Origin of the sequence: Haladaptatus litoreus (assembly GCF_900156425.1) — an archaeon.
Taxonomy (GTDB): domain Archaea; phylum Halobacteriota; class Halobacteria; order Halobacteriales; family Haladaptataceae; genus Haladaptatus; species Haladaptatus litoreus.
The window spans coordinates 108,842-223,828 of the sequence record NZ_FTNO01000007.1 but is presented as its reverse complement, the minus strand read 5'-3'; the positions used below and the strand labels follow the sequence as shown (position 1 = coordinate 223,828).

Genomic DNA, 114,987 nt, shown 5'->3' with positions numbered 1-114,987 from the left:
CGGGCATCGACACCAACGGATTGGATGGAAACACGAGCGCTGCGGGTGCTGTCGTGGATACTACAACTGTGTCACGATCGAACGCCTCCGAGGCGAAAGCAGCTTGGAAAATCACGACGTTTATCCGTTGTTCGGCACCCGAGATGCGCTCATCGAAACCGGCGAGACGGGGAAGAACGTCAACGACCTACGCGTCGTGGTCGTTACGGATTCCGAGGAGGACAGAGAATCGATCGACCGAACGCGATTACGGGACAGAACACAATGACGACACCGAACTATCGCGACCCACGGGTACTCCGACAGCAGAGGCATCGTGTGTTGAACTTCTACTATCCCGACTGTATCGACACTCGATACGGTGGATACATCGCCCAACTCAACGAACGGGAGGGGTTCGTCTACGACAGACAGACGAAGCATCTCGTCGCGACCGCGCGGACGGTTCACAACTTCAGCGTCGGCACCCTCATCGACGGCTCGGTGTGGTGTCAGACGGCGGCGGAACACGGGCTTACCTTCCTCTCGAATCACCACTGGGACGACGACAACAAGGGACGCGAGGACGACGAGCGTGCCGAAGCTTTGCATCTGCGAACTAAGGACGAACAGTAGCGCGCTGAACGCCCCCGATTCCAATCGATTCAGTGCGTTCGTCGCTCGGGCTTCAGGTGCCAACCCAACTTCGAGCGGCGTCGTAACGATCCACTGCTTGAACTGCCACGCTTCGTCGTCAGTCTTTCCAGATTCGATTGCCTCCCTCACCCGTGCCTCAATTCGGTTACACCACGCCAGACTGCGTTCATTTTCACTTTCCTCCATCTGCCATCAGGGAACCGAAGCAAAAGCAGTACATCAGGCAGCTAGTGCAGTGCTTTTCGACCATGGTTTTGCTGTGGGCTATATTTTTGTAGGGATGTATCATGGAACCGGTCATGGTGTTGGTCTCTCACTCCACGAAGCACCCTCATTGTTAAGTGATGAACTGCTCAAGGCTGGCCACGTCATCACGGTCAAACCGGGAGTTTACGATCCCAAGAAGGGAGCTGTGCATATCGAGGATTTAATCATGGTCACATAGTCGTGCTACGAGAATCTCACCGATTATCCACGTTACCTCGTCCTGTCATCCAGATAGGCTACGATTCGATCTTAATCGCCGACTCGTACCGGTCTGTGATGTTCTTAGAATCAACACAAACTGTTTGTGAATGACTCTCGTTTGAGTGTCCAATGGTCGACGCACGCGAATACCACGAGCAGACGAACCACTCCCCCGAGAGTATCCGGAACGATACGTTCTCGTTAAACCATGCGAACAAGCCACGTCCCTATAAACTCTACAAGAGGTTATCAAAGCGTTCACTCCCGGAATCGACACGCTCGCCCGGCGAACCAGCTTTATCGGCGATCACTACATCGACCGACACTCCGCGTAGTAATGCCCTATCCTCGCTTGATGCCCAATCCATCCACACCCTTTGTCACTACGCGACGGGGATCACGAAAGAACTAGAGAGACAGGGCCAACGAATGCGGTTTCGCGCAGCCTCTTGCACGGGAAAGCTCTATCACGTCGACCTCTACGCTGTCACGGGTGACATCGACGGGCTTGCCCCCGGCGTTTATCACTTCGATCCCGAAACTGAATCGTTCGACGTGCTTCGCGAAGGCGATTATCGTGGCGTCCTCACCCGAGCGACAGGCAACCACGCGGCAGTCTCTGACGCCCCCGTTACATTTGTTGCCACCTCAGAATGGTGGCGCAATGCCTGGAAGTACCGCGAGCGAACCTACCGTCACGCGTTCTGGGACTCGGGCACCATTCTCGCGAACCTGTTGGGAGTTGCCCACGGAAACGGTCATCGGGCATCAGTCGTCACCGGATTCGCAGACCACCTGATTGCTCGACTCCTCGGTGTCGATCCCACAGACGAAGCGCCGCTCGAACTCGTTCCTGTCGGGAGCGGTGACCCCGCTCCAGACCCCCTTTCTGTCACGAGTATTGATCCCGAGGAAACGTCACTCTCACAGAACCCCGTCGAATACCCGCTAGTGGCCGACGCGTGGGAGCAAAGTACGTTGACAGACGGCAAGGCAGTGCAGGTGTGGCGCGACCACTTTCAAGACGTGTCCAAGCAGGCATTCGGACGCCACGATTCAGAGGATGGCGAATTGATTTCCCTGGATCCGGTCGATTCCGAGACGGCATCAAGTCGTCCGGTATGGTCTACTATCGAACGTCGGGGGTCACTCCGGGAGTACAGCCACAACCCGATCAGCTCGCGGCAGTTCGCGACGATTCTCGATCGCGCCCATCGTGGGATACCCACTGACTGTTTTGATGGTGAGCGCAGCGATGGATTAGTTGATTGTTACTGTCTCGTGCACGCTGTCAATGACATTCCAACAGGGGCGTATCAGTATCATCCAGACGCACAGACTCTCGAGCGACTGGGTGATATCGACCGTCGAACTGCAGGGCATCTCGCGCTCGACCAGCCAGTCGTTGGGAACGCCGCGGTGAACGTGTACTTTATGGCAGATATCGACGCCATCGTCGAGACGGCCGGGAATCGAGGGTATCGAGTGGCTCAGCTGGAGGGCGGCATCGGGTTAGGACGGTTGTATCTCGCAACCTATGCACACCGTGCGCTCGGTGGTCGCGGGTTCACCTTCTACGATGACCTCGTTACCGACTACTTCTCGCCCCGAGCGGCAAACCAGACGCCAATGACGCTGTTCGCGTTTGGAAAACCAGCGCGATAGTACTAGCATTACGTGACATAGGGCAGATCGAACCTTGGAGGGTCAGTTTCGCCTCGAATTATAAATATGTTGTTATATATTGCTAGATAGGAATTAACCACCGTTCTCACACAATTGAAGATGCGTTCCAGTTGAAGGAGTCGAAGAGTAAACGTCAGGCAACATTACGAATATGCGCCTTTACAGATTGATAGAGACTTTCGAAATCCTCGAAGTCGTCTACTGTGACGTGCTAACGGTCAGAAACGGCCTCTATCATAGCGCTCTTAATGTTTCGTTCACCGAGGGAGACAACCTCTTCTTTGAGTTCTTGATCCGAAATGTACTTGCAGACTGATCCGGTTTCGATTTTACCAGTATCGATATCAAAATTCATGCCAGTGCAGACCGTTATTTGTTGTTCCACCATTTCAGACACCTACTATTCGGCTCACCCGCTTGATCATGCATCACTTGGTTGAAATCGACGAATCAAGTGTTCGAACCCACTGTTCGAGTTTTTTCTGCGCGGGTGGGCCCGATAGAAGACTAACCGGGACGAAGATGACAACGCTACATACGAGGCCGAATATGATAGGTAAATTCGAGGAAAAACCGAATACATAGATTGTCGTGACGACTACGACTGCGCTTGCACAGATCGAAGAGAGTGCTCCTTGCCACGTTGCTCGTTTCCAGAAGAACGCACCGAAGATCGGGACGAAGATACAACCAGTGAGCAAATCGTACGCCAGAGTGAGAGCGAGAACGACATTCCCGATCTCGATCGCCGCATATGTCATGACCGAACCCAATACGATGATGACAATTCGAGAGACATTCGAATACGTCTCGTCCGATGCATCGGAATTGAGAAACCGTTTGTAGACGTCGCGCGTGAACAAGGTACTTGAAGCAAGCAACGCGGAGTCCGCCGTAGACATCATTGCCGAAACGAATCCGGCGAGAATAATCCCCGAGAAACCGACAGGAACGATTTCCAGTATCAGTCGCGGCAAGGCAAGTTCCGAATCGGAAAGCGGCGGAAGGAGAACGAGCGCAATCATTCCAAGAAGCGCAGTCGCAATACCGTAGACAATCGCATACGCTCCAGCAGCAATGCTCCCTTTTCGAGCTGTTTCAGCGCTATTCGCGGTAAACACACGTTGCCAGATATCCTGCCCGATCATGATCCCAAGGACATACAACAGAAAGTAGCTAGCAATAGTGTCCAATCCGATCGACGTGACACTGAAATACGACGGGTCAAGCTCAGTCATGAGCCTGGAGATACCTCCAACCGAGTTGAGACCAAGCGGAAGAGCGATACAGAAGATCCCAATGGTCATGATGCACCACTGGACGAAGTCAGTCATCGTTACCGTAAGCATTCCACCGAGCGCCGTATAGGCGATAATAATAATTCCCGCAAGCAGAATCATCGCACTCTAGTTAACGTCAAAGAGAACGCTGAGAACCTTTCCAACGGCAATCGTCTGCGTGATCGCGATGGTGAGTGCATAAATGCCGGCGATGATGGCACCGATCGTGCCGGAGTACTTATCGAACCGCCGTTCAAGCACCTCACCGAGTGAGTAGGCTTTGAGATTGGCGAGGTTTGTCGAAATAAGAATTCCAAGTGCAATCGTTCCAATACCGAGCGAGATGACCAACCAAGCACCCGAAATTCCGTGGACGTACCCCAGGCCTCCACCACCGACAGTAGATGCCCCTCCGAGAATGACGGCGGACATGACTGGAACGTACATCCAGAGTGGGATATTGCGACCAGCGACGAGGTAATCGTCTAGCGTTTCCGAATTTTGGTATCCCCAGTAGCCGATACCAATCATACCCAGCATATACAAAATGAGCAACCCAGTGTCTATGAGTGACACAACCATGGCATCACCTTTCCACCTTCAATATTAATAGATTGCTGTTAACGATCCCATCCTATGAAATAATACATACGTTTATCCGGTATCATACCACTGTGACACTATGTCCAACTGCCCCGATAATCGAAAGTACGATTTGCTTCGTCTGATCGAGGTGCACGGGCCCATCGGAAGCATCCGTTTAGTTGATCTTCTCCACCAACGTGGCTACTCCATCAAGGGACGAACCGTCCGACTCCTACTCTCGGAATTGGATGCGGACGGATTCACCGAAAAAATACCAGGCCGAGGCCGCGGTCTGACCGAGAAAGGTCACTCCGAATTGCGACTCGGTCACGTCAGCGGCCGACTTGAACAGGTTCGGGAACGCATCGCTGTGCTTACCGAGCAAGTCACGTACGATCCGTTCGAGAACACCGGTGAACTCGTCACCTCCGCTATCGATATTCCCGCTTCGAAAGTTGAAGCGGCCTTGAACAGGATACGTGCCTTGGACGACCTACCCGTTGGCCCTATCATCGTCGCGGTCGAAAAAGCCCCGAGCGAAACACACGACGATCTTGTTCGACTATTCTTTCCTTCCAGCATCACTATCGATGGTGTCTTGCTGTCACGAGGGATCTCTACCCAATTGCAGGTTGCCGGAATCGTGGAGTACCATCCGGATCCGGATTCGGTACCCGGGCGATTCGCGCACGAAGGGACTGTTTCGAATGAGCATGGCGGTGCCATTCTCCGCTACACCGATGCGATAAGTGGGGAGGGGTCAACCGTAGACGTTGCAGACCTCCTCATCGAGGCAGGGCGACCGTCAATTAGTCCGCTTCTCGAGGGCGATGCTCCCAGCTTATTGGTCGTGGATAACCGAGAATTTCCCGTGGTTCGATACGAAGAGGCGTTCGATATCGCTGCTGCGAGTCGAGCACAACTCGGCGGGGTTATTGATCTTAGAAAGCCGCGAGAGACGGGTCCATTTCCGTGCGGCCAACCGGGGTGGGACTTTGCCTCCATGTCGTATGGAGCGATCGGTGAACTTGCGATTTCACTCCTTGTCGAAGAACACTACGATGAATCCTGGGCAACGTTACACGGGCTGAAAGAACGGTCGGCGTTTCAATCCGTCGCAACTGCACTTCCCTTCGAACAATGCTAAGTGTTATTCGGCGAACTGCCGTTCGAGGAGCGTGACAGCAAGGTATGCTCCAAGCGTCTGAGTTGATTCCGTCGGGTCGTACTTTGGCGAAACTTCCATCACGTCAGCAGCGCCGATTGCATCGTGTGTGCCTAGGAGTTCCATCACCTGCAACGCCTGATGCGCGCTCAACCCATCCGGTTCCGGCGTTCCGGTTCCCGGTGCAATCCCCGGATCTACGCCATCGATATCGAACGTCACGTAGACCGCGTCCGTGTCTGCTGCCGCGGCTTCAACGGCCTCAACGATCACATCGGTAATGCCACGGTCGTGAACGTCACGCATCGTATAGAGGTTGAGACCAGATTCCTCGGCGAATTCGAAAAAGTTCGGGCTCTCATAGCCGCGAATACCGATTTGGCTGATGTGTTCGAAATCACTGTACTGTGACTCGGCAATGAGCCGCGTACTTGACCCGTGATAGTGTTTTCCGAATGTCGCGCTCTCATTGGAGGTGTCGGTGTGGGCATCGATCTGAACCAATCCGACGGAGTCTGCACCCGACCCCTCGGCAAAGCCGCAGAAAGCCGGATACGTACAGTAGTGATCGCCTCCCAACACAAATGGGAACGTCCGTTCGGCGACCGTTGCGACGTGTGATTGGATGCTCTTTGCGGTTTGTTCATAGTCCATCGGGAAGACCGGCACATCGCCACAATCAGCGATGTGGAGGTCGGAATAGTCCACCTGAGCACCCGTATTCATGTTAGTCAGTCCCCCTTTGTAATTCGATAGGTACGCCCACCAGGCGCTTGCTCGACGAATCGCTTCGGGTCCATAGCGGGCCCCTGGCCGATTCGTGAGCGCGCCGTCGTACGGGACTCCGAGAACACCAACATCGACGTCATCGAGATCATCGACATCGCGGGATTCTCCCTTAAGAAACGTGTTACTGCCTGCGTATGCCATCTCTACGTCTGCGCCTGGATGAGCGGTTCGGAATTCCCCAGCAGGTGTCGGATCGGAGTCAGTCATTGGTGATACTTATTTTTTGTTGGTATATGGTTGTGAATGACAGTATCGAACTCATGCGTGGCAATGTGTTGCCACCCAATTATTATACAAATTTCGGTCAAATTATTTACTTGAACCGACGTCATTATCACACCCTCACTTTCCGTAACCCCTGACGCTGCTAATATGCCACAGTACCGCGCACATGCCGAACATTTTTCCTTCGATGTCATCACCGAAAGCCACGAGAATCTCGTATACCTCCAGTACACAGTCTCCATCGACGACGTGACTGAAGAACTGATGGCCTGCACGTGCCCGCATCACGTCCACCGTGATGCATTCTGCAAGCACATGGCCGCCGTCGAAAATGCAACTGACGACGGGACGCTCGATGCGTTCCCCTCCGAGGACAACGACGATACCGAACCCGAAAACTGTGACTGCGACGGTCTCAGTGGCTTCCCGTGCTGGCCATGCGTGCGGACGGGACAGAAACTCGAAAAGCGATGCATCTGTTCGATCCGAACTAACCACCGCTTCAGCTCTTTTAATATATCTGATTTTAAGGAAATGGAGACACGGGTAGGACTGGTTCACTTTCACTGAACTTAGCGCGTTTATATGACGCTTGCTAGCCTATCTCTACTGGAGGGGTGTAGGCATGACATCATATACTGAAACAGAAAATACGGTCGAACCCAGGCAAAAAATCACTCCAAACCTCTGGTTCAATGATCAGGCAGTGGAAGCCGCGGAGTTTTACACTTCCGTGTTTGAAAACGCGGAGATCAAGGGCACGACCCATTACCCGGATGCCGGGCAGGAAATGACCGGGAAGGAAGCCGGCAGCGTGATGACGGTTGCCTTCGAGGTCGAGGGGTTCTCGTTTGTCGCGCTCAACGGCGGGCCGGAGTTCAGTTTCAACCCGTCGATATCGTTTTTCGTGAGTCGAGAAACAAAAGAGGAAATGGATGAGTTATGGGCACGGCTCGTCGATGGTGGGGAAGTACTCATCCAGCTTGATAAACACCCGTTCAGTGACTATTACGGCTGGGTACAGGATCGATATGGTGTCACGTGGCAGCTCATCCTTCCCAGCAACGAAGGCGACTGGCGGCCGGATCTGGTGCCGTCCCTCATGTTTACACAGGACAACGTCAACAAAGCCGAGGAAGCCATCCATTTTTACACCGGTGTCTTTGCTGACACCGAACTGGGTCACCTAGAGCGGTATCCGGAAGACACCGGTCCAGCCAAAAAAGGGGCGCTTGCCTTCGGAGATCTCAAAGTCGAGGACGTCTGGCTGGCTGTTATGGATACCGGCGTTGAACAGGACTTCGCGTTCAACGAAGCTATCTCCCTCATCGTCAACTGTGAAACCCAGGACGAAATTGACGAACTCTGGGACGCACTCAGCGCGGCACCCGAGGCCGAGCAGTGTGGCTGGCTGAAGGACAAATACGGCGTCTCGTGGCAGATCACGCCGACGATGCTGAACGAGCTGCCGGACGACGACCCAGAGGCCAATGCGCGCATGATGGAGGCACTGCTGGAGATGAAGAAGCTCGACATTGCAGGACTGCAAACAGCATATGATGGAAACTAAGCTGCGTTAACCAAAGAACAATGTCAAAATCAAACATCAACTTTACCGCTCAACTGGTTACAATCGGATCGCGAACCGTCCTCAGGCTACCCGAGCACGCGAGTGAAAAGCTCCCATCTCGCGGCATGGTGATGGGCCGCGGAACCATCAACGGGTTCCATTTTCAGACCCCGCTTGAACCGGACGGTGAAGGAAGCCACTGGTTCGAGGTCGACAAATCCATGCGTGAAAACGCTGGAGCAGACGTCGGCGACACTGTAACATTGGAGATTGAGCCGATAAGTGACTGGCCGGAACCCACGGTGCCAGCGGACTTGGAGAATGCTTTTGCAGACCATCCAGAGGCACAGACTCTCTGGAATGATATCACAACGAAAGCACGCTGGGAATATATCCGCTGGATCCGCTCCGCTAAAAAGTCCGAAACACGCGAGCGACGGATCGAGACTGCCTGTTCGAAACTGGAAGACGGTCAGCGCAGACCCTGCTGTTTTGACAGCAGCTCCTGTACTGTTCCCGATATATCGAAGAGTGGAGTGCTGATTGAGCCGATGGAAAATCGCTGACCTGGAAAGCCCACGAACAACACGGGTGGGAGCAATTCAGTGCGACCGTCCGGCACGAACTCATTCACGCCTGGCAGTATCACGAGCTCGGCGAGGCGGAGCACGGGCGAACGTTCGATCGGTGGACGGACGCCCTCGATACAACCCAGCACTGTGAGCGGTTCACATCGCCGAAGTGGTGGCTCATCTGCGAGGACTGTGGCGGTCGGATTGCCCGGTATCGACGCTCGAAGACCCTTCGCAACCCTGAGGAGTACAGTTGTGGTGAGTGCGGCGGTGCAATTCGCGTTGAGGAGAGTGAGGCCACTGACCGATTTCCGTTTAAGTAGTTCTCGCGACAAGGAGTAAATACGAGGAAGATTCTCACGGCCCACTGCTTTCTGCGTGAGTCAGTTCTATCGCTCTTCTTTCACAGAAAAGCCTACACTCGTTAGTATTGTATACTAACTCTCGGCAGCCCAATTTCTCACTGTAATGCACCCCAAGCAGAAGAGCTATTACGAATTATGCATAACTCATAACTACGATGGCACAGTCTGCTGCCTCCACCGATTCGATACCAATTGCGCAACTCCAAACAGTCGTCGAACTACTGGAGAATCCAACACTGGCGCGAATCTATACCTATGCACTCCGTTCTGATGGCGCTACTGTCGCGGACTTCGTCACTGAACTCGATATTCCACAGGGAACCGCCTACGACTACGTTCGAAAACTCGAGGCTGCAGGACTACTGACGAAACAGGAAGACAATCGCCCTTACGAATTCGAAGCCGAACCGCTCTCGCTCACACTGACGACAGACGGCGAGACGCGAACTATCACGGACGAACTCGTGGACGCCGCCGCACAACGCACAGAAAACGAGGATATCGACGTCTACATTGACCGGCACGGTATCGATGGCCTCGCAACTGCCCTAGAGTACGCTGGTGAGTTCGTGGAGGGTACCGTCAATCATCGAATCATGGCCCGTGAACTGGATCTGTCGCCACTCGAAGCAGAGATCATCTTGCAAGCTCTCGAACCGGTCATCCGTGCCCACTCCGACGACGAATGACGACATACATCGCAGATACGGGTGTCTTCGTCCGGTGTGGTGGCCCGGACAACGAGAAGTATCAACGGCTTCGCCGCGCTGTCCGACACGCTGGTGTCTCGCTGCTCGTCCCTCGTCGCGTGTATGAGGAACTCGGTGGCGATCCTGACGACGAAGCGTATCCATCGAGCAACAGTCGTTGGCAAGAGGGAGTTGAAGAGGGATGGATCCAAATTGCCGATGAACTCGATTACACCAATTCACGAGTATCGCGGGTGATGGATGCGGCTCGACGGTTTATTGCGAACGACACGGACCGCCCTGAGGATACAATCGAAAAGACGGATACTGCACTTATTGGCCTCGTAGCACAGCTCTTTGACACAGGTCAAGCAGGCTCCGTTGTCTTGCTGACCACGGACAAACCAGCAGGCCGGGCTGCAGAATCATTGCTTCCCAGCCATGGGTTCACCAACGACGTTGAATATCGATATGCCAGTGTCGAATTCCTCGAGACAATCACCACAGACGAGTTCGACGGCTAAAGAATAGACCACCTACCAAGTGGACAGTCAGCCGGGCAGACACAGGGTGCCCACCCCAGCGTGAAACACCCCGCTTTTCAAGTGAAATTCAACAGCACAGACAACCAGCACCAGCCAGCCTGACAGTCCACTATTGCCACACCACAGTTCCGGAGTAAATCAGCTGTAGACTACCGGAAGACGCCTTGTCCTCCCACAATCACCCTTGCCCTCATAGACAGTCCCACTGACTCACCTCTACTGACAGTCCGGCCGCTGATTCACAGAAGACAGTCCATTGGCCTCAACCGGTTCACGTCACAACTCGTCCCAATACACTGGACAGTCCGCTGGTCATCGCCGGATACGGTCAAATCCCGTAGATACCGGGATGACAGTCCCACGGCTGTAATACTACCAACATCGGGTCTACTAAACGGTAGCGGACAGTCCAGAGTTGCTTTGTCCAGCTCCGGGTTGGTTATCCTCACCTCCTGAGGACAGTCTGGCAGTACGTTCATTGAAATCTCGGTGTCTCTCCTAGTGGCACCCCCAGTATAGCACCCGTGTTGGCACCCAGACCTGCGTGAGGATAGTGGGCACCCCAACCAATGCATCCACTGGCACCCCTCTCTCGTCGCTCATCGGATTTTATCGTCCTGCCCCAGTAGAAGGGACTATCAGAACTCGTCGCTCTTGATGACTGTCTTATGTTGTCTCACAGCCTTTGTGTCTCGTACTTCGTCACTCGGTTTCTGGGGTGGACCGCTCCTCGAGGTTCTCTCGTCCTAGTGGCTATCGTCCTCTCGTAACGCTGCACGTCCTTGCTGTCGGTACTGTCGCCTGGCTCGCTCCCCGTCGTACTGTACATCTCTCGTTTTTAGCTCCATTCTCGCTCCCGCTATACTGTCCGTCGCAGTCTCGCTCTCAATGACTGTCTACTGTTCTCAGTGTGGTTGTCGCTCTACTTTCTGTTACCAATATCCCCTTCGGGAAGCTAGTTCACTCGGAGTTTCGGCTTTTGTTTCCCACTGTTGGACTGTCCTATCCCGCGTTGTCCTCTGTTCAGTGGGTGCTGTTTCTGCAGGAGACTGTCTATCTATTTTCTCTCTCTGGTCCGTCGTGGTTTGTCTCTAGTGGACTGTCGCTGGTCTCGTTGTGATGCCTGTCGTTGCGTCGCTCTTGGTGGACTGTCCGGTTGTTTCTCCGGAGTGTTTCCGCCGCTTTTCGTCACACCATTTGGATTCCGCTGGACGCCTTCTGGGGTGCGCCCATTTTCTCGCCCATTATAGGGTGCTGTTTTCACTTCGTCTCCGGGGTGCCAGCCGGTCGCGCTTCACCTGTTTCCTCTATCTCTTCTGGTTGATACTTTTGGGGTGCCAGTACTCATGTCACAGTTGGGATTCACTCTCGCTCTCGGCAGAGTTTCTCCCGCTATTTATCTATGTATCTATTCTGTTAATTTCTCGTAGACCTGGTTTCCCTCTATTTCTTCGCCCCCCTAGTTTAGAAGGTGCTTTACCGTCGGGATGATGTAGTCACGCCATATAGGGGGCTATATTTATAGCCTCACAGGGAAAATAACGCCTCATGAGCAATGGTTCAATCACTGAAGAGTTAGATGGAACAGTACCCACCTTCGAAGAGATGCAAGACCGCCTCGGTCATCCCCGCCGCAACATCCTCCAAGTGTTATTGTCCGCTGATAATACTGCAGTGAACACCTCGGAACTACGGGAACACGCCGGCATTCCCACCGGCAGCATGACCCATCACATGGACCTACTGGAACGGTGGGAGTTAGTCGAAGAAATTGATCGGGTTCACATCGGTCAAGGATCACGGGCAATCGTGTGGCAGTTGACGGAACGGGGTGAGCAGTTCTGTGAGGAGGGGTTGGAACTTGCCGCTAGAGATCTCGCCCATCCCAATGATGTGGAAGTGCTCTGGGAACGGATAGAAGCACTAGAGGAAGAAGTTGAGACGCTACGCACCAAGCACGACAACGATATTGAGGACCTGCGTACACGGACCAAGAAGGCAATTCAGAAACTGAAAGAGAATTTGTAGTCCGCAAGCAGCCACTTAGAGGAACTCTGCCGCTTCGTCAATCACGTCCTCTCTCGCATCATCGACCTGCTGTTCCTCCGTTTGTATGAGCGCCCCATTAGTAATGCCTGACTCTATGTTGGCTGTCACAGAACCTTCTTCGTCCACTGTATGGTCGATGAGGTTCGGGAGGTGAATATTCGACGCGCCTTCCCGATAGAGCATGATGTCCATCGGTGTCTCTGTTTCCGGCGGCACCACGATCACGTCCCACTCGACGGTACTGAGATCACCATCGATCTCGTACTCGGGGATGACCGGCGGCTTGATATTCTTCGTGCCACCGTCGGGGTACGCACTGGCATCGGTAAAGATGTCTGCCGCCGACGTGAATCGAGCATGTACTTCTCCCTCTCCATCTCGAAGCTCGTACTTGCCGGTCTGCTCGTCATACACCCAAACGTTCTCGCGTCCGCCGGGGCGTGTCATCGTTTCGCCGTCAATCGTCAGCGTCTGCGTGCCCGTATAGAACCGACGCTCGTCCGTCACACCATGGTTGCTTCGGCAGCAGAACGGCTCGTGTGCGACCGTATTATACACCTTCTCTGCCACCTCCTCTCGTGCAAAGAAGAGACAGCGGTGCCCGGAATTATGCGCTTGTGAGAGGTTTTTCACCGTCTGCGAGGGCTGCGTACTGCCGGTGGTGTGTTCGCTCTCGATATAGGCGTCATTCGTCCCCGCAAGTCGATTCAAGAGCGGGTGGTTCTTGCGGTAGTTATTCACTTTATCCGCCACCGTCACTGGGTCGTCGTCCGGTACAATCGCTAGAACGTCATCCAATCGGGCTAAACCGTCGGGCATGGCTTGACCGGTCTGCTCGGGAATCTCGAAGATGAATCCGAGTTGTGTCATCGGCACGTAGGCGTCGGCCATCGGTGCCCAATGCTCGGCTTTTCCGTCGTTCTCCGAGTCACCGAGATTCAGGAACCCGGTATCAAGCGGCTTCACTTCCATTTCGTCCTCGACCTCGCGATGATCGAGGTGCGTATCGGGTACTCGCTGCAAGACTTTGCGCCATGCTTTCCCAGCATCGGTCACGTCGTCACCAGGCAAATACCGATTCAACCGCTCAACACACACCGCTATTTGCACCCAGCCACCAGGATCGCCCTGGCGAATGCTCTCGTCGTAGACGGCTTTCAGCGTCTGATTGCGCAAGTGTTCGTCTGTCCCAACCGGGAGGTCTGCTGGATCGTCAGCTGTGGTGCCCTCGTTTAACTCACCATATGGCAGTTCGCGCTGAATTTCGGCGTCGGTAATCGGTGAGCTTCCATACTGCTCCAGACTCCGGTGAATCACGTCCTCGGCGTCTTCCTCTGACCGGAGCGGTGGGTACGGTGCAAACGTATGGATTTTCAGAGGGTCAGAGTACTGCATCCCACCTTTGATCGGAATTCGCGTCCAGACCTGGAAGTTCTCGGTCTCCATTAAATCCTCCTCGTTATACCCCTTGAACAACTTCGCGACCGGTCGGGCGTCTTCGTCGTTCGGCAGGCGGAAGATCACCGGGTTGTTACAGTTGGCTTTGACGGCACTCAGCACGCCTGCTTCTTTGAGCTGCTCGGGGTACTGGCAGGCGATGGTCACCGACAGGCGCATCGACCGCGCTCGGGCAAGCATGTTTTTGACGTCGAGATTCTGACTCGCGATTGCGTCGAACTCGTCGAAGATCGCAAAGAACGGCTCGTTCTCTCCATCTTCGAATGACCGGTTTTGAACCGCACTCCAAATCGGGCGCATCACGCCGAGGGTGATCATCTGCTTAACGTCCTGGTTCGACACTGGCGTTCGAACAATCACGATTTTGTTCTCGTCGATGATGTTCTGGAAATCGATCGAACTCTCACGCTGGGCGATAATCCGGCGAATCACCCCGTTCTCAACCCAGTTTTTCACCCGTGACAGAAGGGGACGGACCGCATCGTCGTCCATCTGGGCGATCTCGTTCACGAACTCCTTGATGTAGGGGTCCTCGACCTCCTCGGCGAATTGTTCGCGACGTTCCTGATTCAGGAGAACGAAGTAGAAATCGATCACTGAGTAGTCTTTGTCCGATTTCATCATCGCACGGCCCATACTCTCGGTAATCGCCCGCATGCGTGGGCCCCAATAGTCGTCATTGTCGAGAATCGCTTTCAAATTCTCCAACCGATCTTCGATTTCCCGCTCTTGTTCAACCTGGCTGTCCGTCTCGGGGATTTCGAGGAAGTTGATTCCAACATCCCGATCAAAGTCTTCGTCGCCCGGTTCGATCCAAATCACATCGTCGAGGCGATCCTCTGGCAGCAGTTGGAGGAGTTCTTTCGAGTCGCGTGCCTTGGGGTCGAAATAGACGAAACCGTGGCCAGCGTACGCTAGTTGTACCATCCAGTTCAGCAGCTCTGTCGTCTTTCCGGCACCCGTCGTTCCACACACCCAGTTATGCTGGAAGAGTGAGCCGAACTCAATCGGCACCTCGCGAAAGCCTTCCTGAGCACTGTCATTGTAGCCTGTCCACAGCGGACCTTGTGGACGGTCACGTGAGCCTTCGAGCAACCGACGTACCTTCGGCCCGGCGACGACCCCGTGTTCTTCCGTGTGCGTGAGCACTTCGGCACCGCCGATGCGGTCGTTCTTCGTCGGTGTTATTTGATACGGTTCACCGGTTGGTGCCCGAAGCTCATCGGGGATCTCGTCGGTGTCTTGCTCGTCGTGATCGGCGTCTACTGACTCGGTGTCAGGGGTGTCATCGCCGCCGAAGAGGTTGTTGAACATCGTGTGTCACCAAAGCCCCGTCGTCGGACTTGCACCGACGTGACGGCGTGAACCATCCGGGAAGCAGGGGAGCGCCGTCGTTGTTACTCACTGCGCTGACTGTCGGCTGGAACCTCGCCGCCACGTTGGGAGTAACGCCAGTCGATTTTCGGCGTCTCAATCTCCTTGTTCGGGATGTGTGCGGCACCAGCGAGTTCGCTTACCGAGAGAATCATCTCGCGGTTCTCCCACTCACGAGCGTGAAGTTTGTCGATGAACGCTCCTCGGTCGCTAGCAGGAACAGGCTCATCAGTGAACCCCTGCTCGGTCATCGTGTTGTAGTAGCGGGTGAACATCCCCGCGACGCCTCGGGCCCGTGATTCAGCCTCGTACTTATCGGGCGACGCGGCAAGAATCCGCATGTTAGTGTGAAAGCCGTACTGTCCGCGCTGCATTTCGACGACATCCGCCGCTTCGCGGTCCTTCTTACTCGCATCGCGAGTACGGGGATTGATCCACCCAACAACGCGGTCCGATCGAAGCCCTTCGGCGACGTCGTCCACGCTCTCACCCCGAGAGAGGAGCCCACCATTGCCTTCCGTCCAATCGTTTTTCGCGGGGCGGAAGACGACCTGCACAACAACGCGCGTTTCTGGCGTTGAAAGCATTTCACTCGTCACTTCGCCGTACGGGTCGCGCTCAAAGCCGTCGCCCTGGTGGTTCCGAATCGGGTAGTAGTAGTGGCGGTTTAAGTCGAGTTCCGCACCCGCTATGTAGTCATCAGCGTTGATCTGTGGGAATGCGTCGCCACCTTCCACTCGGAAGACCTGCGTGTTCGAGTAGCTGTTCGCGACGCGTCGCCGGAATTTGTTTGCGGCACTCTCGTCGGCAGCGTGCATGTAGAACTTCAGCTTCTCCTCATCGAACCACAACTCGAAGGAGTGGTGCTGGCTGATGTTCTTGTCTCGGAGTCCTTTCGTTCGAACATCATGGAGCGATTGGAGCATAGCTGCACCATCGACGATCCCTTGGTTGTCTTTGTAGGGACGAATCCCGAGTAAGACACCCGGCGTTTTGTCCACGGTTTGGGTGTACGACTCGTCAAGTTGGGTTGCAGTGTAGCTCCCGTGCGTCTCGTCACTGCCGAACAGTCCCATTAGAGTTCACCCCATTCGTCGGCGATGTACTCCTCAAACGGGCCATGCTCACTCGCTTTGTAGCTATAGACGATATCCTCAAATGGCGACGCTCGAACTTGGGCGTGCATCCACCCTTCGACGTCCGCATAATCGACGAGGTAGTCGGTGTAACCGAGTCCCTGCTCGCCACGTTTAGCGTGTTGGGTAATGAACTGCAGTTGTTCGTCGTTCATTCCGAACCGCTCTTTTGCGTCCTGCTCTTCCAGTTTGTCCGTGTAGAAGAACTCGGTCGTCGGAATCTGCCCGAGGATGGCACGTTTGTACTCTTGCATATCCGTGTCGTCAGCACTCGCGAAGTCCCCCGGTCGGTGCGAGAGAAACCACAGTCCGGCATTGAAGTGCCGCCAGTGACGGGCCGACTGTTGAAGCCACGCGAGGATTTCCTTCGATTGGAAGAGATAGTGGGCTTCGTCGACGACGAACAGCGTCTCACCGGGTGCCCGTTTCACCGCCTGATAGACCTGCCCGAGCATTAACTGGAGCATCGTCGCTTTGTCTGCCGCAGCACCGAGTCCCTGAATCTGCTGGAGGTCGAGATACGACACCTGACCTGGACGGATGTGCGCTTTCGATTCACCGACGAGTGCGTCGTGTTCACCGCCTTCTTTGAAGCCACTGAGCCGTCGGAGAAGCGGCCCGGCGTTCTCCTTGATCTGGGCCTTCTCGAGTTCTGAATCGACGTAGTCGACTGGATCCTCGCCCATGTCGGTGACGACCTCGCGGAAATCGGCCATCGTTGGGCTGTCCTCCGGTCTGTGTGTCGAGACGTCGTCCTTCAGGATTCCTGCCCGTTCGTAGGTGGCATTTAGCGCATCGGAGACGAGCGGAGCAAAGTCGCCGTTGGTGTCGCCGATCATGTCGAGGATGAAGTTGCGGGCTTCGGTGAACTTCATGTCGTAGGGGTCGAGATTCCCCGACGCTCGAAGCACGTCCTCCGGCGTCTCCTCGATGTGAAGCGGGTTGATCGTCTGCGACCCGTCCACCGTGATATGCTGACCATTCATGAGTTCGACGAGTCCCCCGAACTCGCCCATCGTGTCGCAGAGAATCAGTGTGCGATCCTCACCGGCCAGGTACCAGCGCGTCGCTTGCTTGCCGATGTGGTACGATTTTCCCGACCCGGAACTCCCGATCGTGAGGCGGTGGCCTGGTGCAACCGAGAACTGGTTTTTGATGATCTCGCTTCCGTTCTGCACGTTCCGCCCTTGCTCGACGCCGTCTTCCTGGTCGATATACGCAGACACCGGCGGAAAGGCTGCGGCAATCGTCCCCGAGAGCGTCAGTGAATAACGCTCGCGTGTGGAGACATCGGCGAAGGCATCCTGGCCGTTTGGTGAACAGGATTTAAACAGTTCAGCTTGGCGTTGCTCCGGGGCGAGCACCGTCAGATGAGCAGGAGCACTCTCGAGCGTCCCTCTCACTGTCTCGCAGGCATTTTCGAGGGCTCGGTGTTTCGCGATATCCAATGTTAATTCGTCTTCACTCGCCAGTCTCTCCTCGATTCGTTCCTCCGCTTCATCCAACGCCTGTCGAGTACCGGCGCGAACCGTCACGTAGCCGCTCAAATCCCACGGTTGGGCTTGCGTGTGGTGGAGCAACTTGTACATCTTCACGTACGGGTCAAGGTCGTCCTCAACGAGAATCGCCGAAACGTCGCTCACGTCTTTGCGCTCGTCGATGTTCGCGTCAATCTCGCCGATGGTGTCTTTCAATTCGAGTTCCGTTGCTCGCTTGTCCCGCGCCCGAATGTCTAAGCACACATCGACATCCACTCCTCGCATGGTGTAGATCTCTTCGAGGAACTTCTCTCGGGGTTCGACCGGCCAATCAGCAATCCAGTACGTCCGACAGTACTGCTGGCCAGTGCGAACGTAACCATCGCGAGCGTCAAAGGTTTGCGGGGCCAGGAGTTCCTGTACCCGATCGTGGGCTAGGCCGTTTGTCTCGTCTTCGTCGCTGGCGAGTGGCGCGAGTAATCCTTCACGGACCTGTGCAAGGAACGATGCGTCTTCGTCAGCATTCTCGTCGGCATGCGTGCTCGTTGCGACCGGTTGCGAGATGGTACCTCCGTCAGTTGTCGCCTCGATCGTCGCGACGTCCGCTACTCCCGTCGATGGTGTGTCGGTCACATCTACCGCTTCGGGGCGCGGACTGTGGCCGTCCTCGGTGCTATGTGGCCACACTGCTGCATCGACGTTCTTCGTCACACTGTCGGCGTCGAAGGAGTGCTCGGTGCCACTCCAGTAGCGGCCCAAGAGGAGCGCATGCTCAGCCGGTCCAACTTGCGTGGTCTCACACCCATCGGTACTTCCGAATGCACGGGAGAGACGAGAGAGCCGACTCTTCACTTCCCGTTGCATCCGCCGCCGTTTGGCGTCCCACTGCTCAGTATCGCCTCCGAATAGAAGCGAACGAATCTCGCCGTCGTCGGTCATATCCGACACTGCTACTTCGTCTGGGCGAACTTCGACGACGAGATAATGCTGCCACTCGCGAGCGTCGAACCGCGGAAAATCGGTGTTCTCGGTCCACTGAATGACACTCCGAAGGAGCTCTCGCGCTAGCTTCCACTCCTCGCCCGCGTACTCTGAGGAGTAGAGTTTCGCCCGATACTTCTCGGTCACATCGCGAGGGTCGACCTCTAATGCCGTGCTAAACAAGCGGAAGTTGAAATCACTCACGTGTTGATCGAGTTCACCACGAATCCGGCCAATCATCTCGCGGGCATCACTCGTCTCTTGCATCGTCGTATTTCGACCAGAGAGCCGCGCCATCGCGACGAGTCGTCCGTCGTCCATCTCGGCGGTACCGTCGGCGTGAATCCGTGTCACGCCGTGCACTGTGGCAGCTTTATCGCCTGACTTTGGGAACCCGCGTTTGGCCTTCGCGTAGGCGAGCGGGGTTTTGATGCGGTCCAGTCCCGTCGAGTATTCGCTCGATGAGACGGCCAGGCCAACGGCACCCAATCCCCCGAGTACGCCGACACCAGCACCGATCAATGACGGGGCAAGTGGGGCACCAAACAGGGCGGCAAGACCGCTGGCACCGACCACCCCGGCGCCCGGTACTCCATAGAGCAGGTCGTTCACCTTGAGTCCGTGATAATCGAGTCCAGAATCGACGTATGGCGGGACGAGTTGACTCGGATCCTTCGGTGCGTCTGCGTTGTCTGTCATGGGTAAAGCCCGTCCCCAGCCTTGCACTAGGACGTCGGCGTGACCGAAACGGGGAATCAGTCGTAGCGTTGCAGTATCTCACGGCCCTGATTCAGCTCGTAGTCTGCGCGTTCTTGCTTTTCTCGGACTTCTTGAGCGTCGATACCACCGTCTGCGTTCAGTGCGTTGTTCACTGAGCGATAGTTCACGGTCCCCTCATTCGCTGCAGTCCCGGTGCTAAACGTCGAATTGGCCGACTGGTCCCAACTGGAACCTTCGTTGCTCTGGTAGTCTTGGTACTTTTCGTGAACTTCGTGGCCGACGCGCTCACCGGCCTTGTCGACGTATTTTCCCGCTTTGCGCTGATTTGCTGCCGAGGTGCCGAGTGCAATCGAGGCAGCGTCATTCGCGTGAGCTAGCATCTCCTTCGGGAGAACGAGCAAGGCAAAGACGAGCCCGCCAACGACGAGAGTGAACGTCTCTAACACGCCGAGTGCGCCTGATGTCCAAGGCAAATCGGCGAGTAATCGAAGGACGAGTGCTTGAAAGAGCTTCGTGATAATCAAGACGCCAAAGAGATAGACGAAGGTGTCACCGATGCTCTTGAGGAAGCCCGAATACGCACGGCAGGCCCAGGAGAGCGGCCACAAAAACACACACACGAAGATGAGGGCCCGCTCAAGGCCGAGGATGAGAACCCCGATGGCAATTGTGCCCGACTGGAGAATACCAAGAAGGGCACCAAGACCAATTCCAACACCGAGTTTCGCGAGCTTCGAGTTCGTCTGAATGAACTCGGCACCATCGGGTGCAACTGATATTGCGGTCTCATTCGCTAAGTGGAGCAAGAGGGGCGGGATGATCCACGTCGTCGCGACCATGATTAGTGCGATCCCGACGCGCTTCCACGCTTGGCGCTTCTCGTAGGGATCCGATCGATAGAACGACATCCCGAACGCTGCCATCAACGCGACGCTCGCGAGGCCAGCCGTCCATGCCGAGGCCTTGTACACCCCCGGCCACAGACCGTTTTGAGGATTGACCCAGGTACTCGGCTTATCCGGTTGGCCGGGAGCAGGTACTGCAGCGACGCTGTCGCGAACCGTATTTGCGATGCCCTTTCCGACACCGAGGAAAATCCCGGCAATCGCTTTGAGCTGCCCCTTCGCCATATCAACTGGATTAATCGACGGGACGAGTCCACCACCAAGCCCTCCGAGGACACCGTCGCTATTGCCACTGTTTCCACCGTTCGTCGAATTATTCGATGGTGCCGTCGTCTGACCGTCGTTAGGACTACCGATCCAGTGATTCTGAGACGTCGTCGAGTTGTTCACACTGGCTGATTGTGCCGCGACTGGAGCGGTGAGCGACGCGACTAGCACAACGAGAAAGATCGCTGACAACCATCTATTGGATCTATTCCGTATCATGGTCAGAAGAGGTAGCTAAAGGCCTCACATTATATTCGCGAAATTCACGCACGAGAGCGTGCTCACACCGGCCTTGTCGAGGACGACGGCGAACAGCGGGAAGAACCACGCACCGCAAAACGTGATTACTGCCCCACGGGCGGCATCACGACCTTCTTTCTTCTTGTCTGACCGGGCGCTCCCCATCTTCAGCCAAGCCATTGCACCGCGAAAGGCGGCGAGCAGAAACATTCCGATCGTGATCATCCCAAATGCGAGTGTAATGACGGGCCCAAGCCCGGACGAGCACATTACGTCGCTAGCCTCCTGGGTGGCTTGTGCCGCCACTGGCACTGAAAACGCCGCCGTTGTAGCGACGATGCCGACACTACGACGAATGGATCGGGAAGGGACTGCCCCCCACTTTGCAGCGACCACACGATTCAGTGCGTGATATTTCTCGGTTGAATCGTTCGTCAATCTGTGAAATCGGTCAGAGATGTGTCTCTGGGCCGATTTCGGCTTTTGTTCATCCATTGTACTCACTCCCACATCTAGAGGGCTAGATAAATACCTTACGCACACACTGAGATGCCGTATACTATTGGATAGAGTCGGTGTGTCCGTAACCTATTTATGTCATACTCTAGGGCTGTACTACATGCTCCCACACAATTCCAATCGAACGATTTCTCTCACCAATGTCGATAAGGAGATTCTCGAAATACTCCGAGGTGGGCGGGCAACGCAATCGTATATCGTCGACGAGACTGGCCGCTCGCGCCAATACGTCCACAATCGACTCGGAATACTCACTGCTGCCGGGTATCTCGAGAACATTCATACGAAAACAGCATTGTACGAGTTAGTCGGCGATCCGCTTGCTGACGAGGAAAATGGAGGATAAGACGATGCGAATCCCACCGTTGTCGATCGAAGCGCCGAACGAAACTGCACGAGAGACCCTCCGCCGCCATTTCGCGATACTCATCGGTCTCGGGAAAATCGTTCTCGTCGGTAGCATTATCCAAATTGTTGTTCTCGGAACGACGGGCGTTATCGCACTCTACGTGCTCAACCTAGAGGGCGCGAGCGCTGGGTGGTTGGTGATCCTCTCGTGGTTCGTCGCTGCGTATTTCATCAAACTCTACGGACGGAGTATCTTCCCCGTGAATGCCGACCAATTCACGCGAATCTAAAAGCCAGCTCTTTCACGCTATTTGCTCGCCATCGAGAAACACGTTCTTGAGTGTTGCTCCACCGTTTCGAATGACTTGTGCCTTTGTCGCATCCCACCCTGGTGTGTTGATCACGAAGTCATCGACAGTTGCCTGACCGACACCATCGTCAACGACGAGCGCTGTCATCGGCGTATTCTTGATCGTCACCTTCACATTCTTCACTACGGCTTCTTCGACAGCGTGCATCACCGTTAACGACCACCCAGTCGGCTTCTTCTGGACGATTTTCGTATTTGAGACCGTGCATGTACCGTCATCAACACGGATCGGGCGCTGCTCGGAATAGAACTCGTCACCAAACGAGTGATCGGTCACCACCACACAGTTGTGGATTCGTGAATTGTCGCCACCGATACGGATATTCGATGCTTGGCTGTTCGCTGCCACACAGTTCACGACCTCGACTGTCCCGTCGCCCGTACCAGGATGGCCGCCGATTACGTAGATACCGTTATCCGGCCACCCACCGAACAGCGAGTTCTCGACACGGAGATAGCCCTGTGTTGTCGGATGCATTGTGATTCCCGACGTCGCCCATGAACGGCCAGCGTACGGGCCACCATCGTAGGTGTCGCGAGTGTTGATCGTCTTCTGGTAGGTGAGCCCACCAAACCGGAAATCAACGTTGTGCACGCGGGCTCGCGCTTCTTCCGTTGCCGGATTCACTCGAAGCGGACCTTGGCATCCGAGTGAATGCAGCCCAACCTGGCGAAGGGAGCGAATTTCAGATGTTCCCGCCGTGTGGTGGTTCAGTACCTGCATCCCTTGGTTCTTCCCGCGCCAATCAAGTGTGAACCCGCCGAACACGAATTTACCTCGATGCGGATCGTCAGGAATTCCGATCTTGAAGTGTTGGGCAGGACCGTGAAACTCACCCATTGAGACATCGAAACCTTTGATCTCGTCGACGCGACCGTGAGTGAGCGTCGCGTTCTGGCCGATAATCCCGATGTTTCGAAGCCCGACGCGCCGAACCTGGCTGTTCATCTTGTAGCGACCGGACGGGAAGTAGAGCAGTGTGTCACTCCCGATTTCGCGCTGGATTACGGGCGAGACGTCCTCCTCGCCGGTCGGATCTGCACCGGCCTTCGCCATATTCACGACGTTCTGGAACTCTCCACGCCACTGCTTAGGATCAATCGCTCGAAAGTTACCGCTCGTCGCGTTCGTGCTGTTGTTTGTGGATCCTGCTGGTGGGACACCTCCACTGCTTGCGCCTGTGGGCGAGAGACACCCAGCGAGTGCCGTCACTCCAATACTTCCAGCAGCAGCGAGAAACGCGCGTCTGCGTGTCGATACGGCACCGGAGTCTTGCGTACTGCTCTCGCGGTCGTGCATAGTAGTTCACCTCGTGAGCGCCCGATGCTGGGTATTTATACGAATCAGCGATCCGTTGTGGTGCTCTAAATTGCCATGAGCGTAATTCATATCTAGAAAATAATACTATATTGGGTGAAATAGTATTTATGGACAATATAGATAGCCAGTACAAAAGTTAAAATCGGGACGCCGGTCGCTCAAGACGGTAGCTCTAAAACCCACATGGAAAACCGTAGGGTGCAGGGTTAGTATAAAATACTAACCTAAAAGCGACCGCTTGCAGGCTCACACTCTCTATCTTCTCAATCACTTCTTGGATCGTAGAGAGCACGATTATGACTCGTGCTATGCATCCGTTGCGCCACGAACCGTTTCCTCGACTGCCTCGATACCGGCGTCGTGAAGTAAATCACCGACAACGACTGTATCAGCCACTTTTGCCATCTTGTATGCTGAGTCGTAATCGTGAATCCCGCCCCCATAGAAGAGCTGCGCAGACGAGAGTACATCTCGTGCGGCAGCGACAACAGCAGGATCGCCGAGAGTGCCAGAATACTCGAGATAGACAATCTGCTGACCAAGGATTTGCTCGGCGAGTTCAGCATACGCAACGACGTCATCTGCATCGAGGTCACAGTTCGCCTGCGTGTAGATCGCGACTGCCGAGTCCGGATTTAACACGATGTACGCTTCGGTATGCGTCAGTTCCCACTCGATCGTCTCTGTCGAGCGTACCCACTCATGGTGCGCCCCTGTTACCCAGGTTCTGTCACCCGCATTTAGGACAATTGGAATGAGATACCCGGTAAGAGTAGCATGCTGAAACGTAGTCGGGTGGTAAGTTGGTTCAACAAAGACGGGAATTTCGACGGAGACGAATGCATCGAGAATTGACTGAACACTGGACTCCGTGACGTTCGTGGTGCCACCAAGTATGAGTGCATCTGTTCCTGTGTCTGCGATGTCAGTGAAGGTATCGCCGTCGTGGAGTGCTTTGTCTGGGTCGATCTTTGTGACGTGATTCCACTGTTCCCATGCCGCCGCCATAGCTTACGGTAGCTCCGTCACAGGCAAACCATTTGCCTTCGTCCTTCCAGGTCAGCATAGGTTGATGCGCCTGTAAACCGTACAGATCCTATGTGTGGGCGAACTGCGCTCTTCATCCAGCAACAAGACCTCGAGGACCGCTTCGACGCACAGATCGTCACTGATGGCGGGTACACACCACGATACAACATCGCTCCCGGCGAACCTTTAGAGGTCATTACGAATGAGGCACCTGACGAGATCGACCAGTATCACTGGGGGTTGATACCGTTCTGGGCAGATGAACCCGAAGAAGGGATCATCAACGCTCGCTCCGAAACAGCTGGCGAGAAACGTGTCTTTCAGAATGCGTGGAACTCACGGCCGTGCTTGGTTCTCTCATCCGGATTTTACGAATGGCAGCAACAGAATGGTGGCCCGAAACAGCCGTATCGTGTGTATCGCGAGGACTCTCCAGCATTCGCGATGGCTGGCCTTTGGGAGATATGGGAACATGATGAGCAGGCAATTCCCTGCGTGACGATTCTGACGACCGAACCCAACGACATGATGAAGCCAATCCACAATCGGATGCCCGTTGTTCTCGCGAGTGAGGACGAAGACCCGTGGCTTTCGGCCGATTCAGACGAACGCGAGGCGTTGTGCCAGCCGTATTCTCGTGATGATTTGGCTGCCTACGAGATTTCGACGCGAGTCAACAACCCCAGTCACGACGATCCGTCGGTCATTGAGCCAGAGGAACATGAACAATCGGGACTTGGTGAGTTCACGTCGGAGTGAATGGGTGAGGAAGGAGTAGTGAAAATGGATGAGTTGTATTTCTCAAAGGGCAGTGACTCTCGTGAGCGTTCGGGACGTTCACTGTCTCGTTCGCTAGTCCGAATGTATGAATAAAACAGAAGCCGATCAGCAACGCGCAGGTGAGCAATAATCACCAGAGTGCCGAACTGATGTCCTAACTACGATAGATCACTGCAATCCGGAACAGCGTATAGAGCAGACCAATGATCACAGCAGTAATCACGAAGAACATTGGCCTACCTTCGATGGCTAGCGAGTACAGCGCGGCGAGTAGCAGAATAACTGCGATCACGAACTTTGTGATTCGGGATAGTGATGCAGATGAACGTGGTGATGCATTCGTGCCGTAGTTTTCCATACAATAGATACAACCTACTATACTATAATTGTACTACTTATAAATTCGAATATTGGACTGAGAAGAATGGCGAACAACAATATAGCCAGCACCATCCCATTCCTTCCGATTATTACCGTCGTGATTTTCACAGATTGTCTCGGGGGGATTCGGACTTGGCGGCAGTAACACTGACACTACTACGAACAAGACGACGACCGCAGTACGCTAAGCAGAAGCGCTACAGAATCTAGGGGAACGCCACTGTCGTCTAAGGGAAGTGAATTGATTGTGAAGGGGGGTGACGATCTACTACCTCCTGTAATCCAATACGGTAGTGAATACACCGAATGTCCGATGAATCGATAAACGCGAAATTGAGCTATTCACATGATCCGACCTCTCCCAGAAGCCGGGTTCATGTAAGTGAATATGACTAATGTGGATCTTTTCGAATATTCAATCGTTACTTGTACCATTTCACTGACGATCGTACAGAGGAGTGAAACTGATAGTTTCACGGAGAGAATGATTCGTTATGTTGAGTGCCTGGTCAGCGACCCCGTTGAAAGGGCGAGCAGGACAAGCGTTTCTTTTCCTCCTCTATTTGGTACTTACAGTCGGCCTTGCGACCGTGGTTGCCTTCACATTCGATGCTAGTGGTGGTGGGTTCCTTCTCGTCCTTATTACGACCGGCCTTGTTCTTTTTCTCCCATTCTGGAAATTATATAAGAGAACTTTGACGGAATTGACGGACGAATAAATGAGATTCTCCCAAGCCGATCAGCACGCTATCCTTCAGCGTAGGCAGAAGAAGCATGAACTGCGCCGCGGCCATGCCAACATATGCACCCGCTGCGAACTGGCGAATACATTACTGACTGTGCTGTTGGATAGGCATGAAACGGTGCCGTTCACGAGATTCAACCACTCACAGAAATTGAAGTTAGTATAATATACTAACTCCGACAGTCCTACGGAAGGGAAGTTAGTGGGAAAAGTCTAATATTGTCCCACAACGTATACTGATCTATGACAACGAAGACCGACGAACGCGGCCGATTATACCTCTCGAAGGATCTCCGAGCACGATATGGCGAACGATTCCATGTCGTCGAATATCAGGATCGAATCGAACTCGTTCCAGTTGACGAGGACCCACTTGAGGGGCTTCGCGAAGCGGTCGGTGATGCCTTCGAGGACAAATCCGTTGATGAACTCCGCCAAGAGGCGCGTGATCAAGCCGTCGACGACGCGGAGAATGATGTTCGTCGAGACTGACTTTCTGCTCGCGCTCGCGAAAGACGACGATTGGTTACAAAAGCGCGCTGTCGCTGCCGTTGACGAGTATGAAACGCTCGAAACATCACTCGTTGCGTTGGCGGAGTTTCTCGCCGTGAGCGACCGCTACGAGTTCGACCGTACGCGGGCGATGGCTGACTTGCTCGATATTGTGACGGTCACTGACGAAGAAAAGCAAATCGCGTTGAAAGCCGCGAAGTATCAAGACGAGGAGGGCGCAACCGCATTCGATGCTGTCCATGCCGCAACGGTCGAGACAAAGCGACTCAGGATACTTGCGTCCGATCATATCTATGACGATCTGGATATCGATCGTGTCGTCCTCGAGCCGCCCGAAGACGAGTTACCGTGACCCGATACGTATTGAGTGAGTTGGAAATCCCGGGGTGACTACTGTTGCTTAGGAAGTCAGACGATAGTAAATGTGGTCGTCTACATGCAGAGTGGAATGGTTTGAACCCGGTTGTCCCACTGCTCCATGTTGCACTAAGCAGAGGTGGACATATCTGATCTCGGGTGACGTGCAACAGGTGAGAAATGCTATTGCTAACTGTGAACCGCCTGCAGATCGCCAGATCGAATATTATAAGACTAGATCTGCCGGTAAGTCAATATACTCGGGTCTTACTGTAGCCCTGACCGAAAGACCGTAAGAACGACTATCGACCAAAGGATGAGCCCGACCCCATAGAAAATGAGAACCGCACGAGTGTTGAAGTTCTCCATCGACGGCTGTAACTGCATACCTTCAGTCACCCCACTGAGCCCCGCTCCTTCTGCTTCCCCAACCGCAGATGCACTTACTGGACCACTCGCTGCACCACCAAGGACTACCAACAGAATCCCAGCCCCCATAGCAATCAGCATATAGAGGCCAGAATGGGCTACAAGATAGAGACAGCCAACCGTGAGCGCTCCTGCAATACCTGTATAGAAAATCGTTGCCCGAGCGAGACCATGAGTATTCATTATCCTGAAGTTTTCCTCCGAGAATATTATTCTTACGAATATTGAAGAAAGTGGGTGGTAGCTCGAGTCACTAGCTTGCTGGTTGGGGAGATATTCGAGGAACGCCACTGCCACTTATACACCAAATATTCAATCGAAGTTACTCACCGTGACACGGCAACTCATATTCCCACATTTTGCACTAAGCAGACGTAGATACACCTGATCTCGAATGAAAGACGACATTCGTGGAGGATATATTCAACTATCAATTCACAACTAGGTCGACAAACTCTCACTCGACTGTGGGCCATTCCGATTCAGTGAGGGACATCTGACTCTTCGACAGGGTATCGTGAGACGTTCTCGACCGTAGCATCCGGTCCGATATGGGCCGTGGCGACTTCATCGTCCACGCGGAAGCGCACTTCAAACCGCGGTGGATCCTCACTATGGATGACCGATTGGAACTCGTCCAGGTCGGCCCACATTTGCGAAGGGTGTCGTACCGACGGGTCGAAGCCGTGTTCAACAAAGAATCCTTCTACAATGGGGTGGAACGTTGCGAGCGTCCCACCAGATACCTGGGCTTTGTTCCCGCACCGACCGCACTCGAACTTGGCAATCGATGGCTGTGGGTCATCTCCCGGTCCGCCGCCTGGGAGGGTTTGGAGGTCACTCTCTACCCGACCGGAACAGAGCTGACAGAATCCGTCAATCAGTCCTTGAAACGTCTGATGGTACCAGCGAGAGAACGCCGCAGGCAACTCCTCGCGGTTGTATTGATCGATGTTTCCCGGTGGGAACGAGAACTCTGCACCCCCCTTACAGTCCTCACAGCGGAACTCGACGCGCTCGTCGGCGTAATGGACGACCATTTCACTATCACAGAGCAGACAACTCCATCCTGGTGAGATAGGTCCGATGGAGGCATTCGCAGTATAGGTCCCAGCATACATCGCACCGACGACTTCTCGGCCGGCGTGAGTCAGCTCGTAATCGTCTGTTTTGCGAATGAATACTCCGCACAGCTGATTGAGATGGTAACTAAAGTTTCCACTGTCGTCAATGTCAACCCGGTCGAACAGTTCCGAGAACGAGCACCGGTCATTTGGTCGGATACCAAGTGCGCGAAGGATCTCGACACGAATCTCGTTGCCAAGTAGCCTGAACACGTCGTCTGGTGGTGATTGCTCTATGCGGTCCGATGATTCCCCGGGTGATTTCCCGCTCACATGCCATTGTATTCGTGAACCAATATCTTGTTTGTGGTGGTCTAGTGGAGAGAATACATCACTCTGGTCAGATTGCTCACTGTATCGCGGTACACATTACACTTATTCGGATTCCACTACTCACGGCCTAATACAACTGATCAATCCTGATCTTATAATGGAAATACACAAATGCAGATATCAAATCCAATCAGACATCTATTGTGGCGGTTCGCAGAACCCCACAGTCGTCAGTTCGTTGGTGGGTGCGTCCTCCTCCTTTCCGCGCTCGTACTCCAACGCATCCCCGCCCTTGTCATCGGTGTCGCGCTTGATGCACTCCTGTTGAACAGCCAGACGTTTACCTTGCCATTAGTGCCGAACTCATGGATACCGGAGAGCACACCGGGACAGACTACCCTCGTCGTGAGTGTCCTCGTAGGTGCCCTCATTGGTGAGAGCGCCTTCCGCTGGTACGGCACACTCATCTACGAAAAAGCCACTCTGGAGACCCTTCACGACGTGCGCACTAGCGCCTTCGAGACGGCCATGTCACTCCCCCTTTTGGTTCATCAGACCGAAGACAGAGACCTCCTGAGCGTGTTGAACGACGATGTCGATAACCTCGAAGACCTGTTCGACGGTGCGCGTGCCGCGGTTCTCTACAGCGGCGAACTCATCAGCGCCTTTGCATTCATGATCCTGCTGAACTGGAACCTCGCGCTCGTCGTCGCACTATTGCCCATCACGGTAGCGTTCACTGCACGGTACTACGCTTCAGTCCTCGAACCACGTTACGATACCGTTAGGTCGACCGTCGGCGGACTCAACACGAGACTCCGCGACGCTATCAATGGTATCCGGACCGTCAAGGCTCTTGTTCGCGAGGAACGCGAGGCCGATCGTGTGACCGGTGCGTCCGGCGAATACAAACGCTCTGCGTGGTCCGTGCTCAAACTCCGGGCTATCTACAACCGCGTCTCTTGGCTCCTGGCTGCGGTCGGCGTCTGGGGCCTGTTCGGTCTCGGCAGCTACTGGATACTGACCGGCCCACCCGTCACATTCACACAGTCGCTCACCGCGGGAACACTGCTCACCTTCATTATGTACACGTTCTCGTTGATGGACCCAACACGAAAACTCGCAGTCGACGTGCTCGATAAGATTGAGAGCGGTCAGGCGTCGAGTCGCCGGATCGCCCCACTGTTCTGGCACGACGCGTCCGCAGCCTGCGATGACGCCCCTGAGCTCACAGTCACGGACGGCCACGTCGAGTACACCGCCGTGACCTTCAGCTACGACGACGCCGAGACGCCGACACTGGACGGCATCTCCCTCGACGTGCCGCCCGGCGACTTCGTTGGCATCGTCGGTCATAGCGGAGCCGGTAAATCAACGCTGCTAAAGCTCCTTCTCCGCTTCCACGAGCCGGACACCGGGGAAGTCCGTATCGATAGCCAGCCCATCAGTGAGCACTCGCTCGAGAGCCTCAGGGAGCATGTAGGGTACGTCAGCCAAGACCCGTTCCTGTTCCCGGGTACCGTCCACGAGAACATTGCCTATGCTAATCCAGATGCATCGCGCGAAGAGGTCGTCGACTCGTCGAGGCGGGCCGGCGCCCACGAGTTCGTCTCCGATCTGCCCGAAAGTTACGACACCGAGCTTGGTGAGCGCGGCACCACGCTCTCGGGTGGGCAGCGCCAGCGCCTCGCTATCGCCCGGGCACTGCTGGCCGACCCCGAGATCCTCGTGTTCGACGAGGCGACGAGTCACGTCGACACCGAGACCGAAGTCGAGATTCAGCGCCAGCTTCAGGCGGAGGCCGGCGACCGGACAGTGTTCGCTATCGCCCACCGGCTCTCGACGGTCCGGCCGGCCGACCAAATCGTCGTCCTCAACGATGGCCAGATCACCGAGCACGGCACGCACGAGGAACTCGTTAAACACGATGGCATCTACGCAACGCTCTGGGCAGTCCAGACCGGTAAATTCGCCGCTGACGCGACACCAGAGGCGGGTGTCTCCGATTCGGAGGTGTCCAGATGACCGATAAAATCTCCGAGCGTGCTGAGACCAATCCGCTTGTCTCACTTGTGCGTCGATACGGCCGTGGCGACCTTCCATTCCTACTCGGCGCAATAGCGTCGACAGCCGTCTCCATCTTCCTGAGCCTCGCCGACGTCTACCTCATTGGGCTTGGTATCGACGCGCTGTTCAACGACCAGCAGTTCATACTTCCGCTGCTGCCGCAATCCTGGGTTCCCACCGACCCCATCGCTCTGCTCGTGTTCGTCACCGGACTGCTTGTCGCCACGAATCTTGTGACGAATCTGCTCTCTTTCGTGGGCGAGTACTCGTTCGGTCTCTACGCCCAACGGTTCCTCCACGAGGTTCGAACGAGTGCGTTCGCAACGGTCATCAGCTACAATCTCGCGTTCTTCGATGACCACCGCACCGGCGACGTCATCAGCGCCCTCAATGACGACGTGAACCAGCTAGACACGTTCTTCAACAAGCTCATCGAAGCAAGCATCTGGGCCGTGGTCACCCTCGGGAGCGCATTTGTCTACATGGCTGTGCTCAACGTCCAGCTCGCGCTATTTGTGCTACTCTCAGCTCCTGTTATCGCCGGAATCAACTGGTGGTTCTCCCAACAGGTCGAACCGCTACAGGACAACATTCGAACCGAACGCGGCGCGCTCAACGCTCTGCTCGAGGTCGCGCTAGACGGAATCGATGTGATCAAGGCGAACACAGCCGAAACGGCCGAGCACGAGCGCATCCACCGCGCCTCTCATGACTACACAGATGCCCGGTTCGCTAACCGCCGACTGTCCATCCGGCAGAGCCCCATCAATCGGTTAGTAGTTGGTATTTGGCTAGTGTTCGTTGTCGCTATCGGCATCCAGTGGATCACGGTCGGCCCGCCACTCATCTTCTCCGGCACGCTCACGGCCGGAGAACTCGTCCCGTTCCTGTTCTACTTGGAGCGGATGACGGCCCCGATGAAAAACCTCAGCGGACTCATTAACGGCTACAAGGCCGCGAAGGCGGCAGCCAAGCGCGTTAGCGGGCTCACTGCCCGTGAGGCTCGTACTGGACGGGAAAACGGACAGTGGGTCGGCTTCGACGCACCAAGCGTCTTGTTTGACCATGTCTCTTTCGACTACCCCGGCACCAAACAGCAGGTCATCGAGGGCGTGGACCTCGTAGTCGAACCCGGCACGACAGTCGGCATCGTCGGTGGAACCGGCGCCGGAAAATCCACCCTCCTTGACCTGCTGCTCCGGTACCGCGATCCCGACGAAGGTACGATAACGATCGATGGGCACGACCTCCAGACGGTGGCTCCCGAGTCACTCCGGAGACAGGTCGGCTACGTCGATCAGGAGTCATTTCTCTTCGACGGTACTGTCCGCGAGAATATCGCCGCAGGATCGGCCGATGGCGACGTGAGCGACGAAGCCATATGCGAGGCCGCCAGCGGCGCTGGCGCCCAGGAGTTCATCACAGCGCTGCCCGAGGGCTACGACACCGAACTCGGGCACCAGGGTACGAACCTTTCGGGTGGGCAGCGCCAGCGGCTCGCCATTGCCCGGGCCATCGTCGATAATCCAGCACTCCTCGTGTTTGATGAGGCAACGAGTCACGTCGACACCGAAACCGAACGCGTGGTCCAGAAGCACCTCGCCGAGATCACGGCGAACCGCACCACGTTCGTCGTCGCTCACCGTCTCTCGACGGTGCGCCACGCCGACCAGATCATCGTAATGGAGGACGGGAAGATCGTGGAACGCGGCACGCACAGCGATCTTGTCCGCCGTGGCGGCCAGTATGCGACCCTCTGGAACATACAAACCGGGGCGGTCGAGGCGGCTGGGGACTGAGCGGTCTACAGAATCACAGTGAGAGGGTTTCACTTCATGGTGTGAGCTCAGAGCGTTCCGCTGTCTTCGACATTTACCGGTACTCTGACGACTCCCAGTAGACTCGCACCACGAGCTGCGCACAGATCGATCCGGGGTTCCCGGGATTGTTGCACTTCCGTTTATACGATTATGAGTGGTAGTGGATTCTAATATTGTGGGACCAATTTTCACTACAAGCATGCCAGGCGCACGCATTATAAGTGGCGAGCGCGTCACGCTCCGAACCGTTGAAGAAGAGGATATCCCGTTCCTTCAACGGGCAAGCGCGAATCCAGAGATTCGCTACCCGCTTGGAACGCCACTCAGAAACCAAGGAGAGATCGAAGACTCCTACGAAAACGGGGACAGCGACCGATTTCTTGTCTGTCTTGACGAAGACTCGGCTGGCCCAGCCCAAGCCACAGAGGATGACGTAACCCGGCTTGGGGTAGTCAATGTGATGGATGCCGACTGGAAACGGCCAGAACTTGGGTACTGGCTTGTGCCAGAATTTCATGGCGATGGGTACGGGAAGGAGGCCGTCTCGCTGGTGCTCGACTACGTGTTCCGGGAATATGCTACTCCTGTAGTGGGTGCCCAAGCGTTCGAGTTCAACGACGCTTCTCGCGGCCTCCTAGCGTCATTGGGGTTCACCGAGGAAGGACGCCTCCGGAAGTTCATGTTCGTCGACGGCGAGCATCGCGATATGATTCAGTACGGGCTTCTCCGTCGAGAGTGGCGCGAACAGAACTGAATAATTGATGAGTTTACAAGTCCCGGACAAGCACGATGTCGTTGACTTCTTGTCCGGCGAGTTCAACCGTCCGTTCTTCGTGGACGTCGAACCCATGTTTATCATAGAACGATCTCCCGACGTCATTATCAGCTATAACGGCAAGCCAAACGGATTGGTGGCCAGCCGCCCGCAAGCTGTCGAACAATCGATTCAGGAGGTCAGTCCCCACTCCCTCCCCCCAATGTTCAGGAAGGACACACGCAACACGAACCAACGTCGCCCGTTCTCTCCTGTCAACAGGGGAATGTCTCACTGCAGGGTGAGGCAGATCCCGACTGCCGTTTTCAGATTGCATCGCGCTCGGCTTCGATTTGGGCAGCATATGCGGTCGCGACTGTCTCGAGAATGGCTTCCCCCGCTTCCTGAGTCGCTTCTCGCGGGTCGCCGAGAACGCCATTCTCAGTGATCGCCGCGAATCCCTCGGACAGGAGTCGTGCAGTCGATATTTCGCCCTCGGTTCCGACTTCGAGTTCGTCGGTCCTGACGAGTCCTTCCTCGACCGCCAGTACGACAGCGGTTTCGGCGGCCCCCGCGTGAATCACTGGTTCCTCGTACTCGACGCCACCCACTCGAAGCCCCTCGTTCTGTAGCTCCATGAGTTCGTGGAGATCCGCGACGGCGACGACGTTCGCGTCGATTTCGCGGGCGATTTCCGGGGCGACGGTGTTGACGGGCGCGAAGTTTCCGCCGTGCGTCGGTACGAGGACGACGTGCTCGAAGCCGTGTTCGTCGAGCGACCGACAGTACGAGCGAATCAGGTCCATCAGCGTCTCGGCCGGCACCGTTATCGTCCCGGGGAACTCCATGTGGTGGCCCGAACACCCCGGGCGAATCGTCGGCGCGGCCAGCGCGTCGCCGAGTTTCTCGGCGATGCGCCGCGCGAGTTCGTCGCCAGCGAGCGTGTCCATGATGAGTGGGAGGTGCGGCCCGTGCTGTTCGACCGCACCGACGGCGACAATCACCGTCCGCGTTCCTTGTTCAAGAGCGGTTTCTACCTCTGGCCATGTGTACTCCTCAAGGAGTACTGAGCGTTGAGAAGGCATCCGCACATCTCTGTCTTAGCTCTGATAGTATAAACGTGAATGTATAGGTTATTTCATATAGTGTTTGTTATATAAATCTGTCCCCGTCTCGGCGCTGGCACGATACGTATGAACCCCACCGTAACCAAGCCCATCACGCCAGCCACACACACCCGCTGCGTACTGGCGAAGACACCACTGAGCGAGTTGCACGTTTCTGTACAAACATGCAACAGGATCTACTAGATTGTCTCCGGATCGGATCTGTGGTGTTGGTAGCCGCAGTCTTCGTGACTCGGTACCGACTAACAAACCAGTTTTATTATATTTGATAGTGTGTCACAGACTGTGACACGAGACGATCCCCTTGGTCACGCGATCCGCGACCACTACCACGGAGAACAAGACGAACCGCTCATCGACCACGACGGCACCGAAACCCGTGAACAGCCAATCAAGCGATTCTATTTCGGCGAGTTCGATCCCGAAAGCGACGCTGGTGCGTGGGACGCATCCTGGCTCGACGGCCCACTGCTTGACATCGGGGCAGGAGCGGGCCGAGATACACTCTACTTCCAAGAGCAATTCGAAACAGTTGCGATCGAGATCAGCGAATACCTTGTTGAGACCATGCGTGACCGTGGGGTTCGGGATGCGCGCCACGTTGATATGTTCACGCTGCGTGAGAACTTTGCTCGTGACCGCTTTCAGTCAGCATACACGTTTGGAACCCAAGTCGGTCTCACCAAATCGATGCACGGGCTACGGCAGTTCCTGGGCGATCTCGCGTATATTACGTCGGCTGATGGCACTGCGTTGTTGCATGGCTACAATCCAGAACGCGAGGCCACCACAGAGATCGTTGGGTACCGGGACGATCCGACGCCGGGGCTTGCGTACCGCGTCTACCATACAACGTACAAAACCGATCGAGAGACACTCCTCTTCCGGCTGTTCAGCCCTGATCGGCTCCGAGAAGCAGCTATGGGGACTGGATGGGAGGTCGCTGAGGTACGACATGGTTCCGAGTGCACTTACACTGCGGCACTCAGGAAGATCTGAAACTAATTTCTACTCCATATTGTCGGGTGTCCAAGGGCAGTGTCCACCGTCAGGCGTCTCTGCATGTTCGAACGCTAATTGAAGCCCTGCATCCGCCGCGTGCTCATACTTATCGAAGAGAGCAGGCGTTAGCTCGCGATCCAACTCCAGGACTTTTGGATGTAGGTCAGGTACCCAATGGCGCAGAAGAGGTCGTTTCGGTAAACCCGCTGCAACTCCGCGTCACTGTCACTGCCGATGTCACAGCTGAATCGCTTGCTGTGGTGGTAGATCAACGTGGCTCGGTCATCTCAACCCGCCACTCGTCCGAATAACTGTATGCTCTGAGTGTGTTTCCAGTCAACAATTGCGGAGGAGATATTCGGCGGAGAACAACTTATGAATAACAATTGGAATTAAATCGGGGCGATTTCAAATGAGCCTCGTGAGTAATTAACCAACAAATCCATCCCTCTTGACGACCTATTGTAGGTTAATAAGATATGACACCAATGCCGGAATCAACCAAACCTACACCCTCCGATTTATTTCCGAAATACATCGTCGAGGGGCTCCAAAAACAAGACAGTGAGACGTTGCGAGCCGTTGCAGACTATGCCCAAGACCTTCGGGTCTATCGTGCCGCTGCCAGCCATTCCACAACACAGGCGATGGCCAAGGAACTCGCCGCTAAAGCACAATAGAAGGGAATTCCGGACGATGACATTGACTGGAGTGCGATTGTCGAAAAAGAAGTCCCTGCAAAAGCATCGATCGTGACAAAGGCGATTAACAATAACGAGTATTACTACTTTCAGTGGCGTGAGGGTGACCGCATTAAATCAGAATACATCGCACCTATGAGACCGAAATAGCAATTCCCAATGGAAATGTCTTCATATCATAAGAATTGAAACCTCCTCCCTCATTTAACCAACGAATAGGTTGGATATTATGTAGGTTACGAGTGGTAAAGTCAACATTCTTTTGAAAATTTGTGGAAATGTAGATGAGATGAACGCACCTGCATCCTCTAACCCCGTTATTGGCTATGGTTATCAATTCGGAGGCTCTCTCAGAGGCCGATATCGACGAAATCCAAACCCGTCTTTCCAGAATTCGAGAATGAATAGCTCTTTTACTCGGGGTTAGCACCGCTCTTAAACACTCATTTGTTCAAATTCTATCTCAAAAAAGGATGAAGATCACGGTTGTGGGAACTATTCATAGACACAGTTCGTGAACTTGAATGATTCCACGAGTATCCCGTAGCTTTTATCGGGGAATGAATCACTCAGTGACATAGGAGTTTTGTACGTCGTCAAGAGTATTTTGACTCAACTCGGAATCCATGATCTAAGTGGGGGCAAGTGGTCTGCATAAGATTGCGTTAACTGAAATCTGGGAGATCCGTGACCGAGTTGGATCCACGTGGCCAGGGGGAACCCCCGGACACATTTCTTTACCACGAGGGCCTGCCTACGATATTATTGCTGATACTACGCTATAGTGCTGATCCATGTGAAGGTGTGGCATTCCTATGATCTCGTTCATTACAATTCTACAGCTGTAATGATCTGGTGCAAATTTACAATTATATTACATATGGAAAAGCTATTGTCTATGAAACATCATTTTTTGCAATGACAGACTCCGTGCACTCGTTCACAGACCCAGAATCCATGTTCACATCTCACAAATCTCGATTCAATCCTTGGTAGAGTATCAATAGCTATCAAAATTCTCGTGATATCCGGAGTGGGATATCACAGCTACACCTCTTTAATACTCATTTTAGAATGAGAATTAAAATCAGGCGTACTCGTCATGACGCTTGTCGAATCGGCTATACCATATACAATGAGAACGGATCAGTCCCTTCAACCACACAAAGACGAGTAAAACGAGAGTCGAAGACGTGTGCCGATGATTAGATGACTCCGATATCTTCTAACGATTCGATTTGCTCCTGAGAATAGCCGATTGTTTGAAGAACGGCTTTCGTGTCCTCCCCAAGATCGGGCATCTTCTCCCGGCGTAACTCTGCCTTGTTCATGTCCAGTGGGTTGTCGATGAACTTGACGGAACCCGCTTCGGTGTCGAGTTCGCGCACCATCTCCAAGTAGTCGGTTTGCGGGTGGTCGAGTACTTCATCGATTTGGTTGACGTCTCCCCATGGGATGCCGACGGCTTCTAACCGAGCAGCCCAGTGGTCACGTGATTCGGTCGCAATTTCGTCTTCAACGATGGATTCGAACGTTTCTCGGTGTTGGATACGCTTTTCGTTCGTAGCAAAGCGCTCATCCTCCAAAAGGTCGGGTTGGTCGATAACCTCCTCACAGAACAGTTCGAAATGTGGTTCCGAGAGAACGGCGAAGTTGATGTACTGTCCGTCATTTGTTTCGTGTGGGCCGTACGGTGTGAGAAGATGATGGCGCATCCCTACGCGGTCAGGAATCTCGTCGTTGTACCAATATTTGAGTGGGAAATAGCCGAGCCACGAAAGCATTCCACCGAACATTGTCACGTCGAGTTCTTGGCCTTCACCGGTACGTTCGCGCTGAAACAACGCAGTGAGCGTTCCGATGGTTCCGTACATCGCGGCATTGATGTCACAAATCGACAGTGGAATCTTCGCGGGGGCATCTGGACTGCCGTTCATCATGATGAGGCCCGTCTCGCCTTGCATCACCATGTCGTATGCTTTGCGGTTCTCGTATGGGCCATCCCGTCCGTAGCCGGAGATGTTGAGGTAGATGAGGTCTTCGTTCTCTTCACGTAGCGACTCGTAGTCAAGGCCGAGGCTCTCGACGACGCCAGGCGAGAAGTTTTGCACGACGACATCGGCCTTTTCAGCGAGTTCTCGACAAATCGTGTTTCCATCCTCGCTTTTAAGATCGAGTTCGACGCTCTTCTTGTTCCGATTCACCCAGACGTGGGCAGAGGAATTCCCCCGTACTGCCGTATCCCAGTGACGGTTCACGTCTCCGACTCCAGGACGCTCTATTTTGATAACGTTAGCGCCGAGATCGCCGAGGATTCGTGTGCAAAACGGCGCGCTGATACCACTTTCGAGGGCGAGTACGTCGATATCGTTGAGTGCGTACATAGGTGTTTAGTATGATCGAGGGAGGTCAAGAACGTGCTCTCCGATATAATTGAGTATCATTTCGTCGCTGATCGGTGCAATACGGGTGAGCCGAGCCTCACGATAGAATCGCTCGACATCGTATTCGACAGCGACCCCGTAGCCCCCGTGCGTCTGAACGGCGGCATCGGCTGCCTCGGATGCGGCTTCACGTGCCATGTACGCCGCGATGTTGGCCGCCTCACCGACATCGCGACCTTCTTTGAACGCGCGGGCTGCCTGGTATGTTATGTTGCGTGCGGCCGTCATGCGAGCGTAAGCGTCGGCGAGGGGATGCTGAATCGCCTGATTACTACCGATTTGTCGGTCGAACACCTCACGTTCAATACCATACTGAACGCCTCTATCGATGGCGACGCGTGCCAACCCCACAGCTTCGGCGGCGATGACGACGCGTTCCTCGTTGAGACCGTCCATCACTTGGTAAAATCCGTTGCCCTCTTCGCCGATAAGGTTCTCTGCAGGCACTTCAAGGTCTTCGAACCAAATCTCATACGAGGGAACTGCCGCACGGATGTTCTTCTCTATCTCGGTTGCGTCGACCGCCCCTTGTTCTTTGGCGTCTTCAATATCGATGAGGAAGAGGCTCATTCCTTGGGTTTTCTTTGCTACTTCCTCCTTTGGCGTCGTGCGAGCGACGAGTACCATATAGTCCGACGCGTGAAAGCGTGAACACCAGGTTTTCTGCCCGTTGATAACATAGGTGTCACCATCTCGCTCTGCGGTCGTCGTGATACTGGTGGAATCGAAACCGGCATTGGGTTCGGTAAGGGCGAAACATTGCAACAGTTTCTCGCCGGTTGCCAGTTTAGGGAGCAGTTTCTCTTTCATTTCCTCACTTCCGTAGTTGAGTACGGACCGCGGGATGAACATCGCTCCATGACAGGCCATCGACCCGTTGAAGCCCGCGCCGCTGGCGGAAATCTCTTCGAGAATGATCGCTGCTTCGAGGGGGTCGAGTCCCGCACCATTGTACTCTTCGGGAATGACGGTACCGAGCCAGCCATGCTCCCCGAGTGCTTGAACGAAGTCCATGGGGTACTCCGCGTTTCTATCGTGCTTGCGCCAATACTCGTCGTCGAAATCGTCACAAATTCGTCTTACTTCCCTCTGGATGAGTCGCTGCTCCTCGCTAAATTCGAGCATACCGTACACACTGGCAGAAACCGCATAAAGATTGTGCTAAAAACACACATGGGAATGTATCCACCAACGGTTAGTTCGAAGTATACATTCTGTTTCTCGGGAATTCGAAGTTGCGAGAACGTAGTCTACTCGCGATAAGCGGAACGACACGCTATTCGTGAGCGAGAATTGTTCGCGCACTTTTGCTGATACACAGATCGGGTTCGGGCTTGACTACCTGCTACCAGACGAATAGGTATCGAACCTTCCCGAAGCTACAAATACACGACCGTCATGATATGCATTAACATGGAATTCGGCCTACTCCTTGTCAGCCAGTACGACGAGTCTCGACCCATGCAGGGAATCGGCGACGAACTCATTGCACAGACGGAACTCGCGCGTGACGTCGGGTTCGACAGCGTCACCGTCGGCGAACACCACGTTACCAACAGCGACCAATACCTCTTGAACGAAGCGGTCGTGGCCCATGTTGCGGAACACATCGGAGCGATGGATCTCTGGACCACGCTCTGTCTCCTCCCATATCACAATCCAGTCCGCATCGCAGAGTTCGGTGCCACGATCGACATCCTGACAGGCGGTCAATTCCGACTCGGCGTCGGCCTCGGCTATCGGGAGAAGGAGTATGACGTGTTCGGGGTGTCAAAAGCCGACGGCCCCGGCCGACTCATTGAGGGCGTCGAGATTATTAAACGTCTCTGGACAGAGGACTCGGTAACCTATCACGGCAAGCACTTCACTCTCGAAGAGACCTCTATCCGCCCGCAACCACTACAGGACCCCCGTCCTCCAATTTGGATCGGTGCTAGCAACGAATCGAGCGTCCGTCGTTCCGGACGTATCGGGGATGGTTTCATCGGTGCCCACGTCCCATTCGGTCTCGCGAAACGTCAGGTGGCCGATTTCTACGACGAACGGCAGACCAAAGGTATCGACGGTGGCGACGTCGGTTTCATCCGGGAAGCGTTCGTCGCGGAGACCACCGAGCAGGCAGAACAGGCGGTCCGCGATCCGCTGATGGGGAAGTACGAGAGCTATAGTAACTGGGGGCAGGACGACGCAATCGAAGACGACGACTTCGGATCGCCGTGGGATAAGCTACGCCACGAGCGATTCCTCGTCGGTAGCCCGGATGACGTTATCGCTGACATCGAACGGTATCGAGACGAGATGGATCTCGATTATCTGGTCATTCGCACGCAGTTCCCCGGGAGCGATTTCGAGGACGTACATGAGTCGGTCCGTCTGTTCGGTGAAGAGGTCATCCCGGCGTTCCAGTAAACGACAGTACCGTTCGTAGTTCTGCTGGGAGCCGTCCGTTCATCGACTTTGAAGGCCGAGGACAACACGGCTAGAATGAGAATACGACCACACTCGTCTCTGATGTCGTGGCGCGGATCGGATCTCCAATCCAGCGCGACCGTAGTAACGAGGTCACCTGAATCGCCTCTGGGTCGTTCCCATAGTACTCATTTCGTACTTCTGTCGTCACCGCCTTACCGGGAACCTATTCGTCCGTGTCGCGCTTCGGAATGAGCATCGACCGCTCGAATTCGATGACCTGTTCGTCGGTCTGTTTGTACCCCCGAGTCTCGACGGTGACGATACCGTCATCGGGGCGGCTTTCGCTCTCACGCTTTCCGAGAACTTCGCTCTCGGCTGAGAGCGTATCACCGTGGAAGACAGGGTTCGTGAGTCTAACGTCGTCCCACCCGAGATTTGCGACTGTCTTGTAGCTCACGTCGCTCACGCTCATCCCAGTCACGACTGATAACGTGAGCGTGGAATTGACGAGACACTCACCGAATTCAGTGTCTTCGCCATACGTATCGTCGAAATGGAGCGGGTGGTTGTTCATCGTGAGCAGGGTAAACCGAACGTTGTCATCCTGTGTGATAGTCCGCTTCGGCCGATGCTCGTACACGTCGCCGACCTCGAAATCTTCGTAGTACCGACCGTACTCCTCTCGATAGCGACCCTCGCCGACCTCATTGATACGTCGAACCATAACGATCTATTCTCGAATGGACGATTTATTCCTTTCGTCGGTAGCGAAACACGAGTCGTCGGTGCAAAGCGATCCTTACATGCCACTCCCGACGTAGCTTTATTACGCTCGCAAGCGGTGTGAGCAACGATGCACGAACTGCAGATTGATACCTTAGTGCCGGCACTCTCGGACGAGACAGCCGAGGTCGCAGAACGGGCAGAGCGACTCGGGTTCGACGGCGTGTGGAGCATGGAAAATAGCAACGATGGGTTCCTGCCGCACGTCCTCGTCGCCGAGCACACCGACCGAGTGACCATGGGCAATCGAATTGCCCTCTCGTTTACGCGCAGTCCGATGGTCGTCGCTCAGATGGCGTGGGATCTCGCTCGCTACTCAAATGGGAGATACATCCTCGGCCTCGGTACGCAAGTCAAGGGCCACAACGAGCGGCGGTTCAGCGTCGAGTGGAGGTCGCCCGGACCTCGCCTCCGCGAGGTCATCGAGTCGATTCGGCATATTTGGGAGGTGTTTCAGGGTGAGGCGGATGCACTCGACTACGACGGTGAACACTACTCGTTTTCGCTGATGACCGACCGATTCGATCCCGGTCCTATCGATCACCCCAACATTCCGATTTACATCGGCGGTGTGAACGAGTACAACCTTAGGCTAGCTGGTGAATTGTGCGACGGTCTCTCCATTCACCCGTTCACGTCGAGCCGGTACGCGAACGATATCATTGCCGAGCGAATCGCGGAGGGTGCAGCACGTGCTAACCGCGACCCGGACGAAGTCGAGATACTCGCCAGTCCGCTGGTCATCACCGGCGACACCGAGGAGGAGATGGCCGAGAACCGAGAGCGAGTACGGCGTCGAGTAGCCTTCTACGGCAGCACGCGCACCTACCACGACGTGTTGGACGTCCACGGTTGGACATCACTCGGTCAGAACCTTCACGAACTCTCGAAGGAGAAAAAGTGGGACGAGATGGCCGATCTCGTGACCGACGAGGTGCTCGCGACGTTTACCGTCGAAGCCTCACCCGCAGACCTCCTCGACGCGGCAGCGAGCATGTACGAGGGCGTTGCCGACCGCGTTGTCCTTCCCATGGAATACGCCGAGGCCTATATGATCGGGTGATGTCGATGAGTTCGTCGTCGTGCACGCTCGACCGGGCAAGTCGTCAAGAGCCTCGCGTCAGGATTGCTGCTGTACGTGTCCGTGGCCGACACCCGCAACGGTTTTACGCTGGAGCGTGAACTGGGTCATGATACACAATGGATAGCATGGAGTCGAGGGAGGAAATATACGAGCACGCCGGGATGACGGAGAATCCAATCGGATTCGGCGAACGACCGGCGATCGTCGTTGTGGACATCCAGAACGGTATGACCGACCCCGATAACCCGCTCGGGTCGGTGCTCCCCGAGATGGTAGAGTACGCGAACGAGGTCGTGAGAGCAGGGCACGAAGCCGACGTCCCCGTGGTGTTCACTCGGACAGTTACGAAACATCCCGATGCGGCGGATATGGGTGTTTTCGCCGAGAAAATACCAGCGCTGAAGACGCTCCAGGACGAAACGGAGTGGACGGAAATAGACAACCGGATGGATGTCGACGAGGCTGACCACATCCTCGATAAGCAACAGCAGAGTGCCTTCCACGGTACCGAACTCCACTCGATGCTCACGACGTTGGGTGTCGACACGCTCGTCGTCCTTGGGTGTTCGACGAGCGGATGCGTCCGGGCGACGGTGTTCGACGCCGTGGCCAACGGCTTTCGAACCATCGTTCCGGTCGAAGCCGTCGGCGACCGGTCGACGGAACAGCACGAGGCGAACCTGTTCGATATGGGGGCAAAGAATGCCGACGTGATCTCAACAGCGGACGTCCTCGACTATTTCCATTCGCAGTGAGTCGATCAGGTGACACAGTAGTTATGATGGCTGCCACTCCTTTTAGGATATGTACCGCGAACGACTCCGAGACCTCATCGATCAGGACGAACTGCTGCAGTGTCCCGGCGTTCATGACCCACTCACGGCCGCCGTTGCCGACGTCGTCGGATTCGACACCATCTATATGACGGGATACGGTACTTCCCTCTCGAAGACCGGATACCCCGACGCCGGTCTTCTCACAATGCCGGAGATGGTAGAAAACGCAAAGAACATTCAGGAACGTTCGTCCGTTCCGGTCATCGCCGATGCCGACAACGGCTACGGCAATGCGACGAACGTCGTTCGCACCGTCCGCGAATACGTGAAAGCGGGCGTCGCCGGAATCCACATCGAGGATCAGACGTTCCCGAAGCGCTGCGGTCACACGAAGGGTCGGAAGGTGATTCCGAAGGCAGAGGCGGTTGGTAAGATACGCGCCGCCGCGGACGTTCGCGATGAGCGGGACGAGTCGTTTGTACTCATTGCGCGCACAGATGCTCGCGGGGCAGTCGGCGGCGACTTAGACGACGCTATCGGGCGCGCGAACGCGTACGTCGACGCCGGTGCTGATGTCGCATTCGTTGAAGGGCCGGTAGACGAAGACGAAATCGCACGAATTGGGCGCGAAGTTGATGCACCCCTATTATACAATTGCGTCGGCGAACTCGGCACATCGCCATATGTCGAACCGGATAGGCTGACAGAATTAGGATTCGATCTCGTTCTGTACCCTGTCGCGTCCACGCTCGCGACCATTGCGGCCGTCCACGAGCGCCTCTCTGGACTAAAATCCGAAGGGATGGACGCCCTGGTCGACATCGACCGAGCTTTCGCCGAGACACCCGTTGGCGACCTCCACGAATTCTCCGGGTTCCCCGAGGTCGTCGAGTGGGAGCGTCGCTACATGCCCTCGGACGAACAGGAAAAGTACGGTGACTCGCTCGGTGACGACGTGGAATAACCCGGGTGGTCAGTCGGTTGTCGATAGCGTTGTCGCACTCGAGCGGTCGCGAGCGTAGGGTTCGACGAGAGCGGCTACGTCGTTCGACTCGAGCGTTTCGATTCGGTCACGTGCGTCCGCGGTTGCCGACTCGCCGACGACTGGTTCTACAAGTTCGTCGAACTTCGCGACGAGTTCGTCCCAGGAAAGCGGTTTCTCGGGTTCGCCGCTCGCATACTCAGTGGCAGCTTCGTACGTCCCGCCAGCTGTCTCGACCACTACATCAGCAGCCCACTTTTCCGGGTACGCGTCATCGATCCATTCCGCGGACTCCACGGTAGTGCGGTCGACAAGTTTGCGGAGGTCATCGGGGACATCCCCATCAACGGATTCAACGAACGTATCGACACCGGCGTCGCGTCGTCCGAGCGCGAGTGCGGCACCGAACGGCATGCTGAACTGTGCATCCACGAACGACTGCGGGTAGGTGTTCTCCGGATGCCCGATGAGTTCGATGCCGGGTGTCGCGATACGTACCCTGACGGATTCGACCGCTTCCGGGTCGATGGATTCCGACTCCGCGATGTCGAGCAGGAGGTCTATCGGTGCGTGCATGTATCGACAGCAGGGATACGGTTTGACGCCGACCTTCAGCAGTTCGTAGTCCTCGCCAAGCCCCTCGGTCGCTTTCTTCGGATTTGGGTTGTCCGAGTATCCCTGCAGGAATCCCCGGTTCCCGTCGATAGGGTTCGATGCGGCGAAGAATCCGGCTTCAGCGAGCGAACCGCTGGTAAGAGCGGCATGAGCAGCCCATCCGGGATGTGCGCGTTTGTTCCAGCCGCCATTTTCGAGGAACTGGAGCGACCCCGCCGCTTGACTGCCGTTGAGACCGAACGCTGATTCGAACGTCTCCGCATCCCATCCGTAGACGACGCCTGCGGCGGCCGTCGCGCCGAACGTCCCACAGGTACCTGTCATGTGGAACCCGCGTCCGTAGTGTGACGCCGGGTTGACCGCCATGCCGAGTCGGCAGATGATTTCGTATCCCGCCACGATACCCGTGAGAAGCACCTTTCCAGAGGCGCCCGACTTCTCCGCTGCGGCCAGCGCGGCGGGGATGACGGGCGCACCGGGATGGAGCGACGCTGCCCGATGAGTGTCGTCGTAGTCTAGCGAGTGCGCCATCGCGCCGTTGAGGAACGCGACGTACGCGGGGGATCCGGACTCACCGGTCGTTAGAATCGTCGCCCCGCTGCCGCCCTCGTCGAGGTTTTCGATTCCCTCAATAAGCGACTCACTCGATTCGACCCGTGTTCCGCTCCCCACGGCGATACCGACGGTATCGAGGATGAGATGTTTCGCGTGTTCGACGACGTCGTCTGAGAGGTCGTCGTACGCGAGCGACGCACAGAAGTCTGCATACGTCTCTGTCGTGTTCATTGCTAACGTGTATAGTGACCTCGCACATGCACTTAGTCCTTTGTCCAGCAGCACAACCGGAGTTATTTATTCAGTGAACGGGATTTGTGTGGTATGGCCCACCATACTTCAGCGGAACGTGACCGCCTTCGAACGCTAACCGAGCGACTCGGTTTGAGCGTCAGCGACGAAGGAATCGACGCGGCACTCGACACCGCCGACGAACTGGGGTCGGCGGTTCCCGAATCCGCGACGGTCGAACGGCGGGAGTCGGTCGGTTCGATGGCCGACGACCCGAACAACGCACTGCTCGAAGCGTACGACGAACCGCGCGTCGAGACGGACGAAGGCCCCCTCTCGGATGTCTCCGTCGCGGTGAAGGACGTCATCGCCGTCAAGAACCTCTCGATGACGTGCGGGTCGAAATCGTTCTCGGTCGTGCCCTCCTACGACGCTACTGTTGTCGAGCGCCTTCTCGACGCCGGTGCTTCCCTCGTCGGCAAAGCCAATACGGATGCCTTTGCGTTCGGCCCGACGGGCGAGTTCAGCGAGTTTGGGACGGTGACAAATCCGGTCGCTTCCGATCGAGTTCCGGGCGGGTCGTCCAGTGGGAGCGCGGCGGCGGTCAGTGCTGGAACCGTCGATGCCGCACTTGGAACCGACACCGGCGGGAGTGTCCGCATTCCGGCGGCGTGTTGTGGCGTCGTCGGCGTGAAACCGACTCACCGCTCGATGTCACGATACGGTTTCGTCGATCTTTCACCGACGACGGACTGTATCGGCCCGCTGGCACGCGACGTGGAAACCGCCGCGCGAGTGCTCGACGCCATCCGCGGCCCGGATGTTCGTGACCCATCGTCCAGTCATGTTTCCGGTGAATCGGCGACTGATGCGCTCGACAAGGACGGGGACCTCACGTTTGCACTGCTGTCGCCGTTCGTCGAGCGGTCTTCGGACAGCGTCGCCGCAACCGTCTGTGCTGTCGCCGACGCACTCGATGCACGCGAGGATGCATCGGTCACCGCGACAGACCTCGAACTCGGCGAAATCGAGACGGCGTATCCGCTTACTATTGCAACCGAGTTCGCGTGGTTGCTCCGTCAGCGTGGAACAATTCGGGGACAGGGAACGCAGTACACCGAGGAGTGGCGTGAAACGTTCGAGTCGTTCACCAACTGTCTGAACGAACACATCGCGCTCCGCGTTCTCCCGGCCGCGTATCTCGACGAACGAACCAACGGACGGTCGTATGTCGCTGCCCGCGAAGCGGTCACGGAATTTCGGCGAGAACTGCACGGTCTGTTCGCCGAGTTTGACCTCCTCCTCGCACCGACCCTGCGCGTATTGCCACCGAAATACGGCGAAATCACGGCGACGGAGGGAATGAAGAACATCTCGGGGAACACGGGGCCGTTCAGTCTCACCGGCAATCCGGTTATTTCGGTACCGGCTGGTGAATCGAACGGATTACCGGTAGGGATGCAGGTTATCGGCCCGCACTTTAACGACGCGCGCGCCGTCCGGGGAGCGACACTCATCGAATCGGTGCGCGATTGCTGACGGTCGGACGATTTCGACGTTGGGAAAAATCCGCCCATGCAAAAACTTAACATGGTTGTTGATGACTCACAGTATAGGCGTCAGCCTGTGGACGAAGAATGACAACTATTCAAATCGGAGTTGACGTAGGAGGTACGAATACGGACGTCATCATGGTCGCGGACGACATGGAAGTCACGCACAAGCTTCCGACGACCATCGACCCGTCAGAATCGAGCGCCACCGGAGTGGCAGAAATCGCGGAGCAACACGACATCGACCCCGCCGACATCGACACGGTTCTGCACGGAACCACGGTCGGAACGAACGCACTCATCGAAAACGAGGGGGCGAAAACCGGGATGCTCACGACCGAAGGCTTCCGGGACGCCATCCACATCGGCCGCCATCGGAAGCTTCACACCTTTTCGATTCAGTTCGAACAACCGCAGCAAGCGAATCCCATCGTTCCCCGGCGACGACGGAAAACCATCTCGGAACGGATCTATCCACCCGGTGAGGTCGTCCGACCGCTCGACGAGGACGAGGTCATCGAGGCGACGGGAGAACTCGTCGACGACGGCGTCGAATCCATCGCCGTCTGTTACCTCCACTCCTACCTCGATACGACTCACGAAGACAGAACGAAGGAACTGGTGCAGGAACATTTCCCGAACGTGACTGTCAGCACGTCGAACGAAGTGGTGAACCAGTTTCGCGAGTACGAACGCTTCACCACGACGGCCATCAACGCCCGTCTCGCTCCGGTGATGTCGAACTATCTCGACCGATTCGAACGGCAACTCGCGGAGTTCGGCTTCAAAAACGCCGACACACTCATCATGCAGTCGAGCGGCGGGATGGCGAGCGTCCGGGAAGTCACGAGAAAGCCCATTACGACGCTCCTGTCCGGACCCGCGGGGGGCGTCCTCTCGGGGCAGTTCTCCGGACAGAAGGTGAACGAGGACAAACTCATCACCATCGACATGGGAGGGACCAGCGCCGACATCTCGGTCGTTCCGGGACGATTGCTCGAACGCGACGCCCGCGACAGCAAGGTCGCAAACTATCCAACGGTAACACAGATGTTGGACGTGGAGACCATCGGCAGTGGCGGCGGTTCTATCGCGTGGTTCGACCGAGCTCACGGATTCAACGTTGGTCCAAAAAGTGCCGGTGCGAACCCCGGTCCTGCGGCGATGAACCGTGGCGGCGAGCGACCGACGGTGACCGACGCCCAGGTCGTTCTCGGCCGCATCGACCCGGACGCGTTTCTCGGGGGAGACATCGAACTGAAACCCGAACTCGCGCGCGAAGCCATCGAAAAACACCTCCTCGATGTGGTCGACCAAGAACAGTTCTCGACGGTCGAACGCGCCGCGCTGGCCACGCTTGAGGTCGCAAACAGCAACATGTATCAGTCCATCCGCGAGCAGACCATCCGTCGGGGATACGACCCACGGGAATACACCCTCACCGGATTTGGCGGAGCAGGTCCCATGCATACGGTCGACCTCGCCGAGGAACTCGACGTTTCCACGGTGTTGATTCCGCCGTCGCCGGGCATCGCCTCGGCGAGAGGTCTCCTCACAGGGGACGTCAAGTACGACAATCAGGTGACGGTGAGCCAACGGTTGAGTACGGTAGACGCGGACGAGGTTGACCGACGGTTCGAGACGCTCGTCGAGCGTGGAACCGAACAACTCCGTGGCGATGGCATCGACGTGGACGAACGGGCTACGCTAGAAATGTTGGTCGACATGCTCTACGAAGGGCAGGGCTACGAACTCACCGTCGAATTCGATGGAACTGACGGAGATTGGCGTGAACGACTGCGTGAACGTTTCGAGAGGAAACACGAAGTAGAATACGGCCACTACTTCGAGGACGACCCCATCGAACTGCTGAACCTTCGCGTCTCCGCCAGTGCCGAGAGCATCCCCTACGAACCGCAGACGGTCGATGAGAACGCCGATGCGGAAGGGGCGAAAACGGGTGAATCGACCGTCGTCTTCGGAACCTCTTCGAACCCGGAACCGCAGACCGTCGCCCGCTACGATCGTGATAGGCTCGGGAGCGGGAGCGTCATCGACGGCCCGGCTATCGTTGACGAGTTCGACAGCACGGTGGTCATCAACCCCGGCTGGAACGCGGAGGTATTGGAGAGCGGGTCGATTCGACTAACCAACGACGGAGGTGCGTGAACTATGATAACAGACGACAGCGATGAGCGAGCGCGAGAACAGCGCGGTCTTCTCGAAGAACGCGAACTCGACCCGGTTACCCTACAGGTCATCGGCGGCGAGTTCGACACGATTGCCGAGGAGATGGGAAGCAAGATGATTCGGTCTTCGTACTCTTCCATCATTCGAGAGAGCGAGGATATTGGTGCGGGTATCTTTACACCCGACTGCGAAGAGGTCGCGGAGAGCGACTACACGCCGATGCACGTCGGTTCGCTGCCGGGCTATCTGCGCGGCATGTACAAATGTATCGAAGAACGGGGAGAGGACGTTTTCGAGATAACCGAACCCGGTGACGTCTACTTTCACAATCATCCGTACTACGGTGCGAGCCACTCACCGGACATCGCGGTAATCGTACCCATCTTCTACGACGACGAACTCGTGGGTTGGTCGGCTGACACCGCCCATATCCTCGACATCGGTACCGCCACGCCCGGCATCACCATCGACCTGTACGACGTGTACGCCGAAGGACAACTGTTCAAGGCACGCAAAGTCATCAGCCGCGGCGAGCGCATCGAGCAGGTTTGGAACCACATTCACGACAACACCCGGACGCCTCGAATGAACGAGGGCGACCTGCAAGCGATGATCTCGGCCGCGGAAATCGGCCGTCAGCGGTACGTCGAACTTATCGAGAAGTACGGTTTGGAGACGGTTCAGCAAGCGGGTGACGACCTCATTTCCTATGCCGAGGATTTGCTCCGAAGCAAAGTCGCGGAACTCCCTGACGGTGAGTGGCACGAAACGGCGTACCTCGACGACGATGGCCGTAACCGTGACAAGCGTATCAAAATCGACGTGAAGGTGCGCGTCGACGGGGACGACATCACCATCGACCTCACCGACTCGAACGACCAGGTTCCTACCGGTTTCAACTGTCCCGTCGACGGAGCCACGAAAGTGGCGGCGTACTTCACCCTTCGGGCACTCCTTATGGACACCTACGTTCACGACGAGTACATTCCACAGAACTCCGGGACGTTCGAGCCGATCAACGTCGAGACGAGAAAGGGGTCTATCTTCGATCCGAACCCCCCGGCCGCCGCGTTCGCCCGAATAAATCAGGTGGACATGATGGGCGACCTCATCGTGAAGGCACTTCGCAACGCCGTCCCCGACCGTGTTATGGCGGGGAACGCGGCACAGGTGTTTTTCACCAGTTACAGCGGCCCCGAACCGGATTCGGAGGGTGACGAATACTGGGTCTATCTCGAAGTAAACGACGGCTCCTACGGTGGTCGTCCGGACAAGGATGGTATCGACTGCGTCGGCGCGCTCATCCACAACACGCGCAATCGACCAGTCGAGGATATCGAACTCTCACATCCGATGCGAGTCGACCGATACGAACTTCGTGAAGACGGTCACGGCGCCGGCGAGTTCCGCGGTGGGCACGGTGTCTGCCGTGAAACGACGTTCCTTATCGACACGGTAATGTCAACCGAAGGGGACGGCAAATATCACACACCGTGGGGTGCATTCGGCGGCAAGGAGGGCGCAGGAGCGTCCATGTGGCACATCCGAACCGACGACCCCGACGGCAGTAGACCCATGTTTTACTCTCGGCGCGACCAGATGCCCGACGAGATGGACTACGGCGACGAAGTGGACGACGTGGACGAACTGTACACCAAGGTCACTGGCTACCAGTTCGAACCCGGAGATCACTTCATCGTGAAGTCGGCGATGAGCGGCGGATACGGCGATCCCCACGACCGCCCAGTGGAAAAAGTGTTTGATGATTACCGCGACGGGCTCATTAGCAAGGAGATCGCCCGCGAGGACTACGGAGTTGTAATCGAAGACGGTGAAGTGGATCACGACGCGACGGCTGACCTCCGCGACCGCTGATGCAATCGGGGAAAATTATTTCGTCGCAACTGTTGTATCGTGTCGTATGACGCGGTATCCGAACCCAGCCGACCGGTTCGATTACCGGTGTGACGACTGTGGTGCTCGGATTCCACCGTTTCAGGGATTATACTGGTTCGTCCGCGACCGGACAGTCGATGACGGAGATGGCAGCGTTGAGGTTCCGTATTGTCCGAAGTGTGGCGGCGAAACCATCGTTAAGCACGGTCGGTAGGTTTCGTAGCATTTATTGAACGGAAATATTTTGCAACTTTGGTCATTGAGAGCACGTCAGCGAACTTGGCGTCAATATCCCAGAGGTGAGCCTCGTGTTGCTCGGTCGACCGGTCGCCAACGCACTCTTTCGGGACGATAGTCCGAAACCCCTGTGCGGCGGCATCGTCTACGGACGAACGAATGCACCCGCTCGTCGAACAGCCGGTGACGACGAGCGTGTCGATTCCCATCGCGGTCAACATAGACCCTAACTCCGTGTCGTGAAACGCACTAGCGTGGCGCTTATCGAGAATATGGTCGTCATTCTCGACGTGTAAGCGCTCATCGAGCTTCGTAGGGTACGACCCCGCTGTCCATTCCTTCAGTGCGGGTATCTTTTCAACCCAGAGACCGCCATCGATGGCGTCGGGATGACGGTAGACGACGCGAGCGAACACGACCGGAACGTCTTGCTCATGGGAAATATCGATGAGTTCGTTGGTGTTTTCGATGACGTTCGATAGGTCGGAGCCGATGGGTTCGTCTGGATCTGTCTCCCCGTTCTGGAGATCAACGACGAGCAGGGCCGGACGGTCACCGAAATCGTGGGAATGGCCAACCATGCCTGCATCGTCGTACACTCGTTCCTTGTCAGACATTCGTGAACAATTACCATGGCATCGCTAATAATCTATCGGGTAGCGGCGCCTATGGTTTCCGTCTTTGAACACTTTCTTCCACGTCTTGTAACCAATTCTGTATCCGAAACCTCATCAAATATCACTGTTTGTGTGGTCGGGTGCGATACACCTGATCGGCAGAACGCTTATTCTTCTATTGTGTATCTGACTACGTATGACCGCGAGCAGGTCGGAAGGAATGGACGAAATTGACCGAATCGTACTTGGAATCCTCGCTTCGAATCCGCGCATGCCGTACTCCGATATTTCGAGCCTCCTCGAAGAACGGGGGTATGAGATGAGTAGCGAGGGGATTCGGTACCGCGTTCAAAACCTCTTCGACACGACTTCGACGTTTTTCATGATCGACCCGAAGGAGCACGATTGGTTGGTTCTTCGAACTGCCCTCACCGTCGTAGACGAACCTGACGCTAAGGAACGAGCGATTGAAACACTTCGCGACGACCCCTTTTGGTTCATCAGTTCCGGGTTCGGATCGTTCGACATTTATGCGGTTGCGATAGCACCGACGACGAACGAGATTGACGACCTCCTAAATGACCTGCGTGGTATCGACCTCATTGCTGACGTTGAGTACTTTATCGAAACGCACCGAACCGTCGACATTAACAAATATCTCCCGATACTGGATAGCGTATGACTGTCATCGGTTAGAAAGGGTTCGAATGTGAGATGAAATTACGATTCATTCCGGCGGTTCTTCCGCAATAAGTTCGCCGTGTCCCCTCGATCCGCTTTCTAACTATAAATCCAGCAAAAAACCCAGTGCAAACGAGCAGAATTGCACTCACCCAGCGTGATGACGCTGCAACTGGCCCAATGCTTGCGACAAACACGATAACGGCTTGAACGCTTGCACCGATAGCGATCGGTTTCCAGTACATACTTGCCCTCGCTTGTCCCGAACATCTATCGAGAAATGCTTTAGCCTGCAGGTCAAAAGTGGGTGTAATGCACAGGCGCGCAATCATTAAACTACTTGGCTCAAGTGCAATCGGTGGTAGTACGATCCTTTCTGGATGCGCTCGTCTGAACACATCTGGTTCGTCAAAGACAGTTCGAATGGGTACAAAAGGGCATCAGTCATTTTTTGATCCAGTTGGGTTGCTTGTCGGCCCTGGTGAGACAGTAACATTCGAGATGGAGAGTGGCAACCACTCCGCGACAGCGTACTATGAACAGTATAGCCTCGCGAAGGAAACACGGATCCCAAAGAGCGCTGAACCCTTTGACAGTGGTGTTCTCACTGAACAGGGGGATACGTTTGAGCACACGTTCGACACGAAGGGTACCTACGATTATTACTGTATTCCACATAAGACGATGGGGATGCTTGCTCGAATCGTCGTTGGAGAACCAGGTGGTCCAGCTGAGGGGGGTATGCCCTCTGATGGGAAAGTACCGACAAGTCAACGAATCATCGACAACGGAAGCGTTGGTTATGAACAGTTCGACACGAAATAACTGCTCGGCATGGTCTGCAAACTACATTATTCCCTGACCATCCCGGACATTTAGACACAACTCGACGTGTCAATTCGGTCTTCGATACGAAAGATACCAATACCGCCAGTTTCGTTCACTTCGAGTACAGCTCAAATAGTTCTTGATATCGGTTCCGTATCGTCACTGGGGAAACGTTCGTGAGATCCGCGACTGCCTCTTATGTAACCGACTCATTTGTTAATCTGGCAGCTGCATACACTGCTTCTGCAGCAAGTGCGACGGGACTTTTCCCACTATGTGCGTTCTGACGCTTCGCCGAATCAAGAAGCTTACGAGCGCGATGTTCCGTCTCAGTACTGAGATCGAGCCCAGAGATAAAGTGTGGTATGAACTGCCCAGGGTTCGGTGGCGGAATTTCGAGTTCGAGTTCACTGGCGAGATACCGATATGCACGCTGAATGCGACGTCGCTCGACACGGCTTACTGCTGCAAAATCATTGAGACTCCGGGGAATGGTGGCTTGTCGTGCTGCGGCGTACAGACTCGCTGTTGCGATCCCTTCGATGGATCGCGAGTTCAATAGCCAGCATATCTTGGAGGAAATCGATCAGCGTGGGCTTCAGTATGTCGTGCCGAAACGAATGCAGACGAGCGAGCAAGCCCAACCACAGCGGTTGCTGCAGTGGGGTCAGGATCGGTACGTGACAAACTGGAACCTTCTGCTGAACGACGATGAAAGGCACGAAACAACACTGATCTACCGACGCCAGGACAACTCCGAGCGGACAGATTATCGTCAGTATTCGGTGTTCATGACGAACGGAGATCCGAGGTTGTTGCGTGAGTATGAATACCGGTGGGAGATTGAAAGCGGCTACAAGAGCACCAAGCGATTCATGGCTGCGACGACGTCAAAGAACTTTGTCTTGCGATTCTTCTACTTCGCGTTTGCCTGCTTGCTGTACTCGATTTGGCGAGCAGTCGATCTTCTTGTGCAGGTCGAATTGACTGGCGAGTACAAGCGGTCACCAGTTGTGACGGCAAACACGGTCCTTACACTGTTGAAGCAAACAGGAATCGGCTAGAACAGATTTTGAGCCGATGAACGCCAGATAATCAGCGGCAGCGCTAATCCGACCGGTCGCTAATTCGGGGAAGAGTTAGAATAGTAATCAGAATCGATGTCTGAGTTCCAGTTTGAAATGCTTGCAGTGAGCGGTTTGCTCCAAATCGTGCATTCTAGAACCTCTGTATCTACTCTAGTCTCATCTTCCGGTTTGTGCGTTTGATGTAGCGTTATATGATTTATAGATATGTGAATTACTATTATCGTAAGAAAGAGAGCTTGTGACCTTGATCTACACTGGAAGTAGTGGTGTGTAGTGCACTTCTCCATTTGTTTGTAATGAGAAGTGAAAGTCGGTGAGTCGGTGCCGTCTACGAAGCATAAAACATCCTCTGGCAACGAATCTGGGTCCAGGAGAGATCAGAGCGTGTTTGATTGTAGAAGCATAACCACGCACCACAACCAGGCAGTCTGGACTGTGGAATTTTAGTCAGTTCAAGCAGGCCTAAAATAACCTACGGGCAGAGTTCCCAACCCCACATGTGACTCACCTATGATCAAGACTTTCTATCCTGCCACACTGTTTCTTTCCGTCTACACTTTCCGTAGATATCTTAACCGCGTTACAGACAGTTGTCTGTATTGTCTGTAACAGACGACCATAGCAGAAACCCGCCCAGCACAGAAGAGTAGTACAGCAATCTAAGACAGACAATAGACCATAATGCCTGTTACAGGCATCAATTACAGACATACATTACAGATAGCTGGTACAGAAACCCCAGACAGATCATAGTCACAGATATTTGGAACAGATGTCTGACGTAGATTTATGTAATAGAGAGATAGAACAGAGAATCAAGATGATAACCTCGGTCGTCTATTCGGAATCCGGCGGGACGTACAAAACGACACTCACCGCTAATCTGGCCGTACCGTTGGTTCGAATGGGATTAGATGTATTAGTCATCGATCTCGATCCACAGGAAGGGAATCTGACGAGCCTGTTCAACCTCGGCGAACATCGCAGCGATCCCGAGGCAGACAACCTAGTAAAACACATTCTCGAGATGCCCGACGGCCCGTTCGAGGATCTCATCGAGACGAGCGATGAAGGTGTTGACGTGATTCCAAGCCATGACATGCTCGGAGATTTCACATCGAATCTCGAACAGAAGATCTCCTATGAGAGTGGGATGAAAAACATCGATGCAGATGACTACCCGCGGTACGAGCTACTGTATCGACTCCTGTGGGAGAAAGAAAACTTAAACGAAAAGTACGACGCTATCCTCATCGACCCGAACGCTCGAGCCGAGGATTTACTCTACAATGCCATATATGCGATGCGAACACTCATCGCACCCGTTAAGCCAGCGGGGAAGGGCAGTTTGAGCCTCGACGGATTAGAAGAACTTGTCGTGAATATGCAAACCAACCTTGATATCGAGATCGGTCTCTCGTGTGTCGTTCCATCAGGTGTTCGCCGGACAAATGCCCATAAACAATATCTACGCTACTTTGAGAACAGTGACGCCTTTGAGACGCCAGTCGTCATTGGTGACCGCGAGAGTATGATGGACGATATGTGGGAGGCTCGTGGCTCGGCGTTCAAGGTCATTGAGGAGCGCTGGAAAACCATCGATGACGACAGTGACGGCGGGAGTAGTAAACCGGGTGTTCGGAAGGTTCGGGACCGTGAGGTCGACACACTTGTCGATCTCTATCGACTCGCGGCGTTTGTCGCAACCGATACCTTTGGAATGGATATTGAGCCAGTGCTTGAGCTCGATTTCGACGGACAAGGTACACGAACAATCGATCTCCGTGATCAGGAAGCAGTCGAGGTGACAGAGACATGACGAACTCATTTAAATCAGGCTCCGGAAATCTGGACTTCGGAAACAGCGACAACGAATCTAGCGAGACTGGAGAGCAGAACGACGCCGAGGAGCAAGCAGAGGAAAGAGAGGTGTCGGACAAAGAAGAATCATCTACAGAAACGTCCGGAGGCCAATTCGAGCAACCGACGGAGCAAACCACTTCGGGAGACAGTAATCAGTCAGACTCAAAGCAGGCCGAAGATACGCCATCGGAGGAGTATCCCTACTATATCCGTCGAAGTAACATCGGGGATGAGAGGGACAAGCGGCTTGAGCTACACGTCCGGGATTCAGTAACTAGTGACGAGCCAACGTTCCGAAGTAGACTTGCCGACGAACTCAATGTCGACGAAGTTGCAAAAACGGATGCTCGAGAGGCAGCGTTGTTGTTTGCGTTTCAAAACCCCGAAAAAGTAGCCGAGTTACTGCGCGAGGAGGGATTCGGGGTCTTTGGATAGAATTCGTCCCAAGCACAGCTTTGAGTTGTTTTCCTCTGGATCCTCTCACTACTGGAGTACAGACATTGAAATGGGAAATCCGGTAATTGAGTAGACAGATATAATTCACTCAGAAAGTACAATATTATCTGAATTTTGAATATGCGTACGCACAGTCTGGTGAATACCGACTCGTTCGATCAGCTCGCTCATCGCATTGAGAATGGTTGTGAGATTGTGGTCTAATTCGTGATCGCGATACTGCCCTCCAGAGAGACCATCATTTCGTTGAGAAGAAATAATGATGCTGAGTTTTGCGAGATCCGCCAAGAAATCACGAACACGACGACTTGTACGTGCATCAAATGCGGCAAACGTACAGAGTTCTTTATATCGCTCGAATACAGCTTGTGATCGAGCAGGCGTTTCTTGCTCTGCTTCCAATGTCGTGAGAGCATAGAGAACGAGTTGCTGGTGATCAGCAAGGTCAGCAATCCCATCCATCAGTTCTTCACGCTCGAGTTCATTTTGCGCTTGATTGACGTGGTCTTCTGTAACCATATCTGCGTTATTTGCTCGAGCGAGATCGCCAGCTCCTCGAAGTAAGTCGAGGGCCTTGCGTGCGTCACCAGCATCTTGAGCACCATATGCTGCACAGAGCGGAAGCACCTCCGTTGAAAGTGCATTATCATGGAATGCGACATCAGCGCGTTGCTCTAAGACACTGCGAAGTTCGGTAGCATCGTATGGTGGGAACGAAATCGATTTTTCACAGAGCGACGATCGGACTTTAGCCGATAAATTTTCTCGGAACGCAAGATCATTGCTGATTCCAATGATCCCGACCTTTGCGTCCGCAATGTTTCCATTGCTTCGCGCACGCGGAATCTGATAGAGGATGCTATCGCTTTCACCAATGTTATCGACTTCGTCGAGAACGAGGAGGACAGTCCCACCAAGAGCGTCGAGTTCACGCCAAAGAAACTCATAAATTTCATATTGTGGATGGCCGGTTTTACTGATCTGGTCTTCCGGTGCTCGAATCCGGTTTACGAGGTTGACTGCAACTTGATAGCTACTGTTTAGGCCTTCACAATTAAGTGAGATAATCGAGAGATCCAGATCAAAACGATGGGCATCGTCTGCTAGTTGGTTTAGCAGATAGTTTGTGACAGCGGTTTTTCCAACTCCAGTCTTTCCATAGAGAAAAATATTGCTCGGTTGTTCCCCATTTATGACAGGCTGGAGTGCCGTATGATACTGTTTGATTTCATCATCTCGTCCGACAATCGTCTGTGGCGTATAATCTTCCGATAAACTATCGCGGTTTCTGTACAACGAATCATCGGGTTGGAAACTGATTTCGTTCATTAGTGTGGATGAGTAGCGTGATTTCCAATGCTATAGTGGAGGTGGTGTTTCCAGTGCTTTTGGCTAGTCCATCGTTTCCAGTGCTTCGATAATAGATGTTTCCCTCGCGTCAGACACCACCGTTTCCAGTGCTTTACCACACCACTGTTTCCAGTGCTTCGAGACGAGAGAGGACGATAGAGAGTGGTATTTCCAGTGCTACCAACCGATTTGGGTCGTTAGAGGGCTTGTAAAGAGGGAATAGGTTTTCGTAAAGTCGTTCTTTGAACTCGAAGACCACAGAGAGAGTGGTGTTTCCAGTGCTTCCCCTCCACCGTCTGGAACACGATACACCAGACCATATTCAAGGAAAGATTTAATACGGACAGTATCAAATTACTCCGTGATCCACTAGTGCTAATTCATTACAGTGGTGGCTTAAAAAGATATTAACTAGTTACGGGCCTAAACGAGCAGTAGAGTCTAGCTCAAACTCAAGAGCACTGGAAACAGTGCTCTCTCTCCCCCTCCTCTTTTCTACATCGTGTCGATGGTAGGTCTATCATAGATCGACTCTTGGTTAGTATCATATTGTAACCCGAGAATAGCAGTCCAATCTGCTTTCTTTTCGTTGTGGCATCGTGACGAGGGTTGTATCTGCGATGTGTCAGTCCATGTTCGCTGGGATGTCACTGTTTGAACTTTAGAGATGCAGCCGAGTGTTATCAACTATATTCGTATTTCTATTCTGTACTCGTGTTCGCAAAGGCTTGGGTGTTGACCAAGACGACCGAAATATTCGAAGAAGCCGCTATTAGCGCTGACGATTGATCAAATCACACTAAGCGAGGTCTTTTACTGTGATAATCCGCTCCGTGACATAACTCTCAAGAGGGTGTCGATGAACGCTATCGAGAGCCAAGATGACCCAAGCGGCACCAGGAATCGTCCTATGGCGGATACGATTGTGACACAGGGGCGTACTCATACTGTCACTATTGGATTGTCGCTTGACCGAGTCCTATCCTGTTTGTGTAATAACGCGACGTCGCAACAACGCGAATTAATCAATTGGTATGTTTCTATAGGTGTGCGAGTAATATCCATCTCTGTAGTAAGCACCCCCAACTAAACGGGATAATTAAGTTCCAATAGAGTGTCTTTCACACCGTTACATGGTTCAAGCTAGCGTGTCACAATATTCGAATTCGGGTATTGTAGCAGACTACAGTACCGAATCGTACTCGGCTCCGAGAATGGATTGTAGTAGGAACCTTCCCACCGATATGAGAATTGAACGATGAAGTTAGAATCATCAATCACTGGATCACAACAATCGTTCGATTCGATTCAAGAACTGTTAGCGAAAGCAAATGAGGAAAAATCTGGAGACGAGTTGGCAGACATTGCCGCCTCATCGGCAGCCGAACGCGTCGCTGCTAAAGATGCACTCAGCCGAATTTCACTTGCAACTCTTCGGGAAAATCCAGTCGTCCCATACGAAGATGATGAAGTGACCCGCGTCATTCAGGATGCAGTGGATGAAACTATTTATGATGAAATAAGCGACTGGACAGTCGCTGATCTTCGTGAGTTCCTTGTTGATGAACAGACAACTGAGGAGGATATCGACCGAATTCGACCGGGGCTGACCAGCGAGATGATTGCAGCGGTTGCAAAGATCATGTCGAACATGGATTTGATCCAAGCATCATCGAAGATGGTCATCACAGCTCGGTGTAATAACACCATTGGATCGGTTGGATCACTCTCATTCCGACTCCAGCCAAACGATCCAACTGATGATATTGAGAATATTCGACATTCAATACGTGAGGGACTCTCCTATGGCGTTGGTGACGCCGTTATCGGTATTAACCCAGTTGAGGATAATGCCGACAATACAAAGCGGTTGCTCGAGATGACGAAGGAGTTCATCGACGAGTGGAATATTCCCACCCAAAACTGTGTTCTTTCACATCTCACAACACAGATTAAAGCAGTCAAGAACGGCGCTCCGGCCGACCTCCTCTTTCAGAGTCTCGCCGGTACAGAAGCCGGAAACGAGAGTTTTGGAATTGACATTGATCTCCTCGATGATGCTTACGAATTCGGCAAGGAGCACTGTACTGGCTCCGGCCCGAATTTCATGTACTTCGAGACTGGCCAAGGATCTGAACTCTCGAGTGATGCACATGCAGGCATTGACCAGGTTACGTTGGAGGCACGATGCTACGGACTCGCCAAACGCTATGATCCCTTTATCGTGAATACTGTTGTTGGGTTCATTGGCCCCGAGTATCTTTATGACGGTAAGCAGGTCATTAGAGCTGGTCTCGAGGATGTCTTTATGGGCAAACTCACAGGCATTTCGATGGGTATCGATGCATGCTATACGAATCACATCCAAGCCGACCAGAACGATATCGAGAATCTCGCGGTGTTGCTGACTGCAGCGGGTTCAAATTATTTCATTAGTGTTCCGATGGGTGATGACACAATGCTCAATTATCAATCAAATAGTTACCACGATGCCTCTGCTCTCTGGAACATTTTTGATGTGCGGCCAGCACCCGAATTTGCAAAATGGCTCGAAGCAATGGGAATCACTGATAACGGACGGTTCACCGAGAAAGCTGGTGACCCAACTGTGTTCCTCAAAAACAACCAATGACCAATAAAGAAACCCAGCACGCGGATGATGCAGACCACGAGAACGCCTTAGAACAAATTAGAAATATAAGTGCATCCCGACTTGGGGTTGGACGGAGTGGCACCCGGCCTCGCACATCCTCTATCCTCTCGTTTCGGGCAGATCATGCACAAGCACGTGATGCAGTCCTCACACAGGTCGATGAAGAAGCGCTTGAAGAACTGGGACTCATGCAGATCCAGAGTTGCGTGACCAATCAAGACCAATATCTTGCCCGACCTGATCTGGGGCGCCAGCTATCGGACGAAACGATGAGTCTGATTCGAGAGGGATGTATTCAGGATCCAGATGTCCAGATTATCGTCTGTGATGGGCTAAGCTCCACAGCAGTGGAAGAGAACATCCCTGATCTCTTACCGATGCTTACCGACGGTCTTGAAGAGCAAGGATTCGAGGTTGGAACACCACTCTTTGTGAAATATGGTCGTGTCGATGTGATGGATGCAATCGGCGAGGAACTCGGTGCAACCATCATTGTGAATCTGATTGGAGAACGACCAGGATTGAACACGGCTAAGAGCCTGAGCGCGTACCTCGTCTATAATCCGCAACGAGGAATGGCGACGGCAAAGAAGTCCGTTATCTCGAATATACACCCTGATGGGCTTCCTGCAATCGAAGCAGGCGCTCAAATTGTTGACCTCGTCAAACAGATGGATGAGAATGAGGGGAGTGGTCTTGATCTTGAGTAACGGAGAGTGAACTATGTCTGGTTCTAGTTCTACTGTATTGACCAGTGTTGGTATTGATATCGGGACGACGACAACGCAGGTCATTATCAGTGAACTCACTGTTTCTTCTTCGGGTCTCGGTGCTGTCTCTGTCGATATCGAGAAGTCTCAGATTACGCATCGAGGGGCAATTTACGAGACACCACTCGTGGATGAGCACACACTCGATGTTCCGAAAATTCAAACTCTGATCGAATCTGAGTTGGAGAGTGCGGGCTACTCACCCCCTGATATCGATAGTGGCGCAGTTATCGTCACTGGTGAATCCTCGTATAAGGAGAATGCAGAGGAACTGGTGAAGCTACTTGCTGAAGATACTGGGGAGTTTGTCATTGCAACGGCAGGTCCCGAACTCGAATCAGTACTGGCAGGATCTGGTTCCGGTGCTGCGACATGGGCTGCAGAAAACCACCAATCGATTCTCAACGTGGATATTGGTGGTGGGACGACGAATATGTGCCTCTTTTCTGGACCTGAGGTTGTGGAAACTCGCTGTCTTGATATCGGTGGACGATTGCTTCGATTCGACTCTGATGGCCGTGTCACGCACCTCTCAGAGCCAGCAAAGTTTCTGATCGACGCGTGCGAACTTGATATTCATGTCGGCACGAAACCAAGTGATGAACAACTATCTCAACTTGCTACAGCGATGGTTGATGCTATCTTTGACACAATTGCTGGAGATCTCGTTCAGCCAGACACGAGAGCTCTGACAATCGGGGACGCTGACTATTCTACTCGTGATGTCCCCACTGTCATGTTTAGCGGTGGTGTGGGCCGGCTTGTCCAAGCAGAAAGAAATTCACCGACCGACTTACAATTCCTGTTTCACGATTTTGGAGAGGTTCTTGCGTCAGCGATACGATCCCGACTCGAACAATCGCCTCTTTCTGTCCATGAGCCAACCGAAGATATTCGTGCGACCGTTATCGGGGCTGGTACGCAGACGACATCTTTCAGCGGGACCACTGTCCATCTCGATGAGTCACTGTTGCCATTAAAGAACCTCCCCGTCATTGAAGGGTCTCCGATTGAATCTGGTCAGGATCGAGAGTACATCGCACAGGAAATCGCATGCTGCATCGATCGAGGACTTGAATTATATGAAACAACCCACAGTAATCCCATTGTACTTTTTCTTCCGTCGATTGAGACCCTGAGCTATGATCGAATCACAACACTCGCGCAGGCCCTTGCGGACGTCTACGACGCTCGATTTACCAACAACCAACCTCGTATCATACTCACACAGCAGAATTGTGCGAAAGCACTTGCACAGAGACTGAGAGCTGTCTCCGACTCGTCTGCATCACTCATTGTCATCGACGAAATTGCAGCTAACGATGGCGATTACATAGATATTGGCGAGTCGATTATGACTGGCAGGACTGTCCCGGTCGTAGTTAAGTCACTTGTCTTTGAAGACTAACGTTACCAGTTCAAATTGAATTTTTCCGCAACACTCCAGGGGGCTTGTTTTTCGACCGTGAACTATCGGTGTTAGTATACTATACTAACTATTAGTATCCGGTACGTCATGCACTTATTCTCATGCGAAATCGACTTATCTTGTTGTGAGCGAACACTCAACCTGCGAGCCAGCGTTTCGTTTCACTTCCGCTCTGGTTGGCTGACCTCTTTATCAATCGCCTTCGAAGAAGAATCTGCAGTCGTAACCCAGCACACGGCGTGGCTCCTGTGCCTTTACCCATCCTGCCACGCCGTGTGCTCCCCTTGCATCATCAGATTACTAATGAGGCGAGCGTGTGTCATTTTGTCCCAAGGATTTACGTCGGTAGTCAGTGTCTTTGAGTATACCGATGATTTCGAATCGGCGATCGCCACTCACACCACTTGCGCAAGAATCGCTCGAAACACTCGCAAGCGCCCTGCCGAGTGACGGAGAACTCACGTACGAGCAAGCGTACGCAACCCTCAAAGATCGTGAGGAGCTTGCCCAGCCTGCTGCCGAAGATATCATCGAACGACTCTACATGCGAGGCCACATCTACGAAGTCGAAGGAAAGATTCGGCTGACGGATTATCGACCTGAATAGCAAGGATGCGTCGATGGCAAGGTCACATTCGATACTTGAATTTAACAGTTCCAACCTTACTCACGTCTCTGTTTGACTACCTCGATAATCTTCGCTGCCGTCGTCCGGATTCGTCCAAGTCGATCTTGAATCACGTCCGAATCATCGTCCTGCCATGCTGCAAGGTAGAACGCTGAACCACTCGTATCGAGATCGAAATACCGGCCAACAATATACGCGACAGCTTCTGCTTCGACCTCACGTTTCGCTCGCTCACACGCATCGTCAACATCGAAGTGCAGCAGTGCATGCGCGTATTCGTGGATCAGCGTCACCGCGAGATCCGCCTGATTTACCCGATCTTTCACCTCCACGATTGGCTGGAGGTCGTACAGACTCCGCTGTTTGCAGACGCCCTTCGCCTTGCCGTGTTCCCAGTCGTCAGCGTCGACGATACGAACCGTCACACCGAGCTCATCGGCTGCCTTCTGAAGATTGGGCACGAGATTTTCAGCATTTCCGGTTGCTTCGGTCTCCAATTCGGGAAGTGGTTCACCCTCCGTTTGAGACACATCGAACACAGCCGTGGGTTTGAATCCGACCAGTCCTTTCGACCACGCTTCAGGCGGTAATTCGTCGTATTCACAATCACTTTGCTCATGGTACTTGGGGGAGTTCTCGCAGTCGGGGCACTGTTTGGTGATGATCGGCGCCCAGATCCAGATTCCGTTCTCGCCTTCCTTCACATGGCGGTCGAACTCAGTTCGCCAGGTGTTGTACCCAGCGACCTTTGTCGCGTTTGGACACTGCAGGGTAATCAGGAGCGTGTTCCGATGGGAGTAGTCATGGAACTTCGACTGGACATCTAGCCACTCTTGGAACTGTTGACTTGCTCTTGCCTCGTCAGTCAAGGCAGTGAGGTCGTCAATCCAGTGTTCGATCGTGCTGTGCATCTCGTCGCGTCGGGTATCGTATTCGTCAAACGACACCGCAGTGGTGGTATTCGTAGCCATTGGTTTTCGAACATGGACGCCTCTATCGAGCGCCCCGCACCCCTTGGGGCCCGAAAAAATTTCTAGCGAATTCGTTTGATACAGGCTAACTGTGTCTCTTGAGGCACTCTTTCGACTCTGTCACACCATATAATTTAATACAAGATTGAAAAGAGACCGAATTTTTGATTGGGTTGGGTCAGCGAGGACAGATACGATGACGATCCCGGTAATAGTACAGCAGTGGCTCTCTCTGGATGAATTTGTCATTCTCGAATGTCGCCACTGCGGGACGTCACTCGACACAGCTGAAAATCCGTGCTCAACCTGTGGGTCGACTGAAACCGTAGCATTCGATGTCTCCTGATTCCGTTTAAATGTGGCTTCCAGCACCAGTTGTGGTCGTATATTGATATTATTAGTAACAAATAGAGTCCACTGATATCTGTTTTCAGATATATACTGGGAAATTCTGTTGGATAGTAACGGTCACAGGTGAGGGCCTTGCATATGCAACGAATAGACCGACTGATCGCCGACAACTATCATCTAGTAGAGAGAGTGGGTAACTGCTTCGACACTACTTCGAGATTGCTGAATCTCCCACATCCTCTAGAATGATTACAATGTCTGTACCACAGTCTAACTCAAACGAAATGGTTGAACAGTGCGAAAACTGTGCGGCGAAGACACCCCACAGTGTATCGGTCGAACTCGTCACGGAAAGTAACAAAAAGGAGAACGCTGCGTTCTCACGAGAACCATATCGTCTCACGGAATGCACCCAATGTGGGGCTGAAACCCGGCAGCGGATGAACAACGCCTGAACACGTTTCTTCGACCATGCATCAGTCACAACAAGCGACCCAAGGAAACGTCGGTCACAGTGAGCGTCGATGTCGGAACTGTGATTCCTTCGTAACACCCGATTTCGCCCGTGTTTTCGGCAATAACGACGATGAGATTAATCTTAAGATTAGATTTAAGGTTATACACTCTAGTGTCGATGTATGGGAACTGACCAATTTACACAAGCACTTGACGACACTGAAAGCGTGCAAAAGCGCTATGCAAAACAGCTAGGAATCAAACCTGATCGAATTCCCTTCACAGCAGAGACGCTACCAAATTCTGAGGTTGCCGTTCGTGTGAACGATGACTTACTAAACGAGGTTGCCTCACACATTCTGAATCGAGCAGGACACGTCTCAATCATCGACCGACGCGGTGCAGGGAAGACCCACTTTCGCGATCTCGTCTATGACGCACTCGCAAACGGCCCCCGAAGTGAAGAGTTCCACATTGCACGGATTCGTGAAGTCGAGTCTATCACAACACGACGATTCTACACGCGACTACTAGACGAACTATCTCAGTATGAGGACCTGGAGATACCGGATAACTATCCGCATCCGACCGATGAAGTTCGACAGATCGTCGAAAACGTAGCAGCTCAGCTCGAAGAACAGGATATCGCCTGCATCATCCAAGTGGATCAGCTTGAGGACGCAGCACGCAACACACGGACGTTCGAACAGCTACTCGCCGCGTTGCAGAGTGTCGGTGACCTCGGTGATGAAGAACCAGTCTTCCTGTTGTTCCTGTTCGGCACACCGGTAGCAAGTGAGCGAATCGACGAACTTCGCGAGACACTTACCTCTCGTCTCGTCGCGAAGGATCGATCGCTGGAACGCTTTGACTTTGCCGAGACTGATGAACTGATCGGACGGTGGCTCGCGTTTGCACGCGAAGAGGAGTACAGTGATGGCTATTCATCCGACCCCTACAGTGCAAGCGCAATTGACGAGATTGTCGATCGAAGTGACGGGACTCCGCGCTCGATTCGACAACAGTGTTACCACGCATTCCGTGCTGGTGCACGGCAGTTCGATGACATCGAAACCGTAGAGATTGACGACTCGACACTTGAGCAGTACACTTAAGCTTAAAGCTAAGGTTAAGATTAACAATGAGTAATCCACTGAACGATGCGATGGATGCAGCAGAATCGGATGGGGAGACAGACGAAGAGACGTCGAAAAACGAATTCGACGCGGACGAGTATCTGAACAAACTCGGGGAGGGACCGAAAGAACAGACCGTTGGGTTCTCGGTCGACGAGCCGATGCACCGATTCTACAAAGAACTCCAGAGCGACGACAACATCGAATTCAATGTGGCCGAGTCATTCCGCGAGCATCTGAAGAAGCTAGCTCGTCGTCATCCGGAAACGTTCGAACGCGCGATGCGGAAGTGGGAAATCGATAGAGAATATTAACCTTAAGATTAATTCTAATCTTAATTCTCGCAGTTTATTGATGGGGGAGGTTTTGACTTCTGGTTGGTAGCGAGAAGACAGTCTCGGGAAATCTTGATCGTTTTTAACAAAGCCCGTGATGACCTTCCAAATTAATCTTAATATTAAGACTAAGGTTTGAGAGCAGGTAGTACAGCAGAAGTGAGTAATTTACTTCCCCATTTTGGTGATGATGTCGTCGGATGTGAACAGTGAGACATCAGTCCGTTCATCAGCCGTAGCTTGGAGTCCATCTGAAAAACCAGATCGACAGAAACAGCAGTAGTGGATCGTTGGCTCACCACCGTCCTCCGGCGTCCACTGTATCTGCGTTGCACTCCGTTCAAGATCAGCTAAATCACCCTCATCCATCTCTCGAGACGTGTATTTGCACTCGCCAGCGACGAGTGTTCCATCGCTCGCGAGGCCAACAACATCTACTTCGAACTGATGGTGCCACCAGTACCCGATTCCCTGGTAGGTCTTTGGAACCAGTGCTGGGAGTGTGTCTTGGCAAATGATCTCAAACATCGATCCCATATAATCAGAGAACGATGGTTCAATTAGCTGCTCGTAGGCATCGTTACCAAGCTGAACGAGTTTCTCTTCTTGTCCGTAAACATAGCGAAACCAGAATCGGAACAAGGGTTCGTTCAACCGATATCGACTTTTACGCGTTGCAGTGGGGTTCGCCGTCACAGGAATATCCCGTTCGACCAATCGAAGACGACGGAGTTTCGAGAGATAGGACCCAAGCGTGTTCGAATCGACACCCGCAAAGTTTGCAATCTCGTTTGCTTCTCGTTTCCCTGTGGCGATAGCTCGAAGGACAGTGTAGTACGTCTGGGGCTCTCGAAGCCCGAATTCCGTCCGAAGCAAGAACTCCGGTTCATTGTGAAGAACACCATGTTCCGAGAGAATATGAGATTGGATGTTCTCTGTAAGCGGCGCCGACTGTGTGAGTGCTCGCAGATAGTAGGGTGTCCCACCGAAAACGCCCCAATATTGAATCATCGTATCAGGATCATCAGTTGGATAGAACTGCCGCGCATCGGCCAGCGAAAGCGGTGGTAGATCAATTGCGGCCGTCCGACGGCCGTACAGCGGACTTCCGCCACTGAGAACCTTGTCTTCCATAATGCTGATGGAAGATCCAACGAGGACAAGCGTCATTCCCGTCTCTTCGAGTTGCAGATCCCACACGCGTTGAATTTTCGATGGAAGCGCATCATCCGACTGAATGAGATAAGGGAATTCGTCGAGGACGACGATTGCATCCTCTCGACCAAGCGCGCGTAGCAGTGCCTCCCAATCACGTTGGATATCAGCCACGATCGGAAACACTTCGCTCGCTGTCTCGACAAAGTTAGTGAGCTGGGCTTCCGGTGTTTCCTCGGTTGCCTGCCAGTAGACGGCATTATCGATATTGTCGATTGCCTCACGAACAAGTGCGCTTTTGCCGAGTCGGCGACGTCCATAGATCACGCTCAAATCGGCAGTATCACGTTGAAATTTCGATCGTAACGTGTCGAGTTCTTTTTCTCGATTGACGAACCGCGGTGGGGCCATACGGCTACTTAGAGCCAGTAGATGATAATCATGGCGATTATCTAAATCGTGATTTTACTAATCGTGATTTTACTAATCGTGATTTTACTAATTATCTGGTTCAGTGTCGACTTCTGGTTCCAGATCGAGAAGGATCTCACGGAGTTCTTGAAGGATGGTTTCGGTCACGCGCTCGAGTAGACCCATGTCGGTGAGTCGATTCACATCTTCGTAGATCGTTGTCGACGAGCTGTCGACCGGCTGCAAGTTCATCGACAGTCGCGGTATCACGTTCCCGGACACGCGTGTATAGCTGGGCTAGTCGCGGATGGGTGAGCACATCCGAAATCGCGAGCATCGTGTCGATCGGATGGGTATCGCGTTTGGTCGCTGCCATACTTTCCGCGGAAAGCGAATAATTCTGTCGCAGCATCGAACATGGGATCTCAGGCACCACGGAAAGCATGGCTTCGATGACCTCGCCTGGTCTCGAATTTATGCGGACTCGGTGGGGGGTGATCGGTCGAAAAAATAGGGATGAACCTGCTATACGAGAAGGTGGTAGATAATGCTAAGCTTAAGATTAAGATTAAGTTTAGTACGATAGCTTTGACTCTGAATCAGCGTTGGAAATTTGTAGCAATGCAGACATCCAGTAGAGCTGCGAACGAGCGATATCGGAGCAAGAAATCGGGGAACAACTACATCATTAACTTTAATCTTAAGATTAAAGTCGCTCGTCAGTGCTACGGATATAAATTAGCGACATAATACCGTCCGGACCCAAAATTCGACTATGAACCGACGAGAGAATCTTAGACCAAATTTTTCGCCGTCGCAACGCTGACCAGGTCTTCGACGACGGAGTCAATACGATTGTCCTCGGCAAGAATGTCGAGTGTTGCTTCCAGATCCGTTTTCAACTCGAATCGATAGTGCGACCCACCTTGAATCCCGGTATTCCGGGTTGTTGCGAGCAGGAATCCTTGCATCCCGAGACTTTGGAGATGATCGCGTACACGACGTTCGACAAGCTGATTCCCATCAAGACGGTCAACGATCGATTTGTACTTCTGGTACACCTGTCGAGTTCGAGCAGGTGTCTCTTCATCAATCGCAAGCGAAACAACCGACAAGAGAGCGAACTGATCTTGTGTCGTCAAACTCCGCATCCCTTCCTCGATGCGTTTGCGTTCGAGAATGTCGCGAGCCTCGCGTACGTGAGATTCACAGACCAGTTCATCGTCGTGGTTGAGGGCTATTTCGCCGGATTTATACAGAAGACGAATGGCTTGGCGGGCACTCCCCTCGTCCTGAGCAGCAAAGGCCGAACAGAGTGGAATGACATCATCTTCAAGCACACCCTCAACGAATGCTCGATCTGCACGCCGCTCAAGAATCGACGTTAGCTGGGTCGCATCGTATGGGGCGAATTCGATTTCCGAGTCGTACAGCGAGTCCTTGACCTTTGGCGACAGGTTATCACGGAACTGGAGATTGTTGCTAATGCCGATGACGCTGACCCATTGATCTTCGATATGTCCGTTCTTTCGTGCTCTCGGAAGCTCGTAAAGGAGTTCGTCATTACTACCGATTGTATCAATCTCATCGATAACGATAATGACTGTATCCTCAAGCTCGCTGATTTCATCGTACAGGAGATCGAACATCGACTGCTGGTCAATGCCACTCGGTTTCTTTGTACCACCGCGGATTTCCTTAATGAGATGAGCACAAAGCTGGTAACTCGTTGTTTGGTTATTTGCGCTGGTCTTGGTAACGCTTAGGTTGAGATCATCCTGGTCGTCAGCGTACTCCTGAAGCAGATTGATTTCGTGATCGATAGCGACGGTCTTTCCTTGACCAGTTTTTCCATACAGGAACAGGTTGTGAGCGTTAACCCCTCTCGTTGCAGGAGCGAGAGCGTTCCTGATTTCCTCGAGTTCACCTTCCCGCTCGGGAAGTTTCTCGGGTTTCCAATCCTCTTTGAGAACACTTTCATCCGCGAAAATCTCGACAGATGCACCGTACGGATTGCCGTCAAGAGTTTCGTAAGGGTTTCCGGAATCAGTTCCATCACCCGACATGCTAATCAAACCAATATCACGAGGGGACATAAACCCCCGTGTCCGGAGCGTCTGGTGTGTCCGCATACTCGGTTCTCTATATACCCCCGCCCCCCACCATGTCCGGATAAATTCCCTCGCGAGAGAACCACCCCTTCAACTGGAGTCGGCAAGAGTACTAGAATAGGCAAAGAACTAAGACAGTAGTCGTTCAACCAAACCCGTACTAGAGAAAGATCAAAGTAGAATTGAATGAGTTCTAGTGAGAAACCAGTGTAGGTGAGAACGTCTGACGCTATCGCGGCTAAATTATGCGGACATGGTGGGGGGTGGGGGACCAAGCGACCAACCATTCGTTGGATCAAATTATGCGGACACGGTGGGGGGTGTCCCTTCTCCTTCGAGATTCTCAACGAGTTCCGCTGCTTGAGCACTCTTGATGATTTTGGAGAGCAAGATCATCGCTAGAGCATTTGATCTTGTTAGGAGTTGATGGTTAGTATAATATACTAACCCAAGAATATTCGCCTTTGGAGATGCGCTCTTGGCTCGGCGTTGGTCGTGAGAAGCGTCAAGGCCGCGAATCCTTTCCCCTGTCTTCAGTTTCACTTCCACTCTGGTTGGCTGAAGTCTTTATCTATCGGGTACGAAGCGCTGAGTGCAGTCAACGTAACCCAACAGGCGACGTGGACTCCTGTGCCCAGGCCAACCATCCTTCCACGTCGTTTGTTCGTTCCCCTTGTTACAATAAGCTAGATTATGTCATGAGTGGACTCCGTCCGAGGGTTTACCTATCGCGTCCTCGAATTAGATCGTACGAATGGGTCCAAACGAAACGTCACCACTCACCCCACTTGCGCAAGAAGCACTTGATGCGCTCGCGAGCACAACCCAACCGGGTGGTGAACTCACCTACGAGCAAGCCTATGCTGTTTTAGCTGAGAAAGAGGATCTCGAGCGGCCTACTGCCGAAGATATCATCGAACGGCTGTACAATAAGGGCCATCTCTACGAAGTTGAGGGAAAGCTTCGACTCACCGATTACGGATCTAAATAGCAAAGGCATCCTCGTTATCCGATGAAGTTTATCTTGTCGGATACCTAACTCTCAACTCATGCTCCGACTGCTCCTTTCAGCCATCGGCATCATCGAGCTACTGTCCCCAAACGCACTTCTCGACCGTGCTGAGCAGCTCGCACTCGAGAATCCTGACGATTGTGAATTGCAGTCGTGGGTCATTCCTGGTGCGCGGATCGAAGGACTTCTCATCGTAATTTCCATGTGGCGAAGCGACCGCTCGTATGCTGCATTCAAGCGTTTTCTAGGTGTGATCGGACTGCTTGCGTTGGCGTTCCCACGTGCCTATGTCGATTTTGGTGCCGAGCTTGCGTACACTGATGCCAGCGACTGCCGTTGGAAACCGTGGGTCTACGTCGGGACCCGGTTGGTCGGACTGGTGTATGTGATCATCGCTCTCGACGAACTACGGAACGACTGATCTGAATTTGGATTATGTACTGCTCTGTTTCTGGAACCACTGTGCCAACTCCTGTTGAAACCGCTCAAACCACTGGAGATCGTCTTGAAGCACGTCAAAGACGACCTTCTGATCAACGTCTCCATAGCGATGGGCGAGGATATTGCGGAATCCAACGGCCTCCTCCAGCTTCATCTGTGTCTCACTCGTGATGATCCCTGCCTCACCAAGGGCCTGTATCTCTTGTTTTGCCGTTTCACTCGATTAGAGATCCTCTGTGGCACGGATGTGCTGGGCGAGATCGATACACGCTTGGATGAGATTCATCAGTGTTCGCTCGACTGCCCGCTGCCGAACCATGTCGTTCAGATACTGGTCTCGTGATTGTCCACGCATCTGCCGCAAATCGCCGGTATATTGGTTGATGTATTGGAGCTCATCGACGAAAATCTCTTCGTCAACCATTTACACGTCACCGCTCGCAAGACGGTTGATGAATTCCTGACGTTCTCGCTTTCGCTCATCAGCGGTTGCACAGTACTCTTGTTCGACTTGTTTGCGATAGTCGTCTACGGCTGCTCCATCCCCGACAAGGAGGATTCCATCACGGACTGCTGAATGAACGACGTTCAATGGGAGCTGTTCGATGTCGCTTACGTCCACAAAGCCCTCGGCATATGCTTGGAGGTCAGCATCGATGCGATTCCGTCGTTGGAATCGCTCACGGGCGTCAAGCTGGTCTGGAAAGTGGAGCGCAATATCGACATCGGAGGTCGCTGTTGCTGTCCCACGTGCATGAGATCCAAATAGGAGGGCGAACGTGACTTCAGTCTGCGAAAGATATGACTGGAGCCGAGTGACATCAATGCCGTCGATGTCCGTGTCGCCCGTCCGCTTCATAGGTTAGTGTTTGCGAGCGATGACTAATATACTTACGTTGGTTCCATCCCGGATGAGTGCAAACGATACAGAACACGGGAAGGTGGATCTCTCCCAAGCAGAAGACGCGAACACTGTTGTCAGAGCCAAATTGCGCTCTCCTGACGGTGACTTCTTGGACGATCTATTCCGCTGCCTGGTTAGGGGGTGATTTTGTCATCGGAGTCTGTAGTCGACGAGGACGGAGCCGTCCTCGAAACGACGTGTGGTGTTGAGAGCGAGGTCGACCCGCGTTGCGTCGGGGAGGGCTCGGGTTCCCCCACCGACGATCGTCGGGATCAAGCGCAGCACATACCGGTCGACTAGACCTGCGCGGATGGCCTCGGCAGCGAGGCTGGCGCCACCGATGGACAGGTCGCGGTCGGCTTGATCTTTCATGGCCTGTACCACTTCGGGGTCGAACGTCTGTTCCAGGCGGGTCCGCGGTTCCGGCACGGTGTCCAGAGTGGTTGAATAGACGACCTTGTCGGTATCCCCCCACGCCTCGGCGAACTCGCGTTGTACCTCGGGTAGCTCGTCGAGGAGAAAGGTGTCCCACACCCGCATCGTCTCATACATGCGACGGCCAATCAGGGAGGTGCCGACCGATCGTTGGTGGTCGTTGAAGAAGGCATGGGCGTCCGCAGATGGCTCTGTCCAGTCGAAATTGCCGTTCTCGTCGGCGATGTAGCCGTCGAGTGATGAGTTGATGAAGTAGATGAGGTTGGCCATGGTATCTTCTTGATCGTCACGACTATTCAATATAGACGACAAAAGGGGCGGAACCTGATCAGACGGTATGTATCTACAGACGGTTCAAGACGAGTGCCTCGGAGTCGTTCGAAAATCGGAGATTTTCGTGATGACGAGAGACTCCGTCTCTCGAACCACTTGACCCCGAGGCGGTTCACTGAAACAGCCGTTAGATAGGTGTGGGTAGTTACTGCCAGATGGCGACTAACCGGGTTTCGGAACGGGTCGTCGCGGAAAAGACGCCTTTCCCGATTGGGGCCGACGACAAATCGCCGTGTTTCCCGGGAATACCCGGGCTCAAAACGGTGACCGCCAAGAGCATGGGGGGGTGACCCGCTAGGCTCCGTCAAGCTCCTCGGCCAACCCGACGATGATGCCTTCGGGGCCGCGCACAAAGCAGAGGCGGTACACGTCTTCGTACTGGGCGACTTCGCCCACGAGTTCGGCGCTGTGGGAGCGGAGGCGGTCGAGGACTTCGTCGACATCGTCGACGGTGAACATGATGCGGCGGATCCCCAGGGTGTTCACCGCTGGTTCCTCGGATCCGTCACGGGTGGCCTCGGGTGTGATGAATTTCGAGAGCTCGACGTGGCCGTGGCCGTCGGGGGTCCGCATCATGGCGATGTCGCTCTGGACGTTCTTGAGCCCCACGACGCGGTCCGCCCACTCTCCCCCGATGCGCGTCTCGCCCTCCAGCTGCATGCCGAGCTCCGTGAAGAACGCCTTCGCAGTTTCGAGGTCCTCGACCACGATGAGGACGTTGTCCATTCGCTTGATTGCCATAGGCCGAGAGAACTAGGTGAGAGGTGCGCAAATAGGTTTTGCTGGCGGGGGAAACGTGGCGGGGTCGACAATTGCAAAGCGAACCGGTCTGCGGTCGAACTGCAAGGAACTCGGGTTGCTCTTTCTGTTGGGAAATCGGTGGGCGACTCGCAACTGATCGTCAATTCCCTTCTTGGAGTTCGTTAACGATATTTTCTATTCGATCGACAAACGCTTCCGTTCGAGCATGAAGTGCGCTCAAATCGAGATCAAGTGGTTCGTAGCCATAGTCGGCTTGCTCACGATAGTCCCACAATTCCGATAAAAATCGCCCATCGTCTCGTGGAGCATCCCCTTCGAGGACAACCTCTTTGCCAAAGAGCGTTGAAACACCACGGTGAGAGGTGGGGTCGAAGCCTTTTGCGTAGAGGACTGCTTGCGCCGCATGAAAACACGCATAGTACAGCCGATTTACGACGGCTGTATCCGATCCGCGTCCTTCCTAGAGAATTTTTGCGTCGGCAAGAGCTGTTTGGGCTTGTTCGAGTTCTTCGCCAACGTACTCATTCTCAGGCATACGAGCGTCCTTCGGAGAGTACATGCTTGATGAATGGATGATTCTTCCGTTCGGCAAATCGTACTGTCGTTTGGACGTGGACGGATACAACCACGGAGTAGTCGAGTTGCACGTCGTACGCGAGACTGACGCACGCACCCGACTGTTTTTCTCTTCTGCATCGGTGAGGTCGTCGATGTCTGCTTCTAGGGACTGGGTCGTGTCTTCGAGACTACTGAGGTTTTGTCGGTTCTGAGCACACTCTTTCGCCGTCTCCGTGCGGTAGTCTTTGGGTTCATCAACGCGGATTGAAACTTGTTGAATTGAGTGTGTGATGATTGTATCCAACCCACACGCTTAGGTGGTGCTCCATAGTAGTGTCTGTGGAAAGTGATAAACTAAACAATACTATGAACCATGTCCATCAAAAAATGCCTCTCACGTGGAATATCGATTCCAAATCACGAACAAGTATCGTCGCTACGAGAAAAAACGACTACCTATTTGAAGGATAAAGTTAGTACGAGGACAGAAGCAGTCGTTGAGCTTCAAACGCTGATTGATCAATTCACCAACGAACCCACTGCTCATGCGATCGAGTACTTTGCGAATGGATTGTTAGAACAGTACGATCTGAATCACGACCTTGAGTTACCGGATGACCGCGCACTTGAGAACTTCTTGCGTCGGTATGATTTAGAGAAACGTCGCCTCAACGACCACTTTCTCGAGGTGGTCCGAAGCCGAATAACCTCGAGAGCCACCGAGGGAACGACACAATCGCTCGAACGTATCGCTGACGAACTCTCAGGAGAGTCGAAGGCAGACGTCGATCGCTCGGTCGACGGTACCTTGACGGAGGTACTATCCAGGTTCGTGGCTGACGGTGATGAGGATCGGGTCCACTCTGTCGGCGATTTTCTCGAGCGAGACGCCGTCGACACGGCTCAGCAAGTCGAACAGCTGTTCGTTGAGGACCTCCCACGAGTGGTGGAAGAAACACGGACGACCGACGTGAAGGCAGAGCAGCGGCATGCTCCACCGGCGACCGCAGCAGCAATTGCTGCGATGGCTATCCTTTCTGATGGTGATCGAATCGATCCCGCCTTCGAACGCGTTCTGGTCAAACTGGCCTCACACCTGCTTCCCATGCATAGCGATGTGGATGGACCTCCAGACAAAGGACTCGTTGATGCTCTCCCGGAAATCGTACGAGCCATCCACGAAGAGGATGTAGACTTCGAGAAACTCAACTCGAAGCGGACTGGTTCGATAGTACTCGTTGCACTGTTCATCGCCAATCTTATCGGAATGGGTCTGGGAGCGTGGAAGTCGTATCGGCATGCGCCGCCAATCCCCGATAAAATCCGTGACCAAAATGGCGACATTGTCGCCACCGACGAACAGATTCGGCTGGGCAAGAAGCTGTTCCAGGCCAATGGGCTGATGAACCAGGGGTCAATCCTTGGTAACGGATCGTATTTCGGAGTCGATCTCACAGCTGATGCTCTACACCTCAAGGCTGAGTTCATGCAGGAGTACTATGCACGAGAGCAGGGAGGAGACTCCATCGAGGCACTCGATGACGCCGAACAGGCCGCTATCGAAGAACGCGTCAAACGAGAACTCGATGCCGATGCTCCAGATGGATCGACCATCCAGTATTCGGCCGCTGAAGCGTATGCCCATCGGCGAATTCGTAAACAGTACATCGAGCGGTACCACGAAGGCGACCCTGACCGAGGGATTCCGCCAGAATTCATTGCGACGCCCGAACAAGCCGAGCGCATCGCCGACTTCGCCGTTTGGACAGCATGGTTTGCCCACACTAATCGACCAGACTCGACCCACTCATACACAAACGACTGGCCGTATGAACCTGCGGTTGGAAACCGGCCAACCGGGCAGGTGTTGGTATGGAGCACGATCAGCGTCCTCTTGCTTATTTTCGGTGGTGGTCTCGGGGTGTGGGCGTATCACTCGCTTGACTTCGCCGAACCAACAACCGACGTTATCGACATTCCATCACCCGACTCGGTGTCGATCACACCCACACAGTACGCTGCAGCGTGGTACATCCCGGTTGCTGGGGCGCTGTTCGCCGTACAAGTACTTACCGGAGCGCTGCTCGCGCACTATTATGTTGAACGGACGGGCTTTTTCCGGATCGAAGAGATGCTCGGGATCGACCTCGTTTCGCTACTGCCATTCACGACCGTTCGAACGTGGCATCTCAACCTCGCAATTCTGTGGATAACGACCCTGTGGCTTGCAGGGGGACTCTTCCTTCCAGGACTATTCAGTGATCGCGACCCGCCCTGGCAAGCTGCAGGCGCGTCGGTGCTTCTTGGATTGCTCGTGATCGCAACCGCTGGCGCGTTCGCAGGAGTCTGGCTTGGAATACAGGGCACATTCGGCTCGCCTGAAGAGGGTAACCTCTGGTGGTGGCTTGGCTCTGAAGGGCTTGAGTATCTCGAAGTGGGCCGACTTTGGAAGTTGCTCTTGCTTGGTGGACTCGCTGGATGGACAGGACTAGTACTTCGGAGTGTTCGACAGATGGACGAACCGCTCGGGGGGCTCGGACACTTCTTGGTATACGCAGGTGGCTCGATTGGATTGTTGTTCGGTGCGAGCATGCTCTATACTCCAGAGACGAACATGGCGGTGACAGAATTCTGGCGCTGGTGGGTCGTCCACATGTGGGTCGAAGGCGTCTTCGAGTTCTTTGTGGTTGCCATCATCTCCGTTGCCCTCGTGTCGATGGAACTCTTAGAGAAAGAGGAAGCAGAGAAAGCAATCTTCTTTGAGGTATTCGCGATTATGGCGGCAGGTATCGTCGGCGTCTCGCATCACTACTGGTGGGTTGGTCTGCCTGATTTCTGGGTGCCGCTTGGGACGACATTCTCAACGCTTGAGTTCGTCCCGCTCGTGTTCGTTCTGTATCGAAGCATCGGCGAATACCGGTCGTTGAAATCACAAGGGGAGTCATTCCCCTACAAAATTCCACTGCTGTTTATCCTCGGCAGTAGTATCTGGAACTTCGTTGGTGGCGGTGTACTCGGCTTCTTCGTCAACTTACCAGTGATCAATTACTATGAACATGGTACCTATCTCTCTGTCGCCCATGCCCACGGGGCAACGTTCGGTGCGTTCGGTCTGCTTGCGCTTGGACTCGGGACCTACATTCTGCGTGTTGTGACGCCCGAGGCAGTGTGGGATCCGACGTGGTTCCGAGTCTCGTTCTGGTTCATGAATATCGGGCTCACAATCATGGTCGTTGCATCGTTGCTCCCGGTCGGATTCGCTCAACTCCGGGCGGTCTACACGGATGGCTATGCCACTGCACGGAGTTTGGAGTTCTATGAACAGCCACACATCCAGACGCTGTTGTGGGCGCGATCGTTCGGGGATATGCCGATGATTCTCGGGGCGCTTACGTTCACCGCTGGCGCTGTCCGTCACCTGTATGCCGCACGAAAAGAGACATTAAAACGGGATGAAGGCACGACGGGCACACCGGTTTGACTGGAGTCGGTGCGCTCATCACACCCTCGCTTTTTGCGAGTGATCACCTCCCGATGGGCCTGTATCACGGATGCAGACATTTCTAGTTCTTCGATGCGTTGTGCAAGCTCCTCGATCAGGTGATTTCTTCGATCAAATCGAATCCATTTTTGAATTCAATCTGTTCTTCAAATCCTCGAGCTTCGATTGCCCGCACAACACCTTTGCCAGCGTCAGTGTCCGTCGTGACAACGGTGACAGACGCCGCGTTACCGCTATCAAGAAGTTGCATTGCAACGCCAGCAAGTGCTGTGTCTGCCTTCTCGATCTGATCCTCGCTTCGATTCGACGCCTGTGCTATGAACCGTCGAACGTTGTCCATCACCGCTGCGACAGCACCGTTCGTATAATCGAGTTCGTCAGCAACCGTCACCCACCCGGCGTCAATCGCACTGTTGATCGGTGTTTGACCTGGTGTACTTCGATTAGGTGCTCCCCCGAGTTCAGCGTATACTCGTTGAGGAATCACAAACGAAATTCCGTTGCGTTGTGCAAACCGTCTCAGTGCGGTGTACTTGTTGTTTTGCTGCCGTCCACATGCGATGAACAATCCCGAATCTGCAACCCAGGCATCACTCTCGATATTCGAGCCAACATCACTCATTCTCGTTTCTCCTATCTTTAAACAGCGAGAGAATCCCGTCCTTTAGGGCGGGCGTGAATCGCGTCACTCGACTACGCAACCCACAGTCTACAGCAGTCCGAATATCGAACGGAAGTTATTAGTTCCAAAATAACGTACAAAGAATTGTGCGAACTGAAATCGATATGGAGCGAGGGAGCGACCTCCATGAACGGGTGAAAGACTACGCCCGCGACAATGGCATCCGACATCCTCGCGCCTATGCTGAACTAATCGAGAAAGGATTAGACGCCAGTGACAACGATAACTAAGACGCTTCAAGCGACGTTCGCCCCACCGACAGCTCACAAGCAGTCGAAACTCAACAACCTGCTCGAAACGTACCGGGACGGTCTGCAAGAAGCGTTCGACGCCGGGGCAAGTACCATGTCGGCGGTGAGCGACATCGTGACACCCTACGACCTCCCGTATCAGGCGAAGGCTGCTCTCTGCAACTACGTTCCGAAGCTCCGGAAGACATACAATGCGCAGGAGTTGGACGACAAACATCCGATACGACTCACGAATCAGGCTGCGAAGTTCGACCACTCCGAAGAACGCGACTACGAATTTACGTGGTTGGTTCCCCGACCGGGGCGTGGAACGAACTTTTGGATTCCGCTCCGCATCAATCCCAAGCAGGAAGACCTCTGGCACGACCTCGTATCGGAGGACTCGAAGGCGGGCGAGATACGGCTTCAGAGGCACCGGAAAAACTGGGTGCTACACGTCACCGTCAAGTACCCGGTCGAAGAACCAACGACGGACAGTGACACCACGCACATCGGCTTAGATATCGGAGAAACTGCCCTCATCACGGGCTGTGCCCTCAAGGACGGTTCTCCGACTGACCCGTTCGTGTGTGACGGAAGCAGAGCGAAGCATCTTCGCAAAGAGATGCACACGACCCTGAAACGCCTCCAAGAGCGTGATGCATCCGAGTGGCGGATTGAAGACCGCTTCTCGCACTACCAGAACGCGCTCACCGATATCGTAGAGAAGGCGTCTCGACAGGCCGTCGAGTACGCTAAACAGTTCGAGGACTCGGTGTTGGTGATGGAGGATTTGACGTACATCCGAGAACGTCTCGACTACGGGAAGTACATGAACCGTCGGCTTCACTCGTGGGCGTTCGCCCGACTCCAAGGACGTATCGAGGACAAGGCGACGGAAGCAGGCATTCCAGTTGAGAACGTGAATCCGGCGTACACTAGCCAGACGTGCCACTCGTGCCACCGTATCGGTCGGCGGAACTCCCAAGCCGAGTTCCGGTGCCCGAACGACGACTGTCACGTTTCGATGTATCAGGCCGACATCAACGCTTCCGCGAATATCGCACGACGGGTTGACTCGTGGGGAGAGAGCGTCCCGCTTGACAAGGCGGAACGCGATGACTCACCTCGGGATGGGAGCGGTTGTGACACCGCCACGACTCACTGTGAGCAGAGCGTACCAGCGCAGATGACGCTCACGGCCTTTCGAGAATCGAAACCCTCTGCCAGCGTTCACGAGACAAAGTCTCGTGAGCCAACTAGAACCCCTGGTTCTGGTGACGACGACTAACTGGTATTCCCCATGCGTGGGAAGTCTCGCCGTTTACGGCGAGGAGGATGTCACGTCTCCGTACTGGGTGGGTGGTCGCGTGCGTTCTGAATCCGATCAAAGTAGGGGTCGTGCGGTTGCATCTCGAGAATGACTTCCCTCAGTGCGTGAAGCACAGCGATCGCGAAAGCGACCTGCAGATCAAGCTCTCGAGCAGCAATTCGCTCGGTCATTTCTCCATCAACGTACGGGACAGCGTACGTGAGTGCAGCAGCAAGTTTGCCGAGCCCATATCGGTCGAGGAGGAGGTCGAGGTCCTGATCCTGCGGAGTCCGGCCGACTGCTTCGATGAGGGTGGGTGTGATTGTATATTCAGCCCCATCAAGATCTGCGGTCAGCGTAATCGGCGTCGCCGTGTAGGTGTGTGTTTTCTGTGCTTCATCCCGAGACAGGACGCCCATCTCTACGAGTGTCGCTGTATCCGAATAGGCAGTCGTTCGGGGTGTCTCTAATCCGTCAACGATTTCATCGATCGTTACTGCTTCATTTCGCAGAATGAAGGTATAGAGACGGGCCAGCCGTGGTTCGGATAGCAGCTGGGCAACCGAGAGGAAACCATCGATGACGCGTTCGGGATTGCCTTCGGCTTCTGCCATACAATACATGATTCATGTGTTGTGTAATAAGAGTTGCGCCGGCAACTAGTCTATTCTGGTTTCTCCTGTCGAGGACTAAATTACACCGTTGTAATAGAGGGGGGTCGCGAGAGCGACCCCCTCACTTTCGCAGAAATAGACGCAGAAAAAGACGCACTCCACCGTAGCCAACCGATTACTACCACCATGGTTCACCGGCAATGCGGTGTGAATCTCGGGTGGTGGTGTGGTTCGAGAGGAGGTTCTGCGAACCCCCGTAATTACAACACTATAATCAGCGCCCTCCGTTCCCTCCCGCGTTCGCTTCGTGGGCGCGCATCCATCCCGCCAGATCAGGATGGGCGAACGTGATTTCGATGTGGTGACCACCAACGCCCATTGCATCGTCCACACACAGCGTTCGAGATTCCTTGTAGGTCACACCAGGAACCCGCTCGGCCATCTCTTCCATGACGCGATAGCCGTCGTTCTTGTACGCACAGCCATAGTGCGTCGCCACCTCTCGATAGCCTAATCGTGCAACCATCACATCGTTCGTCTTGGCGACGTTCTTCGCATGCTCGAGGACGTTAAGGTACTTGTCCTCGACTTGCTGGCTCTCTGCTCGCTTCTCGCGGAAGTTGACGAGCTCTGTGTTCTGTTCCGAGCGCTGGACTGTCATCTCGCGCAAAGTATACAGTGTTACTTAACGACTACTGGATGACTTGAATGGGGTCAACGGTCGGGTTTCCCTGGCTATTCAACTGAGTGGTGAGGGGCCTCTCGTTTCGAGTCAACAGAATCTAGGAGGTGGACACTATGGAAATCGAATTCAACGACCCACTGTTCGAAGAATGGACCCAACGAGCACTCTTGCATGCTGTCTACGGCGGTGCTGACTTTGGTGAATGTCTCACGACAGCCGAACGGATTACGGACGGTGATCGCAAGAGTTGGTACGAGGAGTGGATCAAAACCGGAGATCGAATCTTTGCGATCGGCGAGGAGAGCAGAAGAGGCGGCCATGCGGTCAGCGCCCGTGAAGCATATCTCCGTGCCTCGAACTACTACCGCACGGCGTATCCGTTCCTCTACGGGGCACCCACAGACCAGCGTCTCATTGAGGCATTCGAAAAAGAAACCGATGCATTCGAACACGCTGCTGCGCTGTTCGACCCACCGATCGAACCAGTAGAAATTCCATACGAGGACACAACATTGCCGGGTTATTTCTACCGCGTTGACGACTCTGAACATCCTCGTCCGACAGTAATCGCCACGAATGGGTACGATTCGACGATCCAAGAAATGCACTTCGCTCATGCCGTCGCTGCGATTCGTCGAGGATACAATTGCTTGACGTTTGACGGCCCAGGACAAGGACGACCGCTCATTAAGCAGGATCTCTTCATGCGTCCCGATTGGGAATATGTCGTTACACCAGTCGTCGACTATGCCTGTTCTCGACCAGAAGTTGATCCCGATCAGATTGTGCTTATTGGGTGGAGTTTTGGCGGGTATCTCGCCCCCCGAGCTGCATCGGGTGAACATCGGCTGGCAGCATGCATTGCTGACCCCGGTTTGTGGGATATGATTACGGCGATCCGAGAGATGGCTACCAAACTTGGGGTGGCCCAACAAGCGGCTGACGAGTTGCCCGATATTGATCCAAATTCTTTGCAGCCATTGTTCGAGGCAGTCGAGTCATCACCAGAGTTAACCTGGACGTTCAAGCAACGAGGTCTGTGGGTGCATGGATTTGATTCGATTATTGAGTACCTCCAAGCAATGCCAGAGTATTCTCTAACCGATCGTGCTGGCCAGATTCAATGTCCAACGCTCATTACGCGGGCTGAAAACGATCCTCTCGCTGCTTTCGCTGACCACCTGTACGACGCTCTCGAGTGTCCGAAAGAACTGCTACAGTTCACTGCCGCCGAAGGGGCTGATGACCACTGTGAGATGACTGCTCGGACACTCTTCCACCAGCGTACGTTCGATTGGCTTGATGGTGTCGTAGCGCACGATTGACATCCTCCCCTCCCTGAAGGACGAAGATTCCTCGCGTCGGAGTCTCATTCGTCCTGAATTCCACGGTGGCAACTTTCCCGTTGATAGCGGTACTCTGGTTTGTGTACTCCTCATTGGTCGTTGTCTCCTGGGATCGAGGGTGGGCTCTGGTGTTCCCGCCACGAATGATTGTTCTACTTGAGGTACATGGGCCGTGCCATCGAAATCTATGCGCGAGACTTGTTCGCTGTAGCGTTCTCAGCTCCAAGACCTATCGCCCGCTCCACTGTCGTTCGATATGCACCGGTGATCCAGTTCCAATATCTGTGCGAGTCCGAAGATCGTTCCCTAGGAAGATTCAGGCGAGACCGAACGGGGTGAACCACTCTGACCCCGAGGAAATACTCTACAGTGTAGAGATGTCAACACCACTGAGGAGGGGGCGCACCTCGGATCCAACGTGAGCAGGCAGGTACCACAAAATTTCATGCGCGAATTCTATCACGATGATCACCAGTAGAGGCGCGATTGTCAACACCAGAAGGGCAGCCCCAACGCGCGAGACGGTGTGGGTGCGCCATATCTAGGTGAACGAAAGGGATAATGCTGTGGCCGGCATTTGAAACTCTTTTCGCTAGCAACTATCGTGTTCTCATACGAAAATCGTGAGAAGGGAATTTGCCTACCGAGAGTAGACCAGCGGACGTTTTGTTACACTTCTCTGTCGTCGCTGTTTCTCCGCGTAGTATTCCCAGAGACGGAGATATGTGACAGACTCTCGGAGCTCAATGTTGATTGGACCAGGCATTTCGTGTTGGGGTTCACCATAGAATTGTTGTTCGTTCACTAGAGTCGATTGAACCTCATGCTGTGGTTTCCCATACCGCCAGGAATCGGTTGTATTGGTCATTTGTGTTCCTCGCTGTTGGGGACAACCACTGTTGGTTCCAGTTTTAAGCAGCAGTACTCATCCTTGTAGTTCAATACGTGTTCCAGCACGATGAATTATGTTACCTCTATCTCAGCAGAATTTACCAAAACCACAAGGTCACGATTTTCCCGCTGACTGGGGAGTTCAGCTCACTTTGGCATCTTGCACGTTCGATTTCGAATGGAAGTACAATGAGCAACTCTCTGTTAGACTATTTCACCTCTTTGAGACCCCCAACCGTCATAGAACATCTGAGCTGAATCTAGAAGATGAGATTCATTATGTTGGAAGTTTAACCATACCGCAATGCTTCGTTTGCTCCTTTCAGCCAATCGGCGTTATCGAATTACTTTCACCAAACGCGCTTATTGATCGTGCCGAGCAGCTCGCCCTTGAGAATCCCGATAGCTGTGAATTGCGGTCGTGGGCTATTCCTGGTGCGCGGATCGAAGGACTCCTCATCTTAATTCCCATGTGGCGAAGCGATCGCTCGTATGCTGCATTTAAGCGCGTTCTGGGTGTCATAGGACTGCTTGCGCTGGCGTTCCCACGTGTCTATGTTGACTATGGAGCCGAGCTTGCGTACACTGATGCCAGCAACTGCCGATGGAAATCGTGGGTCTACGTTGGTACCCGGTTAGTCGGACTGGTGTACGTGATCATCGCTCTCGACGAACTACGGAACGACGGTCTTGTTGAAATCCCTAATCGGTGATGGGTTTCAGTAATATTACTGAATATAGGGCGCGTATCTTTCACGTCATATCCCTGGCTGGAAAGTTTGTGATACGTGTTTCGTATGACCCGTGGTACTTCACCGATAACACGTTTAGAGGAGGGGTTGGTGCATACTTGTACCTCCATAGAAACAAAAATTACACCCTGTAAAAAATTTAATCAGTGATGCGTTTCTGTGATCGTGCTGAATACGGGGCGCGTATCTTGCACGGCGTCGTGTTCGCACCGGTAGAGTGGCGGATACAGGTAGTTGAGTAGATGCGTTGACTGTTCAAACCCGTGTTTCCCATCAAGAGCTAAGGGATGAATGTCGTTGCTGTACGATCTCGGTGGACAATGGTCTCTCGGCACGTGCATTGTGACGTTTGAACTCGTTTCTAACAACAGAATTCTTTTGTCTCCATGGGACTTTCTGAGTGTATGACTTCTTCCGCTCTCTCACCAGCCAGGGTGCTGGAGGTGGTCGACACTCTCGGGTCTCCCGGTACGCCATTGACGACTCCGGAAGTTGCCGCCGAGTTCGACTGTACCGACCGGACGGTCTACAACAAACTAGAGGCGCTCGTCGCGGACGGGCCACTCAAGACGAAGAAGGTCGGCGCGCGCGGACGTGTATGGTGGCGACCCGTCAGTAATGAAACGGAAGGGATTAGGAATTCGAATGGGCCGCGAGAACAAGTTCGTTCTCACCCCGCATTCGACTCCGAGATGGTCGGCGTCATCGTCTGGGGGAGTGACTTCACCATCAGGGACGCGAATGACGCCTTCCTAAAAATGGCCGGCATGGAGTATGAAGAGGCGCTGGGCACATCGTGGCGCGACCTCACCCCCGAGGAGTTCTACCTGGATTCAGAACGCCACATTGAGCAAGTCGAGGAGACCGGTAGCGGCGTCCCCTACGAGAAGTAGTACTACCACAGCGACGGTTCATGCTGGTGGGGACTGTTCGAATCGCGAGTGCTGAACGACAACGAGAAGGTGGAATTTGTCATCGACATCACCGACCGCAAGGAGAGTGAAGTAGCGCTCGAACGGCTCAACGACGCGTCGCGGGAGCTAATCGACACCAATACTGAGACCATCGCTGACCGCGTTGCGTCGCTCGCACTCGCGATACTCGACGTCGAGTACGCCGCACTCTGGCGGTACGACGATCGGAGCGGAGACCTCGAAGAACACGCTGCCGACGCGGCCGCGGACGGAGACGCTGACGCGTTCAGTGTCCCGTCCGAGGTCTCCGACTGGGTCTGGCAGACGTTCATCGACACCGACGTCCACGTGGAGAACGACATCGACGGCCAGATGGGCGAGTCGTCACCGTTGCGGAGCTGCGTGTTCGTTCCGCTGGGCCGACACGGTGTTGTGTCGTTCGGGTCGACGCAAGTCGACACCTTCGACGAGCGCACGGTTGAGCTCGCAGAGACAATTGCCGCGACCGTCGAAACAGCGTGGGATCGGGCCCAAGGCGAACAACAGTTGAGCGAGCGCAACGAGGAACTTGAACGTCTTGACAGGCTGAACGCGCTCATTCGAGGTGTCCACCAGCACCTGGTGGACGCCGACAGTCGCGAGACCATCGAACAGGCCGTCGTGGAGCAACTCGCCGACTCTGCCCTTTACGAGTTCGCGTGGATTGGTACGCGTGACCCGGGAACGGGCACCGTCACATCCCGGGAGTGGGCCGGCGTCGACGACGGCTACCTCGACATGCTTTCGATTTCGACGGAGAGAACGGGTCCCAACGAGGATCCTATCGCCGCCGCCATACGAACGACCGACCTACAGGTTGTCGCGGACGTCGCTATCGACCCACGCACCGCACCGTGGCGCGAGGTCACGCTTGATCGCGGAGCGCGGTCGTGTATTGCTATCCCGCTCCGATACAACAGATCGACATACGGCGTGCTGGCGGTGTACACCTCTAGTCCTCAATCCGACGAGCGCGATCACGCTGTGCTCAAAGAGCTGGGAGAGACGATCGCTCACGCCATCGACGCCGTCGAGACCAAGCGGACGCTACTGTCTGACAGTGTCACCGAACTCATGTTCGAAATCCACGACGGGGACGACGTACTCACCCCGCTCGCCCGGGCGTCCGACTGCGAGATCACGTTCGACGGCCTCGTGCCCCAGCACGACGGCGCGGCCCACCTGTTCTTCGCGACGGAGGACGTGAACGCCAAGGAGGTACTGGACGAGGCCCGACGCTTGCCGAGCATCGCTGAGGTAACGCTACTCCGTGAGACGGAGACCGAGAGCGTCTTCGAGGCGACGGTCACTGGATCAACACTCGCGTCACACGTCATCGAGAACGGCGGCCTCGTCCGCTCGCTCACCGTCACCGCCGAGACGACTACCGTCGTCATCGACCAGCCCGCTGGTACGACCGTCCGGAAGTTCGTCGAGACGATACAGAGTGTGTATCCGAGTGCTGACCTCGTGGCTCGGCACTCGCGCGACCGCCCGATCAGGACACGCGAGGATATGCGAACGATCCTTTCGGAGCGACTCACGGCCCGGCAACGCGAAATCCTCGAAATAGCATACTGGAGTGGGTACTTCGAGTCTCCGCGCGTCCAAACCGGCAGGGACCTCTCGGAAGCGCTCGACATCACGCAGTCGACGTTCTCCCACCACCTCCGAGAGGGCGAGCGGCGGCTCTGTGAGCTGATATTCGACTCGGCTTAACTATTTCCCCCTCGGGTATAAATCGGTCTGGAAACACTGTTCCAGCACTTTCGGTGGCCAGCATCACTCGGGTGGCTTCTAGATAATACCCCTCGAGTCACGACGTGACCGAAAAGGTTCGAACACACGCTTTCCCTTCCGTAGCTTCAACGGGCACCCATGGTTCACCGAAGCGGGGGATTCGTGAACGCTGAACGCCTCTCGTCAGAACTCTCACTGGACGACGTACTAGACGTGCTCGCGAACAGGTATCGACGTCGGCTCCTTTTTGCCTTGATTGATCAGAATGACCAGGACGACGATACACAGGGTCCCGGCGACATCACCATCGAGGACGAGGAATTAAATCTCTCCAAGATCCAGATGATTCACACCCACTTACCGAAGCTCGAGGACATGGGGTTGATCGAGTGGAACCGGGACAGCAAAGAGGTGAAAAAAGGTCCCAAGTTCGAGGACATCCGGCCGCTGCTTGAGTCGATGCGCGACCATGATGACCTCCCCGACGACTGGTTCTGAGCAGCGCGGTCGGTGTTGCAACCACCGGCCTTTTCGAAAGGCAATCCGCGCTTCGTAGTCACATCTACATTCTGCATACACTTATATTTGTGCATAATGCACATCTATTATAAATGCTCTAACAAACACTTCTAAGTGCCCAGACAATGTCAGTATGCATATGGCGTTAGCGCAACAAACCTCGACTGAAATCATGGATGCCGGCGATCTCACTAAAACTGACCGAGCTATCCTCGACTGTCTAAAACAAGGACGCAATGGTGACAAACCATGGGGAATTGCTACGAAAGGAAGGCTTGTAGACGAAACTGGATTTAGCAGAAATAGCGTCTACCAACGCTTGGAAGTCCTAAAAGCAAGTAATCACGTTGAACTCATACACGAGCCGACTCGTGAATTTGCCTTCATTAGTGATCCTCGTGATGATGGACATAGTGTAGAGTAAAATAGCGCATCTCTCTAAAAGAGGGGCGTTCCGGTTAGCTTGGAATGGTTGATCGGGAATTCAAAACCTCTTGCTCTCGTTTCGTCTACAACTTCTTCTCGGAATTCATCATCGCCGCCCGGGCTAATAACTACCTCCTCTATTAGAGTACCAATATCGATCGAGACAGGAATCCCTTCTGGAATATTTTCGCCGAAATCTTCTGTCTTCATTCCATCATCGTCATATGCATCTTCACCTTGTCGGTAGAGGATTCGATATTCACGCTCATGTTGAAAGCTCTCTCGCTTATGGAAAAAGGGTGTCACAGTGCTATCGATATTGAAGTCCCCTTCGGTATAGTCGATATAGTTCACTTTCCCAGTCAAATATTCTCCTTCATTGATTTGAAGAGCATTTTTCACACGACTTGGGGTTGATACGATTGCAACTCCGCAATTGTTTTCTAAATATATATCCCACATTGCGAATGACTCTGAAGTATTCTCGTGCCAGCAGTTGAGATGGGACATTAGCTGTAGATATCGAAAAACGCTTTGATAATCTATTCTAAGTTTAGCAAGCTTACTCACCCACCGTCTGAAAGTTAGCTCCGGTAAGGAACCCTCATACTGGTCACCGACCTCATCCGCCCGAGCAAACCAAAGAGATTCCCCATCGAGGATTGATAAATATCGATCTAAGCTCCTGTACCTCCATATCTTTGAATTGCTAGCTGGAGTCGGCGGATACCACTTATCTCCTTCTCCAGTGATTGCGACTTCTTCCCAGAAATCTACCTCTATAGATGATTAGACAGTAAAACGGTCTCTTCATTTATACCATCCGATAAATTGAGATGCACTCGATGAGGAAGTCACAGAAGTCCTCGAAAACGCCGCCCGACGGGCTGAAGAAAACAATCGCAAAACCGTCCAAGCGCGCGATTTGTAGCGATCTATCGCCGCAAGGTAGCATCAACCTGTTCTTGTGATGAGCAATCGCCAACCGAGGTGACTAAGCAACTTGATCCAGTAATACATTTGCTCTTACAGAAAATCATCAACGATCCAGATTCCCCATATGAATCATGGGGTAATATCATATTACCATCACTCGATTCAGAAATTCAATATTCTAGTTTAGTTCCCATTAGTAAGTAGGGTACAGTACTCGATGGCATTGTCTACACTTATTTAAATCCTCGTCTTAAGGTAGGACATTGTAAAATACATAGTGTTAATATTAGGATAATGGTCTTAAATAACGGGAAAGACTTAATACTATTTGTATCTCCAACATCATATGATCATCAAGATAGACCGAAAACGGTTTGTAAACACAATGAAAACCCAAGCCAAAATCGGTGCTACCGAAAACAATGGACTCCACCGGTTAGCCCTTTCTGACGACGACCGAGAGATCCGAGACTGGTTTTACGAGCAGATGGACGACGAGGGACTCGACATTCGTATCGACGAGTTTGGGAACATGTTTGGCCGAAGGGAAGGACGTAATCCCGAAAAAGGAATAATTCTACTCGGTTCACACCTTGACTCACAGCCATACGGGGGAAAATTTGATGGTGCACTTGGCGTGATTGCTGCTCTCGAATTCATCCGAACCCTCAATGACGAGGAAATAGAAACCGAACATCCAGTCGAGATTGTCAACTGGACGAACGAGGAAGGGTCACGGTATCAACCTGCGATGCAAGGAAGTGGCGTGTGGGCCAGTAACCACGACCTCGAGGAAGAATACGACAAAACAGACGAGGATGGAAATCGCCTCGAGGACGAATTGGAGCGAATCGGATACAAGGGGGATGTACCCGCAACCCCGACGGAGAACTACGACGGCTACTTTGAACTTCATATCGAACAGGGACCGTATCTAGAGAAAAACGACATGAATGTTGGAATCGTCACGGGTATCGTTGGATTCACCTGGGGTGCGATTACCTTTTATGGTGATGCTGACCACACTGGACCCACGCCCATGCACTATCGCAGCGATGCGCTCGTTGGGGCAGCAGACGTAATCACACAAATTCGACGAATCGCGAACTCGCTCGGGGAGCGAACCGTCGGTTCAACTGGTTTTATCGATGTACAGCCAAACTCGATTAACATCATCCCCGGTGAAGTGACATTTACCTGGGGATTTCGAGACCAGTCCGATGAGATCGTCGAAGACGCCTTCGAACGCGTTCTTGCTGAAGCGGAGATGGCAGCGGAACGTGAGGGGCTCGGTTGGGAGTGGGAAGAACGGATGCGTGCATCGTCTGTTGACTTTGCCGAGAGGAATATCGCAGCGATCGAAGACGCCACGGAGAACCTAGGCTACGATGCGATGCGGATTTTTAGCGGGGCTGGCCACGACGCCACACACGTCGCAGATGTCATGGATACGTCGATGGTGTTTGCCGTCAGTGAGAATGGAAAAAGCCACTCCGAAGAGGAGTACACGAGCTGGGACGACTGCTACATGGCGGCAAACACGCTCGCGAACGCTACACTCGAACTCGCAATGGAAGACTAATCATGGCTGATCCACAATTCGATCGCCTCGGTAGCCGGACCTAGGAGGGCAATGATATCACCGATGGAGGGGAATCACTCCATGAGTCCTTCCTCCATCGCATTGTCTGATACTTTAAGAGCACTATCGAGTGCCGTGACCGCATCATCGATTTCAGCGTTCGTAATCGTGAGCGGCGGTGCAATAATGAGAGTGTTGATCATGTTCGCGACATATACGCCGTTCCCGTAGGCTTTGCTCGCTACCTCATCGACAACCGTACTCCCCTTGCTAACTTTGTCCTCCCGAGTGCCGAACGGGACGCGTTTTTTCGAGTTCTTCGTCAATTCGATCCCACGGAAGAGCCCAATACCCCGTGTGTCGCCCACACTGGGATGCTTTTTTGCGAGGTCATCAAGACGAGTTTCTAGATATTCTCCTGCCTCTCGAGCCTGTTCAATGAGATTTTCCGATTGGTAGGTTTCGACAGCTGCAAGCCCTGCTGCTACTGCTGCTGGATGGCCGGAATAGGTGTGTCCGTGGCAAAACATAGTGTCCTCGAAGTACTCAGCAATTTCACTGGAAACGATGGTGGCACCAAGTGGCTGATACGCCCCGGTCAACCCTTTTGCCATCGTCATAATGTCGGGTTCGACGTCGAAAAGGTCACAGCCAAACCACTCACCGGTTCGCCCAAATCCAGCCATTACTTCATCACAGACTAAGAGAGCGCCATGCTCGTGTGCGATTTCCTTGAGACGGGGGAGATACTCATTGGGTGGCACGAGAATACCATTCGAACCCACAATCGGTTCAACGAGTACTGCTGCAATTGTATCTCCTTCCAATTTTAGCATCTCTTCGATATAATCGAGACTCTGCATTGGATCCAATGTCGACCCATAGGCGTACGGGTCAGGGGCCTTGATCGTCCCCGGTATCCCGGGCTCTGCTGCAAGTCGACGAGGATCTCCTGTAACGCTAATGGATCCATAGGTTGCTCCGTGATAGGACCGGTATCGAGAGATGATTTTTTGTTTCCCAGTGTAAAATCTCGCAATTTTTATCGCGGCCTCGACTGCTTCAGTCCCGCTCGTCGAGAAGAAGGTCTTCGAAAGGTCACCAGGTGTAACCGCTGCTAGCTTCTTTCCAAGCTTTGCACGCGCTTCCGTAGTGAATCCAGGGGCGACATATGCTGTGTCGTTGATTTGCTCAGAAACGGCTTCCGTAACCCGTTCGGCTGAATGGCCGAGATTCGAACACATGAGCTGTCCTGAAAAGTCGATGTATTCGTTTCCGTTTGCATCGGTGAAGGTGACGCCGTCGGTGTGTACTATTTCTGTCGGATTCACTTCACTTTGAAACGACCACGTGCCAAAGACGTACTCTTTATCGATCCGTTCGATTTCGTTTAGAGTGGTGTCGGACTCGCTTTCTTGACCGGACATTGTTGTATTCGCTTTATTCGTTGCGAGTTGATTAATCTTTGGTGAATTTGCAGTTTATTAGGACATTGTTCTCTGGGGTACCTTGATTCAGAATACTGTCCAAACATTTATCGATATACTGGATTTAGTGAGAAAGTGTTATGAGGTGTGGAAACGAATACGCACATGACACATGACAATGGAAATTCCGGTCGACATCGATTCCGTACATAATTACATCGATGGAGAATGGCGAGCCCCAAGCGGTACCGACGGTCAAGATATAGTAAATCCTGCGACGGAAGAGACGATAGCGCACACGGATTTCAGTACCACCTCCGATGTCGACGAAGCGGTGCAGACGGGATTTGAAGCATTTGAGGAGTGGCGGGAGGTCCCGGTCGAAGAACGCATCCAACCTCTGTTTCGATTGAAACAATTACTTGAGGATCATCAAGACGACATCGCGACGCTGCTAGTCAAAGAACACGGAAAAACGTTTCAAGAAGCGAAGGGAGAGCTTCGCCGAGGCATCGAAAATGTAGAGGTCGCTTGTGGAATCCCGTCGCTCATGCAAGCGGGTCACCTCCCAAATGCTGCCCCGGAGATCGATGAAACCGCAGTCCGGAAACCACTCGGGGTGTTTACTGCAATCACGCCGTTCAATTTCCCGGGAATGATTCCGCTCTGGTTTCTTCCCTACGCGGTTGCCACTGGCAACGCGTTTATTCTCAAACCCAGTGAGCGTGACCCGCTGACCGCCCAATACTTGTTCGCACTTGTCGAACAAGCTGGATTCCCCGACGGGATTTTACAACTTGTGAACGGGGGCAAGGAGACGGTGAATACACTGGTGAAACACGACGATGTCGCAGGAGTATCCTTTGTCGGAAGTACTCCGGTAGCTAAGCACGTCTATGAAACGGCTGCCACTCACGGTAAACGGGTTCAAGCGCAGGGTGGTGCCAAAAACCACATTGTTGTCGCCGAATCCGCCGACCTTGAGTTCGCTGCTGAGCAGACAATCGGATCCGCATTCGCAAACACCGGTCAACGGTGTCTGGCTAACCCCGTTGCTGTAGTCGTTGACGAGATTTACGACGACTTCGCCGAGCGCGTGGTTGAAACCGCTGCAAACATGAAAGTCGCAGACGGGTTGACTGATGACTCTGAAATGGGGCCGCTCATCACACCGGAACAACAAGAACGGGTCGAAGAGTATATTCGAGAAGGTATTGAGGACGGCGCAGATCTCCTCCTAGATGGCCGCGAGCTCGAAACACCCGATACCGGAAACTTCCTCCGACCGACGATCTTCGGCGATGTCGAATCGGAGATGAGAATCGCCCGTGAAGAGATCTTTGGACCAATCCTCGCGCTTATCCGCGCTAGTGATTTCGAGGATGCTCTCGAAATCGTGAATCGAAGTCGATTCGGTAATGCCGCTAGTCTCTTTACCGACCGAGGAAGCGATGCTCGGAAATTCCGTCATACCGTTGACGCTGGCAACCTCGGTGTGAACACAGGAACAGCCGCTCCGATGGCGTTCTTCCACTTTGGCGGTTGGAAGGACTCCTTCTTCGGTGACCTCCACGCCCAAGGCGAAGATATGATTCATTTCTACACCGATAAAGCGATCTACATCGAGCGATGGCCTGATAACTGACACTACGTTCTCCGCTGTCTATCCTTATTCAAAACCTTCCAAAAGAAGGATGAGTTATCAGCCGAAGATGGCTGTGATCGAGTCGTCGAGTACATCCATTGCCTGGTCGATCTCGGGCTGCGTTGCGATCAACGGTGGGGAGATAATGATCTGAAAATTAGGACGACCACTGCCCAGCAAGACGCCGCGGTCACGACATTCGTGCAGGATTGCTGCGACGGGGTTTTGGCCGTCGTCCACACGAGGGTCGTAAAAAGAAGTTTTGGTCTCTGGGTCGGCGAACTCGACGGCCCACAACCCTCCTCGTCCACGAACGTCACGTACGACATCGTGCTTCGATGCCACCTGTTGAATTCGAGACGCAAGCTTCTCTTCTAAGTCAGCAACACCATCGATTACGCCGTCTGAATACTCCTCAACAGCGGCACAGCCGGCAGCACACGCCATCGGATGTCCCCCAAACGTCTGTCCAATGTCGAAACCGTTCTTCTGAATGAACGATGCAATCTCTGGCGTTACCGAAACACCAGCAAGGGGTGCATAGGCGCTCGTGACACCTTTTGCAAACGTGAGCATGTCCGGTTCGATGTCTTCGGTTTGAACCCCAAACCAGTCACCACATCGGCCGAAGCCGGTGATGACTTCATCGGCAATAAGGAGGATGTCGTACTCGTCACACAGGTCACGAACATGGTCGAAATAACCCGGCGGAGCAGGGAAAGCACCACTTGTGCCGGCAATCGGTTCGGTGAGAATTGCAGCGACCGAATCGGGCCCCTCGTTTCGAATCACGAATTCGAGGTGTTCACCGGCAACCCGGGCCAGTTCCTTGGGGTCACTGGTGTCGAAGGCTTTTGGAATGGGTGGCAAAAACTTTGCTGCGCCTGAAGTAGCAGCGTGTCGTTCGATCGTTGCCCGTGTTTCGGGATCGCCCGTTAGTGCTCCTGCACCGTACGTTCCGCCGTGATAGGATCGCCAGCGGGTCAGTACCGTCGGTGCATCCTGATACTCACGCGCGAATTGAACCGCGATTTCATTGGCCTCGCTTCCGGAAACTGAGAAGAACGTATGAGACAGGGATTCGGGCGTGATACGTGCAAGCTTTTCAGCGAGTCGATCGCGGGTCGGTGAGCGTTTTGCCGATGACACATACGGTATCTTTCCTGCCTGTTCTTCCATCGCCGTGATCACTGCTTCGTTGCTGTGCCCGAGGTTGGTACAGTACAACTGCGAACAGAAATCGAGGTATTCATTTCCATCCTCGTCCCACACTGTCGCGTCGTCACCGTCGGTGATACTAAGGGGCTTAGAATCCGAGTCGTACCAATGGTGAATCGAGACTGCTTCTGTGCTGTCAGAATGCTGCTGGGGCATATAGAGTGATTTTTCTCCAAAATAATAAATGCTCGTTTGAACAGTGTTCGAAAATAGCATCGGGAGCAAGCTACCATTCGATAATCTCGAGCGGAAAGTAGTTGAGAAGTAATCAGCTCGATATTATTCTGGCGTGTTTCATTCCCACCTAATAGTTGAGAAAACCCGATTTGGTATTTTTCTCTTTATTGGCATAGACGATAGATCTGGTAGTCTTCGTCACATGGTGGTCCGTATGTAGCATGCAGGATACAGTCGTCAAGATTGAGGATTACGCTCGTGTCCGTCTGACTGCACTCTTCGGAGGGAGCATCTGGATCTTCATGCCGACAAATGCTCGCAGGACGACCGAAGTGGTCGCGAAGTGCGGATTTCATTATGTTACTGTCAATCTCTCCACGTCGGTGTTCGAACAGTCGACGAAGTCGATTTGCTCGATAGAGCGAGTCGGGGAGCTGTCTTTCCATTCTACTCTCGAAATCCGGCGTCATGAAGTGATTGGCGTGTGTGACAATTCCGTTTTGTGGATAGATGTAATCGGTTCGATTAGGTGACGTTTCGATGTCTATCACTTCTCCGTCGCCATGCCCGACGACATAGTTGGCCGAACAGGCGTGTGGCGTGGCGACAATTGATTCGAGCGCACTATCGTAGCGTGTCGCATCGAGGATCTCCCGACAGCGAAGGTGGAAGGGTTTTCGAAACGGGTGGTCACCATCGTCCGGAGAAACGAGACCGTTAATCACGAGTCCGATACCTTGTTCATTGACGCCCATTTTCCCGCCGACGATACCTGCCTCCGTAATCGCTATGTGATCGCTTTTGGCGCTCTGATGAATCTCAGCCACAAGGAGCGTATCCGCAATGGGTGCTGCCCAATCCCAGTTCTGTCCAATGTACGTCTCTCCATCGGCTGTTGCCATTGGAAGAAGACCGAAACTAGTACAGCCATGCGTTTTAGTCGTTTGATCGGAATAGGACGCATAGAGGATCTCGTATCGGACATTCAGAAGCGTTATTTCTTCGATCATGACACCACTTCCATCGGCGATGCCACGTAGTTCCGAGGCGTAGTCGGCATTCCACTCCTCGATGAGGGGGACATACTCGCTCGCCTGACGTCGAACGGCTTCTTCTGTGGCACCGTGGTGTGCAAATCGTGTCAGGTATGTTTCAACGTTCGCACGAATCTCTGCTGCGAAGGCTTCTCCGTGCGTAAGGCCGCGTTCATACGGCGATCCAGTCAGAACGAGATGTGGTAATGACGTCATCGTTCTTTTTCGAAGGCACTAATCATCCGAAGTTGTGTAGTCCCGTCGTGGGCCGCTTCCCTGATCTGGAAGAGCATAATAGCCGATCAATAATACCAATGCGGCCGACCCGACGCCAATGAACGTCGCGGGGATACCGAGTCCTCCGCCGAAGAAATTTGCGCCGAGGCCCAAAACCGTCCCAACGACGATGGATGCGAGTACAGCCCATCCGTTGACTCCCGAGAGATAGAGAGCCGTATAAACCGGGACGAGGAAGGCGCTCGTCAGAAGAATCGCACGAAGGTTGTACAGGCCAATGATAGTGTCGGGGGGGTTAACAGCCGCCGCTGTCGCAGTTATTCCGAAGACAACGGTTGCGGTTCGTGAAATGCGGAGTTGTGATTCGTCAGACGCGTTCGGTCGAAAGTAGCTGTAGATGTCACGTGCCGTAGTGATGCCTGTCGAGTGAAGCCGTGTGTCGGTTGTCGACAGAATCGCGCTCATTACGGCGAGGATAATAACGACGCCTATCGAGGTAGGAACATAATCAGTTATCAACGTCGGAAAGGCGTTATCTACATTGTTGATAGACAATCCAGCGTTCTCCAACGCGACGGTCGTCGCACCACCCAGGATCACGAGGGCACTGTAGAACACCGAAAGAATGACACCGGAAGCTGCGAGATGGATTTTCGCTGTCCGGACGTCCTTCGTCGCAGCTATACGCACGATCATGTTCTGTTCTGTGAATATCGTGCCGAAAAACGCGACGATGGATGCAACGACTCCAATCACCGTGTAGGCACCTGCTCCGAGGGGCGCGACGTTTGCTGAATTCATCGCGGCGAATTCGGTATTGATCGCAGTGAACCCACCCAGATCGAGTATCATGTATCCAAGTGCGAACAGAACGGCCGCGACCATGATCGTTCCCTGAAGAAGGTCCGTCCACGCGACGCTAACAAGGCCTCCAAGGACGGTGTAGGTGATGAAAACGACGCCGATGACCCACACCATGTACTCGTACGGAACGCCGGTAATCGTCGTGACCAGGAGGCTGGCACCGACGAGTTGCATGATGAGGTAGAGCCAACCGTTTGCGAGCAACACCGCACCTGCGATCGGTCGTGCCTCTTCTCGCCCGGTCAAATCAGCGATGATGTCCGGCAACGTCAGATGGTTTAACTGCCGAACGCGCCCGACGACGAAGTAGAGACCACTCACACCAAGCATTAATCCCAGAATAGTACCCGTCATGAGCGAGTAGCCACCGCCGTAAACTGCACCGATAAAACCAATCACGCTGACCGCGCTCACGAAGTTAGCAACAAGCGACCAAGTCGCTAGGGTCGGTCCCATATCCTGACCCATCACCCAAAAATCCATGACATCGGTGGTCTTTCTGTATCCCCAGATGCCGATAGCGAGAACGATGAGCAGATACACCACGAACGCGCCGAGATAATACGGGTTGACGTCAGCCATTGTCGTGGCCACCATCCGTTGCACGTGGTTCTGTCGTTGTTTTTTGAATGTTCTCGTTAACCGGTTTTCCTAACAGTACGTGGACAACTATGTAATGAAATGCTCCAAGGCTCCCAGCCAAAATCGTCGCAACGAAAACCAGGAACATCGCTGTTGGCATGCCAAGTATTGTCATGTCTGGCTCTACCACATAGGATATCTTTTTCAAATTTAAATCTATTGGTTATAATTGTACAATATACTATAGAAATATACGAATATTGTATATTTTCCTCAATAGTACAAAAATACATATGTTACAAATTTTGAAAATAAATGCCCCTCAAAGGAGTACATTTTATGATGTAATTGATTTCATTCCGTCATATGAGTCTCCGAGAGAATTTCTTCGGCTGCGCCGAGAAGCGCAGTAAGTCCATCCGCTGCGGATGAAAGCTCTACATGTTCGTCGTATGTATGTGCCTGTGCCAAATCACCTGGCCCCCAAGTGATCGCTTCCATATTAGCGTCATTGATAAAGTTACGAACGTCGGTAGACGCATTTACACCCCATGGTTCTGGTGACACATCAGCAACCCGTGCGGAGTGTTTCCGGAATACCTCTGCAAGTATGCTGTCCTCGGCTATCGCGGCTGATTCGTATGTCCGTGTCCGGTTCCATGAAATAGAGACACCATGTTCCTCCTCGACAGTACCCACTAGAGTATCGATTTCCGAATCGATTTGCTCGATGCTTTCATCTGGGAGAAAACGCCGATCAATAGTGATCTTGGCCTTCTCAGGAACAACGTTCTCTTTCGTTCCTGCTTCGAACATTGTTACCGTCGAATACGCCTGTCCAACCAGACTATCGCTCCGTTCTCTAACATCGGTGTCGTACTCATCGAGTGCGTCTAACAGGGGTTTTGCAAACTGAATCGCGTTCGTTCCCTGATCGGGTCGACTCGCATGGGACGGGTCGCCCGTCACAACGATTTCGTACCATGCCAGACCCTTCTCGCTCGTTGCAGTGTGCAACCGAGTCGGCTCGAGAACGACACCATAATCCCCGTCATATCCGGTTTCGAGCAGGGTCTTCGTCCCCGGCTCGGCCGTTTCTTCACCGATTGCAGCGTGAAAAACGAGCGAGCCCGGAATTTCTCCGGATTTGAGATCGTCCGCAAGATGAGCCACCGTCAACATACCGATCGCAACACCTGTCTTCATGTCGACACTACCACGACCGTAGAGACATCCGTCTACTTCATCTCCGGCATACGGATCGTGCGTCCACTGATCTCGATCTCCTGCTGGTACGACGTCAATATGACCATTTAACACTAATGTCGGTTCTCCGCTTCCAATCTTAACGCCAATCTGTGGTCGGTCAGGATGTGGTTCATCAATGACGTTCGCTTCGATACCACGTTCTTCGAACCAACTGGCGATATACTCTGTACACGCTTTTTCGTTACCAGGCGGATTTTCCGTCTCAATACGAACGAGGTCTCCAATCAGGGTAGTTAGCTCTTCTACTTGTTCCATGTTGCCCATGTACAAACGAACTCTGCATTCTTCAAAACATTTGCGATTAGATGTATCCTGTTCGCTCCTAATGGTGAATTCAAAATTTCTTTTTAAAATAGCGATTCTAGCCGGATATTATTCTGAGAGGAGTGAGTGTACTCCCCAAGAGACAACTATAGATTAGGCTCCTGGAAGTGTTCCGCTCCCCTCTGCACTGATGTCGATCGCGACATTCTTCGTTTGAAGATACGAGTCCAATGCTTCCAAGCCCTTTTCGCGACCAATACCGCTGTATTTGTAGCCACCGAACGGCGTTTGTGTCGTATCCCCAAACCACTTATTCACATAGATATTGCCCGCCTCAAGGTATCGTGTGAGTCGATGTGCCCGAGTAATGTCATTCGTGAATATTCCTGCTGTCAGCCCGTACTTTGTCTCGTTAGCTATCGATAGTGCCTCTTCTTCATCACGAAAGGAGATCACCGAAAGTACTGGGCCGAATATTTCTTCCTGAGCGATCCGCATCTCGCTTTGGACACCAGTGAAAATCGTCGGTTCAACAAAGAAGCCCGGTCGGTCAGGTACATGTCCACCGGTTAGCGGTGTTGCACCCTCTTCTTTTCCGACTGAGATATATTCCAGTACTCGTTCTTTGTGTTCAGCAGATACAAGTGGGCCCATATCGGGGTCGGCTATTCCTGGGCCAATCTCATACTCATCAATTATCGATACAATTCGATCAACCACTTGATCGTGGATATCTTCGTGAACGAGGAGACGATCGGCTGCTGAACAGACCTGCCCGGCGTTTGTGAAAATGGCAGTAGCGATGCTTTCAGCTGTTCTATCAAGGGGTGCATCGGGGAATACCAATGCTGGATTTTTCCCGCCGAGTTCGAGTGTTACCGGTGTGACGGTGTCTGCTGCATGCTTCATGATCGATTGGCCTGTCGTGACGCTTCCTGTGAAGGTGATCGTATCGACATCGGAATGTGATACGAGTGGTTGTCCAGTCGATTCACCAGTTCCAGTTACAACATTGACAGTTCCAGCTGGAAGGCCGGCTTTAGAACAGAGTTGGGCAAGCTGGAGAGTCGATAGTGCAGTCTGTGGTGCCGGTTTGACGACGACCGTATTGCCGGCAACTAATGCTGGTGCGACACCCCGAGCAAACAGATTTCCGGGAAAATTCCATGGCGTAACCTGTGCACTCACTCCGTACGGTTCGCGTACCGTGAAATCGACTTGGTTCGGCCCGACGGGTACGCTTTGGCCTTCAAGCTTATCAGCAACCCCAGAATAGTATTCGAAATATCTCCACGCACCGCGCATATCGCTCTGTGCCTGGGATATCGGTTTCCCCTGGTCTTTGCATTCGATTGCCGCTAGCTCGTCGATCGAATCGCGGATCTGTCTTCCAATACGATGGACGATCCGACCACGTTTCTCTGGTGAGACATCTCGCCACGATTCGAAGGCCCTGCGTGCAGCTGTGACAGCTTGATCGACATCTTGTGAGCTAGCCACCGCGATTTCTGCGAACGAATCGCCCGTCGCAGGGTCGTAGGTCGGAATATATTCGTCCGTGGACGGGGGCACTTGTTCTCCACCGATGAAGAGCGAGTAGCGTTCTTTGAAAGCGATATCTGGTTGAACCATGCCGATTCTGTGTTCGCCATAACGATAGTACTTTGGCAATAATACAGAAATAAGTCATTTGAAAGGACAATATCCGTCTAATGGACTCTAATTAGGATATTGGACTAAATTGAAGGCAGACAAACCGAAGTTTGATGGTCTGTCCCACGAGACTATTTCCCATGGAATTTTTAGAAAAAACGGTGATAGTAACGGGAGCGGGTTCCGGGATGGGGCAAGCCATTGCAGAGAAATTCGCGTCGAAAGGGGCAGCAGTCGTGTGTGCGGATATTGATGTCGATGCTGCTACCGAAACTGCTGAGAAAATCAAACTTGATGATGGACTCTCACTCCCACTTGAGATCGATGTTTCGTCCGAGAACGACGTGAAAACCATGATCGATCGAACGGTAGCGGAGTTCGGGTCGCTCGATGTATTGCACAATAATGCAGGCATTCCTCAAGAGGCGACCCCGGTTGAGGATGTTTCCGAGACGGAATGGGATCAGATCATCTCTGTCAATCTGAAAAGCGCCTTTCTCGGGGTGAAATATGCTGTTCCGCATCTTCGCGACGGCGGTGGTGTCGTCCTTAACACTGCATCTACGGCAGCGATCCGACCACGAACTGGACTTTCGGCATACGTTGCATCGAAAGGCGGGATGGTCACTCTGACAAAGCAACTTGCCTATGAACTCGCACCGTCCATCCGAGTGAATGCCATCTGTCCCGTGGCAACAGATACGCCAATGTTGTCGAAGTTTGCAGGGGAAGACCTCAGCGTAGCCGGGATGCAAGATACGATTCCACTCGGACGTCTCGCCGAGCCGAGTGATATTGCTGCGGCGGCTACCTTCCTCGCAAGCGATGATGCTGAAATGATAACGGGAACCGCCCTCGAGGTGGACGGTGGGAGGGATATCTAATGGCAACGAAGCGAGCCATTTACGACGAAGTCGATGACCGACGCGATGAAATCATTTCCCTCCTTTCGTCGTTTCTCGAAATCCAAACAGAAAACCCACCGGGTAGAAATTATCGAGACGGTGCTTCCTTTCTCGAAACAGTGCTTTCAGAACGAGAATACGATGTCGAATTAGTCGACGTTCCTGAAGATGTCGTAGAACGCCACTATCCTGAGCGATCCCACCTGGAGCGGGTCAACATACTAGGTCAGAAAATGTTCGGGGATGGGCCGAACATCCACTACACCGGTCATTATGATGTCGTTCCTGCAGGAGAAGATTGGACCAAAGATCCGTTCGATCCGACGATAGAAAACGACCGGATCTATGGACGCGGTGCCAGCGATATGAAATCAGGCATCGTCGCCAGTCTGTTTGCGATTGACGTCTTGGAAGCTGTCAATGCTGAATTGGAAGGATCAGTCACACAAAGCATGACGGTCGATGAAGAAACGGGTGGGTTTACTGGCCTTGGATATCTCGCACAGGAAGGTTACCTCGATGGCACCGATTACTGTGTCTACACCGAATGTTTCGACTCCTCTCGGGTCTGTCTTGGTCACCGTGGGGTTGTGAAGTTCAAGGTTGTGACAGAAGGACGAAAGGCGCACGGCTGTATGGCTCACGATGGGATCAATGCCATTTCGACGATGAACGATTTCTTAACACGCATCGAGGAGTATCGGACCAAGCTTCATCAACGGACGACTGATCTTCCGGTTACACCAAACGAGTCTCGACGAGCGGATATCTCGGTGACGATGATGGATGCGGGCTACTCCGAGAATGTCGTTCCGGATCGCTGTACGGCGACGTTCTATCGGGTACTCGTTCCAACCGAATCAGTCGCGGATGTACGAAACGAGATTCAGGAATTGATAGGGGAAACAGAGAACAGCATGGATGCCTCTCTCACCTATGATGAAATCATGTTCGCGGAACCAACGAGCGTATCTCAAGACTGCCGTGTGAGCCAAACATTCGCCCAGAATGTCGAATCGTTTTATGGGAATTCCGAATTCGTCATCTCCCCCGGTTCCGACGATCAACGCTTTGTCGTCAACGACGCAGGCATCGATCAATGCATTGTATATGGCCCTGGACGTCTAGAACAGGCTCACGTCGAGGATGAATTCGTTTTGATCGACGATATTCTTACTGCGATCAAAGTGATGGCAGTTTCGACTGCACAGCTTATCGGTGATTTGGACGAATAGTTCGTCAGTCGTTACTCATCAGAAGTTGGGTCTCTTAGAACTACTTCGAAGAACATCGAGGTGCGGAAGTTGCAGTATTACTAAGATTTAATTGATCTCTAAATCTAATTAGATGAATAAAACCAATATTATTAAATAATATTATATTTAAAATTATGATTCTGGATAGCAACATGATTGGACAATGTTCTGTGGATGCCAATTAGATTAGAAGTATCTACCAAAAAGCGTGCTTTTCATATATATTAGAGCGTGTACTCAACATAATGACAAAGGGATATTCAACGAGTAATGATTTTGATGAGGTCGACTTGAAGTTGCTAACGTTTATCGAAGATGATTTCGACGTAAGCTTAGATGAGTTATCCGATGAATTAGAAATTTCGAAATCGGCAGTCCATTATCGACTTAACAAAATGAAAGAAAGCGGCGTGATCAAGGGTATTACTGCCGACTTGAATCCAGAACCTTTCGAACTGGATATGGTTGCGATTACTGAGGTATCCGTCACCCATGAGAAGGGATATTCGACCGATATCGGGAACAAACTCGCAGATATCAATGGCGTCGAACAAGTATACTATACGATGGGTGATGTTGACTTCATGGTTCTCACCCGTGTGCAGGATCGAAATCAGATGAACGAAGTCATCGATCAGATGGTTGCTATCGATGGTGTTAACGAAACATCCTCTCGATTCGTCATGGATGAAGTAAAGAACAATCCAAAGTTCATGAATAATTTTTCTCAAGAGTAATTCAGCGAACCAAACAGATCGTTAAGCCGATTACTACACTGCACACGTTTGTTAGCATTCGACAGTCGGATCATCGGATGTTGTCGGAACTTTCCTGCGAACCGCTTTTTGTTCATCACTCAGCCATCCATATTGGTCGGTGTGTGTGTGTGACACCGACATTCACGGCTATTGTGGACATGCACCAAGTTACATGATATTACTACAAATGCTGTGAGGATGGCCGAACGCGTCCTTTGAGGTTCAATACTATAAATCGATCCGACGGCCGTCTACCATTTCCACGTCGAATCATGGAGTGGCAAAGAAGGGTGGAAAGATCCCGATCATCCAGGAGCGTACAGTCTCGATTCAACCCAGTAATCATGACCGTTTTCTCCACATTCTCTCCTACTTGTTGAGTCCTGGTGTCGTCGATGAGCGGATGTCCGCTCAATCCTAAGCGTGTCCACCACCCGCCGAGCGGTCACAGCCCGAAACTCAGACTCATGCTCCGAATTGCCAGTCCTTTTCAACTATTCCGCCACTGGTCTTTTGTAGTATTATCCCCTCTGGGCGCTTGTATGGCTGATTTGATTGTCAAAGCGGCAGTGAAAGAACAGCTCGAAGGACACAACGTGGCGAGTAACTTCTACGATGCACTCGATGAGGAAGTTGCGACCGTTCTCGACAACGCTGCCCGACGGGCTGAAGAAAACGATCGCAAAACCGTCCAAGCACGCGATTTGTAGCTACTTCCCATCTTTTATCCACTGTTTTATTGCATCAGTATGGTGCGATAGCCCTGTCCCAATTCATGAAAAGAGGACATTCTATTACGGCGTCTACAGGCTGAACTGGCCGAGTGCCTCGGGCTCAAGCCCTGAGACGGTTCATTGCAGCTAATAACAGAATGATCAACATTATCCCCCCTAAACGTTAACGATGCGAAACGCTTAGGCACATCCGAGTATTTCGTATATTCGTAAACCTCGTATGAGCGTCACAGACGATACTCCCATCTCTCGCAAACGGCTTCAGACGGTGTTTGAGCAACTGGCAAACGACCGAAAACTCGAAATCCTCAGCTACGCAGCCGACCACGAGCAGTTTACTGTGACGGCCCTTAAAGACGACCTCGGGCTGCCACATACGACAGCACACGATTATTGCCGCGAGTTGCACCAAGCAGGGCTCCTGCATCGCGAGCAAATGAAGCCTGCAACCTATAGCGCTGTTGAGTTCGACATTCAACTGTCACTGGATGCTATCGCGACAGCTGTCGAAACGGAGTCCGAAACAATCGATTATATGCTCGAGACATATGGTGACGGTATCATTGACGAACTCCTCGATATCTGGGGGCGTGTCGACGCAGGTGATCTTACCTATCGCGAGGCAAGTGGCATGCTTGAAATGCGGCATGTCGACTTCCTTCGACTAGCGGCTGAACTTGAGCTGCTCAACCGATGAGTGTGATCGTACTGGATGCAAACGCAGTGATCATGCATGGTCGAGCGTTTTCGAATCGCGTTCGAACTGCTGTTGAAGCGGGAGCAACGCTCATTCTTCCACGGTCAGTCAAACAAGAACTCGTTGACGACGTGCTTGCGGCTGACAATGCACCTGCCAACCATCGTGCTTCAGCACAAGCAATCCAAGAACTTGTCGACGAGGGATTTCTCGTGCTTCGGATACCGAATTTTGAGACATACAGCGGTATCATTGACGAAGCACGCCGGCGCATTGCAGACGATACGCTTCCGGAGCATACAGTCAAAGCCGATCAATACATTCCGGCGCTCATCTGTGAGCTCGCTATTAATGACACTGTTCGTCTAGTTACCGCCGACACGAAACTCCGCACTATCGTCCAAGACATCACAGCCCGAAACGGAGTAGCAGAGAACGCTATTTTGTGTGATCCGTTGACGGTGCTGTAGTGAGCATGGTCTGTTTTCGATTCTCTCTTGGCTAATTTCCGGAAATCCACCAGATAACAACCCGTGGACTCAATTTCCCGCGTTCCAATTCACCCTGTTCATGCAGCTCTTCGAGCCGCTGATGACTGGCCGCCGTTTCATCTCAACCGTATCTGCGACCCACCGAGCGGTCACTGCTGGAAACTCGGACTCACGAATCACTCGACGAATATCGTCATCACTCGTTTGCTCCGCAAATCGTCCCTGCTCGTCGTGTTCACTCTCATCGCTAATTTACAAAGTCAATAGCGTAGCTAAGGACGACTAACAGTGCCCCAAGAGTAACTGTCCAGACTGTATACTTCCCAACAGTGAACTCTGCTGGATCTTTGCTGAAAACCTCATAGATTGCTCCAACCGCCATGCCACATCCGCCTACTGATTGAAGTACTAGTGGAATACTTTGCTCACCAAAGATCACAGAGACCAGTGCGGGAATACCTAACGTTGCACCGACAATGAGCATAGAGACATGATAGAGATAGAATCGATTCATACCAAACGACTGAATCCATCAAAATAAGATTTTTTGGTTCATTGATGAGCTAAAAATTCAGTCCGTATTCACTACCCGCCAGTACCCCAATCCCCGATAGGCCGATACACCCGCCAAGACAATCAGTGCAACAAGCATCATGGACACTCCCGATTCGAATGCTGTTCCAAAAGTAACCAAGAAGGCAACTCCAGCAATACTAAAAAGACACGTCAAACGACGCCTGCACAGCGAACGCTCACCGGAACCACGAGTGCGCCGGCTGCCGACAGTGGCGAAGATGATGACACACTGCCGACCGAGCGCGATCTCCGCCCGGACTTCGAGTCTGCTACTCATCAATTCATCTGGCAGAGTCATCCGTTACGAAGAAGTACCATATCCGACTCACAGGTGTCACACCAATCACTCTCAGTGACGGTGATTTCACAGATGTGCGTTAATAAAATGTTAGCACTCGCAACCACTGTTTTCATTCTATCTTTCTCCTAACAAACGGGTGTCGAAGGAGGTGCTACCTACCACCGTCACCTTCGACGACCATACCCGCTTAACAAAACGTAGTGTCTGTAACAGAATTTGCCGCCCTGAAATCCTGTGGAGACGCAATTTTGGTGTTAATCGTGCGTACCACTTACGAACGTACGACTGCACAACCGTGTCATGCTAGAGGACGAGACCGAATCAACGAGATAGATTACTCGAGGAAATGTTAGCAGCGTATATTTTCTTGGCCAAGAGAATTATTAACAAGATATACGAATGGATGGTATGGAACCAAGACGACTTCGCTGGGGTATCGGGCCCATGGTGATTGGCGGTCTCGCTCTCACATATGGCTTATATGCTGGTATTTCAGTGAGCGCGGATCCAGTTGGCCGCACTAGTGGAATGGCATTCTATCTTGGGAGTGCATTCTTTTTTGTCATGGGAACTCTCGTTCTTGTCGGTATCTGGCCGGTTGATAATACCTGAAAATAGCCAATTAGATTAACTCAACGAGACATTTGTGACGGCCTTGGTGGCTTCCCGTGCTGGCTGTGCGTGCAAACGGGACGGACGGAACTGCCGAACTAACTGATTCAGATTGTTTTCTTATTCGGTATTAGATGGGATAGTCACCACGAACCAAGTGGCGATCATAGCGATCATGGTGCCCTCGAAAGAGATGGGGCGAAAATAGCTGTCGACCAACTCTTCTTGCTACAGGCATCGGCAACACGCTTTGAAACCACAGAATGCCAGTTCGTTTATCCCGATTAGCCGTATAGTGTGGTCTGTGGGAGAACAGAACGAACCTAATCAGTCCGACGATCAAGAAACGCTTGACCGAACACTTGATGCAGTACTTACTACTAAGAGACCAGTAAGCACAACAGACGAAATCGCTGATGTTACCGGCGAGAGCACTGAGATCACCCGTTCAACGCTGACCGAACTCCATGACCAGGACCGTATTGAGCGATTGGAGATTCCCAACTCGGGAGTCATCTGGTGGGCACCACGGCCGCTGGATGATGTCTTAAAATCAATCAATGCTGAAACAATTCTGAAGCGGTTGAGTGATGAACTAGACACCTCAATCTCGCTCGGCGATGGGACAGTCTACGAAAATGGCGATAAGCATCCACCCGAAGAACTAGACTCTGGATCAGCATCACAGAACGAAACCGATTCGAATGAAAAGGACACAGGCGGGGTAATTCCCAGCAGCGAAGAATCTGGAGAGAAGCGGCAACAGTTAAAAGATGGTGCTGATCTTGAGGACGTTTCAGAATAGCATGGCCAGTGTCGCCTCTCTCTAACGGTTCACTATTCGGCGCTCTCTTCTGAACAAACTTCGATGATAGAAAAGGCCCTTAGATAGGCAACCAACTAATCAATAACCTCGCAACTGATAGATTATTGCGCCGGGTATTAGAGGGAACCCGGCAGTCATGTGAGAGGGGAATTCGAGAGGGCCACACATGACTTTTTACCGGAGCATTCTCTCATTATGTTTTAAGCATATCCTAGATCCCTGAGCTGTTGTTTCACCTCCCTCAACAGTATCGTGCTTTGTCTTTTGAACATCAAGTCTGTCTCGTGACTCTTTGAGCAACTTTCGTGGCTTCGAAACGACCGGTGTGCCATTTTCTACCTATCCATTCCCTGCCTCATAACCATTGTATAAATTGGCGAGAGCAACGCCAGTTAGAGGAATATTCTATGCCTCGATGCAGCATAAAGGATCTGTCCCGCGAAAACAATTGACGAGACGACTGCTGAGACTGTCTGTCGATTATTTTTTTATTGGTGGCGAGAATCGAACGATTATCGAACCCACCGAACCAACCTGAGGAACAACGAAACCGCGGTTCCGATGCCTGGTATTTTTGATGAGAGGGCAGCTGCACCAAGAAGCAATAGGCCGCTCTTTCGGCGTCCACGAACGAATGCGAGTGCTGCATCGATCAACGTCGAGATAATACTGACCCGATTCACCGATTTTGAATCAAATCTGATCATTATTTCTTTCTACTCCTATAGAAGCGTCATAGTATAATAAAAACACTTGTTGATACAGATTCGCTCTTCGTACAATCGTCTCGCTCATTGGAGTCACCGACCGAGATGAAGGGATAGGAGGGTCGTCATGCGACTGGCCATCCACTCAGTAACCATGTTCGTTCACTCATCGTCGCACTCATTCCCATCATGGTCGCCATTTGCGACCGCAGTTACTCGCTCGATGAGCAGTGGGAGGGTCGAAACTCCGGCCCCGATGGCCGCTCCCGTGACTTTCCCCTTCGCTCCAAACCGTTTACCGACCTCGTATCCCGTCCTTGCGTGCTGAACACTGTCTAGATACCGCTCAATGTCATCCACCTCGTTGAACAGTTGCGGTGGTTCGTCGGGATCAAACGCCGCACGAGTGCTGTTGTACGCACCGTATACCGTTCCCATACCGCCCCCCAAAACCGCGCCGTACGGTCCAGCAATATACCCGCGTCGAACCCCTTGGAGCGCGCTCTTAGCCGCGTATTGGTAGTCAACCGCGTCGACGAATTGCCGAATTTCGATTGCAAGCGTCGTCGCAGATTGGTTCGTCATTGCCGTGATCGCCAACGGGTCCGACAGTGGTTCGGAACCTCGATTGTTCACACGTTCCCGAACGGTATCGGCAGTTCCCCTTGCCGACTTGGCGGCGCGCGATAGCTCGTCGTATGCAGTCGTTCCACTTTTGACCGTTTCTCGTGCGGCGGTTTCTCCAACGTTGCGGCCTACGCGTGATACTGCTTCTGTTTGCTCTTTGGCGCCCTCGGCGACCTCGCGTACGCGGTCTCGGAGTTGGTATCTCATACGTACCAATAGCGGTTTCTCCGACCTGGGCATTCGCTTTGCGCATGTAAGGTCTTTCTAAGGGAAAGCGCGGGATTGTCACCGGCGGGAAAGGATGTTGGAAAGACCATCAATGCGACGCTCTAACGCATTCCCGTCCGAGGACGAAAACAATGCCGAATCAGAGGACTGTGACGGCATGAGTGGCTTCCCGTGCTGGCCGTGCGTGGGGACAGGACGGAAGGAACTACCGAACTACCCATCGCTTCAGCTTTTTATCCACGGCATGTCAAGTGATGACCTCGGATAGCACCGACCATCGAAAGCTCACAGGGTGTATACCCCAGGACGACACAATTTCAGAGTTGTACCATGAGATACCAGTACTCTTATGTTGCCAGCTATGGATTTCCTGCCTGGATACAGCATTAGTCCATTCTTTGGAATGATGTATCCAACCAATAAAGATAGGATGACAGGCGGATGTTCGCTTACCCGGTGAATCCGCCTGGATTCCATCGTGCCCAATAAATTCCCAGAGCGATGAGCACCCAGCCAGTGACTTCGCCACTGGTGAGTACTGTGCCGCCTGCGGTGATGAGCGCGACAGAAGGTCCGTATCGTCGTGCACCTTCTGACATAGTTTGCCCGCTTTTTTGCGGGCAAAGAAGTATGGTACCAAAGTACAAAAATGTTTAGTCTACATAATATAATAGGTAGAATACAATATCGGGTTTTCAAAATCAGTGTTTATGAAAGCCGGTACAACTTTCACAGCACTGCAAGCGCTGTTCCGTGTTACAGTGGCTCTTCCGTGCGAAAACAGCAGAAGAATTGATCGGACATGACAACCACACTGATTACCTGCATCTGCTGTATCCCCTCTATCCAAACATCTACTGTAAACACATCGCTATCGTCCAAACCGCGACTGATAACGACCAACCGACAGCGTTTCCAGTAGAGGAGGACAGCTAGGACGAAGACGGCGCTGAATCGACACAGTGCGAGTAAAACGGTTTGAATGGTTTCCCGTACTGGCCATACGTGAGAAGGGGACGAAAAGAACTGCCGAACGAACCACCGCTTCAGCCCTTTTCATCCATGGTACGCCAATTGACGTTCTCTGATATCACCGATCAGCGAACGCTGACGAAAAGCGCGAACGCTGCGACCGACGATCCTCATTTTTCTGTAAGCAGGAAACCCCGCCGTTTACGCCGGGTGAGGATATCACCGGTACTCTTCGACGTCAATCACTTTCTGTGTCTCTTCGTGAGTTAAGTCGCCGTCCCCAGAAACCACTGGTGCATCAAGTTCACGACCAACAGCAGCGATAAGTGCATCAGGCCCGTCAAGATAGGGGCCACCGGGTGCGATCTCGTCTGCAATGTTCCCAGCGGTGATCGCTGTCCGTTCGTCGGTGACATATACTTCGCCCCACGAGAGATCAGCACGCACACCGTCTACGTCACCATCTGGAAGGTTGCCCGCTCCGACAAGCATCTCGACATACGCTGCGAGAGGGATGATCCACTGCTCATCGGCACCACCCGCTTCCTCGTAGAACGTCTTGGTAGACGCAACACCTGCGAGGTAGTCGATAAGAAACGATGTGTCGAGAACCTTCACGCGTCGCCTCTACCGAGTCGTTGCATCCGTGCCTTTCGCTTCTCTTTGCCCTGTTTGCGACCCTCACGGACGCGTTCAGCCTCTTCGTCCGACCAGCGACCAAATCCATCAGCGAAATCGCCGCTGTTGTCACCGAGCATACGCTCAAGAACGTCGTTGAAGCTCTCACCCTCTCGTTTCCGGCGTTCTAATTCCCGCTTTACTGTATCGCTAACGCGAATCTGATCGTTTGCGATGCCCATCGTACGTTGACATTCGTGTTGACGCTACTTCGTCTTTGTGTTTGTGGGATCCGAACCAGGTACATTTACGACGATACTCCAAAGACATCGACGGCCCTGCTCGACCGAGCACGACAGCACGCAACGAACGTCGGCGCCGAACACTTCCCAGAGTTGCCGGTCGAAACGATTGAATGGGAGGTGTCTCAGCGACGCCAGCGATCAACAGGGGCGACGAAATCTAATCCTGAAACCTTGTTGAGCGCGAACTGAAGGACGATTCTCCGTACGGTAGGCGTTCAGTTACACTGCGAATGAATTGATGCGATTTCAGTCGTTACTCTCGGTGAGTACATCGTGTGCTTTTTCGCGTTCGCTGGATCCATCAACCGACTTGGACTCTAACACCTTCTCAACTTTCTGCTCAAACTGCTCGTCAGTGAGTTCCCCATTGGCGTATCGGTTACGGAGAGTGTCTAAAGACCCATCTGTCTCAGCGGGTGTTTTTCTCATAGCACCCTTGTTGCTATCCTGGGAATCCCCGAACGCCTTATGCCATAGTTGATACTGATTTGGATCATATGCATCAGTCTCCGGTGGAATTTCTTTAATTGCAAACTCAATCACACTAGAGACGATCATACCAGCAACCAGCGCCCAATACCAGGGCACCGAGAACGCTCCATACAATACTCCAACAACAATCGTCGCTGTGAGGAGGGTGAACCAGTGGTCATCAGAACCCAGCAGTGAGAGCATTAGTGTTTTTCACTCAGCTTCTTTGTGACGGATGATCTTCAATTCCTATGTTTACAGTCTCCACAGAGATGGGTCAATCCACAATAAGCCTGATATTGGATCAATCGTCTGAGCTATCCATTTCCTTCGCCATCAAAGCAAGATACAACCCCTGAGAAGGCGAGATAACGATCTCGCTTGCGTGGGACGCGTTCGAGCAACACGGCTGGGAGCAATTCAGTTCGACCGTTCGCCACGAACTCATTCACGCATGGCAATACCACGAGTTCGGGGAGGCAGATCACGGGCGAACGTTCGATCGCTGGACGGACGCCCTCGACACAACCCAGCACTGTGAGCGGTTCAAATCGCCGAACTGGTGGGTGATTTGTACCGAGTGCGGTGGACGACTCCCGCGCTTCCAGCGCTCGAAGGTGGTCAAACATCCTGAGAAGTACAGTTGCGGCGATTGTGGTGGGTCGCTGCGGGTTGAGGAGGGCACCGAATGAGTTCACAACGCTGCCCGGTGTGCGGCCAAACGGTGTTGCTAACGACGACCCGCGGTCCGTCGGCGATTACAGTCGCTCCTTGCGGGCACGAGATCGGCCACGGGGCCGAGTTGCTCGATGCTCCGGCCCTTGAGCCGCTCTCGCCCGGCGAGTGGGTGACGGAGTTCCTTGCCACTGCTGACGACAATTAACACCCCTGACGTTTCGCCCCTTCCCTTGTCTCTCATTCGCTTGTTTTCGAACGGTACAGGCGATAACGTAGGTTAGTAGATCATACTAACTTTCGTATATCCTCTTTTACTCGGCTAGCGATTGAAAACTATTATATCTCGCTTC

General features: G+C 53.3%; 107 protein-coding genes and 8 pseudogenes (1 of these 115 running past the window's edge). 68 read left to right on the top strand and 47 right to left on the bottom strand.

All coding sequences use genetic code 11. The features are described from left to right. The 5 genes and pseudogenes from BW974_RS26820 to BW974_RS22445 all read left to right on the top strand — a co-directional run. Positions 1–41 (top strand): annotated as a pseudogene (locus BW974_RS26820) (MOFRL family protein); its annotated part reaches 172 nt to the left of the window's first position; the annotation flags it as partial. A gap of 62 nt (positions 42–103) precedes the next feature. Further along, positions 104–268 carry a hypothetical protein gene (locus tag BW974_RS26815; RefSeq protein WP_245800258.1) on the top strand — a complete coding sequence of 55 codons (165 nt, stop codon included), beginning with the start codon at positions 104–106 and terminating at the stop codon, positions 266–268. Then, a pseudogene (locus tag BW974_RS22455) lies at positions 265–558 on the top strand (AGE family epimerase/isomerase); the annotation flags it as partial. The gene BW974_RS26815 and the pseudogene BW974_RS22455, both read left to right, overlap by 4 nt. A 16-nt stretch (positions 559–574) precedes the next feature. Then, positions 575–1,081, top strand: coding sequence for a M24 family metallopeptidase (locus BW974_RS22450; protein ID WP_245800257.1), 507 nt, complete (start codon positions 575–577; stop codon positions 1,079–1,081). A 152-nt stretch (positions 1,082–1,233) separates the two neighbouring features. Then, positions 1,234–2,769 carry a SagB family peptide dehydrogenase gene (locus BW974_RS22445; RefSeq protein ID WP_076433169.1) on the top strand — a complete coding sequence of 512 codons (1,536 nt, stop codon included), beginning with the start codon at positions 1,234–1,236 and terminating at the stop codon, positions 2,767–2,769. A 232-nt stretch (positions 2,770–3,001) separates the two neighbouring features. On the opposite strand, the gene BW974_RS26020 is transcribed toward BW974_RS22445, so the two are convergent. Both BW974_RS26020 and BW974_RS22440 read right to left on the bottom strand, forming a co-directional pair. Further along, positions 3,002–3,178: a hypothetical protein gene (locus tag BW974_RS26020; RefSeq protein WP_175609789.1), complete on the bottom strand. Its 177-nt coding sequence runs from the start codon at positions 3,176–3,178 to the stop codon at positions 3,002–3,004. A 40-nt stretch (positions 3,179–3,218) separates the two neighbouring features. Next, positions 3,219–4,601: pseudogene (locus BW974_RS22440) on the bottom strand (sodium:solute symporter family transporter). 151 nt (positions 4,602–4,752) lie between these two features. On the opposite strand from BW974_RS22440, the gene BW974_RS22435 reads away from it, so the two are divergent. Continuing rightward, positions 4,753–5,802, top strand: coding sequence for an NrpR regulatory domain-containing protein (locus BW974_RS22435; protein ID WP_076433167.1), 1,050 nt, complete (start codon positions 4,753–4,755; stop codon positions 5,800–5,802). Positions 5,803–5,805: 3 nt separating this feature from the next. Here BW974_RS22435 and BW974_RS22430 read toward each other — a convergent pair whose 3' ends face one another. Beyond that, complete coding sequence (locus BW974_RS22430; protein ID WP_076433165.1) at positions 5,806–6,816, bottom strand: agmatinase family protein; 1,011 nt, start codon at positions 6,814–6,816, stop codon at positions 5,806–5,808. Between the two features lie 165 nt (positions 6,817–6,981). On the opposite strand from BW974_RS22430, the gene BW974_RS26015 reads away from it, so the two are divergent. From BW974_RS26015 to BW974_RS22390, 7 genes are all read left to right on the top strand, one after another. Next, positions 6,982–7,404, top strand: a complete 423-nt coding sequence (locus BW974_RS26015; protein WP_175609773.1) for an SWIM zinc finger family protein — start codon at positions 6,982–6,984, stop codon at positions 7,402–7,404. A gap of 55 nt (positions 7,405–7,459) precedes the next feature. Beyond that, positions 7,460–8,404, top strand: a complete 945-nt coding sequence (locus BW974_RS22415; RefSeq protein WP_076433159.1) for a VOC family protein — start codon at positions 7,460–7,462, stop codon at positions 8,402–8,404. Positions 8,405–8,424: 20 nt separating this feature from the next. Next, positions 8,425–8,970 carry a YdeI/OmpD-associated family protein gene (locus BW974_RS22410; protein WP_076433157.1) on the top strand — a complete coding sequence of 182 codons (546 nt, stop codon included), beginning with the start codon at positions 8,425–8,427 and terminating at the stop codon, positions 8,968–8,970. Continuing rightward, positions 8,967–9,299, top strand: a complete 333-nt coding sequence (locus BW974_RS27360; RefSeq protein WP_076433253.1) for a SprT-like domain-containing protein — start codon at positions 8,967–8,969, stop codon at positions 9,297–9,299. Before BW974_RS22410 ends, BW974_RS27360 begins: the two co-directional genes overlap by 4 nt. Positions 9,300–9,496: 197 nt before the next feature. Continuing rightward, positions 9,497–10,030 carry a DUF7437 domain-containing protein gene (locus tag BW974_RS22400; protein WP_076433155.1) on the top strand — a complete coding sequence of 178 codons (534 nt, stop codon included), beginning with the start codon at positions 9,497–9,499 and terminating at the stop codon, positions 10,028–10,030. Continuing rightward, positions 10,027–10,554: a PIN domain-containing protein gene (locus BW974_RS22395; RefSeq protein ID WP_076433153.1), complete on the top strand. Its 528-nt coding sequence runs from the start codon at positions 10,027–10,029 to the stop codon at positions 10,552–10,554. The genes BW974_RS22400 and BW974_RS22395 overlap by 4 nt, the downstream gene beginning before the upstream one ends. A gap of 1,569 nt (positions 10,555–12,123) precedes the next feature. Further along, positions 12,124–12,603, top strand: coding sequence for a helix-turn-helix domain-containing protein (locus tag BW974_RS22390; protein WP_076433151.1), 480 nt, complete (start codon positions 12,124–12,126; stop codon positions 12,601–12,603). A 15-nt stretch (positions 12,604–12,618) separates the two neighbouring features. Here BW974_RS22390 and BW974_RS22385 read toward each other — a convergent pair whose 3' ends face one another. The 5 genes from BW974_RS22385 to BW974_RS22365 all read right to left on the bottom strand — a co-directional run bounded on the left by BW974_RS22385 (position 12,619) and on the right by BW974_RS22365 (position 21,678). Further along, on the bottom strand, positions 12,619–15,396 hold the full coding sequence (locus BW974_RS22385) for a type IV secretory system conjugative DNA transfer family protein (protein ID WP_076433149.1): 2,778 nt from the start codon (positions 15,394–15,396) through the stop codon (positions 12,619–12,621). 83 nt (positions 15,397–15,479) lie between these two features. Beyond that, complete coding sequence (locus tag BW974_RS22380; RefSeq protein ID WP_076433147.1) at positions 15,480–16,532, bottom strand: DUF8128 domain-containing protein; 1,053 nt, start codon at positions 16,530–16,532, stop codon at positions 15,480–15,482. Then, positions 16,532–19,750 carry a VirB4 family type IV secretion system protein gene (locus BW974_RS22375; RefSeq protein WP_076433145.1) on the bottom strand — a complete coding sequence of 1,073 codons (3,219 nt, stop codon included), beginning with the start codon at positions 19,748–19,750 and terminating at the stop codon, positions 16,532–16,534. The genes BW974_RS22380 and BW974_RS22375 overlap by 1 nt, the downstream gene beginning before the upstream one ends. Positions 19,751–19,806: 56 nt before the next feature. Continuing rightward, a complete protein-coding gene (locus tag BW974_RS22370) occupies positions 19,807–20,901 on the bottom strand; it encodes a TrbL/VirB6 family protein (protein WP_139328995.1) in 1,095 nt (364 codons plus the stop codon). Between the two features lie 285 nt (positions 20,902–21,186). Continuing rightward, on the bottom strand, positions 21,187–21,678 hold the full coding sequence (locus BW974_RS22365; protein WP_076433141.1) for a hypothetical protein: 492 nt from the start codon (positions 21,676–21,678) through the stop codon (positions 21,187–21,189). A 124-nt stretch (positions 21,679–21,802) separates the two neighbouring features. Between BW974_RS22365 and BW974_RS22360 the strand changes: the two genes are divergently transcribed. Together BW974_RS22360 and BW974_RS22355 are read left to right on the top strand one after the other, a co-directional pair. Continuing rightward, a complete protein-coding gene (locus BW974_RS22360; RefSeq protein ID WP_076433139.1) occupies positions 21,803–22,048 on the top strand; it encodes a helix-turn-helix transcriptional regulator in 246 nt (81 codons plus the stop codon). 4 nt (positions 22,049–22,052) lie between these two features. Next, a complete protein-coding gene (locus BW974_RS22355; RefSeq protein WP_139328994.1) occupies positions 22,053–22,340 on the top strand; it encodes a hypothetical protein in 288 nt (95 codons plus the stop codon). Between the two features lie 12 nt (positions 22,341–22,352). Here the strand turns inward: BW974_RS22355 and BW974_RS22350 are convergent, their stop codons facing one another. Both BW974_RS22350 and BW974_RS22345 read right to left on the bottom strand, forming a co-directional pair. After that, positions 22,353–23,720, bottom strand: a complete 1,368-nt coding sequence (locus BW974_RS22350; protein ID WP_139328993.1) for a hypothetical protein — start codon at positions 23,718–23,720, stop codon at positions 22,353–22,355. Between the two features lie 327 nt (positions 23,721–24,047). Beyond that, positions 24,048–24,749 carry a phosphoglycerol geranylgeranyltransferase gene (locus BW974_RS22345; protein ID WP_076433135.1) on the bottom strand — a complete coding sequence of 234 codons (702 nt, stop codon included), beginning with the start codon at positions 24,747–24,749 and terminating at the stop codon, positions 24,048–24,050. Between the two features lie 90 nt (positions 24,750–24,839). On the opposite strand from BW974_RS22345, the gene BW974_RS22340 reads away from it, so the two are divergent. Next, the gene (locus BW974_RS22340; protein WP_076433133.1) at positions 24,840–25,529 is read left to right on the top strand and encodes an SOS response-associated peptidase; all 690 of its coding nucleotides are present in this window, start codon (positions 24,840–24,842) and stop codon (positions 25,527–25,529) included. A gap of 175 nt (positions 25,530–25,704) precedes the next feature. Here the strand turns inward: BW974_RS22340 and BW974_RS22335 are convergent, their stop codons facing one another. Next, positions 25,705–25,908 carry a hypothetical protein gene (locus BW974_RS22335; protein WP_076433131.1) on the bottom strand — a complete coding sequence of 68 codons (204 nt, stop codon included), beginning with the start codon at positions 25,906–25,908 and terminating at the stop codon, positions 25,705–25,707. 1,011 nt (positions 25,909–26,919) lie between these two features. Here BW974_RS22335 and BW974_RS22320 point away from each other — a divergent pair. Next, the gene (locus tag BW974_RS22320) at positions 26,920–27,168 is read left to right on the top strand and encodes a hypothetical protein (RefSeq protein ID WP_076433125.1); all 249 of its coding nucleotides are present in this window, start codon (positions 26,920–26,922) and stop codon (positions 27,166–27,168) included. Beyond that, positions 27,149–27,541 (top strand): PIN domain-containing protein, encoded by a 393-nt coding sequence (locus tag BW974_RS22315; protein ID WP_084186450.1) that lies wholly within the window; start codon positions 27,149–27,151, stop codon positions 27,539–27,541. Before BW974_RS22320 ends, BW974_RS22315 begins: the two co-directional genes overlap by 20 nt. Before the next feature lie 272 nt (positions 27,542–27,813). Here the strand turns inward: BW974_RS22315 and BW974_RS22310 are convergent, their stop codons facing one another. Continuing rightward, complete coding sequence (locus tag BW974_RS22310) at positions 27,814–28,266, bottom strand: DUF8070 family membrane protein (protein ID WP_084186449.1); 453 nt, start codon at positions 28,264–28,266, stop codon at positions 27,814–27,816. Positions 28,267–28,457: 191 nt separating this feature from the next. Further along, positions 28,458–29,312 carry a winged helix-turn-helix domain-containing protein gene (locus BW974_RS26810; RefSeq protein ID WP_076433121.1) on the bottom strand — a complete coding sequence of 285 codons (855 nt, stop codon included), beginning with the start codon at positions 29,310–29,312 and terminating at the stop codon, positions 28,458–28,460. Positions 29,313–29,543: 231 nt separating this feature from the next. Between BW974_RS26810 and BW974_RS22300 the strand changes: the two genes are divergently transcribed. From BW974_RS22300 to BW974_RS22290, 3 genes are all read left to right on the top strand, one after another. Then, positions 29,544–31,397 (top strand): ABC transporter ATP-binding protein, encoded by a 1,854-nt coding sequence (locus BW974_RS22300; protein ID WP_076433119.1) that lies wholly within the window; start codon positions 29,544–29,546, stop codon positions 31,395–31,397. Continuing rightward, positions 31,394–33,238, top strand: a complete 1,845-nt coding sequence (locus BW974_RS22295; RefSeq protein ID WP_076433117.1) for an ABC transporter ATP-binding protein — start codon at positions 31,394–31,396, stop codon at positions 33,236–33,238. Before BW974_RS22300 ends, BW974_RS22295 begins: the two co-directional genes overlap by 4 nt. Before the next feature lie 220 nt (positions 33,239–33,458). Continuing rightward, on the top strand, positions 33,459–34,013 hold the full coding sequence (locus tag BW974_RS22290; RefSeq protein ID WP_076433115.1) for a GNAT family N-acetyltransferase: 555 nt from the start codon (positions 33,459–33,461) through the stop codon (positions 34,011–34,013). 13 nt (positions 34,014–34,026) lie between these two features. Here the strand turns inward: BW974_RS22290 and BW974_RS27355 are convergent, their stop codons facing one another. Next, the gene (locus BW974_RS27355) at positions 34,027–34,350 is read right to left on the bottom strand and encodes a GNAT family N-acetyltransferase (RefSeq protein WP_076433113.1); all 324 of its coding nucleotides are present in this window, start codon (positions 34,348–34,350) and stop codon (positions 34,027–34,029) included. Then, a complete protein-coding gene (locus BW974_RS22280; RefSeq protein WP_076433111.1) occupies positions 34,340–35,098 on the bottom strand; it encodes a creatininase family protein in 759 nt (252 codons plus the stop codon). Before BW974_RS22280 ends, BW974_RS27355 begins: the two co-directional genes overlap by 11 nt. Positions 35,099–35,425: 327 nt before the next feature. Between BW974_RS22280 and BW974_RS22275 the strand changes: the two genes are divergently transcribed. Together BW974_RS22275 and BW974_RS24410 are read left to right on the top strand one after the other, a co-directional pair. After that, positions 35,426–36,139 (top strand): class I SAM-dependent methyltransferase, encoded by a 714-nt coding sequence (locus BW974_RS22275; protein WP_076433109.1) that lies wholly within the window; start codon positions 35,426–35,428, stop codon positions 36,137–36,139. A 482-nt stretch (positions 36,140–36,621) separates the two neighbouring features. Beyond that, the gene (locus BW974_RS24410; RefSeq protein ID WP_139328991.1) at positions 36,622–36,822 is read left to right on the top strand and encodes a hypothetical protein; all 201 of its coding nucleotides are present in this window, start codon (positions 36,622–36,624) and stop codon (positions 36,820–36,822) included. A gap of 1,226 nt (positions 36,823–38,048) precedes the next feature. Here BW974_RS24410 and BW974_RS22265 read toward each other — a convergent pair. After that, positions 38,049–39,227: a CaiB/BaiF CoA transferase family protein gene (locus tag BW974_RS22265; RefSeq protein ID WP_076433107.1), complete on the bottom strand. Its 1,179-nt coding sequence runs from the start codon at positions 39,225–39,227 to the stop codon at positions 38,049–38,051. A 6-nt stretch (positions 39,228–39,233) separates the two neighbouring features. Then, positions 39,234–40,412: an acyl-CoA dehydrogenase family protein gene (locus tag BW974_RS22260; protein WP_076433105.1), complete on the bottom strand. Its 1,179-nt coding sequence runs from the start codon at positions 40,410–40,412 to the stop codon at positions 39,234–39,236. 288 nt (positions 40,413–40,700) lie between these two features. On the opposite strand from BW974_RS22260, the gene BW974_RS22255 reads away from it, so the two are divergent. Beyond that, positions 40,701–41,696, top strand: coding sequence for an LLM class flavin-dependent oxidoreductase (locus BW974_RS22255; RefSeq protein ID WP_076433103.1), 996 nt, complete (start codon positions 40,701–40,703; stop codon positions 41,694–41,696). Positions 41,697–41,922: 226 nt separating this feature from the next. On the opposite strand, the gene BW974_RS22250 is transcribed toward BW974_RS22255, so the two are convergent. Continuing rightward, positions 41,923–42,423, bottom strand: a complete 501-nt coding sequence (locus BW974_RS22250) for a MaoC family dehydratase (protein ID WP_076433101.1) — start codon at positions 42,421–42,423, stop codon at positions 41,923–41,925. Between the two features lie 129 nt (positions 42,424–42,552). Here BW974_RS22250 and BW974_RS22245 point away from each other — a divergent pair, with 129 nt between their 5' ends. From BW974_RS22245 to BW974_RS22235, 3 genes are all read left to right on the top strand, one after another. Further along, a complete protein-coding gene (locus BW974_RS22245) occupies positions 42,553–43,545 on the top strand; it encodes a TIGR03617 family F420-dependent LLM class oxidoreductase (RefSeq protein WP_076433099.1) in 993 nt (330 codons plus the stop codon). Between the two features lie 146 nt (positions 43,546–43,691). Further along, positions 43,692–44,321, top strand: a complete 630-nt coding sequence (locus BW974_RS22240) for an isochorismatase family protein (protein ID WP_076433247.1) — start codon at positions 43,692–43,694, stop codon at positions 44,319–44,321. A 49-nt stretch (positions 44,322–44,370) separates the two neighbouring features. Then, the gene (locus BW974_RS22235; protein WP_076433097.1) at positions 44,371–45,306 is read left to right on the top strand and encodes an isocitrate lyase/PEP mutase family protein; all 936 of its coding nucleotides are present in this window, start codon (positions 44,371–44,373) and stop codon (positions 45,304–45,306) included. 9 nt (positions 45,307–45,315) lie between these two features. Here BW974_RS22235 and BW974_RS22230 read toward each other — a convergent pair whose 3' ends face one another. Then, positions 45,316–46,725, bottom strand: a complete 1,410-nt coding sequence (locus BW974_RS22230; RefSeq protein WP_076433095.1) for an MmgE/PrpD family protein — start codon at positions 46,723–46,725, stop codon at positions 45,316–45,318. 93 nt (positions 46,726–46,818) lie between these two features. Here BW974_RS22230 and BW974_RS22225 point away from each other — a divergent pair, with 93 nt between their 5' ends. The 4 genes from BW974_RS22225 to BW974_RS22210 all read left to right on the top strand — a co-directional run bounded on the left by BW974_RS22225 (position 46,819) and on the right by BW974_RS22210 (position 52,578). Next, positions 46,819–48,264, top strand: coding sequence for an amidase (locus tag BW974_RS22225; RefSeq protein ID WP_084186444.1), 1,446 nt, complete (start codon positions 46,819–46,821; stop codon positions 48,262–48,264). 98 nt (positions 48,265–48,362) lie between these two features. Next, positions 48,363–50,447 (top strand): hydantoinase/oxoprolinase family protein, encoded by a 2,085-nt coding sequence (locus BW974_RS22220; protein ID WP_076433093.1) that lies wholly within the window; start codon positions 48,363–48,365, stop codon positions 50,445–50,447. 3 nt (positions 50,448–50,450) lie between these two features. Beyond that, positions 50,451–52,343 (top strand): hydantoinase B/oxoprolinase family protein, encoded by a 1,893-nt coding sequence (locus BW974_RS22215; RefSeq protein ID WP_076433091.1) that lies wholly within the window; start codon positions 50,451–50,453, stop codon positions 52,341–52,343. Between the two features lie 46 nt (positions 52,344–52,389). Continuing rightward, the gene (locus BW974_RS22210; RefSeq protein WP_076433089.1) at positions 52,390–52,578 is read left to right on the top strand and encodes a hypothetical protein; all 189 of its coding nucleotides are present in this window, start codon (positions 52,390–52,392) and stop codon (positions 52,576–52,578) included. Here BW974_RS22210 and BW974_RS22205 read toward each other — a convergent pair. Continuing rightward, positions 52,562–53,218 carry an isochorismatase family protein gene (locus tag BW974_RS22205; RefSeq protein ID WP_076433087.1) on the bottom strand — a complete coding sequence of 219 codons (657 nt, stop codon included), beginning with the start codon at positions 53,216–53,218 and terminating at the stop codon, positions 52,562–52,564. The genes BW974_RS22210 and BW974_RS22205 overlap by 17 nt on opposite strands. 196 nt (positions 53,219–53,414) lie before the next feature. Between BW974_RS22205 and BW974_RS22200 the strand changes: the two genes are divergently transcribed. After that, positions 53,415–53,900 carry an Lrp/AsnC family transcriptional regulator gene (locus BW974_RS22200; RefSeq protein WP_076433085.1) on the top strand — a complete coding sequence of 162 codons (486 nt, stop codon included), beginning with the start codon at positions 53,415–53,417 and terminating at the stop codon, positions 53,898–53,900. A 311-nt stretch (positions 53,901–54,211) separates the two neighbouring features. Then, positions 54,212–54,724: a plastocyanin/azurin family copper-binding protein gene (locus BW974_RS22195; RefSeq protein WP_076433083.1), complete on the top strand. Its 513-nt coding sequence runs from the start codon at positions 54,212–54,214 to the stop codon at positions 54,722–54,724. Between the two features lie 115 nt (positions 54,725–54,839). Here the strand turns inward: BW974_RS22195 and BW974_RS24405 are convergent. Beyond that, positions 54,840–55,289, bottom strand: a pseudogene (locus tag BW974_RS24405) (transcription initiation factor IIB); the annotation flags it as partial. On the opposite strand from BW974_RS24405, the pseudogene BW974_RS22180 reads away from it, so the two are divergent. The 3 genes and pseudogenes from BW974_RS22180 to BW974_RS22170 form a co-directional block, all read left to right on the top strand. Further along, positions 55,270–55,791: pseudogene (locus BW974_RS22180) on the top strand (transposase); the annotation flags it as partial. The pseudogenes BW974_RS24405 and BW974_RS22180 sit on opposite strands and share 20 nt — an antisense overlap. Before the next feature lie 844 nt (positions 55,792–56,635). After that, on the top strand, positions 56,636–57,634 hold the full coding sequence (locus tag BW974_RS22175; protein ID WP_076433081.1) for a ParA family protein: 999 nt from the start codon (positions 56,636–56,638) through the stop codon (positions 57,632–57,634). Further along, entirely contained in the window at positions 57,631–58,113 is a 483-nt protein-coding gene (locus BW974_RS22170) for a DUF7970 domain-containing protein (RefSeq protein WP_076433079.1), read from the top strand. The genes BW974_RS22175 and BW974_RS22170 overlap by 4 nt, the downstream gene beginning before the upstream one ends. A 105-nt stretch (positions 58,114–58,218) precedes the next feature. Here the strand turns inward: BW974_RS22170 and BW974_RS22165 are convergent, their stop codons facing one another. Then, positions 58,219–59,463, bottom strand: coding sequence for an orc1/cdc6 family replication initiation protein (locus BW974_RS22165; protein ID WP_076433077.1), 1,245 nt, complete (start codon positions 59,461–59,463; stop codon positions 58,219–58,221). Between the two features lie 1,279 nt (positions 59,464–60,742). On the opposite strand from BW974_RS22165, the gene BW974_RS22160 reads away from it, so the two are divergent. The 4 genes from BW974_RS22160 (at position 60,743) to BW974_RS22145 (ending at position 64,943) form a co-directional block, all read left to right on the top strand. Then, entirely contained in the window at positions 60,743–62,116 is a 1,374-nt protein-coding gene (locus BW974_RS22160) for an ethanolamine ammonia-lyase subunit EutB (protein ID WP_076433075.1), read from the top strand. Next, positions 62,113–62,847: an ethanolamine ammonia-lyase subunit EutC gene (eutC, locus tag BW974_RS22155; RefSeq protein ID WP_076433073.1), complete on the top strand. Its 735-nt coding sequence runs from the start codon at positions 62,113–62,115 to the stop codon at positions 62,845–62,847. The genes BW974_RS22160 and eutC overlap by 4 nt, the downstream gene beginning before the upstream one ends. A 13-nt stretch (positions 62,848–62,860) precedes the next feature. Next, positions 62,861–64,315, top strand: a complete 1,455-nt coding sequence (locus BW974_RS22150) for an ethanolamine ammonia-lyase reactivating factor EutA (protein ID WP_076433071.1) — start codon at positions 62,861–62,863, stop codon at positions 64,313–64,315. Between the two features lie 391 nt (positions 64,316–64,706). After that, positions 64,707–64,943 carry a hypothetical protein gene (locus BW974_RS22145; protein ID WP_076433069.1) on the top strand — a complete coding sequence of 79 codons (237 nt, stop codon included), beginning with the start codon at positions 64,707–64,709 and terminating at the stop codon, positions 64,941–64,943. Between the two features lie 56 nt (positions 64,944–64,999). Here BW974_RS22145 and BW974_RS22140 read toward each other — a convergent pair whose 3' ends face one another. Next, positions 65,000–65,935: an ArdC-like ssDNA-binding domain-containing protein gene (locus BW974_RS22140; RefSeq protein WP_076433067.1), complete on the bottom strand. Its 936-nt coding sequence runs from the start codon at positions 65,933–65,935 to the stop codon at positions 65,000–65,002. Between the two features lie 605 nt (positions 65,936–66,540). Between BW974_RS22140 and BW974_RS27350 the strand changes: the two genes are divergently transcribed. The 4 genes from BW974_RS27350 to BW974_RS22125 are packed head-to-tail and all read left to right on the top strand — an operon-like array spanning position 66,541 to position 68,192. Further along, positions 66,541–66,741, top strand: a complete 201-nt coding sequence (locus BW974_RS27350; RefSeq protein ID WP_076433243.1) for a DUF7835 family putative zinc beta-ribbon protein — start codon at positions 66,541–66,543, stop codon at positions 66,739–66,741. Positions 66,742–66,757: 16 nt separating this feature from the next. After that, positions 66,758–66,997, top strand: a complete 240-nt coding sequence (locus tag BW974_RS27595) for a DUF7563 family protein (RefSeq protein WP_449267263.1) — start codon at positions 66,758–66,760, stop codon at positions 66,995–66,997. Continuing rightward, a complete protein-coding gene (locus tag BW974_RS22130) occupies positions 66,925–67,857 on the top strand; it encodes a hypothetical protein (protein WP_076433065.1) in 933 nt (310 codons plus the stop codon). The genes BW974_RS27595 and BW974_RS22130 overlap by 73 nt, the downstream gene beginning before the upstream one ends. Positions 67,858–67,883: 26 nt before the next feature. After that, the gene (locus tag BW974_RS22125; RefSeq protein ID WP_076433063.1) at positions 67,884–68,192 is read left to right on the top strand and encodes a hypothetical protein; all 309 of its coding nucleotides are present in this window, start codon (positions 67,884–67,886) and stop codon (positions 68,190–68,192) included. A gap of 189 nt (positions 68,193–68,381) precedes the next feature. Here the strand turns inward: BW974_RS22125 and BW974_RS22120 are convergent, their stop codons facing one another. Together BW974_RS22120 and BW974_RS22110 are read right to left on the bottom strand one after the other, a co-directional pair. Further along, positions 68,382–69,779 carry an ATP-binding protein gene (locus BW974_RS22120; RefSeq protein ID WP_076433061.1) on the bottom strand — a complete coding sequence of 466 codons (1,398 nt, stop codon included), beginning with the start codon at positions 69,777–69,779 and terminating at the stop codon, positions 68,382–68,384. A 794-nt stretch (positions 69,780–70,573) separates the two neighbouring features. After that, positions 70,574–71,845, bottom strand: a complete 1,272-nt coding sequence (locus BW974_RS22110; RefSeq protein WP_076433057.1) for an orc1/cdc6 family replication initiation protein — start codon at positions 71,843–71,845, stop codon at positions 70,574–70,576. A gap of 799 nt (positions 71,846–72,644) precedes the next feature. Here BW974_RS22110 and BW974_RS22105 point away from each other — a divergent pair. Beyond that, positions 72,645–72,881: a hypothetical protein gene (locus BW974_RS22105; RefSeq protein ID WP_175609786.1), complete on the top strand. Its 237-nt coding sequence runs from the start codon at positions 72,645–72,647 to the stop codon at positions 72,879–72,881. 58 nt (positions 72,882–72,939) lie between these two features. Continuing rightward, positions 72,940–73,323 carry a hypothetical protein gene (locus tag BW974_RS22100; RefSeq protein ID WP_076433055.1) on the top strand — a complete coding sequence of 128 codons (384 nt, stop codon included), beginning with the start codon at positions 72,940–72,942 and terminating at the stop codon, positions 73,321–73,323. Positions 73,324–73,335: 12 nt separating this feature from the next. On the opposite strand, the pseudogene hepT reads toward BW974_RS22100, so the two are convergent. From hepT to BW974_RS22075, 5 genes and pseudogenes are all read right to left on the bottom strand, one after another. Continuing rightward, a pseudogene (gene hepT, locus BW974_RS26805) lies at positions 73,336–73,767 on the bottom strand (type VII toxin-antitoxin system HepT family RNase toxin). Continuing rightward, a complete protein-coding gene (gene mntA, locus BW974_RS22090) occupies positions 73,768–74,202 on the bottom strand; it encodes a type VII toxin-antitoxin system MntA family adenylyltransferase antitoxin (RefSeq protein ID WP_076433053.1) in 435 nt (144 codons plus the stop codon). A 195-nt stretch (positions 74,203–74,397) separates the two neighbouring features. Beyond that, positions 74,398–74,952, bottom strand: coding sequence for a dihydrofolate reductase family protein (locus BW974_RS22085; protein ID WP_076433051.1), 555 nt, complete (start codon positions 74,950–74,952; stop codon positions 74,398–74,400). A 357-nt stretch (positions 74,953–75,309) separates the two neighbouring features. Further along, positions 75,310–75,756: a VOC family protein gene (locus tag BW974_RS22080; RefSeq protein WP_076433049.1), complete on the bottom strand. Its 447-nt coding sequence runs from the start codon at positions 75,754–75,756 to the stop codon at positions 75,310–75,312. Between the two features lie 160 nt (positions 75,757–75,916). After that, positions 75,917–76,204 (bottom strand): annotated as a pseudogene (locus BW974_RS22075) (HEPN domain-containing protein); the annotation flags it as partial. Positions 76,205–77,440: 1,236 nt separating this feature from the next. Between BW974_RS22075 and BW974_RS22070 the strand changes: the two are divergent. After that, positions 77,441–79,816, top strand: coding sequence for a nitric-oxide reductase large subunit (locus tag BW974_RS22070; protein WP_217694396.1), 2,376 nt, complete (start codon positions 77,441–77,443; stop codon positions 79,814–79,816). 115 nt (positions 79,817–79,931) lie between these two features. Here BW974_RS22070 and BW974_RS22065 read toward each other — a convergent pair whose 3' ends face one another. After that, the gene (locus BW974_RS22065) at positions 79,932–80,459 is read right to left on the bottom strand and encodes a PIN domain-containing protein (protein WP_139328990.1); all 528 of its coding nucleotides are present in this window, start codon (positions 80,457–80,459) and stop codon (positions 79,932–79,934) included. 146 nt (positions 80,460–80,605) lie between these two features. On the opposite strand from BW974_RS22065, the gene BW974_RS26005 reads away from it, so the two are divergent. Both BW974_RS26005 and BW974_RS22060 read left to right on the top strand, forming a co-directional pair. Next, complete coding sequence (locus BW974_RS26005) at positions 80,606–80,749, top strand: hypothetical protein (protein WP_175609785.1); 144 nt, start codon at positions 80,606–80,608, stop codon at positions 80,747–80,749. Further along, positions 80,733–82,040, top strand: coding sequence for an RNA-guided endonuclease TnpB family protein (locus BW974_RS22060; RefSeq protein ID WP_076433043.1), 1,308 nt, complete (start codon positions 80,733–80,735; stop codon positions 82,038–82,040). The genes BW974_RS26005 and BW974_RS22060 overlap by 17 nt, the downstream gene beginning before the upstream one ends. 50 nt (positions 82,041–82,090) lie before the next feature. Here BW974_RS22060 and BW974_RS22055 read toward each other — a convergent pair whose 3' ends face one another. Further along, positions 82,091–82,675, bottom strand: a complete 585-nt coding sequence (locus BW974_RS22055) for a DUF7437 domain-containing protein (protein WP_076433041.1) — start codon at positions 82,673–82,675, stop codon at positions 82,091–82,093. 274 nt (positions 82,676–82,949) lie between these two features. After that, positions 82,950–83,336 (bottom strand): hypothetical protein, encoded by a 387-nt coding sequence (locus BW974_RS22050; RefSeq protein WP_245800254.1) that lies wholly within the window; start codon positions 83,334–83,336, stop codon positions 82,950–82,952. A 137-nt stretch (positions 83,337–83,473) separates the two neighbouring features. On the opposite strand from BW974_RS22050, the gene BW974_RS22045 reads away from it, so the two are divergent. The 6 genes from BW974_RS22045 to BW974_RS22025 all read left to right on the top strand — a co-directional run bounded on the left by BW974_RS22045 (position 83,474) and on the right by BW974_RS22025 (position 89,985). After that, positions 83,474–84,685, top strand: a complete 1,212-nt coding sequence (locus tag BW974_RS22045; protein WP_076433039.1) for an alpha/beta hydrolase family protein — start codon at positions 83,474–83,476, stop codon at positions 84,683–84,685. 986 nt (positions 84,686–85,671) lie between these two features. Then, entirely contained in the window at positions 85,672–86,310 is a 639-nt protein-coding gene (locus BW974_RS26800) for a hypothetical protein (RefSeq protein WP_245800253.1), read from the top strand. Between the two features lie 443 nt (positions 86,311–86,753). After that, positions 86,754–87,242, top strand: coding sequence for a PAS domain-containing protein (locus BW974_RS26795; protein WP_245800252.1), 489 nt, complete (start codon positions 86,754–86,756; stop codon positions 87,240–87,242). Positions 87,243–87,290: 48 nt separating this feature from the next. After that, positions 87,291–89,021 (top strand): bacterio-opsin activator domain-containing protein, encoded by a 1,731-nt coding sequence (locus BW974_RS22035; protein WP_245800251.1) that lies wholly within the window; start codon positions 87,291–87,293, stop codon positions 89,019–89,021. A gap of 159 nt (positions 89,022–89,180) precedes the next feature. Beyond that, positions 89,181–89,540, top strand: a complete 360-nt coding sequence (locus BW974_RS22030) for a DUF7344 domain-containing protein (RefSeq protein WP_076433037.1) — start codon at positions 89,181–89,183, stop codon at positions 89,538–89,540. Positions 89,541–89,700: 160 nt separating this feature from the next. Beyond that, on the top strand, positions 89,701–89,985 hold the full coding sequence (locus tag BW974_RS22025) for a hypothetical protein (RefSeq protein WP_217694399.1): 285 nt from the start codon (positions 89,701–89,703) through the stop codon (positions 89,983–89,985). Positions 89,986–89,999: 14 nt separating this feature from the next. Here BW974_RS22025 and BW974_RS22020 read toward each other — a convergent pair whose 3' ends face one another. Continuing rightward, positions 90,000–90,497, bottom strand: a complete 498-nt coding sequence (locus tag BW974_RS22020) for a DUF2971 domain-containing protein (protein ID WP_076433035.1) — start codon at positions 90,495–90,497, stop codon at positions 90,000–90,002. Between the two features lie 325 nt (positions 90,498–90,822). Between BW974_RS22020 and BW974_RS22015 the strand changes: the two are divergent. Both BW974_RS22015 and BW974_RS22010 read left to right on the top strand, forming a co-directional pair. After that, positions 90,823–90,918: pseudogene (locus BW974_RS22015) on the top strand (DUF1931 domain-containing protein); the annotation flags it as partial. A gap of 351 nt (positions 90,919–91,269) precedes the next feature. Further along, the gene (locus BW974_RS22010; protein WP_076433033.1) at positions 91,270–92,505 is read left to right on the top strand and encodes a Zn-dependent hydrolase; all 1,236 of its coding nucleotides are present in this window, start codon (positions 91,270–91,272) and stop codon (positions 92,503–92,505) included. Positions 92,506–92,579: 74 nt separating this feature from the next. Here the strand turns inward: BW974_RS22010 and BW974_RS22005 are convergent, their stop codons facing one another. Further along, positions 92,580–93,932, bottom strand: coding sequence for an aminotransferase family protein (locus tag BW974_RS22005; protein WP_076433031.1), 1,353 nt, complete (start codon positions 93,930–93,932; stop codon positions 92,580–92,582). A 172-nt stretch (positions 93,933–94,104) separates the two neighbouring features. Here BW974_RS22005 and BW974_RS22000 point away from each other — a divergent pair, with 172 nt between their 5' ends. Continuing rightward, positions 94,105–95,577 carry a CoA-acylating methylmalonate-semialdehyde dehydrogenase gene (locus BW974_RS22000; protein WP_076433029.1) on the top strand — a complete coding sequence of 491 codons (1,473 nt, stop codon included), beginning with the start codon at positions 94,105–94,107 and terminating at the stop codon, positions 95,575–95,577. 57 nt (positions 95,578–95,634) lie between these two features. On the opposite strand, the gene BW974_RS21995 is transcribed toward BW974_RS22000, so the two are convergent. From BW974_RS21995 to BW974_RS21970, 5 genes are all read right to left on the bottom strand, one after another. Beyond that, positions 95,635–96,951, bottom strand: coding sequence for an aminotransferase family protein (locus BW974_RS21995; RefSeq protein WP_076433027.1), 1,317 nt, complete (start codon positions 96,949–96,951; stop codon positions 95,635–95,637). Positions 96,952–97,136: 185 nt separating this feature from the next. Continuing rightward, the gene (locus BW974_RS21990; RefSeq protein WP_076433025.1) at positions 97,137–98,222 is read right to left on the bottom strand and encodes a C45 family autoproteolytic acyltransferase/hydrolase; all 1,086 of its coding nucleotides are present in this window, start codon (positions 98,220–98,222) and stop codon (positions 97,137–97,139) included. An 18-nt stretch (positions 98,223–98,240) separates the two neighbouring features. Then, entirely contained in the window at positions 98,241–99,689 is a 1,449-nt protein-coding gene (locus BW974_RS21985; RefSeq protein WP_217694390.1) for a sodium:solute symporter family protein, read from the bottom strand. 354 nt (positions 99,690–100,043) lie between these two features. Next, the gene (locus BW974_RS21975; RefSeq protein WP_076433018.1) at positions 100,044–101,222 is read right to left on the bottom strand and encodes a M20 family metallopeptidase; all 1,179 of its coding nucleotides are present in this window, start codon (positions 101,220–101,222) and stop codon (positions 100,044–100,046) included. Positions 101,223–101,375: 153 nt separating this feature from the next. Further along, positions 101,376–102,854 (bottom strand): aldehyde dehydrogenase family protein, encoded by a 1,479-nt coding sequence (locus BW974_RS21970; RefSeq protein ID WP_076433016.1) that lies wholly within the window; start codon positions 102,852–102,854, stop codon positions 101,376–101,378. Positions 102,855–103,015: 161 nt separating this feature from the next. Here BW974_RS21970 and BW974_RS21965 point away from each other — a divergent pair, with 161 nt between their 5' ends. The 6 genes from BW974_RS21965 (at position 103,016) to BW974_RS21940 (ending at position 107,695) form a co-directional block, all read left to right on the top strand. Continuing rightward, positions 103,016–103,759: an SDR family oxidoreductase gene (locus tag BW974_RS21965; RefSeq protein ID WP_076433014.1), complete on the top strand. Its 744-nt coding sequence runs from the start codon at positions 103,016–103,018 to the stop codon at positions 103,757–103,759. Further along, entirely contained in the window at positions 103,759–105,015 is a 1,257-nt protein-coding gene (locus BW974_RS21960) for an ArgE/DapE family deacylase (RefSeq protein ID WP_076433012.1), read from the top strand. The genes BW974_RS21965 and BW974_RS21960 overlap by 1 nt, the downstream gene beginning before the upstream one ends. Before the next feature lie 266 nt (positions 105,016–105,281). Further along, positions 105,282–105,773 carry an Lrp/AsnC family transcriptional regulator gene (locus BW974_RS21955; RefSeq protein ID WP_076433010.1) on the top strand — a complete coding sequence of 164 codons (492 nt, stop codon included), beginning with the start codon at positions 105,282–105,284 and terminating at the stop codon, positions 105,771–105,773. Positions 105,774–106,336: 563 nt separating this feature from the next. After that, positions 106,337–106,504 (top strand): DUF1931 domain-containing protein, encoded by a 168-nt coding sequence (locus BW974_RS21950; protein ID WP_076433008.1) that lies wholly within the window; start codon positions 106,337–106,339, stop codon positions 106,502–106,504. A gap of 244 nt (positions 106,505–106,748) precedes the next feature. Further along, positions 106,749–107,225 carry a helix-turn-helix domain-containing protein gene (locus BW974_RS21945; RefSeq protein WP_076433006.1) on the top strand — a complete coding sequence of 159 codons (477 nt, stop codon included), beginning with the start codon at positions 106,749–106,751 and terminating at the stop codon, positions 107,223–107,225. Then, positions 107,222–107,695, top strand: coding sequence for a PIN domain-containing protein (locus BW974_RS21940; RefSeq protein ID WP_076433004.1), 474 nt, complete (start codon positions 107,222–107,224; stop codon positions 107,693–107,695). Before BW974_RS21945 ends, BW974_RS21940 begins: the two co-directional genes overlap by 4 nt. 268 nt (positions 107,696–107,963) lie before the next feature. On the opposite strand, the gene BW974_RS21935 is transcribed toward BW974_RS21940, so the two are convergent. Next, a complete protein-coding gene (locus BW974_RS21935) occupies positions 107,964–108,230 on the bottom strand; it encodes a hypothetical protein (RefSeq protein WP_076433002.1) in 267 nt (88 codons plus the stop codon). 1,279 nt (positions 108,231–109,509) lie between these two features. Here BW974_RS21935 and BW974_RS21930 point away from each other — a divergent pair. After that, entirely contained in the window at positions 109,510–110,010 is a 501-nt protein-coding gene (locus tag BW974_RS21930; protein ID WP_076433000.1) for a hypothetical protein, read from the top strand. A 533-nt stretch (positions 110,011–110,543) separates the two neighbouring features. On the opposite strand, the gene BW974_RS27345 is transcribed toward BW974_RS21930, so the two are convergent. Further along, positions 110,544–110,738, bottom strand: coding sequence for a hypothetical protein (locus BW974_RS27345; RefSeq protein WP_076432998.1), 195 nt, complete (start codon positions 110,736–110,738; stop codon positions 110,544–110,546). Positions 110,739–110,900: 162 nt separating this feature from the next. Then, the gene (locus BW974_RS21920) at positions 110,901–111,572 is read right to left on the bottom strand and encodes a hypothetical protein (RefSeq protein ID WP_076432996.1); all 672 of its coding nucleotides are present in this window, start codon (positions 111,570–111,572) and stop codon (positions 110,901–110,903) included. Between the two features lie 112 nt (positions 111,573–111,684). On the opposite strand from BW974_RS21920, the gene BW974_RS21915 reads away from it, so the two are divergent. After that, entirely contained in the window at positions 111,685–111,861 is a 177-nt protein-coding gene (locus BW974_RS21915) for a hypothetical protein (RefSeq protein ID WP_245800249.1), read from the top strand. 181 nt (positions 111,862–112,042) lie between these two features. On the opposite strand, the gene BW974_RS26000 is transcribed toward BW974_RS21915, so the two are convergent. The 4 genes from BW974_RS26000 to BW974_RS21895 all read right to left on the bottom strand — a co-directional run bounded on the left by BW974_RS26000 (position 112,043) and on the right by BW974_RS21895 (position 114,163). Further along, positions 112,043–112,192, bottom strand: coding sequence for a hypothetical protein (locus BW974_RS26000; RefSeq protein ID WP_175609784.1), 150 nt, complete (start codon positions 112,190–112,192; stop codon positions 112,043–112,045). Between the two features lie 592 nt (positions 112,193–112,784). Further along, complete coding sequence (locus BW974_RS21905) at positions 112,785–113,183, bottom strand: PIN domain-containing protein (protein WP_076432990.1); 399 nt, start codon at positions 113,181–113,183, stop codon at positions 112,785–112,787. Then, complete coding sequence (locus BW974_RS21900) at positions 113,180–113,425, bottom strand: antitoxin VapB family protein (protein WP_076432988.1); 246 nt, start codon at positions 113,423–113,425, stop codon at positions 113,180–113,182. The genes BW974_RS21905 and BW974_RS21900 overlap by 4 nt, the downstream gene beginning before the upstream one ends. Positions 113,426–113,734: 309 nt before the next feature. Then, positions 113,735–114,163: an SHOCT domain-containing protein gene (locus BW974_RS21895; protein ID WP_076432986.1), complete on the bottom strand. Its 429-nt coding sequence runs from the start codon at positions 114,161–114,163 to the stop codon at positions 113,735–113,737. 164 nt (positions 114,164–114,327) lie between these two features. Here BW974_RS21895 and BW974_RS21890 point away from each other — a divergent pair, with 164 nt between their 5' ends. Continuing rightward, entirely contained in the window at positions 114,328–114,651 is a 324-nt protein-coding gene (locus tag BW974_RS21890) for a SprT-like domain-containing protein (RefSeq protein WP_368275075.1), read from the top strand. Next, positions 114,648–114,842, top strand: a complete 195-nt coding sequence (locus BW974_RS21885) for a hypothetical protein (RefSeq protein ID WP_076432982.1) — start codon at positions 114,648–114,650, stop codon at positions 114,840–114,842. Before BW974_RS21890 ends, BW974_RS21885 begins: the two co-directional genes overlap by 4 nt. The last annotated feature ends 145 nt before the right edge of the window (positions 114,843–114,987 follow it).

What these genes read in the sequence shown, in the direction of transcription:
- BW974_RS22240 (WP_076433247.1), top strand. Translation starts at nt 43,692, where the DNA reads ATGGAGTCGAGGGAGGAAATATACGAGCACGCCGGGATGACGGAGAAT.
- BW974_RS22120 (WP_076433061.1), bottom strand. Translation starts at nt 69,779, where the DNA reads ATGGCCCCACCGCGGTTCGTCAATCGAGAAAAAGAACTCGACACGTTA.
- BW974_RS22000 (WP_076433029.1), top strand. Translation starts at nt 94,105, where the DNA reads ATGACAATGGAAATTCCGGTCGACATCGATTCCGTACATAATTACATC.
- BW974_RS21945 (WP_076433006.1), top strand. Translation starts at nt 106,749, where the DNA reads ATGAGCGTCACAGACGATACTCCCATCTCTCGCAAACGGCTTCAGACG.
- BW974_RS26020 (WP_175609789.1), bottom strand. Translation starts at nt 3,178, where the DNA reads ATGGTGGAACAACAAATAACGGTCTGCACTGGCATGAATTTTGATATC.
- BW974_RS22220 (WP_076433093.1), top strand. Translation starts at nt 48,363, where the DNA reads ATGACAACTATTCAAATCGGAGTTGACGTAGGAGGTACGAATACGGAC.
- BW974_RS22210 (WP_076433089.1), top strand. Translation starts at nt 52,390, where the DNA reads ATGACGCGGTATCCGAACCCAGCCGACCGGTTCGATTACCGGTGTGAC.
- BW974_RS22020 (WP_076433035.1), bottom strand. Translation starts at nt 90,497, where the DNA reads ATGTCCCATCTCAACTGCTGGCACGAGAATACTTCAGAGTCATTCGCA.
- BW974_RS22370 (WP_139328995.1), bottom strand. Translation starts at nt 20,901, where the DNA reads ATGGCGAAGGGGCAGCTCAAAGCGATTGCCGGGATTTTCCTCGGTGTC.
- BW974_RS22230 (WP_076433095.1), bottom strand. Translation starts at nt 46,725, where the DNA reads ATGAACACGACAGAGACGTATGCAGACTTCTGTGCGTCGCTCGCGTAC.
- BW974_RS22010 (WP_076433033.1), top strand. Translation starts at nt 91,270, where the DNA reads ATGATCATCAAGATAGACCGAAAACGGTTTGTAAACACAATGAAAACC.
- BW974_RS22260 (WP_076433105.1), bottom strand. Translation starts at nt 40,412, where the DNA reads ATGCTCGAATTTAGCGAGGAGCAGCGACTCATCCAGAGGGAAGTAAGA.
- BW974_RS22255 (WP_076433103.1), top strand. Translation starts at nt 40,701, where the DNA reads ATGGAATTCGGCCTACTCCTTGTCAGCCAGTACGACGAGTCTCGACCC.
- BW974_RS22005 (WP_076433031.1), bottom strand. Translation starts at nt 93,932, where the DNA reads ATGTCCGGTCAAGAAAGCGAGTCCGACACCACTCTAAACGAAATCGAA.
- BW974_RS22375 (WP_076433145.1), bottom strand. Translation starts at nt 19,750, where the DNA reads ATGACAGACAACGCAGACGCACCGAAGGATCCGAGTCAACTCGTCCCG.
- BW974_RS21920 (WP_076432996.1), bottom strand. Translation starts at nt 111,572, where the DNA reads ATGAGATACCAACTCCGAGACCGCGTACGCGAGGTCGCCGAGGGCGCC.
- BW974_RS22025 (WP_217694399.1), top strand. Translation starts at nt 89,701, where the DNA reads ATGGCGTTAGCGCAACAAACCTCGACTGAAATCATGGATGCCGGCGAT.
- mntA (WP_076433053.1), bottom strand. Translation starts at nt 74,202, where the DNA reads ATGAAGCGGACGGGCGACACGGACATCGACGGCATTGATGTCACTCGG.
- BW974_RS22055 (WP_076433041.1), bottom strand. Translation starts at nt 82,675, where the DNA reads ATGGCAGAAGCCGAAGGCAATCCCGAACGCGTCATCGATGGTTTCCTC.
- BW974_RS24410 (WP_139328991.1), top strand. Translation starts at nt 36,622, where the DNA reads ATGACACCAATGCCGGAATCAACCAAACCTACACCCTCCGATTTATTT.
- BW974_RS22225 (WP_084186444.1), top strand. Translation starts at nt 46,819, where the DNA reads ATGGCCCACCATACTTCAGCGGAACGTGACCGCCTTCGAACGCTAACC.
- BW974_RS22385 (WP_076433149.1), bottom strand. Translation starts at nt 15,396, where the DNA reads ATGTTCAACAACCTCTTCGGCGGCGATGACACCCCTGACACCGAGTCA.
- BW974_RS22050 (WP_245800254.1), bottom strand. Translation starts at nt 83,336, where the DNA reads ATGACAGTCCAGCGCTCGGAACAGAACACAGAGCTCGTCAACTTCCGC.
- BW974_RS22175 (WP_076433081.1), top strand. Translation starts at nt 56,636, where the DNA reads ATGATAACCTCGGTCGTCTATTCGGAATCCGGCGGGACGTACAAAACG.
- BW974_RS21965 (WP_076433014.1), top strand. Translation starts at nt 103,016, where the DNA reads ATGGAATTTTTAGAAAAAACGGTGATAGTAACGGGAGCGGGTTCCGGG.
- BW974_RS22350 (WP_139328993.1), bottom strand. Translation starts at nt 23,720, where the DNA reads ATGCACGACCGCGAGAGCAGTACGCAAGACTCCGGTGCCGTATCGACA.
- BW974_RS22130 (WP_076433065.1), top strand. Translation starts at nt 66,925, where the DNA reads ATGGGAACTGACCAATTTACACAAGCACTTGACGACACTGAAAGCGTG.
- BW974_RS22355 (WP_139328994.1), top strand. Translation starts at nt 22,053, where the DNA reads ATGCGAATCCCACCGTTGTCGATCGAAGCGCCGAACGAAACTGCACGA.
- BW974_RS21970 (WP_076433016.1), bottom strand. Translation starts at nt 102,854, where the DNA reads ATGGTTCAACCAGATATCGCTTTCAAAGAACGCTACTCGCTCTTCATC.
- BW974_RS21950 (WP_076433008.1), top strand. Translation starts at nt 106,337, where the DNA reads ATGGCTGATTTGATTGTCAAAGCGGCAGTGAAAGAACAGCTCGAAGGA.
- BW974_RS21990 (WP_076433025.1), bottom strand. Translation starts at nt 98,222, where the DNA reads ATGACGTCATTACCACATCTCGTTCTGACTGGATCGCCGTATGAACGC.
- BW974_RS21935 (WP_076433002.1), bottom strand. Translation starts at nt 108,230, where the DNA reads ATGAATCGATTCTATCTCTATCATGTCTCTATGCTCATTGTCGGTGCA.
- BW974_RS21985 (WP_217694390.1), bottom strand. Translation starts at nt 99,689, where the DNA reads ATGGCTGACGTCAACCCGTATTATCTCGGCGCGTTCGTGGTGTATCTG.
- BW974_RS22215 (WP_076433091.1), top strand. Translation starts at nt 50,451, where the DNA reads ATGATAACAGACGACAGCGATGAGCGAGCGCGAGAACAGCGCGGTCTT.
- BW974_RS22345 (WP_076433135.1), bottom strand. Translation starts at nt 24,749, where the DNA reads ATGGCGGCGGCATGGGAACAGTGGAATCACGTCACAAAGATCGACCCA.
- BW974_RS21900 (WP_076432988.1), bottom strand. Translation starts at nt 113,425, where the DNA reads ATGGGCATCGCAAACGATCAGATTCGCGTTAGCGATACAGTAAAGCGG.
- BW974_RS22165 (WP_076433077.1), bottom strand. Translation starts at nt 59,463, where the DNA reads ATGAACGAAATCAGTTTCCAACCCGATGATTCGTTGTACAGAAACCGC.
- BW974_RS26800 (WP_245800253.1), top strand. Translation starts at nt 85,672, where the DNA reads ATGTTACCTCTATCTCAGCAGAATTTACCAAAACCACAAGGTCACGAT.
- BW974_RS22065 (WP_139328990.1), bottom strand. Translation starts at nt 80,459, where the DNA reads ATGAGTGATGTTGGCTCGAATATCGAGAGTGATGCCTGGGTTGCAGAT.
- BW974_RS22105 (WP_175609786.1), top strand. Translation starts at nt 72,645, where the DNA reads ATGGGTCCAAACGAAACGTCACCACTCACCCCACTTGCGCAAGAAGCA.
- BW974_RS22125 (WP_076433063.1), top strand. Translation starts at nt 67,884, where the DNA reads ATGAGTAATCCACTGAACGATGCGATGGATGCAGCAGAATCGGATGGG.
- BW974_RS22045 (WP_076433039.1), top strand. Translation starts at nt 83,474, where the DNA reads ATGGAAATCGAATTCAACGACCCACTGTTCGAAGAATGGACCCAACGA.
- BW974_RS22080 (WP_076433049.1), bottom strand. Translation starts at nt 75,756, where the DNA reads ATGGCAATCAAGCGAATGGACAACGTCCTCATCGTGGTCGAGGACCTC.
- BW974_RS22070 (WP_217694396.1), top strand. Translation starts at nt 77,441, where the DNA reads ATGCATAGCGATGTGGATGGACCTCCAGACAAAGGACTCGTTGATGCT.
- BW974_RS22315 (WP_084186450.1), top strand. Translation starts at nt 27,149, where the DNA reads ATGATGTTCGTCGAGACTGACTTTCTGCTCGCGCTCGCGAAAGACGAC.
- BW974_RS22195 (WP_076433083.1), top strand. Translation starts at nt 54,212, where the DNA reads ATGCACAGGCGCGCAATCATTAAACTACTTGGCTCAAGTGCAATCGGT.
- BW974_RS21915 (WP_245800249.1), top strand. Translation starts at nt 111,685, where the DNA reads ATGCGACGCTCTAACGCATTCCCGTCCGAGGACGAAAACAATGCCGAA.
- BW974_RS22380 (WP_076433147.1), bottom strand. Translation starts at nt 16,532, where the DNA reads ATGGGACTGTTCGGCAGTGACGAGACGCACGGGAGCTACACTGCAACC.
- BW974_RS22435 (WP_076433167.1), top strand. Translation starts at nt 4,753, where the DNA reads ATGTCCAACTGCCCCGATAATCGAAAGTACGATTTGCTTCGTCTGATC.
- BW974_RS22415 (WP_076433159.1), top strand. Translation starts at nt 7,460, where the DNA reads ATGACATCATATACTGAAACAGAAAATACGGTCGAACCCAGGCAAAAA.
- BW974_RS22335 (WP_076433131.1), bottom strand. Translation starts at nt 25,908, where the DNA reads ATGGAAAACTACGGCACGAATGCATCACCACGTTCATCTGCATCACTA.
- BW974_RS21960 (WP_076433012.1), top strand. Translation starts at nt 103,759, where the DNA reads ATGGCAACGAAGCGAGCCATTTACGACGAAGTCGATGACCGACGCGAT.
- BW974_RS22340 (WP_076433133.1), top strand. Translation starts at nt 24,840, where the DNA reads ATGTGTGGGCGAACTGCGCTCTTCATCCAGCAACAAGACCTCGAGGAC.
- BW974_RS22145 (WP_076433069.1), top strand. Translation starts at nt 64,707, where the DNA reads ATGATTTCGAATCGGCGATCGCCACTCACACCACTTGCGCAAGAATCG.
- BW974_RS22280 (WP_076433111.1), bottom strand. Translation starts at nt 35,098, where the DNA reads ATGCCTTCTCAACGCTCAGTACTCCTTGAGGAGTACACATGGCCAGAG.
- BW974_RS27355 (WP_076433113.1), bottom strand. Translation starts at nt 34,350, where the DNA reads ATGCAATCTGAAAACGGCAGTCGGGATCTGCCTCACCCTGCAGTGAGA.
- eutC (WP_076433073.1), top strand. Translation starts at nt 62,113, where the DNA reads ATGACCAATAAAGAAACCCAGCACGCGGATGATGCAGACCACGAGAAC.
- BW974_RS22100 (WP_076433055.1), top strand. Translation starts at nt 72,940, where the DNA reads ATGCTCCGACTGCTCCTTTCAGCCATCGGCATCATCGAGCTACTGTCC.
- BW974_RS22410 (WP_076433157.1), top strand. Translation starts at nt 8,425, where the DNA reads ATGTCAAAATCAAACATCAACTTTACCGCTCAACTGGTTACAATCGGA.
- BW974_RS22400 (WP_076433155.1), top strand. Translation starts at nt 9,497, where the DNA reads ATGGCACAGTCTGCTGCCTCCACCGATTCGATACCAATTGCGCAACTC.
- BW974_RS26015 (WP_175609773.1), top strand. Translation starts at nt 6,982, where the DNA reads ATGCCACAGTACCGCGCACATGCCGAACATTTTTCCTTCGATGTCATC.
- BW974_RS22235 (WP_076433097.1), top strand. Translation starts at nt 44,371, where the DNA reads ATGTACCGCGAACGACTCCGAGACCTCATCGATCAGGACGAACTGCTG.
- BW974_RS26795 (WP_245800252.1), top strand. Translation starts at nt 86,754, where the DNA reads ATGACTTCTTCCGCTCTCTCACCAGCCAGGGTGCTGGAGGTGGTCGAC.
- BW974_RS22430 (WP_076433165.1), bottom strand. Translation starts at nt 6,816, where the DNA reads ATGACTGACTCCGATCCGACACCTGCTGGGGAATTCCGAACCGCTCAT.
- BW974_RS22445 (WP_076433169.1), top strand. Translation starts at nt 1,234, where the DNA reads ATGGTCGACGCACGCGAATACCACGAGCAGACGAACCACTCCCCCGAG.
- BW974_RS27345 (WP_076432998.1), bottom strand. Translation starts at nt 110,738, where the DNA reads ATGATCAGATTTGATTCAAAATCGGTGAATCGGGTCAGTATTATCTCG.
- BW974_RS22290 (WP_076433115.1), top strand. Translation starts at nt 33,459, where the DNA reads ATGCCAGGCGCACGCATTATAAGTGGCGAGCGCGTCACGCTCCGAACC.
- BW974_RS22250 (WP_076433101.1), bottom strand. Translation starts at nt 42,423, where the DNA reads ATGGTTCGACGTATCAATGAGGTCGGCGAGGGTCGCTATCGAGAGGAG.
- BW974_RS22140 (WP_076433067.1), bottom strand. Translation starts at nt 65,935, where the DNA reads ATGGCTACGAATACCACCACTGCGGTGTCGTTTGACGAATACGATACC.
- BW974_RS22390 (WP_076433151.1), top strand. Translation starts at nt 12,124, where the DNA reads ATGAGCAATGGTTCAATCACTGAAGAGTTAGATGGAACAGTACCCACC.
- BW974_RS21895 (WP_076432986.1), bottom strand. Translation starts at nt 114,163, where the DNA reads ATGCTCTCACTGCTGGGTTCTGATGACCACTGGTTCACCCTCCTCACA.
- BW974_RS22160 (WP_076433075.1), top strand. Translation starts at nt 60,743, where the DNA reads ATGAAGTTAGAATCATCAATCACTGGATCACAACAATCGTTCGATTCG.
- BW974_RS22295 (WP_076433117.1), top strand. Translation starts at nt 31,394, where the DNA reads ATGACCGATAAAATCTCCGAGCGTGCTGAGACCAATCCGCTTGTCTCA.
- BW974_RS27595 (WP_449267263.1), top strand. Translation starts at nt 66,758, where the DNA reads ATGCATCAGTCACAACAAGCGACCCAAGGAAACGTCGGTCACAGTGAG.
- BW974_RS21955 (WP_076433010.1), top strand. Translation starts at nt 105,282, where the DNA reads ATGACAAAGGGATATTCAACGAGTAATGATTTTGATGAGGTCGACTTG.
- BW974_RS21975 (WP_076433018.1), bottom strand. Translation starts at nt 101,222, where the DNA reads ATGGGCAACATGGAACAAGTAGAAGAGCTAACTACCCTGATTGGAGAC.
- BW974_RS22265 (WP_076433107.1), bottom strand. Translation starts at nt 39,227, where the DNA reads ATGTACGCACTCAACGATATCGACGTACTCGCCCTCGAAAGTGGTATC.
- BW974_RS22085 (WP_076433051.1), bottom strand. Translation starts at nt 74,952, where the DNA reads ATGGCCAACCTCATCTACTTCATCAACTCATCACTCGACGGCTACATC.
- BW974_RS26000 (WP_175609784.1), bottom strand. Translation starts at nt 112,192, where the DNA reads ATGTCAGAAGGTGCACGACGATACGGACCTTCTGTCGCGCTCATCACC.
- BW974_RS22395 (WP_076433153.1), top strand. Translation starts at nt 10,027, where the DNA reads ATGACGACATACATCGCAGATACGGGTGTCTTCGTCCGGTGTGGTGGC.
- BW974_RS22365 (WP_076433141.1), bottom strand. Translation starts at nt 21,678, where the DNA reads ATGGATGAACAAAAGCCGAAATCGGCCCAGAGACACATCTCTGACCGA.
- BW974_RS22150 (WP_076433071.1), top strand. Translation starts at nt 62,861, where the DNA reads ATGTCTGGTTCTAGTTCTACTGTATTGACCAGTGTTGGTATTGATATC.
- BW974_RS22360 (WP_076433139.1), top strand. Translation starts at nt 21,803, where the DNA reads ATGCTCCCACACAATTCCAATCGAACGATTTCTCTCACCAATGTCGAT.
- BW974_RS21995 (WP_076433027.1), bottom strand. Translation starts at nt 96,951, where the DNA reads ATGCCCCAGCAGCATTCTGACAGCACAGAAGCAGTCTCGATTCACCAT.
- BW974_RS27350 (WP_076433243.1), top strand. Translation starts at nt 66,541, where the DNA reads ATGTCTGTACCACAGTCTAACTCAAACGAAATGGTTGAACAGTGCGAA.
- BW974_RS21885 (WP_076432982.1), top strand. Translation starts at nt 114,648, where the DNA reads ATGAGTTCACAACGCTGCCCGGTGTGCGGCCAAACGGTGTTGCTAACG.
- BW974_RS22170 (WP_076433079.1), top strand. Translation starts at nt 57,631, where the DNA reads ATGACGAACTCATTTAAATCAGGCTCCGGAAATCTGGACTTCGGAAAC.
- BW974_RS22110 (WP_076433057.1), bottom strand. Translation starts at nt 71,845, where the DNA reads ATGTCGGGTGATGGAACTGATTCCGGAAACCCTTACGAAACTCTTGAC.
- BW974_RS22205 (WP_076433087.1), bottom strand. Translation starts at nt 53,218, where the DNA reads ATGTCTGACAAGGAACGAGTGTACGACGATGCAGGCATGGTTGGCCAT.
- BW974_RS21940 (WP_076433004.1), top strand. Translation starts at nt 107,222, where the DNA reads ATGAGTGTGATCGTACTGGATGCAAACGCAGTGATCATGCATGGTCGA.
- BW974_RS22320 (WP_076433125.1), top strand. Translation starts at nt 26,920, where the DNA reads ATGACAACGAAGACCGACGAACGCGGCCGATTATACCTCTCGAAGGAT.
- BW974_RS22300 (WP_076433119.1), top strand. Translation starts at nt 29,544, where the DNA reads ATGCAGATATCAAATCCAATCAGACATCTATTGTGGCGGTTCGCAGAA.
- BW974_RS22030 (WP_076433037.1), top strand. Translation starts at nt 89,181, where the DNA reads ATGGTTCACCGAAGCGGGGGATTCGTGAACGCTGAACGCCTCTCGTCA.
- BW974_RS22200 (WP_076433085.1), top strand. Translation starts at nt 53,415, where the DNA reads ATGACCGCGAGCAGGTCGGAAGGAATGGACGAAATTGACCGAATCGTA.
- BW974_RS22245 (WP_076433099.1), top strand. Translation starts at nt 42,553, where the DNA reads ATGCACGAACTGCAGATTGATACCTTAGTGCCGGCACTCTCGGACGAG.